This window comes from Nesterenkonia aurantiaca (assembly GCF_004364585.1).
GTDB lineage: Bacteria > Actinomycetota > Actinomycetes > Actinomycetales > Micrococcaceae > Nesterenkonia > Nesterenkonia aurantiaca.
Genome location: NZ_SOAN01000001.1, coordinates 172,379 through 286,050, shown reverse-complemented (window position 1 = coordinate 286,050; position 113,672 = coordinate 172,379). Strand labels below are relative to the sequence as shown.

The 113,672-nt window shown below is 68.0% G+C and carries 106 protein-coding genes, 1 tRNA gene and 1 riboswitch (2 of these 108 running past the window's edge); of the genes, 64 read left to right on the top strand and 43 right to left on the bottom strand.

What is annotated here, in order from left to right; translation table 11 throughout:
* The 3 genes from EV640_RS13645 to EV640_RS01240 form a co-directional block, all read right to left on the bottom strand.
* Nucleotides 1–512 carry the 5' end (the start) of a hypothetical protein gene (locus tag EV640_RS13645; RefSeq protein WP_208292150.1) on the bottom strand. Its footprint begins 700 nt before the window's first position, so 512 of the gene's 1,212 nt are visible here — the first part of the coding sequence; the start codon lies at nt 510–512; its stop codon lies off the left edge, out of view.
* 292 nt (nt 513–804) lie between these two features.
* Nucleotides 805–1,806: an aldo/keto reductase family protein gene (locus tag EV640_RS01245; protein WP_133725545.1), complete on the bottom strand. Its 1,002-nt coding sequence runs from the start codon at nt 1,804–1,806 to the stop codon at nt 805–807.
* Nucleotides 1,807–1,857: 51 nt separating this feature from the next.
* The gene (locus tag EV640_RS01240) at nt 1,858–2,526 is read right to left on the bottom strand and encodes a GntR family transcriptional regulator (protein ID WP_133725544.1); all 669 of its coding nucleotides are present in this window, start codon (nt 2,524–2,526) and stop codon (nt 1,858–1,860) included.
* A 118-nt stretch (nt 2,527–2,644) separates the two neighbouring features.
* On the opposite strand from EV640_RS01240, the gene EV640_RS01235 reads away from it, so the two are divergent.
* Both EV640_RS01235 and EV640_RS01230 read left to right on the top strand, forming a co-directional pair.
* Nucleotides 2,645–3,649: a D-2-hydroxyacid dehydrogenase gene (locus tag EV640_RS01235; RefSeq protein ID WP_133725543.1), complete on the top strand. Its 1,005-nt coding sequence runs from the start codon at nt 2,645–2,647 to the stop codon at nt 3,647–3,649.
* 82 nt (nt 3,650–3,731) lie between these two features.
* Nucleotides 3,732–5,186 (top strand): amidase, encoded by a 1,455-nt coding sequence (locus tag EV640_RS01230; protein ID WP_133725542.1) that lies wholly within the window; start codon nt 3,732–3,734, stop codon nt 5,184–5,186.
* Here EV640_RS01230 and EV640_RS01225 read toward each other — a convergent pair.
* Nucleotides 5,140–6,087, bottom strand: coding sequence for a DMT family transporter (locus EV640_RS01225; protein ID WP_166645832.1), 948 nt, complete (start codon nt 6,085–6,087; stop codon nt 5,140–5,142). The two genes, EV640_RS01230 and EV640_RS01225, sit on opposite strands and share 47 nt — an antisense overlap.
* A gap of 363 nt (nt 6,088–6,450) precedes the next feature.
* Here EV640_RS01225 and rpmB point away from each other — a divergent pair, with 363 nt between their 5' ends.
* The 17 genes from rpmB (at nt 6,451) to EV640_RS01140 (ending at nt 20,476) form a co-directional block, all read left to right on the top strand.
* The gene (rpmB, locus tag EV640_RS01220) at nt 6,451–6,687 is read left to right on the top strand and encodes a 50S ribosomal protein L28 (RefSeq protein WP_036474464.1); all 237 of its coding nucleotides are present in this window, start codon (nt 6,451–6,453) and stop codon (nt 6,685–6,687) included.
* Nucleotides 6,687–6,854, top strand: coding sequence for a 50S ribosomal protein L33 (gene rpmG, locus EV640_RS01215; protein ID WP_022872124.1), 168 nt, complete (start codon nt 6,687–6,689; stop codon nt 6,852–6,854). Before rpmB ends, rpmG begins: the two co-directional genes overlap by 1 nt.
* A gap of 2 nt (nt 6,855–6,856) precedes the next feature.
* On the top strand, nt 6,857–7,162 hold the full coding sequence (gene rpsN, locus EV640_RS01210; RefSeq protein WP_036474463.1) for a 30S ribosomal protein S14: 306 nt from the start codon (nt 6,857–6,859) through the stop codon (nt 7,160–7,162).
* Between the two features lie 465 nt (nt 7,163–7,627).
* Nucleotides 7,628–7,912 (top strand): HU family DNA-binding protein, encoded by a 285-nt coding sequence (locus tag EV640_RS01205; protein WP_036474622.1) that lies wholly within the window; start codon nt 7,628–7,630, stop codon nt 7,910–7,912.
* Nucleotides 7,913–8,087: 175 nt separating this feature from the next.
* Nucleotides 8,088–8,351 carry a hypothetical protein gene (locus tag EV640_RS01200; RefSeq protein ID WP_036474462.1) on the top strand — a complete coding sequence of 88 codons (264 nt, stop codon included), beginning with the start codon at nt 8,088–8,090 and terminating at the stop codon, nt 8,349–8,351.
* On the top strand, nt 8,348–10,492 hold the full coding sequence (locus EV640_RS01195; protein ID WP_133725540.1) for a bifunctional copper resistance protein CopD/cytochrome c oxidase assembly protein: 2,145 nt from the start codon (nt 8,348–8,350) through the stop codon (nt 10,490–10,492). The genes EV640_RS01200 and EV640_RS01195 overlap by 4 nt, the downstream gene beginning before the upstream one ends.
* Complete coding sequence (locus EV640_RS01190) at nt 10,489–11,358, top strand: hypothetical protein (RefSeq protein ID WP_133725539.1); 870 nt, start codon at nt 10,489–10,491, stop codon at nt 11,356–11,358. The genes EV640_RS01195 and EV640_RS01190 overlap by 4 nt, the downstream gene beginning before the upstream one ends.
* Before the next feature lie 27 nt (nt 11,359–11,385).
* A complete protein-coding gene (locus tag EV640_RS01185) occupies nt 11,386–13,380 on the top strand; it encodes an NHL domain-containing thioredoxin family protein (protein ID WP_133725538.1) in 1,995 nt (664 codons plus the stop codon).
* A gap of 94 nt (nt 13,381–13,474) precedes the next feature.
* Entirely contained in the window at nt 13,475–13,951 is a 477-nt protein-coding gene (locus tag EV640_RS01180) for a flavodoxin domain-containing protein (RefSeq protein WP_133725537.1), read from the top strand.
* Nucleotides 13,952–13,982: 31 nt separating this feature from the next.
* Nucleotides 13,983–14,795 (top strand): methionine ABC transporter ATP-binding protein, encoded by an 813-nt coding sequence (locus EV640_RS01175; protein ID WP_133725536.1) that lies wholly within the window; start codon nt 13,983–13,985, stop codon nt 14,793–14,795.
* Complete coding sequence (locus EV640_RS01170; RefSeq protein ID WP_036474458.1) at nt 14,792–15,469, top strand: methionine ABC transporter permease; 678 nt, start codon at nt 14,792–14,794, stop codon at nt 15,467–15,469. Before EV640_RS01175 ends, EV640_RS01170 begins: the two co-directional genes overlap by 4 nt.
* A 160-nt stretch (nt 15,470–15,629) precedes the next feature.
* Nucleotides 15,630–16,469: a MetQ/NlpA family ABC transporter substrate-binding protein gene (locus EV640_RS01165; protein WP_243832179.1), complete on the top strand. Its 840-nt coding sequence runs from the start codon at nt 15,630–15,632 to the stop codon at nt 16,467–16,469.
* Between the two features lie 134 nt (nt 16,470–16,603).
* The gene (locus EV640_RS01160; protein WP_133725534.1) at nt 16,604–17,431 is read left to right on the top strand and encodes an amino acid ABC transporter substrate-binding protein; all 828 of its coding nucleotides are present in this window, start codon (nt 16,604–16,606) and stop codon (nt 17,429–17,431) included.
* An 82-nt stretch (nt 17,432–17,513) separates the two neighbouring features.
* On the top strand, nt 17,514–18,188 hold the full coding sequence (locus EV640_RS01155; RefSeq protein WP_200869290.1) for an amino acid ABC transporter permease: 675 nt from the start codon (nt 17,514–17,516) through the stop codon (nt 18,186–18,188).
* The gene (locus EV640_RS01150; protein WP_036474456.1) at nt 18,175–18,966 is read left to right on the top strand and encodes an amino acid ABC transporter ATP-binding protein; all 792 of its coding nucleotides are present in this window, start codon (nt 18,175–18,177) and stop codon (nt 18,964–18,966) included. The genes EV640_RS01155 and EV640_RS01150 overlap by 14 nt, the downstream gene beginning before the upstream one ends.
* Nucleotides 18,967–19,041: 75 nt before the next feature.
* Nucleotides 19,042–19,395, top strand: coding sequence for a VOC family protein (locus EV640_RS01145; RefSeq protein ID WP_133725533.1), 354 nt, complete (start codon nt 19,042–19,044; stop codon nt 19,393–19,395).
* A gap of 127 nt (nt 19,396–19,522) precedes the next feature.
* The gene (locus tag EV640_RS01140) at nt 19,523–20,476 is read left to right on the top strand and encodes an L-lactate dehydrogenase (protein WP_133725532.1); all 954 of its coding nucleotides are present in this window, start codon (nt 19,523–19,525) and stop codon (nt 20,474–20,476) included.
* A gap of 112 nt (nt 20,477–20,588) precedes the next feature.
* Here EV640_RS01140 and purL read toward each other — a convergent pair whose 3' ends face one another.
* The 3 genes from purL to purS are packed head-to-tail and all read right to left on the bottom strand — an operon-like array spanning nt 20,589 to nt 23,997.
* Entirely contained in the window at nt 20,589–22,949 is a 2,361-nt protein-coding gene (gene purL, locus EV640_RS01135) for a phosphoribosylformylglycinamidine synthase subunit PurL (protein ID WP_133725531.1), read from the bottom strand.
* Nucleotides 22,950–22,960: 11 nt separating this feature from the next.
* Nucleotides 22,961–23,740, bottom strand: coding sequence for a phosphoribosylformylglycinamidine synthase subunit PurQ (gene purQ, locus EV640_RS01130; RefSeq protein ID WP_133725530.1), 780 nt, complete (start codon nt 23,738–23,740; stop codon nt 22,961–22,963).
* Nucleotides 23,737–23,997, bottom strand: coding sequence for a phosphoribosylformylglycinamidine synthase subunit PurS (gene purS, locus EV640_RS01125; RefSeq protein ID WP_133725529.1), 261 nt, complete (start codon nt 23,995–23,997; stop codon nt 23,737–23,739). Before purS ends, purQ begins: the two co-directional genes overlap by 4 nt.
* A 348-nt stretch (nt 23,998–24,345) precedes the next feature.
* Here purS and EV640_RS01120 point away from each other — a divergent pair, with 348 nt between their 5' ends.
* Together EV640_RS01120 and EV640_RS01115 are read left to right on the top strand one after the other, a co-directional pair.
* Entirely contained in the window at nt 24,346–24,798 is a 453-nt protein-coding gene (locus EV640_RS01120; protein ID WP_133725528.1) for a YchJ family protein, read from the top strand.
* Nucleotides 24,799–25,022: 224 nt separating this feature from the next.
* A complete protein-coding gene (locus tag EV640_RS01115; RefSeq protein WP_279586509.1) occupies nt 25,023–25,712 on the top strand; it encodes an NADPH-dependent F420 reductase in 690 nt (229 codons plus the stop codon).
* A gap of 68 nt (nt 25,713–25,780) precedes the next feature.
* On the opposite strand, the gene EV640_RS01110 is transcribed toward EV640_RS01115, so the two are convergent.
* From EV640_RS01110 to EV640_RS01065, 10 genes are all read right to left on the bottom strand, one after another.
* Nucleotides 25,781–26,644 (bottom strand): 3-methyladenine DNA glycosylase, encoded by an 864-nt coding sequence (locus tag EV640_RS01110; protein ID WP_133725526.1) that lies wholly within the window; start codon nt 26,642–26,644, stop codon nt 25,781–25,783.
* Nucleotides 26,645–26,772: 128 nt separating this feature from the next.
* Entirely contained in the window at nt 26,773–27,360 is a 588-nt protein-coding gene (locus EV640_RS01105; protein WP_133725525.1) for a GNAT family N-acetyltransferase, read from the bottom strand.
* A gap of 8 nt (nt 27,361–27,368) precedes the next feature.
* Complete coding sequence (locus EV640_RS01100; RefSeq protein WP_036474449.1) at nt 27,369–28,652, bottom strand: aspartate kinase; 1,284 nt, start codon at nt 28,650–28,652, stop codon at nt 27,369–27,371.
* Between the two features lie 61 nt (nt 28,653–28,713).
* Complete coding sequence (gene ehuA, locus EV640_RS01095) at nt 28,714–29,508, bottom strand: ectoine/hydroxyectoine ABC transporter ATP-binding protein EhuA (protein WP_036474448.1); 795 nt, start codon at nt 29,506–29,508, stop codon at nt 28,714–28,716.
* Complete coding sequence (ehuD, locus tag EV640_RS01090; RefSeq protein WP_051500960.1) at nt 29,492–30,190, bottom strand: ectoine/hydroxyectoine ABC transporter permease subunit EhuD; 699 nt, start codon at nt 30,188–30,190, stop codon at nt 29,492–29,494. Before ehuD ends, ehuA begins: the two co-directional genes overlap by 17 nt.
* Nucleotides 30,187–30,945, bottom strand: a complete 759-nt coding sequence (locus EV640_RS01085) for an amino acid ABC transporter permease (RefSeq protein ID WP_133725524.1) — start codon at nt 30,943–30,945, stop codon at nt 30,187–30,189. The genes ehuD and EV640_RS01085 overlap by 4 nt, the downstream gene beginning before the upstream one ends.
* Before the next feature lie 98 nt (nt 30,946–31,043).
* Entirely contained in the window at nt 31,044–31,928 is an 885-nt protein-coding gene (locus tag EV640_RS01080) for a transporter substrate-binding domain-containing protein (RefSeq protein WP_243832177.1), read from the bottom strand.
* A gap of 349 nt (nt 31,929–32,277) precedes the next feature.
* A complete protein-coding gene (gene recR / locus EV640_RS01075; protein WP_036474447.1) occupies nt 32,278–32,874 on the bottom strand; it encodes a recombination mediator RecR in 597 nt (198 codons plus the stop codon).
* Between the two features lie 48 nt (nt 32,875–32,922).
* Complete coding sequence (locus tag EV640_RS01070; RefSeq protein ID WP_133725522.1) at nt 32,923–35,766, bottom strand: DNA polymerase III subunit gamma and tau; 2,844 nt, start codon at nt 35,764–35,766, stop codon at nt 32,923–32,925.
* A 22-nt stretch (nt 35,767–35,788) separates the two neighbouring features.
* Nucleotides 35,789–36,829, bottom strand: coding sequence for an acyltransferase family protein (locus EV640_RS01065; RefSeq protein ID WP_133725521.1), 1,041 nt, complete (start codon nt 36,827–36,829; stop codon nt 35,789–35,791).
* A gap of 220 nt (nt 36,830–37,049) precedes the next feature.
* On the opposite strand from EV640_RS01065, the gene EV640_RS01060 reads away from it, so the two are divergent.
* From EV640_RS01060 to EV640_RS01045, 4 genes are all read left to right on the top strand, one after another.
* Nucleotides 37,050–38,414, top strand: a complete 1,365-nt coding sequence (locus EV640_RS01060; protein WP_133725520.1) for an MFS transporter — start codon at nt 37,050–37,052, stop codon at nt 38,412–38,414.
* Nucleotides 38,415–38,622: 208 nt separating this feature from the next.
* Entirely contained in the window at nt 38,623–39,681 is a 1,059-nt protein-coding gene (locus EV640_RS01055; RefSeq protein ID WP_036474444.1) for an ABC transporter substrate-binding protein, read from the top strand.
* 199 nt (nt 39,682–39,880) lie between these two features.
* Nucleotides 39,881–40,831: an ABC transporter permease gene (locus EV640_RS01050; protein WP_036474443.1), complete on the top strand. Its 951-nt coding sequence runs from the start codon at nt 39,881–39,883 to the stop codon at nt 40,829–40,831.
* 1 nt (nt 40,832) lies between these two features.
* Nucleotides 40,833–41,624, top strand: a complete 792-nt coding sequence (locus tag EV640_RS01045) for an ABC transporter ATP-binding protein (protein ID WP_133725519.1) — start codon at nt 40,833–40,835, stop codon at nt 41,622–41,624.
* Nucleotides 41,625–41,658: 34 nt separating this feature from the next.
* Here EV640_RS01045 and EV640_RS01040 read toward each other — a convergent pair whose 3' ends face one another.
* Nucleotides 41,659–42,297 carry an HD domain-containing protein gene (locus tag EV640_RS01040; protein ID WP_133725518.1) on the bottom strand — a complete coding sequence of 213 codons (639 nt, stop codon included), beginning with the start codon at nt 42,295–42,297 and terminating at the stop codon, nt 41,659–41,661.
* A 128-nt stretch (nt 42,298–42,425) separates the two neighbouring features.
* Between EV640_RS01040 and EV640_RS01035 the strand changes: the two genes are divergently transcribed.
* The 3 genes from EV640_RS01035 to EV640_RS01025 are packed head-to-tail and all read left to right on the top strand — an operon-like array spanning nt 42,426 to nt 45,335.
* Nucleotides 42,426–43,625 carry a thiolase family protein gene (locus tag EV640_RS01035; RefSeq protein ID WP_208292168.1) on the top strand — a complete coding sequence of 400 codons (1,200 nt, stop codon included), beginning with the start codon at nt 42,426–42,428 and terminating at the stop codon, nt 43,623–43,625.
* A gap of 4 nt (nt 43,626–43,629) precedes the next feature.
* The gene (locus EV640_RS01030) at nt 43,630–44,457 is read left to right on the top strand and encodes an enoyl-CoA hydratase/isomerase family protein (RefSeq protein WP_133725516.1); all 828 of its coding nucleotides are present in this window, start codon (nt 43,630–43,632) and stop codon (nt 44,455–44,457) included.
* Nucleotides 44,454–45,335, top strand: coding sequence for a 3-hydroxyacyl-CoA dehydrogenase family protein (locus EV640_RS01025; RefSeq protein WP_133725515.1), 882 nt, complete (start codon nt 44,454–44,456; stop codon nt 45,333–45,335). The genes EV640_RS01030 and EV640_RS01025 overlap by 4 nt, the downstream gene beginning before the upstream one ends.
* Before the next feature lie 23 nt (nt 45,336–45,358).
* Here EV640_RS01025 and EV640_RS01020 read toward each other — a convergent pair whose 3' ends face one another.
* Nucleotides 45,359–46,276: a sugar-binding transcriptional regulator gene (locus tag EV640_RS01020; protein ID WP_051501020.1), complete on the bottom strand. Its 918-nt coding sequence runs from the start codon at nt 46,274–46,276 to the stop codon at nt 45,359–45,361.
* 229 nt (nt 46,277–46,505) lie between these two features.
* Between EV640_RS01020 and EV640_RS01015 the strand changes: the two genes are divergently transcribed.
* The 3 genes from EV640_RS01015 (at nt 46,506) to glpK (ending at nt 50,725) form a co-directional block, all read left to right on the top strand.
* The gene (locus EV640_RS01015) at nt 46,506–48,254 is read left to right on the top strand and encodes a glycerol-3-phosphate dehydrogenase/oxidase (RefSeq protein WP_133725514.1); all 1,749 of its coding nucleotides are present in this window, start codon (nt 46,506–46,508) and stop codon (nt 48,252–48,254) included.
* A gap of 131 nt (nt 48,255–48,385) precedes the next feature.
* Complete coding sequence (locus EV640_RS01010) at nt 48,386–49,132, top strand: MIP/aquaporin family protein (RefSeq protein WP_036474431.1); 747 nt, start codon at nt 48,386–48,388, stop codon at nt 49,130–49,132.
* 78 nt (nt 49,133–49,210) lie between these two features.
* Nucleotides 49,211–50,725 (top strand): glycerol kinase GlpK, encoded by a 1,515-nt coding sequence (gene glpK, locus EV640_RS01005; RefSeq protein ID WP_036474429.1) that lies wholly within the window; start codon nt 49,211–49,213, stop codon nt 50,723–50,725.
* 134 nt (nt 50,726–50,859) lie between these two features.
* On the opposite strand, the gene EV640_RS01000 is transcribed toward glpK, so the two are convergent.
* The 4 genes from EV640_RS01000 to pdhA form a co-directional block, all read right to left on the bottom strand.
* Nucleotides 50,860–51,786: an urea carboxylase-associated family protein gene (locus tag EV640_RS01000; RefSeq protein WP_133725513.1), complete on the bottom strand. Its 927-nt coding sequence runs from the start codon at nt 51,784–51,786 to the stop codon at nt 50,860–50,862.
* A 184-nt stretch (nt 51,787–51,970) separates the two neighbouring features.
* A complete protein-coding gene (locus EV640_RS00995; RefSeq protein ID WP_133725512.1) occupies nt 51,971–53,545 on the bottom strand; it encodes a dihydrolipoamide acetyltransferase family protein in 1,575 nt (524 codons plus the stop codon).
* A gap of 1 nt (nt 53,546) precedes the next feature.
* On the bottom strand, nt 53,547–54,620 hold the full coding sequence (locus EV640_RS00990; RefSeq protein WP_051500951.1) for an alpha-ketoacid dehydrogenase subunit beta: 1,074 nt from the start codon (nt 54,618–54,620) through the stop codon (nt 53,547–53,549).
* Nucleotides 54,621–54,623: 3 nt separating this feature from the next.
* Nucleotides 54,624–55,808 (bottom strand): pyruvate dehydrogenase (acetyl-transferring) E1 component subunit alpha, encoded by a 1,185-nt coding sequence (gene pdhA, locus EV640_RS00985; RefSeq protein ID WP_133725511.1) that lies wholly within the window; start codon nt 55,806–55,808, stop codon nt 54,624–54,626.
* Nucleotides 55,809–55,991: 183 nt separating this feature from the next.
* Between pdhA and EV640_RS00980 the strand changes: the two genes are divergently transcribed.
* The 5 genes from EV640_RS00980 to EV640_RS00960 all read left to right on the top strand — a co-directional run bounded on the left by EV640_RS00980 (nt 55,992) and on the right by EV640_RS00960 (nt 63,010).
* Nucleotides 55,992–56,489 carry an Lrp/AsnC family transcriptional regulator gene (locus EV640_RS00980; protein WP_051500950.1) on the top strand — a complete coding sequence of 166 codons (498 nt, stop codon included), beginning with the start codon at nt 55,992–55,994 and terminating at the stop codon, nt 56,487–56,489.
* Complete coding sequence (locus EV640_RS00975; protein WP_133725510.1) at nt 56,486–57,502, top strand: MDR family oxidoreductase; 1,017 nt, start codon at nt 56,486–56,488, stop codon at nt 57,500–57,502. Before EV640_RS00980 ends, EV640_RS00975 begins: the two co-directional genes overlap by 4 nt.
* A gap of 221 nt (nt 57,503–57,723) precedes the next feature.
* Nucleotides 57,724–59,832, top strand: coding sequence for a phenylacetic acid degradation bifunctional protein PaaZ (paaZ, locus tag EV640_RS00970; protein WP_133725509.1), 2,109 nt, complete (start codon nt 57,724–57,726; stop codon nt 59,830–59,832).
* Nucleotides 59,833–59,942: 110 nt separating this feature from the next.
* On the top strand, nt 59,943–61,529 hold the full coding sequence (locus EV640_RS00965) for an LTA synthase family protein (RefSeq protein WP_166645857.1): 1,587 nt from the start codon (nt 59,943–59,945) through the stop codon (nt 61,527–61,529).
* A 146-nt stretch (nt 61,530–61,675) separates the two neighbouring features.
* A complete protein-coding gene (locus EV640_RS00960; protein WP_133725508.1) occupies nt 61,676–63,010 on the top strand; it encodes a carboxylesterase family protein in 1,335 nt (444 codons plus the stop codon).
* Between the two features lie 103 nt (nt 63,011–63,113).
* Here the strand turns inward: EV640_RS00960 and EV640_RS00955 are convergent, their stop codons facing one another.
* Both EV640_RS00955 and EV640_RS00950 read right to left on the bottom strand, forming a co-directional pair.
* Nucleotides 63,114–64,535, bottom strand: coding sequence for an aldehyde dehydrogenase family protein (locus EV640_RS00955; protein WP_133725507.1), 1,422 nt, complete (start codon nt 64,533–64,535; stop codon nt 63,114–63,116).
* A gap of 23 nt (nt 64,536–64,558) precedes the next feature.
* The gene (locus EV640_RS00950; RefSeq protein ID WP_243832175.1) at nt 64,559–66,079 is read right to left on the bottom strand and encodes a GMC family oxidoreductase; all 1,521 of its coding nucleotides are present in this window, start codon (nt 66,077–66,079) and stop codon (nt 64,559–64,561) included.
* A 174-nt stretch (nt 66,080–66,253) separates the two neighbouring features.
* Between EV640_RS00950 and EV640_RS00945 the strand changes: the two genes are divergently transcribed.
* The 4 genes from EV640_RS00945 to EV640_RS00930 all read left to right on the top strand — a co-directional run bounded on the left by EV640_RS00945 (nt 66,254) and on the right by EV640_RS00930 (nt 69,670).
* Nucleotides 66,254–67,219, top strand: coding sequence for an AraC-like ligand-binding domain-containing protein (locus EV640_RS00945; RefSeq protein ID WP_133725506.1), 966 nt, complete (start codon nt 66,254–66,256; stop codon nt 67,217–67,219).
* 239 nt (nt 67,220–67,458) lie between these two features.
* Nucleotides 67,459–67,791 (top strand): heavy-metal-associated domain-containing protein, encoded by a 333-nt coding sequence (locus EV640_RS00940; protein ID WP_036474361.1) that lies wholly within the window; start codon nt 67,459–67,461, stop codon nt 67,789–67,791.
* A 122-nt stretch (nt 67,792–67,913) separates the two neighbouring features.
* Nucleotides 67,914–68,186 carry an SHOCT domain-containing protein gene (locus tag EV640_RS00935; protein WP_106124049.1) on the top strand — a complete coding sequence of 91 codons (273 nt, stop codon included), beginning with the start codon at nt 67,914–67,916 and terminating at the stop codon, nt 68,184–68,186.
* Complete coding sequence (locus EV640_RS00930) at nt 68,183–69,670, top strand: multicopper oxidase family protein (protein ID WP_133725505.1); 1,488 nt, start codon at nt 68,183–68,185, stop codon at nt 69,668–69,670. Before EV640_RS00935 ends, EV640_RS00930 begins: the two co-directional genes overlap by 4 nt.
* Nucleotides 69,671–69,884: 214 nt before the next feature.
* On the opposite strand, the gene EV640_RS00925 is transcribed toward EV640_RS00930, so the two are convergent.
* The 10 genes from EV640_RS00925 to EV640_RS00880 form a co-directional block, all read right to left on the bottom strand.
* Nucleotides 69,885–70,655 (bottom strand): enoyl-CoA hydratase/isomerase family protein, encoded by a 771-nt coding sequence (locus tag EV640_RS00925; RefSeq protein WP_036474358.1) that lies wholly within the window; start codon nt 70,653–70,655, stop codon nt 69,885–69,887.
* A 74-nt stretch (nt 70,656–70,729) separates the two neighbouring features.
* Complete coding sequence (paaE, locus tag EV640_RS00920; protein WP_133725504.1) at nt 70,730–71,881, bottom strand: 1,2-phenylacetyl-CoA epoxidase subunit PaaE; 1,152 nt, start codon at nt 71,879–71,881, stop codon at nt 70,730–70,732.
* On the bottom strand, nt 71,881–72,384 hold the full coding sequence (gene paaD, locus EV640_RS00915) for a 1,2-phenylacetyl-CoA epoxidase subunit PaaD (RefSeq protein WP_036474417.1): 504 nt from the start codon (nt 72,382–72,384) through the stop codon (nt 71,881–71,883). The genes paaE and paaD overlap by 1 nt, the downstream gene beginning before the upstream one ends.
* A gap of 20 nt (nt 72,385–72,404) precedes the next feature.
* On the bottom strand, nt 72,405–73,232 hold the full coding sequence (gene paaC / locus EV640_RS00910) for a 1,2-phenylacetyl-CoA epoxidase subunit PaaC (protein WP_036474356.1): 828 nt from the start codon (nt 73,230–73,232) through the stop codon (nt 72,405–72,407).
* Entirely contained in the window at nt 73,229–73,528 is a 300-nt protein-coding gene (gene paaB, locus EV640_RS00905) for a 1,2-phenylacetyl-CoA epoxidase subunit PaaB (RefSeq protein ID WP_036474355.1), read from the bottom strand. The genes paaC and paaB overlap by 4 nt, the downstream gene beginning before the upstream one ends.
* 65 nt (nt 73,529–73,593) lie before the next feature.
* The gene (gene paaA, locus EV640_RS00900; RefSeq protein WP_084479413.1) at nt 73,594–74,625 is read right to left on the bottom strand and encodes a 1,2-phenylacetyl-CoA epoxidase subunit PaaA; all 1,032 of its coding nucleotides are present in this window, start codon (nt 74,623–74,625) and stop codon (nt 73,594–73,596) included.
* 309 nt (nt 74,626–74,934) lie between these two features.
* Nucleotides 74,935–75,252 (bottom strand): hypothetical protein, encoded by a 318-nt coding sequence (locus EV640_RS00895; protein ID WP_133725503.1) that lies wholly within the window; start codon nt 75,250–75,252, stop codon nt 74,935–74,937.
* Between the two features lie 13 nt (nt 75,253–75,265).
* Nucleotides 75,266–75,796 (bottom strand): GNAT family N-acetyltransferase, encoded by a 531-nt coding sequence (locus EV640_RS00890; protein ID WP_133725502.1) that lies wholly within the window; start codon nt 75,794–75,796, stop codon nt 75,266–75,268.
* A gap of 54 nt (nt 75,797–75,850) precedes the next feature.
* The gene (locus EV640_RS00885) at nt 75,851–76,135 is read right to left on the bottom strand and encodes a DUF3253 domain-containing protein (protein ID WP_036474353.1); all 285 of its coding nucleotides are present in this window, start codon (nt 76,133–76,135) and stop codon (nt 75,851–75,853) included.
* Nucleotides 76,136–76,217: 82 nt separating this feature from the next.
* A complete protein-coding gene (locus EV640_RS00880; RefSeq protein ID WP_036474352.1) occupies nt 76,218–77,396 on the bottom strand; it encodes an acyl-CoA dehydrogenase family protein in 1,179 nt (392 codons plus the stop codon).
* A gap of 189 nt (nt 77,397–77,585) precedes the next feature.
* Here EV640_RS00880 and EV640_RS00875 point away from each other — a divergent pair, with 189 nt between their 5' ends.
* From EV640_RS00875 to EV640_RS00830, 10 genes are all read left to right on the top strand, one after another.
* Complete coding sequence (locus tag EV640_RS00875) at nt 77,586–78,383, top strand: enoyl-CoA hydratase/isomerase family protein (protein ID WP_166645830.1); 798 nt, start codon at nt 77,586–77,588, stop codon at nt 78,381–78,383.
* Nucleotides 78,384–78,443: 60 nt separating this feature from the next.
* Entirely contained in the window at nt 78,444–79,568 is a 1,125-nt protein-coding gene (locus EV640_RS00870) for a TAXI family TRAP transporter solute-binding subunit (RefSeq protein WP_235180952.1), read from the top strand.
* Nucleotides 79,558–81,564 carry a TRAP transporter permease gene (locus EV640_RS00865; RefSeq protein WP_084479411.1) on the top strand — a complete coding sequence of 669 codons (2,007 nt, stop codon included), beginning with the start codon at nt 79,558–79,560 and terminating at the stop codon, nt 81,562–81,564. Before EV640_RS00870 ends, EV640_RS00865 begins: the two co-directional genes overlap by 11 nt.
* A 15-nt stretch (nt 81,565–81,579) precedes the next feature.
* The gene (locus tag EV640_RS00860; protein ID WP_133725500.1) at nt 81,580–82,401 is read left to right on the top strand and encodes an enoyl-CoA hydratase/isomerase family protein; all 822 of its coding nucleotides are present in this window, start codon (nt 81,580–81,582) and stop codon (nt 82,399–82,401) included.
* An 81-nt stretch (nt 82,402–82,482) separates the two neighbouring features.
* Nucleotides 82,483–83,364 carry a 3-hydroxyacyl-CoA dehydrogenase family protein gene (locus EV640_RS00855; RefSeq protein WP_051500943.1) on the top strand — a complete coding sequence of 294 codons (882 nt, stop codon included), beginning with the start codon at nt 82,483–82,485 and terminating at the stop codon, nt 83,362–83,364.
* A 48-nt stretch (nt 83,365–83,412) separates the two neighbouring features.
* The gene (locus EV640_RS00850) at nt 83,413–84,627 is read left to right on the top strand and encodes a CaiB/BaiF CoA transferase family protein (RefSeq protein ID WP_036474346.1); all 1,215 of its coding nucleotides are present in this window, start codon (nt 83,413–83,415) and stop codon (nt 84,625–84,627) included.
* Nucleotides 84,624–85,085 carry an acyl-CoA thioesterase gene (locus EV640_RS00845; protein WP_084479410.1) on the top strand — a complete coding sequence of 154 codons (462 nt, stop codon included), beginning with the start codon at nt 84,624–84,626 and terminating at the stop codon, nt 85,083–85,085. Before EV640_RS00850 ends, EV640_RS00845 begins: the two co-directional genes overlap by 4 nt.
* A 56-nt stretch (nt 85,086–85,141) precedes the next feature.
* On the top strand, nt 85,142–86,371 hold the full coding sequence (locus tag EV640_RS00840; protein ID WP_036474345.1) for an acyl-CoA dehydrogenase family protein: 1,230 nt from the start codon (nt 85,142–85,144) through the stop codon (nt 86,369–86,371).
* Between the two features lie 42 nt (nt 86,372–86,413).
* Complete coding sequence (locus EV640_RS00835; protein WP_133725499.1) at nt 86,414–87,613, top strand: acetyl-CoA C-acyltransferase; 1,200 nt, start codon at nt 86,414–86,416, stop codon at nt 87,611–87,613.
* Entirely contained in the window at nt 87,613–88,470 is an 858-nt protein-coding gene (locus tag EV640_RS00830) for a 3-hydroxyacyl-CoA dehydrogenase family protein (RefSeq protein ID WP_036474344.1), read from the top strand. The genes EV640_RS00835 and EV640_RS00830 overlap by 1 nt, the downstream gene beginning before the upstream one ends.
* An 18-nt stretch (nt 88,471–88,488) precedes the next feature.
* Here EV640_RS00830 and EV640_RS00825 read toward each other — a convergent pair whose 3' ends face one another.
* The 6 genes from EV640_RS00825 to EV640_RS00800 all read right to left on the bottom strand — a co-directional run bounded on the left by EV640_RS00825 (nt 88,489) and on the right by EV640_RS00800 (nt 94,994).
* The gene (locus EV640_RS00825) at nt 88,489–89,442 is read right to left on the bottom strand and encodes a LysR family transcriptional regulator (protein ID WP_036474343.1); all 954 of its coding nucleotides are present in this window, start codon (nt 89,440–89,442) and stop codon (nt 88,489–88,491) included.
* Nucleotides 89,443–89,501: 59 nt separating this feature from the next.
* A complete protein-coding gene (locus EV640_RS00820) occupies nt 89,502–90,890 on the bottom strand; it encodes an SPFH domain-containing protein (protein WP_036474342.1) in 1,389 nt (462 codons plus the stop codon).
* 504 nt (nt 90,891–91,394) lie between these two features.
* On the bottom strand, nt 91,395–92,015 hold the full coding sequence (locus EV640_RS00815) for a TetR/AcrR family transcriptional regulator (protein ID WP_036474341.1): 621 nt from the start codon (nt 92,013–92,015) through the stop codon (nt 91,395–91,397).
* Nucleotides 92,016–92,036: 21 nt separating this feature from the next.
* Nucleotides 92,037–93,368, bottom strand: a complete 1,332-nt coding sequence (locus EV640_RS00810) for an AMP-binding protein (RefSeq protein WP_133725498.1) — start codon at nt 93,366–93,368, stop codon at nt 92,037–92,039.
* 4 nt (nt 93,369–93,372) lie between these two features.
* Nucleotides 93,373–93,834 (bottom strand): hydroxyphenylacetyl-CoA thioesterase PaaI, encoded by a 462-nt coding sequence (paaI, locus tag EV640_RS00805; RefSeq protein ID WP_133725497.1) that lies wholly within the window; start codon nt 93,832–93,834, stop codon nt 93,373–93,375.
* A gap of 164 nt (nt 93,835–93,998) precedes the next feature.
* Entirely contained in the window at nt 93,999–94,994 is a 996-nt protein-coding gene (locus EV640_RS00800) for an NAD-dependent epimerase/dehydratase family protein (RefSeq protein WP_133725496.1), read from the bottom strand.
* Nucleotides 94,995–95,097: 103 nt separating this feature from the next.
* Between EV640_RS00800 and EV640_RS00795 the strand changes: the two genes are divergently transcribed.
* Entirely contained in the window at nt 95,098–95,943 is an 846-nt protein-coding gene (locus EV640_RS00795; protein ID WP_133725495.1) for an AMIN-like domain-containing (lipo)protein, read from the top strand.
* An 89-nt stretch (nt 95,944–96,032) separates the two neighbouring features.
* On the opposite strand, the gene EV640_RS00790 is transcribed toward EV640_RS00795, so the two are convergent.
* Nucleotides 96,033–96,121, bottom strand: a tRNA-Ser gene (locus EV640_RS00790).
* Between the two features lie 139 nt (nt 96,122–96,260).
* On the opposite strand from EV640_RS00790, the gene EV640_RS13640 reads away from it, so the two are divergent.
* On the top strand, nt 96,261–98,348 hold the full coding sequence (locus EV640_RS13640; protein ID WP_208292149.1) for an FAD/NAD(P)-binding protein: 2,088 nt from the start codon (nt 96,261–96,263) through the stop codon (nt 98,346–98,348).
* Here EV640_RS13640 and EV640_RS00780 read toward each other — a convergent pair.
* Complete coding sequence (locus EV640_RS00780) at nt 98,323–99,810, bottom strand: FAD-binding oxidoreductase (protein WP_133725494.1); 1,488 nt, start codon at nt 99,808–99,810, stop codon at nt 98,323–98,325. The genes EV640_RS13640 and EV640_RS00780 overlap by 26 nt on opposite strands.
* 93 nt (nt 99,811–99,903) lie before the next feature.
* Here EV640_RS00780 and EV640_RS00775 point away from each other — a divergent pair, with 93 nt between their 5' ends.
* From EV640_RS00775 to EV640_RS00720, 12 genes are all read left to right on the top strand, one after another.
* Nucleotides 99,904–100,887: a linear amide C-N hydrolase gene (locus EV640_RS00775; RefSeq protein WP_133725493.1), complete on the top strand. Its 984-nt coding sequence runs from the start codon at nt 99,904–99,906 to the stop codon at nt 100,885–100,887.
* A 755-nt stretch (nt 100,888–101,642) separates the two neighbouring features.
* Nucleotides 101,643–101,776, top strand: a riboswitch (SAM riboswitch).
* Between the two features lie 131 nt (nt 101,777–101,907).
* Nucleotides 101,908–103,344: an O-acetylhomoserine aminocarboxypropyltransferase/cysteine synthase family protein gene (locus EV640_RS00770; RefSeq protein ID WP_424991605.1), complete on the top strand. Its 1,437-nt coding sequence runs from the start codon at nt 101,908–101,910 to the stop codon at nt 103,342–103,344.
* A gap of 15 nt (nt 103,345–103,359) precedes the next feature.
* Nucleotides 103,360–104,511, top strand: coding sequence for a homoserine O-acetyltransferase MetX (metX, locus tag EV640_RS00765; protein ID WP_133725491.1), 1,152 nt, complete (start codon nt 103,360–103,362; stop codon nt 104,509–104,511).
* Nucleotides 104,512–104,637: 126 nt separating this feature from the next.
* On the top strand, nt 104,638–105,777 hold the full coding sequence (locus EV640_RS00760) for an acetamidase/formamidase family protein (RefSeq protein ID WP_084479409.1): 1,140 nt from the start codon (nt 104,638–104,640) through the stop codon (nt 105,775–105,777).
* Between the two features lie 29 nt (nt 105,778–105,806).
* Nucleotides 105,807–107,141, top strand: a complete 1,335-nt coding sequence (locus EV640_RS00755) for an amidase family protein (protein ID WP_133725490.1) — start codon at nt 105,807–105,809, stop codon at nt 107,139–107,141.
* Nucleotides 107,128–107,619, top strand: coding sequence for a 2-oxo-4-hydroxy-4-carboxy-5-ureidoimidazoline decarboxylase (gene uraD, locus EV640_RS00750; protein WP_166645829.1), 492 nt, complete (start codon nt 107,128–107,130; stop codon nt 107,617–107,619). Before EV640_RS00755 ends, uraD begins: the two co-directional genes overlap by 14 nt.
* Nucleotides 107,620–107,671: 52 nt before the next feature.
* Nucleotides 107,672–108,913 carry a pyridoxal-phosphate-dependent aminotransferase family protein gene (locus EV640_RS00745; RefSeq protein ID WP_133725488.1) on the top strand — a complete coding sequence of 414 codons (1,242 nt, stop codon included), beginning with the start codon at nt 107,672–107,674 and terminating at the stop codon, nt 108,911–108,913.
* On the top strand, nt 108,910–110,169 hold the full coding sequence (locus tag EV640_RS00740) for an allantoate amidohydrolase (protein WP_243832174.1): 1,260 nt from the start codon (nt 108,910–108,912) through the stop codon (nt 110,167–110,169). The genes EV640_RS00745 and EV640_RS00740 overlap by 4 nt, the downstream gene beginning before the upstream one ends.
* Before the next feature lie 7 nt (nt 110,170–110,176).
* Complete coding sequence (locus EV640_RS00735) at nt 110,177–111,100, top strand: MurR/RpiR family transcriptional regulator (RefSeq protein WP_133725487.1); 924 nt, start codon at nt 110,177–110,179, stop codon at nt 111,098–111,100.
* A gap of 14 nt (nt 111,101–111,114) precedes the next feature.
* Nucleotides 111,115–111,441 (top strand): hydroxyisourate hydrolase, encoded by a 327-nt coding sequence (gene uraH / locus EV640_RS00730; protein WP_133725486.1) that lies wholly within the window; start codon nt 111,115–111,117, stop codon nt 111,439–111,441.
* Nucleotides 111,442–111,528: 87 nt separating this feature from the next.
* Nucleotides 111,529–112,467 carry a factor-independent urate hydroxylase gene (gene pucL, locus EV640_RS00725; protein ID WP_133725485.1) on the top strand — a complete coding sequence of 313 codons (939 nt, stop codon included), beginning with the start codon at nt 111,529–111,531 and terminating at the stop codon, nt 112,465–112,467.
* A gap of 156 nt (nt 112,468–112,623) precedes the next feature.
* On the top strand, nt 112,624–113,672 hold the 5' portion of the coding sequence (locus tag EV640_RS00720) for a uracil-xanthine permease family protein (RefSeq protein WP_133725484.1). 394 nt of this gene lie beyond the right edge of the window; 1,049 of the gene's 1,443 nt are visible here — the first part of the coding sequence; the start codon lies at nt 112,624–112,626; its stop codon lies beyond the right edge, outside the window.

The following is a 113,672-nucleotide window of genomic DNA, read 5'->3' as shown; positions in this document are numbered from 1 at the left end:
CCGCAGCTGAGGTAGGACTCAGCCTGGGTCGGCGCGGGGCTCGGCTGCTCCGGATCGGTGGGGAACGACGGCGGAGCCTCTTGTTCTGTGGGCTCAGGTTCGGGCTCCGGCTCAGGCTCAGGCTCAGGCTCAGGTTCGGGTTCCGGCTCAGGGGTCCCGGGGTCCGTGGGCCCAGGATCAGTGGGCCCGGGGGCTGTGGGGAGCGGCTCGGTGGGTTCAGGCTCGGAGGGCTCGGGGGCTGTGGGGAGCGGCTCGGTGGGCTCGGGCTCCGTGGGCTCGAGCTCGGTGGGCTGCGGCTCCGTGGGTTCCGGATCAGGGATGCCGAGTCCGGTCGGCTCTGGCGCATTCGTGGGGCCCGTCGTCGGGTCCAGCTGCTCTGGCGCATCCGTGGGGCCCGTCGTCGGGTCCAGCTGCTCTGGAGCGGGTGCAGGCGTGGGGGAGGCGGAGGTCTCAGGTGCCTCTTCGCCGGTCGCGACGGCTGCTGTGGATCCTGCCAGGAGCGCGGTGCTCACCAGGGCCGTGCAGCAGAGTGGGCCGACCCACCGTGCTCCTCGTCTCATTCAGATCCGCCCCCGCACCGGTGTGTAGCTGCGCCCATGTTCAGGCGGCTGTCCATGTCTTCAATCCAGCGACCAGTCTACGGTTCGGACTCGCATTTTCATAACGAAACGGTAAAGACTTCCGAATCCTGAGACGCAGGCGGCACCCATGCGGCACCATTCGGTGCGCGGCCGGTGCGCGGCCGGTGCGCGGCCGGGCGGGCTGGGTGCCGCCTGCGTCTCGGAGCGTCGAGAGACCCGGGGGTCAGCCGATGCGCGTCTCGGGTGACTTGGTCAGACGGGGATCCTGTTCGGACAGATCACCGATCACCGCGTCGATGGCATGCATCGCCGCATCGTCGAGACGGACGCCGGCGGCCGCGACGTTGCCGGAGATCTGCTCCGGGCGGGACGCGCCGACCAGCGCCGAGGCGACGTTGGGGTTCTGCAGCACCCATGCCACGGCCAGCTGCGCGAGATCCAGGCCGTGATCTGCGGCGATCGGCTTGAGGTTCTGCACCGCGGTGAGGATCTCGTCACCCATGTACCGCTCGATGAACTTTCCAGCCTCCTGGTCCGAGGCGCGGGAGCCGTCCGGAGCGGGCTGATTCGGCAGATACTTCCCGGTCAGGACGCCCTGGGCGATGGGTGACCAGACGATCTGCGAGATGCCGAGCTCCTCGGAGGCCGGGACCACCTCGGGCTCGATCACGCGCCAGAGCATGTTGTACTGCGGCTGGTTGCTGATCAGCTGCACGCCCAGATCCTTGGCCAGCGCGTGTCCCGCACGCAGCTGCTCGGCGTTCCACTCCGAGACCCCGATGTAGAGCGCCTTGCCGGAGCGAACCACGTCGGCGAAGGCCTGCATGGTCTCCTCCAGCGGCGTCTCGTAGTCATAGCGGTGCGCCTGATAGAGATCGACGTAGTCGGTGCCCAGTCGGGTCAGGGAACCGTTGATCGATTCCAGGATGTGTTTGCGGGAGAGTCCGGTGTCATTGTGGCCCTTGGGGCCGGTGGGGAAGTAGACCTTGGTGAAGATCTCCAGGGACTCCCGGCGCTGCCCGGCGAGGGCATCGCCGAGGACCTGTTCGGCCACGGTGTTGGCGTAGACGTCAGCGGTGTCGAAGGTCGTGATCCCGGCGTCCAGCGCGGCGTGGACGCACTGGGTGGCCACATCGTTCTCGATCTGCGAGCCATGGGTCAACCAGTTGCCGTAGGTGATCTCTGAGATCTTCAGTCCTGAATGTCCGAGATATCTGAATTCCATCCTCCGACCCTATCTCCGACCGCGGCGCAGGACCATGGGTGTGTGCAGGGCTCAACGGGTCGCTCTGACCAGGCGATCCAGGGCCTCCTGCATGTGCTCCTCGATCTCGCGCACCATCGCGGCGTCATCGCCGGCCGCGATGGCCTCGACGATGCGTGAGTGTTCCGCGACCTGGTCCTCGGGGTCGAAATAGGTCCCCTGCAGCGCCGTCAGGCACATCCTGGTCTCCACCATCAGGGTCTCGTGGACTCGGTGCAGCCGGGGGCTCCCGGCCAGGTTGACCAGCTCCTCGTGGAACGCGAAGTCCGCATCTGCCAGCGCCTGCAGGTCCTCGGCGGCCGCGGCCTCTGCCATCGCCGTCGCCCGGGCGCGGAGGCGTTCCAGGCTCTGGGTCACCGTCTCGCCGTGGGCCACCGCGCGTGCCGCGGCGGTCTCGATCGCGGTGCGGGTCAGGTAGAGGTCTCGGATCTCCGCCTCGTCCAGCTCCTTGACGAAGAGTCCGCGATTGAGTTCGCTGCGCACCAGTCCCTCCTGGACCAGGCGCTGCATGGCCTCACGCAGCGGGCCGCGGCTCACGCCGAACTCCGCCGCCAAGCTGACCTCGGAGAGCTGGGTGCCTGCGGGCAGCGTGCCGCGCATGATCCCCTCGCGCAGCTGGCGGGTGATCAGCGCGGAGGTGGACTCTCGGTGGACGGGCTGGAAGCCGGGCGCGACGCTCATGATATCTCCGGATTGTTGACAATCTTCACGGGTATTCATAGCATAGCCGCACCTGAAGATGATAGGTCAGCAGACCAGAGACGGGCCGAGACCACGGGCCAGAAACAGGCAGGTGAGCATGACCGCAGCGAGACCGATCATCACGGTGCTGTGTCCCCGCGCTGAGGCGGAGACCCAGGACCCAGACCAGCTTCAGCGGCCCGAGGGGCTCGAACCGATCGAAGGCCTGGCCGAGGTCAGGTACACCGATGCCGCGGGACTCGGCTCCGCCCTTGAGGGGGCACAGGCGCTGTTCCTCTGGGACTTCTTCTCCCCGGCGGTGCAGCAGGCCTGGCCGCAGGCCGACTCTCTGGAGTGGATCCACGTCGCGGCTGCGGGGGTGGATACGCTGATGTTTGAGGACCTGCGCCGATCGGAGGTCACTGTGACCAACGCGCAGGGCATCTTCGACCGTCCGATCGCGGAGTACGTGCTGGCCGCGATCTTCGCTCACGCCAAGGACTTCGCGGCGAGTCTGCGTCACCAGCAGAACCGCCGGTGGGTGCACCGCGAGACGCAGCAGGTGCAGGGCACCAGCGCGCTGATCATCGGCACAGGTGCCATCGGGCGCGAGACGGCGCGGCTGCTGCGCGCGGTCGGGATCCTGGTCACCGGCGCCGGGCGGACCGCCCGAGAGCAGGACCCAGACTTCGGGACCGTGGTGCAGAGCGCGGACCTGCCGAGTCACATCGGTGGATTCGACCACATCATCAATGCCGCGCCGCTGACCGCGCAGACCACCGGTCTGATCGGCGAGCAGTCCCTGGCCGCAGTGCGCCCCGGCGCCCACCTGATCAACATCGGTCGCGGGGAATCTGTGGACGAGGCGGCGCTGGTCCAGGCGCTCCAGGACGGGGACCTCGGGCGTGCCACCCTCGACGTCTTCGCCCAGGAGCCGCTGCCGACGGACTCGCCGCTGTGGACGATGGACTCCGTCACCATCTCCGCTCATATGTCCGGAGACGTGCTCGGCTGGCGCACGGCGCTCGCGGAGCAGTTTGTGCAGAACGCGCGACGCTGGCTCGACGGAGCGGAGCTGAGGAACATCGTGGACACCGCCAAGGGATACGTCCCGCGGCACTGAATCAAGACGCTGAACCGGGATCCACCCATCCATCCTGTTGCACCAGACGAGTCTTCGGACTCCAGAGCTTGAGGAGGGGCGCATGGCGCACCTTGCTGACCTGACCGCCGTCGAGCTTCTCGCGGGATACCGCACCGGCGACTTCACCCCGGTGGATGCCACCGAGGCTGCCCTGGACCGGATCGACGCGCACAACGGCGCGCTCAACGCCTTCGTGCTGGTGGACCGCGAATCGGCCCTGGACTCCGCCCGGGGCTCGGCCCAGCGCTGGGCCTCCGGGGAGACGCGGGGCCCCGGAGACGGGGTGCCCACCTCGATCAAGGACATCTTCCCGACCGTGGGCTGGCCCACGCTGCGCGGCAGCCGGTTGATCGACGAGGCAGGCCCCTGGGACTATGACGCTCCCTGTGTGGCGCGGCTGCGCGAGACCGGCGCGGTGCTGCTGGGCAAGACCACAACCCCGGAGTTCGCCTGGAAGGGCACCACTGACTCGCTGCGCTTCGGCGCGACCACCAATCCCTGGGACCCCGCGCTGACCTCCGGAGGCTCCTCCGGCGGAGCCGCGGCCGCGGTCGGCGCCGGAATGGGCCCCTGGGCGGTGGGGACCGACGGCGGCGGATCGGTGCGGATTCCGGCGGCGTTCACCGGCACCGTCGCAATCAAGGCCACCTACGGCACCGTGCCGATGTACCCGGCAAGCCCCTTCGGGACCCTTGCCCATGCCGGGCCGATGGCGCGCACCGTGACCGACACCGCGCTGCTGCTCGATGTGATCGCCGGATTCGACGCCCGCGACTGGTCCGCGCTGCCCTCACAGACGCGCCCCTTCTCGGCGGAGCTCGCCGACCTCGAGGTCGACGGCGGCTCCCTGGCCGGGGTGCGGATCGGCTACTCGCCGACTCTGGGCTTCGGCTCCAACGATCCCGAGGTCCAGGCACGGGTGGATGAGGCGGTGGCACTGCTGGCCTCGCTCGGCGCCGAGGTGGAGCAGGTCGATCCCGACATCACGGATCCCGTGGAGGCCTTCCACGTGCTCTGGTTCACCGGTGCGGCGAAGGTGCTGGAGGCCTACGGCCCGGGCGCACTGGAACAGGTCGACCCGGGACTGCGCGCCGGGATCCAGCAGTACGCCGACGCCTCGGCGCTGGACTACCTCATCGCCACCGGGGTGCGCATGGACATGGGTGTGCGGATGGGAGCCTTCCACCAGAAGTACGACCTGCTGGTGACCCCCACCATGCCGATCCCCGCCTTCGATGCAAGCCGCCAGGCCCCGGAGGGCTGGCCCTCGGACCTGTGGACCAGCTGGACCCCCTACACCATCCCGTTCAACATGACCCAGCAGCCCGCTGTCTCGGTGCCCTGCGGGCTCACCGGCGCCGGGCTTCCCGTGGGGCTGCAGATCGTCGCAGCGCGGACCAAGGATCGCTCGGTGCTGCGCGCGGCCCGAGCCTATGAGCTGGCCAGCGGGGAGAAGTTCAGCGCACCGGTCAGCCCGCTCGCGCGGGTCGGCCGGGCCGGCGAAGCTGTGCGATAGCCACACCGGTCAGCGTCACGGCGCCGCCGATGATCCCCAGAAGCGGCGGGATCTCGCCGAGCGTCAGCCAGGACATCACCACGACGACGGCCGGGACCGCCAGCGTGCTGGCGGCCACCTTGCCGGTGGGGAAGTGGTTCATCGCATAGCCCCAGAACCAGAAGCCCAGCGCGGTGGGACCGATCCCCATATAGATCGCGCCCAGGACCACCGGTGTCGAGGTGGTCTGCAGCTCGGCCCAGGTGACGCCGAGGAAGGGCAGCAGCGCGATCGTGCCCGCGGCGCAGGCCAGCCAGGTGGCGGTCAGCGGATCGGTGTGCCGCAGCGCCAGCTTCTGGATCAGCATGCCGGCGGCATAGAGGAACGCGGCGATCAGCGCGATGCCCAGCCCGGCCAGGGCCAGCTGGCCCGTGGAGCCGGCCACGGTGATCAGTCCGATGCCGCACAGCGAGACCACCATGCCGAGGAAGAGCCGAGTGGAGAAGGACTCCTTGAAGAACACCACGGCCCCGACGCCGACCATCAGCGGGGCGAGATTGACCACCATCGCGATGGTTCCGGCGTCGATGTAGTGCCCGGCGAGGTTGAACACCACGGTGTAGAGCGCGAACCAGATCACCCCGAACAGCGCGGTCAGCAGAAGCGCCGCCCGGGTGGGCCGGTGCAGCCTTCCGCGCCGGACCCAGAGCAGCAGGATGCTCAGCGTCGCCGCTCCGGCGAGCAGCCGCAGCAGCGCGAGCGGCCCGGGGGAGAGCTCCCCGGCGGAGAACCGGATCAGAACGAAGGAGGAGGCCCACATGAGCACCGTGGCGATGATGGCCGCCACCGGAAGCACCGAACGGGTGCGGGCGGCGTCCGGGGTCACGCCATGGTCCTGGGTCACGCCCTGATTCGCAGTCACGGCCATGACTGTACCGCCGCTGATCACCCCGGCCGCTCACCCGCTTTGCCGAATGGCCGCGCCCCGGCTAGCATAGACAGTCGCAAGCCGTGCTGCGCTGTGCACATGCGTGTCCTCTTGGAGCGGGGGCTGCATGGGTATCGGCGCCGGAAAGCAGCGCGGCGGTTGTGAAGCCTGGATTCCAGTGCACCACATCAAGCACCACCGTCCGTCCGGCGTTTCGCTGGACGAATGAGAAGACACTTCGGTTGGATCTCACCCAGCCTGGTCCGTCCTCGCAAGTAACGGTGTCATAGCTGGTGGCGGGACCCAGAATCGGGGACCGCCCGTATACATTCACGTACTTACGCAAGAGGAGTGATCATGGCAGCACGTTGCCAGGTGACCGGAGTGGGGCCGCAGTTCGGCAACTCGATCTCCCACTCGCATCGGCGCACCAAGCGCCGGTTCGACCCGAACATCCAGAAGAAGCGCTACTGGGTTCCTTCATTGGGACGCAATGTGACGCTGACCTTGTCCGTCAAGGGCATCAAGACCATCGACGTCCGCGGCATCGACGTTGTCGTTGCCGAGCTGATCGAGAAGGGTGAGAAGCTCTAATGGCCAAGGACAAGGACGTACGTCCCATCATCAAGCTGAAGTCGACGGCAGGCACCGGGTTCACCTACGTGACCCGTAAGAACCGCCGCAACAACCCCGACCGCATCGTGCTCAAGAAGTACGATCCGGTCGTTCGCAAGCACGTCGACTTCCGAGAGGAGCGCTGATCATGGCCAAGAAATCCAAGATCGCAAAGAACGAACAGCGCAAGGTCATCGTTGAGCGCTACGCCGAGAAGCGTCTGCAGCTCAAGAAGACCCTCGTTGATCCCAACGCCTCGGACGAGGACCGTGAGGCAGCTCGCGTGGGTCTGCAGAAGCTTCCCCGCGATGCTTCCCCGATCCGCGTGCGCAACCGGGACTCCATCGATGGTCGCCCTCGCGGCACCTTCCAGAAGTTCGGCATCTCGCGCATCCGTTTCCGCGACATGGCTCACAAGGGTGAGCTTCCCGGCATCACCAAGTCTTCCTGGTGATCAGCCGAGGCTGAAGCGGAATCCTCGCTGACGGGGTGGGTCACTTCCGAGTGACCCACCCCGTCAGTGGTTGTCCAATACACATTCTGCTGTAGATTGGACCCGAAGCTCGAGCGTTCCCACGGTCGAGCTTCACAAAGACCGCCACCCGCGCGGAGGCTGCTGTTCCTCACCCCCTGGAGGAACAGCATCAGCCCTCCCGCGGGTGGTTTTTTGTTCGACGGCCTATTGTTCATATCACCCGTTCAAATGGTCCTCCGGAGGGTTCGCGCAACGGGAAATGCGGCGTTCTGGCCCAGGATCACGCGGTTCCATGCTGGTTCCGCAGTGCCTGCGTGGTAAGTTGCCGTTCTGAAAGCCCCACGCGGCATGACCGCTCCGTCGACGCAGAACATCGCGCCGGCAGCACACACCGTGCAGGTCATGCCGGGGACTGCCACCGAATACGTCCAGGAGGACAAACACATGGCACTGAACCGCAGCGAGCTCGTCGCAGCAGTCGCAGAGAAGTCCGGAAATTCCCAGGCCGCCGTCAACGGCGTGCTGGATTCAGTCTTCGAGGTCTTCACCGAGCAGGTTTCCAAGGGCGAGAAGGTCACCATTCCCGGTTGGCTGGCCGTGGAGCGCACCAAGCGCGCCGCCCGCACCGGACGCAACCCGCAGACCGGTGAGACCATCCAGATCCCGGAGGGCTACTCCGTGAAGCTCTCCGCCGGTTCCAAGCTGAAGGCCGCTGCCACCGGCAAATGAGCCTGATGAGCCGCGGCACCGTGTGACACGGAGCCGTCGCGGCCCAGCTGACGACGTCGGCCCCTCGCCCCAAGACGCGGGCGAGGGGCCGACGTCGTCTGCGCCGGGTCTTCTACGCGGCGTAGAATCGTTTCACGCCCAAGCCCCGAAGGCCCAAGGAAGGTGCAGCCCCGCCATGACAGTCCCACTCGCATTCACCGCGGCCGCACCTGCCGCGCCCGAGCTGCCCGACTGGGCACCGCTGGTCTTCGGCATCGGCAGCCTGCTCCTGCTCGTGCTGGTCATCGTGCTGGCCCGACGCAAGATGCAGGACTCGGCACGCTGGCAGGAGCAGTCCCAGCAGGGCACTGAGACGGACGGCCCCCGGAAGGCTCCCCGGAAAAACCCCCGGCAGGACCCTCGGCAGGATCCAGACCCACGACGGGACGACGGCGCGTGAGCAGCTCCGCGCCCACGCTCCAGCGCCAGACGCCGGATCGCTTCTGGACCGCTCCGCTGTCACTGACCGCGGCGGCGCTCTGTGCGGGCCTGCTGGCCCTGATCGTCACGGGCGTGCTCAGCGGCGTCAATGACCCCGGTGAACTCTCGGACCCCGGTGCGCTGACCCGGTGGGGGCTGCCTATCGCCCGGTTCGTCCACCACCTCGCCATGGCCACCGCGATCGCCGCGGTCATCCTGGCCGCCGTCGCGGTGCCGCCCCAGGCCGGTCCGCGGCGCCGCAAGAAGCTGCAGGACGACCAGTCTCCCGCCGCGGAACATCCGCTCTTCACCCGGACCCTGCAGATCGCCGGACTGGCCGGCGTGGTCTGGACGGTGGCGGCCGTGGCCGTGCTGGTGCTGAGCTTCTCCTCGCTCTCCGGACTCGAGCTCTCCGCCTCGGACTCCTTCGCCGCCGGATTCTTCGGCTACGTGCAGTCCATCGCCACCGGACAGGCCTGGGCCGCGGTGGTGCTGATCGCCGCCGTCTTCACCACCCTGGTCACCGCCGTGCGCGCACCGGGCGGGCTGTTCTTCATCGCGGTGCTCGGACTCACCTCGATCCTGCCGATGGCGTTGGTCGGGCACTCCGCCTCCGGCGATGACCACTACGCGGCGGTCAACTCGCTGGGACTGCACCTGCTCGGCGTCGTGATCTGGGTCGGTGGTCTGGTGGTCTTGGCGCTGCTCGGCCCGGCGCTGAGCCCCGACGCCGCGGACCCGCAGCGACCCGGCGCCGGAGGCGACTCCGAGGCGCAGCGCAGGGGTCCGAAGCAGGCGCCCGGCATGACCGAGACGCTGCTCCGGCGCTACTCGGCCCTGGCCGGGCTGGCGCTGCTCACCGTGGCTGCCTCCGGGGTCATCAACGCGAGCCTGCGCATCGAGATGCTGGGGCAGCTCACCTCCACCAGCTATGGCCTGATGATCTCCGCGAAGCTGCTGGCCACCCTGGCCCTTGCGGCCATCGGGTGGATGCACCGGTCCTGGATCATTCCCCGGTTGAGCAGCGGCGCGCGTCCTGCGGGGCTGCTCTTCCAGCTGATCCTGGTGGAGGTCGCGATCATGGCTGCGGTCATCGGGGTCAGCGCGATCCTGGGCCGCACCGCCCCGCCGGTGCCCCAGGACCTTCCCCCGGACGCCACCCCGGCCCGGCTGCTCACCGGCTATGACCTGCCGCCTGAGCCCAGCGGGACTCTCTGGCTGACCCTCTGGCGCCCGGACTGGCTGTGGGTCGCGATCGTCGTCTTCCTGGCCGCCTGGTACGTGCTCGCGATGCTGCGGATGCGCCGGCGCGGGGACTCCTGGTCGCTGCTGCGCGCGGCCAGCTGGCTCTTCGGGCTGCTGGTTCTGCTCTGGGTCACCTCCGGCGGTCCAGCGGTCTACGGGATGGTGCTGTTCTCCGGACACATGATCCAGCACATGACCCTGACCATGGTCGCTCCGATCTTCATGGTGATGGGCTCCCCGGTGACGCTGGCGCTGCGCGCGCTGGATGTGCGCACCGACGGTACCCGCGGCCCGCGCGAATGGATCCTCTGGCTGGTGCACTCCCGCTTCTCTAAGATCGTCACCAACCCGATCGTCGCGGCGGTGAACTTCGCCGGCTCGCTGCTGATCTTCTACTACACCCCGATCTTCGGACTCGTGCTGGAGTTCCACGTGGGTCATGAGCTGATGATCTTCCACTTCCTGGCCACCGGATACATCTTTGCGCTGGTGCTGATCGGGCAGGATCCGCTGCCGGCCCGGCCCGCGCACCCGATGCGGCTGATCATCCTTCTGGCCACCATGGTGTTCCACGCCTTCCTGGCCGTGGCGATGACCAGCTCGGATCAGCTGATCCAGGCCGCCTGGTTCGGAAACATGGGCTATGACTGGGGATTCACCGCGCTGGAGGATCAGCGCAGCGGCGGCGAGCTGATGTGGGCGCTGGGCGAGATCCCGGCGATCCTGATGTCCTTCGTCGCCGGGGTCATCTGGTCCCGTGAGGACAAGCGAGAGACCAAGCGGCTGGACCGCGAGGCTGACCGCACCGGGGATGCGGAGCTCAACGACTACAACGACATGTTTGCTGAGATGGCGGAACGGGACGGACCACGATGACATCATCGAGGCTTCGGCTGCCCGTGACCGGCGCCGGGCTCATCGCGGTGCTTCTGCTGGGCGCCTGCGGGGCAGATCCGCAGGAGGCGGCGCCGGATGACGCCGACCACGCCGGGGTCGGCCAGGGTGAGAGCGACCCGGACGCCGAGGGCGAGGGAGCGGGCGACGGAACCGGCGACGGCGCGGGGGCCGCGGGTGCCGCGGATCTGAGTGCCCCGGACCGGCTGATCGGTGCCGCCGCGCAGGGGGCGCAGCGCGCCGCGAGCTTCGGCTTCGCCGAACAGGGATTCGTCTCTGACGAGGTCGCCGCATCCTATCGAGAGCTGCTCGAGGAGAACTCCCTGGCCGGGGAGGACCCGGAGGTGGAGGTGAGTCCCGAGTCCTGCGCGCAGCCGCTGGCGGCGGTCGACTTCTCCCCGCTGCTGCTCGGTGAGGAGAGCGTGCGCGCGGACTACTTCGCCGAGAGCTTCTCCGGGGTCGGATCCATCGAGCTGGCCACGCTGGACGGGGAGGCCGACCGGGAGCGGGTGGCCGAGCATCTGGAGAACGTCGCGGAGCTGCTCGAGTCTTGTCAGGACACCGAGTTCACCCTGGACGGGCTCGACTACGTGCTGCGCATCGAGGAGCCGGACCTGCAGGAGCAGGCAGAGGTCCCTGCCGAGCAGGCGGAGAACACCGTGGCGTACTCCTGGCAGCGCAGCGGCGATGATGGAACAACTCACGCCCAGATCCTGTTCACGCAGGTGGATGATGACATCATCATGGTCTCCTTCACCGGGGGTGAGGCGGCTGGCTCGGCGGAGTTCACCTCCATCGCCGAGGCCATCGCCGCGGAAGCCTCCGCCGCGCTGGAGACCGCAGAATAGCCAGGCACGACTCAAGGGAGATCCCGCATGACGCAGACCGAGACGATTCGCCGTGCCGAGCGGGTGCGCGCCTCCGAGCTCCTGGGGCGGGGCTGGCTGAACACCGGCGGCAAGGACGTCTCGCTGCAGGATCTGCGCGGGAAGATCGTCATTCTGGACTTCTGGACCTTCTGCTGCATCAACTGCCTGCATGTGCTCGACGAGCTGCGCCCGCTGGAGCAGCGCTTCAGCGACGTCCTGGTCACCGTGGGCGTGCATTCGCCGAAGTTCGAGCACGAAGCCGATCCCGACGCGCTCGCCGCCGCCGTCGAGCGCTACGAGATCGCCCACCCGGTCCTGGATGATCCGAACCTGGTGACCTGGCAGGCCTACTCGGCGCGCGCCTGGCCGACCCTGGTGGTCATCGACCCGGAGGGCTACATCGCCGCGAACCTCGCCGGCGAGGGCCACGTGGCCGGGCTGACCTCACTGGTCGAGGAGCTGGTCACCGAGCACGAGGCCAAAGGAACGCTGCACCGCGGCGACGGCCCGTATGTGCCGCCCGAGCCGGTCTCGCGCACCCTGCGCTTCCCGGGCAAGGCCATCCCGGTCGCCCGCGACCTGGGGGGATCCCAGGCCGCGCAAGGTCACTTCCTGGTCTCTGACACCGGTCATCACCGGATCGTGGAGCTCGACTCGGACCTGGCGACCGTGGTCCGGTCCTGGGGCGGGGGAGAGGACCTGCAGAAGGGTCATCACGACGGCGACCCGGACTCCGCCCGGTTCAACGAGCCGCAGGGACTGACCGTGCTTCCCGCGGAGCTGGCCCAGCAGGTCGGCTACGACATCGTGGTCGCCGATACGGTCAACCACCGGCTGCGCGGGATCAACGCCGAGACCGGAGAGGTCACCACTCTGGCCGGCAACGGCGTGCAGCGGCTGCTCGACGCCGAGCGCGCCCGGACCGGCGCCGTGGAGTCCGGCAGCCTGGGCACCGACCCGCGCCACGTCTCGCTGTCCTCGCCCTGGGACGTGCTGTGGTCCGAGACCCTGGGCCTGGTGGTCATCGCCATGGCCGGGACGCATCAGATCTTCACCTTCGACCCGGTCACCGGGGAGCTCTCGATCTTCGCCGGCACCGGGCTCGAGGGCCTGCTCGACGGCGACGCCGATCAGGCCTGGTTCGCCCAGACCTCCGGACTCACCGAGGACGCCGCCGGGGACCTCTGGATCGCCGACTCCGAGACCTCCTCGCTGCGTGTGCTGCGCACCGGCGCGAGCGCCGCAGCTGCCAAGGACGAGGCAGCGGCCCCGGCCGTGGAGACGCTCATCGGCGAGGGGCTCTTCGACTTCGGGTTCCGCGACGGCGCCCCCGAGCAGGCCCGGCTGCAGCACCCTCTCGGGGTGACCGCACTGCCGGACGGTTCGGTGCTGCTGGCCGACACCTATAACGGCGCAATCCGGCGCTACCGCGGCGAGCACCTGGCCGCGGACGGCACCACCGTGGCCGCCAGCGTCTCCACCGTGGCACGCGGACTCAAGGAGCCCTCCGACGTGCTGCTCGACGCCGACGGCACCAGCCTGCTGGTGGTGGAGACCAACGCCCACGAGCTGGTCCGCATCGCGGTGCCCCAGGAGTACCTCACCGTGGATGAGGGCGCCGCGCAGAGCCAGCGCCCGGCCACCGCGGTGGCACCGGGGGAGTTCTCGCTGTCCATCGGCTTCTCCGCTCCCACAGGTCAGAAGCTCGATGACCGTTGGGGTGACCCCACCCAGCTGAAGGTCTCCTCCTCCCCGGAGCATCTGCTGATCGAGGGCGCCGGGAACTCCGAGGGGCTGCGCCGCACGCTGCGGCTGAACCCGGAGGTCACCGAGGGCGTCCTGCACATCACGGCCCGGGCTGCGGCCTGCGATGGTGCACCCGGAGAAGAGATCCCGATGCATGCCGCCTGCCACCTCTATCAGCAGGACTGGGGCATCCCGGTCACGCTCGAGGCCGGCGCGCAGAGCGAGCTGACCCTGGACCTGCGCGGAGTTCGGTGATCTGGCAGCTCGGTGGTACCGGCGCTCCCACAGCGCCACCGGCGTTGATAGGCTCAGATCAGCACCATAGTTTCTGCGAGAGGGCGGATGAACCATGACCACGATGGTCGTTGTTGCGAGCAAACACGGGTCCACCGCGGAGATCGGCGAGCATATCGCCGCCACGCTGAAGAACCGGGGCGTCTCCGCCCACGTCAAGGACGTCTCCGAGGCCGGGCAGTGGCTCTTCGAGACAGACAACGTGGTCATGGGGCTGCCGGTCTACCGGGACAAGCTCTGGGGGCCCGCGAAGATGTTCCTCGACGCGCATCGCACCGAGCTCGGCGGCAAGCCGCTGTTCCTCTTTGCCTCCGGCGGCGGTCCCAGCCTCAAGCCCGAGCTGGCGGAGACGCTGCGCAGCTACCCGTACCGTGAGGTCACCTACTTCCGCGGTGCCATCGACGCCGAGAAGCTCAGCTTCTTCGAGAAGCTGCAGCTCAAGGTGGTCAAGGCGCCGGAGAACGCGGACTACCGTGACTGGCCCGGGATCGAGGACTGGTCCGGCTCGCTCATCGCCTATGGTCTGAGCTGATCCTGTTCCCACCTCCAGTCCCGCTTCACCGATGATCGAATTCGATCAGGTCACCAAGAGCTACACCCAGCGAGGTGCTCGCCCCGGCGGACCGGTCCACGCGCTGCACGAGGTCAGCCTCAGCGTCGGGGAGTCCGAGATCTTCGGCGTGGTCGGGGAGTCCGGGTCGGGCAAGTCCACGCTGCTGCGCATGGTCAACGCGCTGGAGCTGCCCAGCTCCGGGGCCATCACCGTGAACGGGGTCAACCTTGCCGCGCTGCGTCCGCGGGACCGACGTGCCCAGCGCCGGCGGATCGGGATGATCTTCCAGCAGTTCAACCTGTTGGCGAACAAGACCGTCCTCGCCAATGTGGCGCTGCCGCTGAACCTGCACCAAAGGCTCGGGGGGCTGGCAGAGCGAGGTCTCGGCTCACGTGAGCGCCCCGGTGCCGACGCCCCCTCGGCGGACCGGGCCCGGGAGATGCTGGACTTCGTGAACATGGGAGCCCAGGCGTCGAAGCATCCGGCCCAACTCAGCGGGGGAGAGAAGCAGCGCGTGGCGATCGCCCGCGCCCTGGTCAATGAGCCGGACATCCTGCTCTGTGACGAGCCCACCTCCTCGCTGGACAGCCAGCACACCGACGAGGTCATGGCGACCCTGCTGCGCGTGCGCGCCGAGATGGGCACCTCGATCCTGCTGGTCAGCCACGAGCTCGATGTCATCCGTGGCGCCTGCGACCGCTCCGCGATCCTGGAGTCCGGCCGGCTCACCGGCATCGCCGAGATCGCGCGCCTGCAGGCCCGCGAGTCCTTCGAGAGCTACTCGGAGCGCGCCCGGAAGTACCTCGAAGGGGACCAGGAGTGAATGAGCTGGCCCAGCGCCTCGGGGAGTACCGGGGCGAGATCGTCACCTCGATCGTGGAGACCGGCGCGATGCTGGGCTGGGCGCTGCTCGCCGCGGTGCTGATCGGGCTCCCTATGGGCACCGGGATGTACCTGGCCCGCCGCGGCGGACCGAAGGAGCGCGGCTGGCTCTACAGCGGGCTCAACGGCTTCGTCAACGTGGTCCGTTCGGTGCCGTTCCTGCTCTTCGTGGTGGCGCTGATCCCGTTCACCCGATGGGCGGTGGGCACCTCCTTCGGGACCACCGCCGCCGCGGTCCCGCTCTCCTTCGTCGCCGTGGCGCTCTACGCCCGCTGGGTGGAGCAGACCCTGGTGGACATCCCACGCGACACCGTGGAGCTCGCCGATTCCCTGGGCGCCAACACGTTCCAGCTGGTCACCCGCTTCCTCTACCCCGAGGCGCGCTCCGGGCTGGTGCTCTCGATGACCACGGTGACGATCTCGATGATCTCCTACTCGACCATCATGGGCGTCGTGGGCGGCGGCGGGGTCGGTGACTTCGCGATCCGCTACGGCTACCAGCGCTATGAATACGACATCATGTACGTGACCATCGCGGTGATCGTGGTGCTGGTGATGCTGATCCAGACCTTCGGGACCCGACTCTCCATGGCGCTGGACCACCGGTCACGCTGAGGGAGCACGCTGACACATCTCGCTCAGAGACCACGCTGAGAGATCACGATCGACTCAGGCGCCGGGGGCGCAGGACCGGAGGACCCGGCACAACCTGCGCCCCGGCGTCGTTGAAACCACCGGGCCCGGCATGGGTCCGACCACCCGAACGAGGAGCATCTTGACTTCCGAACTGCAGAACCGTCCAGTCCGCGCGCTCAGCGGGGCCGCCGTCGTCCTTGCGCTCTTCGCCACCGCCGGCTGTGCCTCCGGGGAGAGCGGCGCCGAGGGCGAGGACACGCTGATCCAGGTCGCCTCGCACACCACGCCGATGACCGATGTGGTCGAGGCCGCCGCGGAGGTCGCGGAGCAGGACGGCTACACCATCGAGCTCGTGGAGGTCAGCGACAACGTCCAGTACAACCGGCTGCTCGCCGACGGTGAGGTCGACGCAAACTTCGCCCAGCACCAGCCCTATATGCAGGCCTATAACGCGGAGCACGACGCCGAGCTCGCGGTCGTCGCGCCGATCTACAACGCCCGGGTCGGCTTCTACTCCCGGGACTACGACTCGATGGAGGAGATCCCCGACGGCGCCCAGATCGCGCTGCCCAACGACGAGTCCAATGAGGGCCGCGCGCTGGCGATCCTGGCCGATCAGGGACTGATCACCCTCGCGGAGGGGGTCGGCTTCGAAGGCACCCTCGCCGACGTCGAGGAGAACCCGAAGGACCTCGAGTGGGTCCAGGTGGACCTGCTGAACCTGACCTCGGCCTATGAGGAGGACGGCATCGCTGCGGTCTTCAACTACCCGACATACATCGCCAGCCTCGGACTGACCCCGGAGGACGCCATCGCGGTGGAGGAGAACATCGACGAGCGCTTCGCGATCTCGCTGGTGGCCCGCGAGGGTGATCTGGAGTCCGAGAAGATCGAGGCCCTGGAGCGCGCCATGACCAGCGACGAGGTCCGGGACTTCCTCGTCGATGAGCATGACGAGACGCTGATCCCGGCCTTCTGAGGCTGCGCCGGGCGACGTATGGCGTAACAGAGCCCGTGGGGCCGTGCCGGGCGAATGATACCGTTTTGTGCCTGTTCATGACTTGACCATTACGCGCCGGCCTTGGCCGACGCTTCACCCTAGGGGCATCACCTATGACCACCCGCCTGCTCTCCACCCTCGCCCTCTCTGCCGCTGCGGCCCTGACGCTGGCCTCCTGCGGCGGAGGCGAGGAGGCGCAGCAGGAGGGCGCGCCCGCGGAGGAGTCGGCCTCGGGGCTGACCCTGGAAGAGGTGCAGGAATCTGGCACGCTCACCGTGGGCACCGAGGGCACCTATCGTCCGTTCAGCTTCCACGAGGGCGGCGCCGGCGAGCTGACCGGCTACGACGTCGAGATCGTCACCGCGGTGGCCGAGGAGCTCGGGGTGGAGGCGGAGTTCGAGGAGACCCAGTGGGACGCGATGTTCGCCGGCCTGGAATCGGCGCGCTTCGACGTGATCGCCAACCAGGTCTCGATCACCGAGGACCGCGAGGAGAGCTACCTGTTCTCCGCGCCCTACACCGTGTCCAACGGCGTGATCGTGACCCTGGCAGAGAACGAGGAGATCACCAGCTTCGAGGACCTCGACGGCGCGACCACCGCGCAGTCGCTGACCTCGAACTGGAACGACCTCGCCCAAGAGTCCGGTGCCGAGGTCGAGGCGGTCGAGGGCTGGGCCCAGTCGGTGACCCTGTTGGAGCAGGGCCGGGTGGATGCGACCATCAACGACAAGCTCACCTACCTGGACTACCAGGAGACCGAGGGCAACGAGAACATCAAGATCGCCGCCGAGACCGAGGATCAGTCACAGGCGGCCCTGACCTTCCGGCAGGGCAGCGAATCCCTGGTCGAGGCCGTGGACGAGGCGCTGGCCGCCCTGGCCGAGGACGGCACCCTCACCGAGATCTCCGAGAAGTACTTCGGCGCCGACGTCACCGGATGATCAGCGCCGCAACGGCCCTTGAGGCGATGAACCCTGACGCGACCCTGTCTGACCCGGTGGGACAGGGAGCGGGGCGGTCCTGATGGAACTGCCCGACATCGACTGGCAGCTGGCCATCGACTCGTTCTGGCCGCTGCTGCGCGGGGGCCTGACCGGGACCATCCCGCTGACCCTGGCCAGCTTCACGGTCGGACTGGCGCTGGCCCTGATGCTCGCACTGATGCGGATCAGCGGCAACCGGCTGCTCGCAGGAGTCGCGCGGGCCTATATCTCGGTGATCCGCGGCACCCCGCTGCTGGTGCAGCTGTTCGTGATCTTCTTCGGCCTGCCCTCCATCGGAGTCACCATCGACCCCTGGCCCAGCGCGGTGATCGCGTTCTCGATGAACGTCGGCGGATACGCCGCTGAGGTCATTCGTGCTGCGATCCTCTCGGTGCCCAAGGGCCAGTGGGAGGCCGGATACACCATCGGGATGTCCCGCGGCCAGACCCTGCGGCGGCTGATCCTGCCGCAGGCGGCCCGGGTCTCGGTGCCCCCGCTGTCGAACACCTTCATCTCCCTGGTCAAGGACACCTCGTTGGCCTCGCTGATCCTGGTCACCGAAATGTTCCGAGTGGCCCAGGAGGTGGCCGCATTCAGCCGGGAGTTCATGCTGCTCTACGTGGAGGCCGCCGTGATCTACTGGGTGTTCTGCCTGGTGCTCTCCACCGTGCAGGACCGCCTGGAGCGCAGATTGGACCGCTATGTCGCCCGTTGATCCCGCACCAGCCGCCACCCTCACCGATCCGCTGCTGCGCGTCTCCGGGTTGAAGAAGTCCTTCGGTGACAACGAGGTGCTGCGCTCCATCGATCTCAGCGTCCAGGCCGGTCAGGTGCTCGCACTCGTCGGGCCCTCAGGCTCCGGCAAGACCACGGTGCTGCGCTGCCTCAACGGCCTGGAACAGCCCGACGCCGGCACCGTGGAGTTCTCTGAAGGACCCGCTGTGAGCTTCACCGCGAAGACCACCCGACGAGAGAAGGAGTCGCTGCGGACCCGCTCGGCGATGGTCTTCCAGGGCTACAACCTCTTCCCGCACAAGACCGTGCTGCAGAACGTCACCGAGGGCCCGATCCAGGTCCAGAAGCGCCCCAAGGCCGAGGCGATCGCCGAGGCCGAACGACTGCTGGAGCGGGTCGGTCTCGCCGAGAAGCGCGACGACTACCCGCATCAGCTCTCCGGAGGTCAGCAGCAGCGCGTGGGGATCGTGCGCGCGCTGGCCCAGCAGCCCGCGCTGCTGCTCTTCGACGAGCCGACCTCGGCGCTGGACCCCGAGCTGGTCGGCGACGTGCTCACCGTGATCAAGGAGCTCGCCGAGGAGGGCTGGACCATGGTCCTGGTGACCCACGAGCTCGCCTTCGCCCGCGAGGTGGCCGATACCGTGGTCTTCATGGACGGCGGAGTGGTCGTGGAGCAGGGTCCGGCGCAGGACGTGCTGCGCGCGCCGAAGCAGGAGCGCACCCGGGCGTTCGTGCACCGGCTGCTCAACCCGTTCTGAGCGACGCGGCGGCCGACTGAAGCTGGCCAAGGTCGACTCTTGACCGGGCGCCCGGCCCGGCGGAGACTGGCCCCCATGAGGATCACCGCGCAGACCGTCGTCTTCGACGCCGCCGACCTGGAGGCCGAGAGCAGCTTCTGGGCCAGGATGCTGGGCGGCCAGGTGCGTGCCGAAACGGACTGGCACACCGTCGTCGTCGCCGGAGCCGCTCCGGTGGCGGTGCAGAGCGCGCCGGATCACCAGCCCCCGCAGTGGCCCCAGGGGCTGCCCCAGCAGATCCACCTTGACCTCGACGTCGAGGATATCACGTCCGCGCACACCGAGGTCATCGGGCTGGGCGCGGAGGTGCTGCAGATGGCCACCGGAGACCAGCGGTTCAACGTCTACGCCGATCCTGCGGGGCACCCGTTCTGTCTCTGTTGGCACTGACCGACTCTGCTGGCACTGACCGTCTCGGTTCGCACTGACTGTCTCTGCCGGCACTGACCCGGGTCGTGCCGGCCATATTCGATGACGGCCTCTGTTCGGCTTCGCCGCGCTGTGGCAGGCTGATCCCATGAGCCTCATCGAGAACTCCACCCTGGCCATCGTGGGTGCCGGCAGCGTCGGCACCGCCACCGCCTATGCGGCCATGATCCGCGGCTCCGCCCGGCATGTGCGGCTCTATGACATCGACGCCGCCCGGGTCGAGGCCGAGGTCCTCGACCTCGCCCACGGCAGCCAGTTCACCGGTTCATCGGACATCGACGGCGGCGCGGACCTGAGGCATGTGGAGGGCGCCGACGTCGTGGTGATCACCGCCGGTGCCAAGCAGCACCCCGGGCAGACCCGACTGGACCTGGCCGGCACCAATGTGGAGATCCTGCGCAGCATGCTCCCGAAGCTGCTCGAGCGGGCCCCGGATGCGGTCTACCTTTTGGTCACCAATCCCTGCGATGTGCTCACCGTGGCCGCACAGCAGATCACCGGGCTGCCCAGCAGCCGGGTGTTCTCCTCCGGGACCGTGCTGGACACCGCACGGCTGCGCTGGAAGCTGGCCCAGCGCGCCGGTGTCGCGCAGTCCAGCGTGCACGCCCACATCGTGGGGGAGCACGGGGACACCGAGTTCCCGCTCTGGTCCGCCGCCAGCATCGGGGTGACCCCGCTGCTGGACTGGGAGCGCGACGGGCAGCGGGTGTTCGACGCCGCGGAGCTCGAGACCCTCTCCGATGAGGTACGCAACGCCGCCTACCAGGTCATTGCGGGCAAGGGCGCGACCAATTACGCGATCGGGCTCTCCGCGGCGCGGATCGTGGAGGCGGTGCTGGGCGACGAGCACGCGATCCTGCCGGTCAGCAGCGTGCTCGAGGGTTTCCTCGACATCAGCGGGGTGGCGCTGTCTATCCCCAGCGTGGTCTCCGCCAGCGGGGTGCGCCCGGTGACGACCACCCCGTTCTCCGCGGAGGAGACCGAGGCGCTGCGTGACTCCGCTCGGGCGCTGGCGAAGGTGCAGGCCTCGCTGAGGATCTGAGCCGAGGCGGGACATGGCAAAGTCGAACAGACCGCCCCCGGCGGATGCCTGGGGCGGTCTGTTCGTCCCTGCTCGGGCCAGTCCTGACTGTGCTGCCGCGGCGGCTCCGGAGCTACTTCTCCTGCCGGATCGCCTCGGTGGCCTCGCCCAGCGTGGCGAAGCGTGACGGGATCACCGCGCTCCAGGCCTCTCGCAGCTCGTCCAGGCCCAGCGTGAAGCTGCCGCCCTGATACGGTCCGGCCACCTCGAGGTCCCCTGAGCTGGCATCCACCACGCCGATGCGCAGCGCGGGGAAGCCCCGTGCCGAGGTCATATCGGTGAAGCGCAGCTCTTCTGAGCGCGGCAGCGCGACCAGGGCGCGGGCCTGGGACTCACTGAAGAGCGCGGTGAAGGGATCTACGCCGTCGCGCTCGCAGATCCCGTCCACCGCCACCCGCGCGCCGACGCCGAAGCGAAGGGCCATCTCGGCCAGTCCGGCGGCGAGCCCGCCCTCGGAGAGGTCGTGGGCGGCGTCGATCATGCCGTCGCGGGAGGCGTTGATCAGGATCTCACCGAGCATCTTCTCAGCCTTCAGGTCCACCTTCGGCGGTAGCCCGCCCAGGTGGTCGCGGCCACGGGCGAACTCGGAGCCGTCGAGCTCGTCCCCGGTGGTGCCCAGCAGGTAGATCGCCTGGCCGTCGGCCCAGCGCTCGAAGCCCGAGGGGGTGCGCCGGGCGACGTCGTCGAACTTGCCGAGCACGCCCACCACCGGGGTGGGGTGGATGGCCCGGCCCGCGGTCTGGTTGTACAGCGAGACGTTGCCTCCGGTGACCGGGACGCCGAGCTCCTGGCAGCCGTCGGCGAGACCGCGCACGGCCTCGGCGAACTGCCACATGACCTCCGGATCCTCGGGGGAGCCGAAGTTCAGGCAGTCCGAGACCGCCATCGGGATCGCGCCCGAGGTGGCCACGTTCCGGTAGGACTCGGCCAGCGCCAGCTGCGCCCCGGCGTAGGGATCCAGGTAGGCATACCGGGCGTTGGCGTCGGTGGAGAGCCCGACGCCGAGCCCGGTCTCCTCGTCCACCCGGATCACGCCGGAGTCATCGGGCTGCGAGAGCGCGGTGTTGCCGCCGACGAAGCGATCGAACTGGTCGGTGATCCAGGAGACGTCCGCCATGTTCGGGCTGGTCATCAGGTCCACGACCGCGCCGCCGAGCTCCTGCGCGGTCCCGGGAAGGTTCGCCCCGGCCGCCGAGGAGCGGAAGGTGTCGGCCTGCAGCGCATCCTGCCACTCGGGGCGGTGGTAGGGCCGCTCATAGACCGGGCCGTCGTGGGCCACGGTGCGCGGGTCCACGTCGACGATGGTCTCGCCGTCCCATTCGATGATCAGCCGGCCGGTGTCGGTGACCTCGCCCAGCCAGGAGTACTCGACCTCCCATTTGGCCATGACGCGCTCGAACTCCGCGGCGTTGGCCGGGGTGACCACGGCCATCATGCGTTCTTGGGACTCCGACATCAGGATCTCGCCCGGGGTCAGCGTGGGGTCGCGCAGCAGCACCTTCGTGAGCTCCACGTGCATCCCGCCCTCGCCGTTGGAGGCCAGCTCGGAGGTGGCGCAGGAGATCCCTGCGGCGCCCAGGTCCTGGATGCCCTCGACCAGCTCGGCGTGGAAGAGCTCGAGGCAGCACTCGATGAGCACCTTCTCGGCGAAGGGGTCCCCGACTTGCACGGCGGGGCGCTTGGAGGGCTTGGAGTCGTCGAAGGACTCCGAGGCGAGCACCGAGGCGCCGCCGATCCCGTCGCCACCGGTGCGCGCACCGAAGAGCACCACCTTGTTGCCCACGCCGGAGGCGTTGGCCAGGCGGATGTCCTCGTGGCGCATCACGCCCACGGCCAGCGCGTTGACCAGCGGGTTGTCCTGGTAGACGGAGTCGAAGACGACCTCGCCGCCGATGTTGGGCAGGCCCAGGGAGTTGCCGTAGCCGCCGATGCCTGAGACCACGCCGGGCAGCACCCGCTTGGTATCCGGGTGGTCGATGTCGCCGAAGCGCAGCGGGTCCATCACCGCGACCGGGCGGGCGCCCATGGAGATGATGTCGCGCACGATCCCGCCGACGCCGGTGGCGGCGCCCTGGTAGGGCTCCACGAAGCTGGGGTGGTTGTGCGACTCGATCTTGAAGGTGACGGCCCAGCCGTCGCCGAGGTTCGTCACGCCGGCGTTCTCGCCGATGCCGACCATCAGGTCCTTCTTCATCTCCTCGGTGACCTTCTCGCCGAACTGACGCAGGTGGACCTTGGAGGACTTGTACGAGCAGTGCTCGGACCACATCACCGAATACATGGCCAGCTCGGCCGCCGTCGGTCGCCGACCCAGGATCTTCACGATCCGGTCATATTCGTCGGACTTCAGGCCGAGCGCCGCCCAGGGCAGATCGGTGTCCGGGGTGGTGGAGGCGTGCTCCACGGTGTCGATGTTGAATTCTTTTTCAGTCACGGTCGGCTCGCTCACTGGGCACCTCCGGCAAGAGATGCGATCACGGAGGTGAAGATGGTCAGTCCGTCGGTGCCGCTGCGCATCCCGGTGGCGTCATCGGGACCGTAGCCGGCTTCCACGGCGTGCTCGGGGTGCGGCATGAGGCCCACCACGTTGTGCGTCTCGTTGGTCACGCCGGCGATGCCGTTGCGTGAGCCGTTCGGGTTCTCTCCCACATAGCGGAAGACCACGCGGCCCTCGGCCTCGAGCGCCTCAAGGGTGGCCGGATCGGCGAGGTACTGGCCGTCCTGGTTCTTCAGCGGGACGGCGATGAGCTCGTCCTCGGTGAACTGCGAGGTCCACGGGGTGGAGGTGTTCTCCACGCGCAGCACCTGGTCACGGCAGAGGAACTTCAGGTGATCGTTCTTCACCATGGAGCCGGGCAGCAGGTGGGATTCGGTGAGCATCTGGAAGCCGTTGCAGATCCCCAGCACCGGAAGCCGGGTGCCCGAGGCGGCGGTGGCGGCGGCGATGATCTTGTTCATCATCGGCGCGAAGCGGGCGATGGCGCCGGCGCGCAGGTAGTCCCCATAGGAGAAGCCGCCGGGAAGCACGATGGCGTCCACGTTCTGCAGCGACTCATCGGCGTGCCAGAGCGGAACGGCAGTCCCGCCGCCGAGGCGGACTGCGCGGGCGGCATCGCGATCATCGAGGGTGCCGGGGAAGGTGACGACGCCGATGCGTGCCCCACCCAGCGGGTTCGCGGCCGGGGCGGCGTGGAAGTCCCCGATCAGAGGAGTCTCCGTGCTCATGCAGCGTCCTCATCATCGACGCGCACGCTGATCACGTCTTCGATCACCGGGTTCGAGAGCATCTCGGCCGCAGCGGTGCGGGCGCTGGCCAGGATCTGCTCGGTGATTTCACCGTCGACAGTGAGCTCGAAGCGCCTGCCCTGGCGGACGCTGGAGAAGTCGGTGAATCCCAGGTGCGGCAGCGCGGAGGCGATGGCCTTGCCCTGCGGATCAAGAATCTCTGGCTTGGGCATGACCTCGACGATGATGCGCGGCATAGGTTCTCCTGTGCGATGGTGCGGGTGGATGAGCCCGCGGGACCGCTTTCAGGTGCCGTCTCACGCGCCGCGCCGGTCCGGATCAGCATGGCTGGGGACGACGGCGGCACGCTCCGCGAGCTTGCCGGATCAGTCTACCGGGTGCCCGCGGGTGCGGTCGCTTGCGGCGCAGGGGCGCAAACGGGTGCTTGTGGGCGCGCTTGCGGGCGCTTGCGGGGGCAGCTGCGATCGCTGGGGCGCAAACGGGTTGAATCTTGGAGTATTTCGCCTGTGGAGCACCCGTATTCGCCCCAGTAATGGCCGGGGGAGCCGGGACAGCCCGGGGGAGCCGGGTGAGATGCTGGTGAGATGACACAGGTCCCGCGATCCCAGCCTCCCGCCGCCCAGCCCGACGCTGCGCCGCGCTGCCCCTGTGGATCCGGCGAACGCTACCCCCAGTGCTGTGAACGCCTTCACCTCGGCGCACCCGCCCCCACCGCCGAGGCACTGATGCGTTGCCGCTACACCGCGAACGCGCTGCTCAACAGCGACCCGGGACGCTTCGGCGGATTTCTGCACCGGACCTGGGCCGCCGAGACCCGCCCCGCGCTGAGCGACCTCTGCGCGCCGGGTCCTCAATGGACTCGATTGAGCATCCTGGGAACGACGGCGGGCGGCCCGTTCCACGACGCCGGGACGGTGGAGTTCGTGGCCACCTACTCGGGGGACGGTGATCACGGCGCCGGGGGCAGGTTGCATGAGCTCAGCCGGTTCCGGCGCGAGTCGGGTCAGTGGCTCTACGTGGATGGCGATCTGAGCTGAATCCCACACGATCCTCGGGGTGGGCGTCTACAGCAGGCGAAACGTCAAGGGATCCAGCGGGCAGAGGACCGGGGCATGACCATGACTCGAGCAGCAGTACTGGGAGCCTCTGGGCTGGCCGGCTCCCTGGTGATGCAAGGACTGCACGGAACCGGCGAGCCGCCGGTGGAACAAATCTCTGCGTCCTCACGTTATGAAAGGCAAAATCTTTCAGTTTTTGAAGAATCGGCCACCGTTGGCCGAGGGACGGGATGACTATGACGCAGACGCCACTGACCATCGGAGTGCTCGGTGCAGGCCGGGTCGGCACCGCTGTGGCTCGCCAGGCCGTGCGCGCCGGTCATACCGTGAAGATCGCAACGGCCAAGCCGGCCGCGGACATCGCGCTGCTCACCGAGGTGATCGTCCCCGGCGCCGTCGCGGTGGATCGTGAGGAGCTGCGCGGCGCGGACATCATCGTGCTGGCAGTGCCGCTGCACAAGTACCGCAGCATCGATACCACCGTGCTGCGAGACCAGGTCGTCATCGACACCATGAACTACTGGGCACCGGTGGACGGGTTCATGGACGAGTTCGAGACTGGTGTGAGCACCAGTGAAGTCATCGCGGAGTTCCTCGGTGCTGCCCGGGTGGTCAAGACGCTGAACCACATCGGCTACGGCGATCTCGAGATCGACTCCTATCCCGTCGGAGACCCGCAGCGCCGGGCGCTCGCGGTCGCCGGGGACGACGCAGCGGCCAAGGCCCTGGTCCAGGATTTTGTGGACTCCCTCGGCTACGACGCCGTGGACGCCGGGCCGCTCGCGGCCGGCCGGGCGTTCGAGAACGGCACCGAGATCTTCAACGGCCGGCACGACGCCGCTCGGATGCAGGATCTGCTCAGCGAATGCGGCCGGGTGCTCGCCAGCGCCTGAGCAGGTCCTTGGTCACGGTCTGATCAGGCGCTCTTGCATCCGCCTGATCAGACCCGGGTCCTCCGGCATCAGAGGGGCGCCTCGAGCTGGTCCAGCACCGCGAGCAGCTTCCCGCGCAGCACCTGCGACTCCTCGGCGAAGCCCTTCTGTGCCCGGGCGTAGGCCGCCCGGCCGGCGGGGGTCTCGATCGGGACCGGCTCGTAGCCCCAGTCGCTCAAGTCATAGGGCGAGGCGCGCATATCGAGTCGGCGAATCCGTGAGGCGAGGTCGAAGCACTCGAGCAGCAGGTCGCTGCTGACCGCGGGGATGAGCTTATAGGCCCATTTGTAGAGGTCCATATTGGCGTGCAGACAGCCCGGCTGCTCCATCCGGGTCTGCGATTCGCGGGTCGGCTCCAGCGCATTGAGCGGTCGCGCCGAGGGCGTGTAGAAGCGGTAGGCGTCGAAATGGGTGCAGCGGATGTTCGCCGCCTCCACCACCTCATCGGTGCCGGCGGCACCGAGGCGCAGCGGAACCTGGTCATGGCGCTGGCCGTGTTCCACCGATCTATAGACCATGGCCCACTCGTGCAGACCGAAGCATCCCAGCTGGGCCGGTGTCGCCGCCGTCGTGCTCAACAGGCGCCGGGCGAATCCGATCATCGAGGCCCGGTCCTGGCGGAAGCCCTCGACGTCGAGGGTCACTCCCGAAGGTGTGCTGCGGTAATGCTTCCAGCCGGCCCGCTCGGTGTCCTGTGCACCCTGGAGCAGGAATCCCACACCGGGGTGCCAGCGCGAGAGCTTGCCGGGGGAGTGGGAGTAGTAGGTGAAGAGGAAGTCCTCCACCGGGTGCTTCGCGCCGGCATGGCGGCGTGCCAGGAAGTCCTCGGTGAGCCGGTCCACTGCGGCCTGGTGCGTGCTGGCGCGCTCACGGTGCTCGGGTTCAGGAATCACCGTCAAGCCGTGTGTTGCCTCTAGAGAGGCTGGTGTTTCGGTTACCATCGGGTATATCACTCGTACCAAGTGCGCAGGCGGCAGGGAACCCGTAAAGGGTACACCTGCCGCCTGTGTGCTTGAGTCGCCTATTCCGAGCGGGTCTTCGGCCCGTCCAGCTCCCGGCGCATGATCCAGCGCGGCCGGTGTCCGCTGTGCGCGGTGGTCGGTCCGGCGACCTCGAAGCCATGGGCCGCGAAGAGCTCCGTGGTGCCGACGTAGCCGCTGATCACATCCACTCTTCTGCCCTCCTCGAGCTCCATCGGGTAGCCCTCGAGGACGCTCGCCCCGTGCTCGGCGGCGTGCGCCACGGCGCCGGAGAGCAGATCATGCATCAGCCCTCGCCGTCGGAATCCTGGACGAACCACGAAACAGACCACCGACCAGGGGTCCCGGTCATCGAGGAAGGGGATGGTCCGGGAGTTCATCAGCCGTCGGTAGCTGCTGCGCGGCGCCACCGAGCACCAGCCCGCCGGGGTGTCGTCGACGAAGGCGATCACCCCCGGGCCGGGCTCGGTGCGGCAGAGCTCCTCCATGAAGGCCGGCCGATCCGGATTCGCGACCCGGGAGTCGCGATAGGACATGCACCAGCACCCCCGACCGCCGGGCTTCTTCACCCCGAGGACCTCATAGAAGTCCTCGAAGCGCCCGACGGCGGGGCGCACCTCGGTGCCCATGCTCGGTGCTAGCGGCCGGTTCCGGCGTAGACCGTGGCCTCTTCGTCGGAGTCCAGACCGAAGGCGGTGTGGATCGCGGCGACCGCGCGGTCCAGCAGCTCGACGTCGGTGATCACCGAGACCCGGATCTCGGAGGTCGAGATCAGCCCGATGTTGATGCCGGCATCGCGCAGGGCGGTGAAGAACCGGGCCGAGACGCCAGGGTGGTTGCGCATCCCGCCGCCGATGAGCGAGACCTTGCCGACCTGGGGCACGAAGTCCATGGACTCGAAGCCGATGGTGGCCTGGTGCGCGGTGAGCATCTCCTGGGCGCGTTCGCCGTCCTCACCGGGGAGGGTGAAGGAGATGTTGGTGGTCTTGGTCGCCATCGAGACGTCCTGGACGATCATGTCGATGTTGATCGCTCCCTCGGCGATCAGGTTGAAGATCTCCGCCGCCTTGCCCGGGACGTCGGGGACGCCGGTGATGGTGAGTTTTCCTTCGGATGCGTCGTGGGAGACGCCGGAGATGATCGGCTGTTCCAAGGGTTCGCCTTCCTGAATCTTGACGGTGTCTTTGGGGTCGGGGATGACCCAGGTGCCTTCGAGCTGGCTGAATGAGGAGCGCACGTGGAGCTTCACGCCGAACCGGCGGGCGTACTCCACCGAGCGCAGGTGCAGCACCTTGGTGCCGGCGGCCGCCATCTCCAGCATCTCGTCGCTGGAGATCTCGTCGATCTTGCGGGCGGTCTTGACCACGCGCGGGTCGGCGGTGAAGACCCCGTCGACGTCGGTGTAGATCTCACAGGCGTCGGCGTGCAGCGCCGCGGCCAGGGCGACGGCGGTGGTGTCGGAGCCGCCGCGGCCCATCGTGGTGATGTCTCGGGACTCCCGGCTCATGCCCTGGAACCCTGCGACGATGCCGACGTGGCCGGCGTCGAGGGACTCCTGCACGCGCAGCGGGGAGACCTCGATGATGCGGGCCTTGCCGTGGATGGCGTCGGTGATCATGCCGGCCTGGGAGCCGGTGAAGGACTGGGCGGACTCGCCCAGCTCATGGATCGCCATGGCCAGCAGCGCCATGGACATGCGCTCACCGGAGGAGAGCAGGATGTCCATCTCGCGGGAGGGCGGCGCTGAGGTGAGCTGGCCTGCGAGGTCGAGCAGGTCATCGGTGGTGTCACCCATGGCGGACACGACCACCACGACCTGGTGCCCGGCGCGCTTGGTCTCGACGATCCGCCTCGCCACTCGTTTGATGCTCTCGGCGTCTGCAACGGATGATCCGCCGTACTTCTGAACGATCAGGCTCATGACAGGTTGTCTCACTCCTGGGGTTTGGATACGGGGGAACTCAGGTCAATTCTAGATCGGGTCAGGCGTCGCGCAGCACGGCGCTGAGGAATTGCTTGGTGCGCTCCTGGCTGGGGTCCGAGAAGATCTTCTCCGGGGAACCCTCTTCGATCACGCGGCCGCCGTCGAACATCATCACCTTGTGGGAGACGTCTCGGGCGAAGCTCATCTCGTGGGTCACGATCAGCATGGTCACGTTGGTGGTGTCCGCGACCTTGCGCAGGATGTTGAGCACGTCCCCGACGACCTCGGGGTCCAGTGCCGAGGTGACCTCGTCGAGCAGCAGGATCTCCGGGTCCATGGCCAGCGCACGGGCGATGGCCACCCGTTGCTGCTGACCACCGGAGAGGCTCAGCGGGTGCTGGTCGGCCTTGTCCGGCAGGCCCACCTGCTCCAGCAGCGAGTGCGCCTTCGCGGTGGCCTCGGCCTTGGACTGGCCCAGCACGTGGATCGGCGCCTCGACGATGTTCTCCAGCACCGTCATGTTCGGGAACAGGTTGAACTGCTGGAACACCATCCCGATCCGGGTGCGCAGCTTCTTCTGCTCCTTGGGGGAGACGGCGACGCGCTTGCCGTCCTTCTCCCGGTGGGTCAACGGCTCGCCGTCGACGAAGATGTAGCCGCCGGTGAGCTCCTCCAGGGTCATCACCAGGCGCAGGATCGTGGTCTTCCCCGAGCCGGACGGGCCGATCAGGGTCACCCGCTCGCCGCGGCGGACGGAGAAGTTCAGGTCTTTGAGCACGATGTTGTCCCCGAAGCGCTTCTCGACATCGACGAACTCGATGACCGGGACTTCGGGGTCAGTTGGCGTAGGCAAGGCGCTTCTCCAGACGGTTGATCAGCAGTGCAGTGGGGTAGCTGGCGGCGAGGAAGATCAGGCCAGCGATGGTGATCGCCTCGGTGTAGCGGAAGGTCTGGGCTCCGATGGTCTGTGCAACGCGGACCATCTCGGCCACCGAGATCACGAACAGGAACGGGGTGTCCTTGAACATCGAGATCGCATAGTTGCCCAGCGAGGGGATGGTCGAACGCAGCGCCTGCGGGATGACCACGCGCCGCCAGGTCCGCCCGGCGCTCATCGAAAGTGCCTTGGTGGCTTCCCACTGTCCCTTGGGCACCGAGTCGATTCCTGCTCGGTAGACCTCCGACATGTAGGTGGCGTAGTGGATGCCAAAGACGATGAAGCCGATGGTGAGCGGATCCATCCAGGTGAAGCCGTAATAGAGCACCAGCAGCTGGACCACCAGCGGGGTCATCCGGATGAAGTTCGCCGCCCAGCGCAGCACGAAGGCGAAGGGGCGGGGAAGCACGCGCAGCAGGATGGCGATGACCAGCCCCAGCAGGGCCGCGATCACCGTGCCCACGACGGTGACCAAGAGGGTGACCTCTAGGAAGGCCCGCAGGATGTCGGGAAAGATCTCGATCGCGAAATCCCAGTTCCAGACGTTGCCGGTGGGTTCCGGGACCGGATCGGCCGTGAAGGGCACGAGGGGAATCATGAGGCACCTCCTGGCTGGACGCCGGAGGTGGGCACCTTGGGTGCGGGGGAGAGGATCTCTCGCAGGCTCAGCCCCTGGCCCAGTCGGTGTTTGGCGCGGACCTCGAGGAGTCGCATGCCCTGAGTGAGTACCAGGGCGAACGCGAAGTACCCGATGAGCCCGACGAAGGCGTAGGAGAACCACGCGCTGGTGACTCGCCGGAACTGGTCCAGTTCGAAGTTGAAGTCGTTGAGCCCGACGATGTAGACGATGGCGGAGCCTTTCATCAGGTGCACAAGAAGGTTCGCCAGTGAGGGGATCATCAGCGCCCAGGCCTGCGGGAAGATCACCCGACGGATCTTGTGCGTCCAGGACATCGAGAGTGCCACGGTGGCTTCCCACTGCCCGCTTGCCACGGAGGTCAGCGAGGCACGGACGGCCTCGGCCCCGTAGGCGCCGTAGTTCACGCCCAGCGCGATCACCCCGACGGTGAAGGCGCTCTCCAGGGTCAGCCCAAAGAGCGGAAGCACGTAGTAGACCCAGAACAGCTGCACCAACAGCGAGGTGCCGCGGAAGAACTCGATGATGATTCGGGCCGGGCCTCTGAGCCAAAGATTAGGGCTGCCCGCCATCAGGCCCAGGATCACGGCGATGACGAATGCCATGGCCGCTCCGACCAGGGTGAGCTGCACGGTGAGCAGGAATCCGTCCCAGAGTCTGGGGCCGAAGTTTTGCAGCGAATCGAAGTTCTGCTGCTGTTGATCTAACCAGTCCACGGTAGGGGGTGGTTCCTCTCTGCTGGAGGTGATGTCACCGAAGCGGTGGCCGACCCCTTCGCAGGGCCGGCCACCGTGAGATTTCTGAGGTTCTCAGCTCAGTCTTCGATGTCCTGGAGAGCCTCCAGGTCACCATCGCAGAGTGCCTCTGCGGTCAGATCCGCGGGCGGAATCTCAGCCTCGGTGAATCCGTATTCGCTGATGATGTCCAGCAGCTCGCCGCTCTCCTTGAGCTCCGCGAGGTGCTCGTTGTACTCCTCGAGCATCTCCGAACCCTGTGGGAAGACCGTCGAACCGGCGCCGTACTGCATGACGCCATCCATGTCATGGACGAAGCCCTCGGTGACCTCGAAGCCGTCCATCTCACCTGCCATCTCGCTGAGCGAGATCGCGGTCAGGGCGAACACATCGGCACGGCCGCCGGTGACCATGTCCACTCCGTCATCTGCCGTGGCTACGCCCTCAGCATCGATGCCCAGTTCGTCCACGTAGGTGGCTTCGACGCCGGAAGACAGGGTGGCGAGGGTGAGGTCTTCGCCGGATTCAACGGCCTCGGCGACGTCGTTGAGATTCTCCACGCCGTAGGGGTTGCCCTCTTCCACCAGGAGTGCGGTGGTGTACATGATCTCGGGCTCAGCGAAGGCAGCTTCTTCACAGCGTTCAGGAAGAATGGACATGCCTGCCGAGACGGCCTCATAGCGATCTGCATTGAGACCCGGGATCAGACTGTCCCAGTCGGTGACCTCAGCTTCGATCGAGTAGCCCATCTGGCCGAAGATCTCCTCGGCCAGGGCGATGGTGGCACCCTCGGGTTCGCCGTCGTCGTTCAGGTAGGAGTAGGGAACCTCGCCTGCGATGGCCACGGTGATGGTCTCTTCGCCGCCACCCTCGGCCTCACCGTTCTCGGCGTCATCGTCGCCGCCGCCACAGGCGGTCAGTGCCAGCAGTGCGGCGGCGCTCGCGGCGCCTGCGCGGACTGCCATGGAAGTCTTTTTCCTCATCAGTGCTTACCTCATCCTCTGGTGTGCGTCTGGTGCGAGTCAGTCCGGCACCGTGCTGAAATCAGCACAGGCCCGCCTGTAGCAACACGCTAGACCGATAAATAGGATTTGGAAACTGATTTCTTGGGGGAGGACAACTCTCGGCGGTCACCAGAGGATCGTGGAATAGCCGGAAGAATCCGTGGCGGTGATCCGCCCACGGGCCGCGCTTCCCAGGCGTGACTAGGACAACAGCCCGAACGAAAACTGATGGAAATACGAGGAGGAAGAAACCTGAGTATTACCTGATCACACTTGCATAACTATCTGGATGCCGGGCGCCGGGAGCAGGTCAGGACATCACCGTGCGGCCCTCGAAGGCCCGGCCGAGGGTGACGTCGTCCGCGTATTCCAGGTCCCCGCCCACCGGGAGTCCCGACGCCAGGCGGGTGAGCTTGATGCCGATGGAACCGAGCATCCGGTAGAGGTACGTCGCTGTGGCCTCTCCCTCGAGGTTCGGGTCGGTGGCCACGATGACCTCGGTGATGGTGTCGTCCGAGAGCCGGCTCAGCAGCTCACGGATGTGCAGCTGGTCGGGACCTACCCCGGCGATCGGATTGATCGAACCGCCGAGCACGTGGTACTTCCCGCGGAAGGAGCGGGTGCGTTCGATCGCCATGACGTCCTTGGACTCCTCGACCACGCACAGCAGGGTGGGATCTCGGCGGGTGTCCTGGCAGATCCGGCAGGTGTTCTCCTCGGAGACGTTGAAGCAGATCGCGCAGAACTTGACCTTCTCCTTGACCGTGGTGATCGCGTCAGCGAGGCGCTTCATGTCCTCGCCGTCGGCCTCGAGGATGTGGAAGGCCACGCGCTGCGCCGACTTGGGGCCGATGCCGGGGAGTCGCCCGAGTTCATCGATCAGGTCTTGGACTGCGCCTTCATACACGGTGTGGACGAGCCTTCCTTCAGGGGTGGAGACCTAGTCTAGCGGCGCTCACTCGTTGAGCCGGCGCTCCTCCAGCAGGGTGGCTCCGAGGTGCTTCTCGAAGGCCTTGCGGCCGAAGACGCCGGAGTGTTCCAGCGGGACGTCGTCCTCACTGGCCACGTCCTCGGCCTGAGCCCAGGACGGCGGCGCGCTCTGGTCGTAGTCGCTCGGCGGGCCCGAGTCCCACGCCGGGTCGGGCGGGGGTGCCGGCTGCGAAGGGTGGTCGGCCGGAGGCTCGGAGAGGGGAGCCGGCTGGGAGCCGCCCCCGCCGCGCTGGGCCAGGCGACGACGGATCTCTGCGGCACGGCTCGGCGCGGCACCACCGGCCGGGGCTGCGGCGCCGCTGGCAGGGTTCTGCTGGTTCGTGCCGGGCTGCTGGTCGCGATCCTGCGGGTTCCCGCGCGAAGCTCCCGAGCCCGGGGAACCGGCAGGGCCAGGGGAGCCGGCAGCGCCAGGGGAGCCGCCCGGGGCTGCGGCCCCCTCGGCGGGGGCGCTCCAGCGCGGGGCGGTTCCGGCGCGGCGCGCGAATGCTGGGACCGGGGTCTTCTCGGCCAGCGGCTTATAGCTGTCCCCGGCGTCGGGGTCCGTCCCGGCGCCGCGCAGGTGCGCCGCCGCCTCGGGGGAGACCGCGGAGGGTGCCGATGACCGAGATTCTGCCGCCGCCGACTGCTGCTCATCGGTGGCGTCGGGGTCCGTGGGGTCGAGATCGGTGGCATCGGGGTCGCGGGATCCGGCCGAGGTGTCCAGGTCGGCGGCGGTCTTGGATTCGGCGGGATGCTCGGAGGGCTGGTGGGAGGGGTGCTCCGGCGGCGCCTCGGTGAATCCCGGGTCGTAGGGCTCGGGCGGCTCTTCCTGGACCCAGGCCGGGGTGCCGTCCCCGGTCTGCGTCTCCGCTGGAGCGGCCGCCGGGCTCAGCCGGCGGTCAGCTTTTGGGGCGCCACCACCACCCGGCGAGCCTGTGCCTCCGGTGACCAGCTTGAACCGGACCTTCATGCCCAGAACGTGCTCGATGGCGGCGTTCATCGCCTGCTCGCCGTTGCGGTTCGCGAACGTGGTCCGCGCCCCCTCGTTGGCGAAGTTCAGGCTCAGCGCCTGACCGTCGAAGCTGTCCACGCTCACATTGCCCTTGACCAGCATCCACAGCATCCGGGACTGGGACTTCAGCGAATCCACGATGTCGGGCCAGGCCCGGCGCATCATCTCGTCCGTGGACCCGCCGGCTGCGGATGCGGCTGGTGTTGCCTGAGCGGCGGGCGCGGCTGCGGATGCGGCTGGTGAGGCAGATGAACCGGAGCCGTCCCGCGGGAGGGCTGGCTGCCGCTCCTCTGGCTGCCGCTCCTCTGGCTGCCGTTCTTGCGGCCGCCCGGTCTGGTTCGGGGGTGCGGCCTCGTTCGGCTGCGCCGCAGGTTCAGGTGCATTCGACTTCGGCTCGGGCTCGGGCTCGGGCTCCGGGGCTGCGGGGCTCGGTTCGGAGGCCGTCACGCTCTGTGCCGGGGCGGCCCACTTCGGGTCGGACGGGGTCTGCTGCTCGGTGCGCTCTTCGGCACGCTCCTCGGGCGCCGGGCTCGCTGCGGTCGGCGTCGCGCCCGGGCTGTGGTTCGGGCTGTGGCTCGCAGCCTCGCTCGCGGTGCCGCCCGAATCGGTGCCTGCACCCTCGGTCTCGGCGCTGGGCGTGACGCCGGCTCCGGCGGCGAAGTCGAGCCGACGCTCCACGCGTTCGAGCCGAGCGGCCACCGAGGCGTGACCCTGCTCGGCGTGGGGCAGCAGCAGCCGCGCCATCAGCAGCTCGAGGTGCAGCTTCGGTGAGGTGGCGCCGACCATGTCGGTCAGCGCCTGGGCGGAAATGTCCGCCGCGCGGGAGAGCTCTGCGGAGCCGAGCTGGCCGGCCTGGGTCTGCATCGAGCGGATCTGGTCCTCCGGGACCCCGCGCAGGATCGCCCCGGGGTTCTCCGGGACCGATTTCACCACGATCAGATCGCGCAGCCGCTCCAGCAGGTCCTCGACGAAGCGCCGCGGGTCCTGCCCGGACTGGACGACTCGATCCACCACGGAGAAGGCGGTGGCCCCGTCGAGCGCCGCCACGGCCCCCACGACGTCGTCGAGCATGGTGGCGTGGGTGAAGCCGAGCAGCGCCGTCGCCCGGTCATAGTCCAGGGTGCGCTCGGCGGACCCGGCGATCAGCTGGTCCAGCACGGAGAGCGTGTCGCGGACCGAGCCGCCGCCGGCACGGATCACCAGAGGCAGCACGCCCGGAGCCACGGTGACGCCCTCCTGCTCGCAGAGCCGATGCAGGTAGTCCATCAGCGGCTCGGGCGGGACCAGTCGGAACGGATAGTGGTGGGTGCGCGAGCGGATGGTCCCGATGACCTTGTCCGGCTCGGTGGTCGCGAAGATGAATTTGATGTGCTCCGGAGGCTCTTCCACGATCTTCAGCAGCGCGTTGAAGCCTGCGGCGGTGACCATATGGGCCTCATCGATGATGAAGATCTTGTAGCGGTCGCGCACCGGGGCGAAGGTCGCGCGTTCCCGCAGATCACGGGCATCGTCGACGCCGCCATGGCTGGCTGCGTCGATCTCGATCACGTCCAGCGAGCCGGAGCCGCCCGTGGCGAGGTCCACGCAGGAATCACAGCTTCCGCACGGGGTTCCGGTCGGGCCCTGCGCGCAGTTCAGGCAGCGGGCCAGGATTCGGGCGGAGGTGGTCTTGCCGCAGCCGCGCGGGCCGGAGAAGAGGTAGGCGTGGGAGACCGCGTCCTTACCCAGGGCAGTCATCAGGGGTGCGGTGACGTGCTCCTGTCCGATCACCTCGGCGAAGGAGTCGGGACGATAACGGCGGTACAGGGCGGTGCTCACAGTCTGAAACCTTATCTGCTTGCTAGGACATGCGCATGCGGTCGGTGCCCTGATCCGTATCGGCCCGGTCACGGGCGGCGAGCCGGGCGGAGACGCGGCGATTGCCCGGGACGACGTAGAGCCACCTGGTCCAGGGCCGCAGCCAGACCACGAGCAGGCTCAGCAGCAGACCGCCCACGGTGCAGGCTGCGACGTGGAGCACCGGCTCCACGCCGATCTCGATGAGTCCACGGTGGATCAGGATGATGATCGGGAAGTGGCAGACGTAGACCACGATGGAGTTGCGCCCGACCCACTGCAGGAAGCTGTTGAACCGGCCGGCAGGCAGTCGCGGTGCCGCCCAGAGGATCACCGCGATGCCGATCACTGCGGTGGGCACGGCGTAGAGGCTGCCCGCGCGGAACTCGCGGCTCTCGAGACCGTGGTGGGCCAGCAGGGCCATCAGCACCGCGAGCGCCGCGATCAGCGGCCACGGGGCCCTCGCCCAGCGCTGCAGGATCCACATGCAGGCGGCGCCGAGGAAGAAGAACGCCCCGTAGTAGAGGGTCCGGGTGACCAGCGCATCGTCCACCTGGGTGAAGTGCCGGGTGATCACCATGATCAGGAACACGACGACGCCGAGCGCGCTCAGCAGTCGTGGCCGGGAGACCAGCGGCTTGAGCAGCATCCCGGTGAGGTAGCAGAGGGTCAGCGCCATCAGGAACCAGAGGTAGTCCCCGCCCAGCCAGTACCGCAGCTCACCGGGCCCGCCGTGATAGATCAGCACGCCGAATCCGACGAGCCAGAGCGCCAGCGGCCAGACGAGGCTGGCGAACTTCCCCCAGAGGTAGATGACTGAGGACTTCTCGAGCGAGCGCGGCAGCAGGGTCCCGGAGAGGAACATCAGCAGCGGCATCCGGAACGGCTCGAGATAGAGGTTGAGCTGGATCCACTGATCCACCCCGAGCCCGTTGGCCCGCGGAATGTCGGAGCCGTGGAGCACCACGACGAGCAGCACCGCGACGCCGCGCAGCAGATCCATCCACCGCATGCGGGGCGGGGAGTCGGTGCGGGGCTGGGGCATGGGCCTGAGGGCAGTTCTGTCGGGAGGGACTGGGTGCAGATCGCCGTGAAGTGGAGCTGGATTCACTGTAACGGAAGGCGTTCCCACTGATCACCTGACTGACCAACCGTTCGGTCATTAATTCTGATACATTGTCTTCCATGCCCGTGACCTGGGTCACAGGACAGGCGGCAAGAACCACTCGCACGTCACCCCGACGTGTCCAGCCTTGGGAGCAGATATGAGCCAGACCACTTATCTCAGCAGCGAGGGGCACGACCTGACCCGCGAAGAGAAGAAAGTCCTAGCGGGAACCCTCGTCGGCACCACCATCGAGTGGTACGACTTCTTCATCTACGCGCAGGCGGCCGGCTTCGTGCTGGCGGTCCTGTACTTCGAGCCGCTGGGCGAGGACAACGCCGCCCTGGCGCAGATCGTGGCCTGGGCCTCGGTTGGCATCTCCTTCCTCTTCCGCCCGCTCGGCGCGATCCTTGCCGGCATGGTCGGCGATCGCTATGGACGCAAGGTGGTCCTGGTGATCACGCTGATGGGCATGGGTGGAGCCACCGTGCTCATCGGCCTGCTGCCCACCTACGCGAGCTGGGGCGTTCTGGCGCCGGTGCTGCTGATCGTGCTGCGCGTGCTGCAGGGCCTTTCGGCCGGCGGCGAATGGGGTGGCGCGGCACTGCTCGCCGTCGAACACGCCCCCCGGCATAAGCGTGGCCTCTTCGGTGCCTACCCGCAGATCGGTGTGCCGCTGGGCATGCTGCTCGCGACCGGGTTCATGTTCGCGCTCAACGCCATCACCACCGAGGAGCAGTTCCTCGAATGGGGCTGGCGGGTGCCGTTCCTCTTCTCCTTCGTGCTGATCATCGTGGGCTTCCTGATCCGGCTGAAGGTCGACGAGTCCCCGGTCTTCCTGGAGATGAAGGAGCGCAAGAAGGAATCCTCGGCCCCGCTCAAGGAGCTGGTGACCACGCACAAGAAGTACACCTTCCTGGCCGCGCTGATCTTCGCCGCGAACAACGCCGCGGGCTATCTGGTGATCGCCTTCTTCGCCGCCTATGGCGTGAACACGCTGGGCATGGACCGCAACGACACCCTGATCGCCTCGCTGATCGGCGGCGTGGGCTGGTTCATCTTCACGCTCTTCGGCGGTTGGATCTCGGATCGCATCGGACGGGTGAAGACCTTCCAGATCGGCTACGGCATCATCATCGTCTGGGCGATCCCGATGTGGTTCCTGCTCGACACCGCCTCGCTGCCGCTGTTCGCGCTGGCCATCTTCATCCTCACCATCGGGCTCGGGCCCTCCTACGGTCCGCAGTCGGCGCTCTACGCCGAGATGTTCCCGGTCAACATCCGCTTCTCCGGTGTCTCCATCGGTTACGCGCTGGGCTCGATCATCGGCGGCGCCTTCGCGGCCACCATCGCGCAGACGATCCTCAACACCACCGGGCAGTCTTGGCTGATCGGCGTCTACATCGCGATCCTGGCGATCATCTCCTTCATCGCCGTCTCGATGGTGCCGAAGAAGCTCCAGGGCATCAATCTCAACGACGACAGCGAGCGTGAGGAGCTCTCGGCGACCACCGGAGCTCGCTGACCTGCTGACGCGTGGACCTGGAGCAGGATAATCTCTGTTCCACGCTGCGCAGACGCAGGGGCTACTCGCAGCACCACCCGAAGCACCAGCACCACCCGAAGCACCAGCACCACCCGAAGCACCAGCACCACCAGCACCACCTGAATCACGCACAGCACCACACCGGTGAACCCCACCGGTGGATGACGCACCAAGATGAGGAGCAGCTATGCGATCACGCAGCACAACTATGAGGCTCTCTGCGGCTCTCGCCGCCACGGCTCTGATGCTCACCGCCTGCGGCGGCGACACCGAGGGCGAAGACACCGAGGGCGAGGCCGGCGAAGAAGGCGGCAGCTACTCGATCGGCATCACCCAGATCGTCTCCCACCCGTCACTCGACGAGGCCCGCGACGGGTTCAAGGCGGCCTTCGAGGACGCCGGGGTCGAGGTGGAGTGGGACGAGCAGAACGCCCAGGGCGAGCAGGCCACGGCCAGCAACATCGCGGGCACCTTCGCGACCTCGGACCTGGATCTGGTCCATGCCATCGCCACCCCCACCGCGCAGGCCGCGGCCCAGGCAGTCACCGATAAGCCGATCGTGTTCTCGGCGGTCACCGACCCTGAGGAAGCCGGTCTGGTGGACTCCTGGGAGGAGCCCGGCGGCAACATCACCGGAGCCTCGGACCTGAACCCGGTGATGGAGCAGTTCGAGCTGCTCCAGGAGATCGCTCCCGACGCCGAGACCGTGGGCATCGTCTACTCCTCCGGTGAGACCAACTCTGCCGTGCAGGTGGAGCTCGCCCAGGAGGCCGCAGACGAGCTGGGCCTGGAGATCCAGGAGGCGACCATCTCAAACTCCTCCGAGGTCCAGCAGGGCGTGGAGTCCCTCGACGTCGACGCGATCTGGGTCCCGACCGACAACGCCGTCGTCTCGGCCCTGGAGTCCGTGCTGCAGTACGGCCAGCAGAACTCCATCCCGGTGATCGCCTCCGAGGGTGACTCGGTCATCCGCGGCTCGGTGGCCACCTACGGCATCAACTACGGCGACCTTGGCCGTCAGGCCGGGGAGATGGCGCTGCGGGTCCTTCAGGACGGCGAGGACCCGGCGTCCATGCCGGTGGAGACCCAGGAGACCCTGGAGCTGATCGTCAACCCCGAGGCGGCTGAAGCCATGGGCGTCGAGCTGGACCAGGAGCTGCTCGACCGGGCTGACACCGTCGTCGGCGAGGACGTCGAAGCCGAGGATCCCGCTTCGGCCGACGATGCTGAAGAAGAGGAGGAGTGACCCGCACCGGGTGACTCGACTCGATCCCTGACGGCCGCCCCAGGCGGCCATCACGGCCGCCTCAGGCGGCTATCACCGCCAGATGACCACCAGGCCGGGCGCCGGGACAGCCGCAACAGGCTGCACCGGCGCCCGCCGCCTGAGTGGACGTGGACCCGCCGACGACCGATGATCCGGTCGCGACGACAAATGAGGACACATGATCACAGCATTCGAGCTCGGGCTGATCTACGCGATCATGGCCCTGGGCGTGTACCTGACCTTCAGGATTCTTAACTTCCCCGACCTGACCGTGGACGGGTCCTTCACCTCCGGGGCGGCGACGGCGGCCATCCTGATCACCAACGAGGTGGACCCCTTCCTTGCCACCGCTGCGGCCTTCGTGGTCGGCAGCCTCGCCGGGATGATCACCGGCCTGCTCCACACCAAGGGCAACATCAACGGGCTGCTGGCCGGCATCCTGACCATGATCGGGCTCTACTCGATCAACCTGCGGATCATGGACGGGGCGAACGTGCCCCTGCTGGGCCAGGACACCGTGATCTCCATGATGCGTGGCTTCACCGGCGTGGGCTGGACCTCTGTGGCCGTGCTGGCCGCCGTCGCGCTGATCTTCAAGCTGATCATGGACTGGTACCTGCAGACTGACAACGGGCTGGCGCTGCGCGCCACCGGCGACAACGAACAGATGATCAGCTCCTTCGCGGTCAGCACCGATCGGCAGAAGATCATCGGGCTGATGCTCTCCAACGGACTGGTCGGCGTCGCCGGCGCCGTCGTCGCCCAGCACCAGGGCTTCGCCGACATCGGCATGGGCATCGGCCTGATCCTGGTGGGACTTGCCTCGGTGATCGTGGGCCAGGCCATCTTCGGCAGCCGCAGCGTCATCCAGGCCACCCTCGCGGTGATCCTGGGAGCGGTGGTCTACCGCCTGGCGATCCAGCTGGCGCTCAACGTCGGGCTCAACCCGAACGACATGAAGCTGATGTCTGCCGTGCTGGTGGTGGCGGCGCTGCTGCTGCCACAGTGGAAGGGCTTCTCGAAGCTCAGTCTGCGCCGCAAGAGCAGCTCTCCACTGGCCGAAGCGGCTGCACCGCTGACCACCTCGGATGCCCACCTGTCCAAGACCTCCGCCGAGAAGGGAGCCTGACATGTTGAATATCGACTCAGTCTCCAAGACGTTCTTCCCGCACACCGTCAACGAGCGCCGCGCACTGGTGAATGTGAACCTGGAGCTGAAGGAGGGGGACTTCGTCACCGTCATCGGCTCCAACGGCGCGGGCAAATCCACGCTGCTCAACACCGTGGCCGGCCGGATCCACCAGGACACCGGTGTGGTCTCCCTCGACGGCACCGACGTCAGCAGGCTCAAGGAGCACCAGCGGGCGGCCAAGGTCGGCCGGGTCTTCCAGGACCCGATGGCCGGCACCGCGCCGAACCTCAGCATCGAGGAGAACCTCTCCCTGGCCGACCGCCGCGGCCGTCCGCGCGGGCTTTCCCGCGGAGTCACCAAGGCCAAGCGCGATCGTTTCGCCGAGGCGCTGAAACAGCTGGAGCTGGGCCTGGAGGGACGGCTGAAGACCAAGGTCGGGCTGCTCTCGGGGGGTCAGCGCCAGGCGCTGAGCCTGCTCATGGCCACCTACTCGGACCCTCGGGTGCTGCTGCTCGATGAGCACACCGCGGCCCTTGATCCGCAGCGAGCCGAGCTGGTGACCCGGCTGACCCGCAGCGTGGTCGAGGACAAGGGGCTGACCACGCTGATGGTCACGCACAACATGGTCCAGGCGCTCGAGGTCGGCAACCGGCTGATCATGATGCACGAGGGCCGGATCATCCTCGACGTCGGCGCCGAGCAGAAGGCGCAGATGACCCCGCAGGACCTGCTCGCTGAGTTCGGCAAGCTCAAGGGTGCCGTGGTGGACGACAAGACGCTGCTGCAGTAATCCCGCCGCAGTCCGCCCTGGCCCGAGCCGCCGGCTATTCGGGCCAGGGCGAGCTGCGGATGACCTCCACGAAGTCCCCGCGCTCGAAGTCGGGCAGGAAGTGCGCAAGCACATCGGCCTTCACATTGCCGAAGGTGGTCTCGGGTCGGTCCTTGAGGCCTTCGGTGAACGCTGCGAGGATCTGGTTCTTGAAGTCCGGCCGCGGGTGAGCCGCGAGGACGGCGGCCCGCTGCGCATCGGTGATCGCGTCATAGCCCAGGCCCAGCACGTCGAGCTCGACCCCGCGGGTCACCAGCGCGACCTCCGGATCCATATGCAGCGGGATCTCCGGGGTGGTGTGCAGCGCGATGCCGTTCCACACCTTCGCCGCCTCCGCCGCGGGGATCCCGTGACCCAGCAGGAACCGGCGGGCCTCATCGGCTGCGTCGATCTCGAAGCGCTGGTCGGTGCGCCGGTAGGTCTCGGTGAGCCCGAGATCGTGGAACATCGCGCCGACGTAGAGCAGCTCCCGGTCCGCGGTGAGGCCCAGCTCCGCGCCGCGCAGCGAGCCGAAGAGGAAGACCCTTCGGGAGTGATGGAAGATCAGCGGGGTGGCCACCTCGCGGAGAAGCTCAGTCGCCTCGCGCGCCATCGGGGAGTCGGGAATGGTGATGCCTGCAATGATTTCACTCATAAGCCCAGTGTGGACCAGGCCGCGGTCCGACCGGGGGACCTCGCTGTGATTGACCCCACAGTGCACACGTGGAAGAGTACAGGTGAACGATCGGTCAGTTATTCCTGTGAAAGGCGCACGACGTGGCGATCAGCCCTGTATATCTCGTCTCCGGCACCCGCACTCCCGTCGGCCGCTACGGCGGCGCCCTGTCCTCGGTCCGCCCCGATGACCTCGCCGCCCTGGTGGTGCGCCAGGTGGTCGAGGAATCCGGCATCGACCCGGCCCAGGTCGACGAGGTGATCCTCGGCAACGCCAACGGCGCAGGGGAGGAGAATCGCAACGTCGCCCGAATGGCCTGGCTTCTGGCCGGCTTCCCGGACACCGTCCCGGGCATCACCGTGAACCGGCTGTGCGCCTCCGGGATGAGCGCGATCTCCCAGGCCCAGCACATGATCGCCGCCGGCGCCGCGGACATCGTGGTCGCCGGGGGAGTCGAGTCCATGTCTCGCGCCCCCTGGGTGATGGCCAAGCCCACCACCGCCTTCGGCAAGCCCGGCGAGGTGGTCGACACCTCCATCGGCTGGCGGTTCACCAACCCGAAGTTCCAAGCCATCGAGAAGCGCACCTTCTCCATGCCCGAGACCGCCGAGGAGGTGGCCCGGGTCGAAGGCGTCACCCGAGAAGACGCCGACGCCTTCGCCGTCGAGTCCCAGCGCCGCGCGCTCGCCGCCATCGACGCCGGTCGCCTGGCCCGGGAGATCACCCCGGTCCAGGTCCACGGCCGCAAGGGTGCGATCACCGTGGTGGACACCGACGAAGGTCCGCGCCGCGGAGTCACCGCCGAGTCCCTGGCGGGGCTGCGCCCCGTCGTCGCCGGAGGATCGGTGGTCACCGCGGGCAATGCCTCCTCGCTCAACGACGGCGCCTCCGCGGTGATCGTCGCCTCCGAGGCGGCCGTGGAGAAGTACGGGCTCACCCCGCGGGCCCGCATCGCCGGAGGCGCCAGCGCCGGTCTGGCCCCGGAGATCATGGGCATGGGCCCGGTGCCCGCCACCCAGAAGGCGCTGGCACGCGCCGGCTGGAGCGTCGATGACCTCGGCGCCGTGGAGCTCAACGAGGCCTTCGCCACCCAGTCGCTGGCCAGCATGCGCCGACTCGGCCTGGACCCAGGCATCGTCAACGCCGACGGCGGAGCGATCGCCCTGGGCCACCCGCTGGGCTCCTCCGGCTGCCGGATCGTGCTGACCCTGGCCCGCCGCATGCAGGACGAAGGCGTGGCCCGCGGACTGGCCACCATGTGCGTGGGCGTCGGGCAAGGCTCCGCGCTGCTGCTGGAAAGGGTCTGAGCCCATGAGCGCCCCCGATCCAGTCCTGCTCGACACCGGGAACTTCACCACGCTGAAGATCACCGAGACCTCCGACCGGCTGCACGCCCAGCTGAACCGGCCCGAGGTGCGCAACGCCATCGACGCCACCATGATCACCGAGCTGCATGCGGTCTGTGCCCACCTGGAGCACCATCCGAAGCTGCTGATCCTCTCCGGCACCGAATCCGGCGGCAGGGGCATCTTCGCCTCCGGCGCCGACATCGGCCAGCTCCGAGACCGAGGACGCGCGGACGCGCTGCGCGGCGTGAACTCCTCCGCCTTCGAACGCCTGGCCAAGCTGCCCATGCCGGTGATCGCCGCCCTCGACGGCTACGCCCTCGGCGGCGGGGCAGAACTGGCCTGGGCCGCTGACTTCCGCCTGGGCACCCCCGAGGTGAAGATCGGCCAGCCCGAGACCGGGCTGGGCATCATCCCGGCCGCCGGGGCGCTCTGGCGGCTGCGTGAACTTGCCGGGGAGGGCATCGCCAAGGAGATCCTGCTCGCCGGACGGATCCTCGATGCCCAGGAGTCCCTGAACCATGGCCTGCTCAACGCGATCCACCCGGCGGAGGGGCTGCTCGATGCGGCCCACGCGCTCGCGGATCGGATCGCCAAGCAGGACCCGCTGGCGGTCCGGATCAGCAAGCAGGTCTTCTCCATGCCGCGCGAGGCCCACCCGCAGATCGACAACCTCGCCCAGGCGATCCTGTTCGAGTCAGAGGCCAAGTTCGAACGGATGCAGGCCTTCCTGGACCGCCGCGAGGCCAAAGCCGCACAGAGACCAGATCAGCCCTCAGGAGAGAACCGATGAGCACCCCCAGCGCAGCCGCCCAGTCCCTCCCCGCCACCGTCGGCGTGCTCGGCGGCGGCCGGATGGGCGCCGGGATCGCCCACGCCTTCCTGGTGGCCGGAGCCGAAGAGGTCGTCGTCGTCGATGTCTCCCAGGAGGCTGCGCAGACCGCCGCAGCCCAGATCACCAAGGACCTTGAGGCCTCGCTGAGCCGCGGAAAGATCGACGGCGAGCTGAGCCGCTGGACCGACCGGCTCACCGCCACCGCCGAGGTCACCGCGTTCGCGCGCTGCGGGCTGGTGATCGAAGCCGTGCCTGAGGACCTGGACCTGAAGGTCGAGTCGCTGCGCCGTGCCGAGGCCCAGCTCGCACCCGAGGCCTGGCTGGCCACGAACACCTCCTCGCTGTCCATCAGCACGCTCGCCGGGCACCTTCAGCGGCCCGAGCGGTTCTGTGGACTGCACTTCTTCAACCCGGTGCCCGCCTCGAAGCTGGTGGAGGTGGTGCTCGCCGAGCGCACCGGCGAGGAGCTCGCCGCGCTGGCCCCGCGCTGGGTCGAGTCCCTGAGCAAGACGCCGGTGGTGGTCAAGGATGCTCCCGGCTTCGCCTCCTCACGGCTTGGCGTGGCGATCGGGCTCGAGGCCATCCGGATGGTCGAAGAAGGCGTGGCGGACCCTGCCGACATCGACAACGCGATGGTGCTCGGCTACAAGTTCCCGATCGGGCCGCTTGCGCTGACCGACATCGTCGGCCTGGACGTGCGTCTGGGGATCGCGGAATACCTGGAATCCCAGCTGGGGGAGCGCTTCGCCCCGCCGCAGCTGATGCGCGATATGGTGGCCCGCGGCGAGCTGGGGAAGAAGTCCGGCAAGGGCTTCTACGACTACCCCGAGGCCTGAACGGGTCCTGGGGCGGATGCGCCTCAGTCCGAGGAGCCCTGGACCAGCAGGTGTGCTGAGGCCTCATCCAGGATGAGATCGGTGGGCAGACCGGCGGCCAGAGCGCCGCGCAGCCCGCTGATCTTGGTCTCACCCGAGACGACACAGATCCGGCGCGGAACCTGGCGCAGCAGGTCCAGGTTCGGCCCGGTGCTGCGTTGGTTGATCTGCAGGTCGCGGTGGCTGCCGTCGGCGCGGAAGAACATGGTCGCCACGTCCCCGACCACGCTCTTCTCGTGGAGCATCCGCAGATCCGCCTCGTCGAGGTACCCGCCGGAGTAGACGTGGCTGGGGATCCCCGAGTTGGTCGACCCGACGCCGAAGATGGCCATGGTCATGCGTCGCTGGAGCTCCAGGATGCGCAGCACGCTGCGCTCGGCCCACATGGCGGTCTTGGTCTCGGCATGGTCGAAGAAGGCGGGCACCGGAAACTGCTCGACGCGGGCGCCGTAGGCGTAGCCGAACCGACGCAGGATCTCACTGGCGTAGGCGATTCCGGTGGTCTGGGTGTTGCCGGCGCCGTTGAGCTGCACGATGGTGCTGTCATGGGTGCTCTTCCGGGTCAGGTGCTGACTGACCGCGCTGAGCGTGGAGCCCCAGGCGACCCCGATGATCGCGTTGGAGTCGACCAAAGGGCCGATGGTGCGCGCCGCCTGGATCGCCACCCGGTCCAGGGCCTCGGAATCGTCTAAGGTGCCGGAGACCGGCACCACGTGGGCCTCCACGCCGAAGCGCCGACGTATCTCGTTCTCCAGAGAGGGTGCCCGGTGTGCCGGATTGTTGACCTGGATCTCGACGAGTCCGGTGTCCCGAGCCAGCGAGAGCAGCCGCGAGACCGTGGAGCGGGAAGTCTGCAGCTCCCTGGCGATCGCGTTCATCGTCAGGTCCTGGAGGTAGTACATCTGTGCCGCGCGCAGGGCATCGCCGCTGCGAGAGCGCGCGGACTCACGGGTGGATGAATGTGCACTGGAACTGGATCTTCCGTCCTTCGGCGAAGCGTTCATGGCCATTCCCCCCGGGTGAGTGTGCACGTCTGTGCATCAGCATTGACTATCTGCCCGAAAGTTTCAAGAGTGGACCCATACGCACGGAGGAACCCGATGCGCACAGCGATGCCCCGAGGAGAATGTGATGTCCGACACAGTAATGACCAACGGTGAGATCCGGACCCCCGCCGAGCGAGCCGAGGTGAGGCAGCTGCGCGAGACGCCACGAGCCTCGGTGCTGATCATCGGCGGCGGCATCAATGGGGTGGGAACGTTCCGCGACCTCGCTCTGCAGGGTGTCGATGTGGCTCTCGTGGAGCGCGGCGACTACTGCCAGGGAGCGTCAGGGGCCTCCTCACACATGATCCACGGCGGCATCCGCTACCTGGAGAACGGCGAGTTCCGACTGGTCCGGGAGTCAGTGGTGGAACGCAACGGGCTGCTGAAGACCGCCCCGCACTACGTGAAGCCGCTGCAGACCACCATTCCGATCTTCACCACCTTCTCCGGGATCCTCGCCGCCCCGCTCCGGTTCATCACGCACCGCCAGCACGGCCAGCCGCGCGAACGCGGCGCGTTCCTGATCAAGGCAGGCCTGACCATGTACGACTGGTTCTCCCGCGACGGCGGCGCGGTTCCGCGGCACCGGTTCGCCGGGCGCCGCACGTCCCTCGCGCAGCTGCCGGACCTGCGCCCCGACGTGCGCTACACGGCCACCTATTTCGACGCCTCGGTGCACAACCCGGAGCGGATGACCTTGGATGTGCTGCGCGACGGGCTCAACGCCAACCCCGAGGTCCGCGCCACGAACTACGTCAGCGCCGTCGGCCGCAGCGGCTCGACCGTGACGCTGCGCGACGAGCTCACCGGTGAGGAGTTTCCGTTCACCGCAGACGTGATCGTCAACGCCACCGGAGCCTGGGTCGACGGGACCAACGAGTCCCTGGGCGAGCCCTCCGCATTCATGGGCGGCACCAAGGGCTCCCACATCGTCCTGGATCACCCGGAGCTGCTGGCGGCCTGCGCCGGCCGTGAGATGTTCTTCGAGAACACCGATGGTCGGATCGTGCTGATCTATCCCATCGAGGATCGGGTCCTTGTGGGGACCACCGACATCGACGTGGACGTCAACGAGCCCGCAGTGTGCACCCCCGAAGAGGTCGACTACTTCATCGATCTGATCGGGCAGGTGTTCCCCAAGATCGAGGTGGAACACGGACACGTGGTCTACAGCTTCTCCGGTGTCAGGCCGCTGCCGCGCCACGACGCGACCCAGCCGGGCTTCGTCTCGCGGGACTACCGCATCGAGAAGCGCGCCGAAGGCTCCGGGGCACAGGCCGTGACCACACTCAGCCTGGTCGGCGGAAAGTGGACCACCTTCCGGGCACTCTCTGAGCACATGACCGACGAGGTCCTGGAAGTCCTGGGCAAGCGCCGCACGGTCAGCACCACCGGGCTGGCCATCGGCGGCGGAGCAGACTTCCCCAAGACCGCGTCCGCTGAGAAGGCATGGGTCATGGCTCATGCCGGAGACGGCCTCTCCGCAGAACGTGTGGAAGGACTGCTGGTCCGCTACGGCACCCGCGCCGCCGATGTCATCGAGCATCTGCATGCAGGCACTGACCAGGTCCTCGACTCCACCTCGGAGCTGAGTCAGCGAGAACTGGCCTACATGGTGAAGCACGAGCAGATCGGTCACCTGATCGACGTCCTGATCCGGCGCACCTCGCTGGCCTTCCGCGGGAAGGTCACCTCGGAGCTGCTCCGTGAGCTGGGGCAGATGCTCGCCCCGCTGCTGGGCTGGGACGAGGCGACCGTGAGCGCGGAGGTCGAGCATGCCGAGCGAGTGCTGCGTGAGTGGCACAAGGTCGAGCTCAAGGATCTGGTGGCCTAGCCCACCAGGGCTGCGCGGCACCGGGCGTGCCGCGCAGCCGAGTAGAACTCCCGGCACTCGCTGCTGGGGTAGGAGGAGCCGAAGCACCCGGCTGAGGTCCCCAAAGAAATGAAAAACGAAAGGAGCCAAAGATGTCTCTGGAAGCATTCGTCGCCGAGACCTTCGGCACCATGCTGCTGTTGCTGCTCGGCGGTGGCGTCGTCGCCAACGTCGCACTGAGAGGGACCAAGGGCAACAACGGCGGATTCCTGATGGTCAACTTCGGCTGGGGGCTCGGCGTCTTCGCCGGCGTCTACGTCGCTGCGCTCTCCGGGGCGCACCTGAACCCCGCGGTCACCGTGGGCCTGCTGGTCAATGCAGACACTGCAACCCTGGGCCCCGACATCGATAAGACGCTGGTCAATGTGCTGCTCTACTTCGCGGCGCAGATGCTGGGCGCCATGATCGGTGCCGTGCTGTGCTATCTCGCCTATAAGCAGCATTTCGACGCCGAGCCCGATGCCGCGACCAAGCTCGGGGTCTTCTCCACCGGACCGGCGATCCGATCCGCCCCATGGAACCTTCTCACCGAGATCATCGGCACCTTCGTCCTGGTCTTCGTCATCATCGCCTTCGCCGGAACCCCCTCGGGGCTCGGACCGCTGGCGGTCGCGCTGCTGGTCGTCGGCATCGGCGCCTCCCTCGGTGGGCCCACCGGCTACGCCATCAACCCTGCACGTGACCTCGGGCCCAGGATCGTCCACGCACTGCTGCCGATCAAGGGCAAGGGCGGAAGCGACTGGTCCTACGCCTGGGTCCCGGTGGTCGGGCCTCTGATCGGCGGTGCACTGGGTGGCCTGCTGGCCATGCTGATCACGCTCCCCGCCGTCACCGGATAAGGCAGAAGCATCGCGGGCAGCATGGCTGCTGACCGCTGAGGAAAAGCACCCGACAGAACACTCAAAGAGGAGAACAGCATGTCGAAATACATCATCGCGATCGACCAGGGAACCACGTCCACCCGCGCCATCGTCTTCGATCACAGCGGAAACATCGTGTCCTCGGGCCAGAAGGAGCACGAACAGATCTTCCCTAAGCCCGGATGGGTCGAGCACGACCCGATGGAGATCTGGACCAACACCAGGGAGGTCATCGGCAATGCTCTCTCGAAGTCCAACCTGACCCGTCACGACATCGCCGCAGTCGGCATCACCAACCAGCGCGAGACCACGGTGGTCTGGGACAAGAACACCGGAGAGCCGGTCTACAACGCGATCGTCTGGCAGGACACTCGCACTCAGCCGATCGTCGATGAGCTCGCCGCCGACGGGGGAGTGGAGCGCTTCAAGAAGAAGGTCGGTCTGCCGCTGGCCACCTATTTCTCGGGCACCAAGGTCAAGTGGATCCTGGACAACGTGGAGGGCGCACGCGCCAAGGCTGAGGCCGGAGACCTGCTCTTCGGCAACACCGACTCCTGGGTGACCTGGCATCTGACCGGCGGCACCGAGGGCGGCGTCCACATCACCGATGTCACCAACGCCTCACGCACCATGTTCATGGACCTCGAGACCCTGTCCTGGGACGACGAGATCCTCGCGGCCTTCGACGTGCCGCGCTCGATGCTCCCCGAGATCAAGTCCTCCTCGGAGGTCTATGGCAAGGTGCACACCGCGCAGCTGCTGCGCGAGACGCCAGTGGCCGGCATCCTCGGAGACCAGCAGGCCGCGACCTTCGGGCAGGCGGCGTTCGAGAAGGGCGGAGCGAAGAACACCTACGGCACCGGCAACTTCCTGATCGTCAACACCGGTGAGGAGATCGTCCGGTCACAGAACGGGCTTTTGACCACCGTCTGCTACAAGCTGGGAGACGCCAAGCCCGTCTACGCGCTGGAAGGCTCCATCGCGGTGACCGGATCGCTGATCCAGTGGCTGCGCGACAACCTCGGCTTCATCAAGTCCGCCCCTGAGGTAGAGACCCTTGCCAAGTCGGTGGAGGACAACGGTGGGGTGTACGTGGTGCCAGCCTTCTCCGGGCTGTTCGCTCCCTACTGGCGGGGCGAGGCCCGCGGCGTCATCGTGGGGCTCACCCGCTTCGTGAACAAGGGCCATATCGCTCGCGCCGCGCTGGAGGCCACGGCCTTCCAGACCCGCGAGGTGCTCGATGCCGCCAACGCCGACGCGGGAGTCGACATGGAGGATCTGCGGGTCGACGGCGGCATGGTCGCCAACGACGCGCTGATGCAGTTCCAGGCCGACATCCTGGGCATCCCCGTGGTCAGGCCGAAGGTCACCGAGACCACCGCACTGGGTGCCGCCTACGCGGCGGGTCTGGCCGTGGGCTTCTGGCGCGACACCGACGAGCTGGCCACGAACTGGTCCGAGGACAAGCGCTGGCTGCCTCAGATGGACACAGCTGAGCGTGACCGCCAGCTGCGCCTCTGGAAGAAGGCCGTGACCCGGACCTTCGACTGGGTGGACGAGGACGTCAAGTAGGCCTCAGGCCAAGGCGCAGCCGCACTCCACGGCCGCCGCAGACGGGCCCGTGCTGATCCTTAGGGATCGGCGCGGGCCCGTCTGCGGTTGGGGCCGGGGCAGCGCGGTGGGATCTCAGAGGCGCTGCGGTGATCTCAGAGGCGCTGCGGTGATCGACCGGGATGCGGCGCCGCCACCAGCCCGTGGCGTCCCCGCCTGCCGCGGTACTGCGCCGGCTCCGGGGGTCGCCAGGCATCGAGGACCTCTGGCGCGAGGGAGAAGACCTGCACACCCAGCGGGTGGCAGTGCTCGAGCTGCTCCTCGGTGCTCGCGGCCTCGGGCCCCCACATGTGCACCGAGAGGTCCCCGCCGGGGCAGGTGGAGAGTGCGCACAGCAGATCGGTCTCGGCGAAGAACTCGAAGTAGTCTCCCGGCTGCGTGGGGCAGGTGTCCATGAAGTATTCACGGTTTTCATTCAGGCCCGCGAACTGGAACACGTTGAGCACGTCGTGGACATCGGACTCGGTGAGTCCGTGCCCCATGATCGCGCGAGTGAGGTTTGAATGACAGTGGTAGTCGAAGTCCGCCCCGGCCAGCATCCGATTCACGTAGGGATCACAGCGGGTCCCCAGCAGGTCGTGGATGACCTCGGCGTCGGGATGATCAGCCAGCGAGTCCCCGACCACGGTGGCCATCGGGCGCAGATGGGGCAGGGTGGACCAGAAACGGTCGTAGGTGGTCATCGAGGCACGCTGCAGCTGCCGGGTGCGGGCGGCCCAGAATCGTTCCCGGGGATTGTGCAGGTTCCACAGGTTCAGGTCACCGACCTGAGGGCCTTGCACTGCGTTGATCCGCACGATCGAGCCGGCCTTGACCTCCCAGGCGTGGCCGGAGCGGACCGGGATCTCGAACTCCTGGGTCAGGGTGCGCTCCGCGGCGGCCACCGCGTCGTAGAAGCTGCGATCCGGGTCCAGCGGACCGCCGGGCGCCGACTGATACGCCGCGGGCTGATTGTAGGTGCGTGAGGTGCGGACGGAGTGGCCTGGGGCGCCGGGGGCTCCGGTGGGGATCTCTGCGCTCATGCTGTCTCCTTCTCGGGGGAACCAGCCCAGTCTAGAGAAGCGGCCGGGACCGATATGTTGCTCTCGGTCCCGGCCTGTCCTGCTCATCCCTCAATGGTGCAGCCTGTTGGAGCTCTCCAGCTTCTCAAGCTCTGACGCTCTGACGCTCTGGAGCTCTGTCGCCTCGCCCTGCGGACCTGTCCCCTCAGAGGTCCGCCAATGCGGAGGACGGGTCCTGAAGACAGGTGGCCACGAAGTTCAGGAACCCGCCGGCGGTGCCGCCGTCGCACACCCGATGATCAAAGGCGATGGTCAGGGTGGCGACCTTGCGCACGGCAAGCTCCCCGTTCACCGCCCAGGCGCGGTCCAGGATCCGCCCGATGCCGAGGATTCCGACCTCGGGGTGGTTGATGATCGGGGTGGCCCCGTCGGAGCCGAAGACCCCATAGTTGTTCACCGTGAAGGTGCCCCCGGTGAGCTCCTTGCCTGAGATCTTGCCCTCGCGGGCCTCGGCGACCAGCCGAGAGATCTCCGCGTGCAGCGCCCGGGCAGAGAGCCGTTCGGCGTGCCGGATCACCGGAACGACCAGACCGGCCGGAGTCTGGGCGGCGAAGCCGAGGTTCACGCCGTCGTAGTGCACGATCTCCTGGGTGCCGGCCGCCGTGTCTTCGAGCCTGGTGGCCAGATCGGGGTAGCGCGAGAGCCCGGCCAGCACGAACCGGCTGAGCAGCGCCAGCAGCGACGGCGCGGCGCTGCCGTCCTTGGCCGCCTGCTCCTTGAGCCGGGAGCGCAGCGCGAGGACCTCTGTCATGTCCACGTCCTGCCAGACCGTGGCCTCCGGGATCTCCCGGCGCGAACGGGTCAGCGTCGTGGCCACCGCCTTGCGCATCCCTGACATGGGGACGCGCTCGCGGACCTCGAGGCCGCCTGGCGCCGGCGCCGCTGCACCGGTCGTGGTTGGGGTGGGCTGTGCGGAGCCCGAGGCGGCAACAGGTGCCGCAGCAGGTGCCGCGTCCCCGGCCGTGTCACCGGCCGTGTCACCGGCGGTCTGGCTGGAAGCGCCGATGGCCGCGAGCACGTCGGCGCGCAGGATCATTCCTTCCGGGCCGGAACCGGTGAGCTCGCCCAGGGTGAGCGCATGCTCGCGGGCAAGCCGGCGCACCAGCGGCGAGGAGACCCGGGGGGCCCTCTGGGCTGGGCCCGCGGTGGCTGGGCCCGAGGCGGCTGAGACCGCGGTTGCTGGGCCCGAGGCGGCAGGCCCGCCGGCGGCAGCTGCGCCCGCGGCGACCGGGCGGGAGGAGCCGTTGCGCCGACGTCGTCCGCTGCGCTTGGCGGTGGAGGTGCCATAACCGATCAGGACATTGCCCGACCCCTCCTCCTCAGAAGACTCAGCAGCGGTGCCGGGGTCGGTCACCGATCCGGTGGCGGGCACCGTGCCGGCGCGCTCCTCCTCGCGGTAGCTCAGCGCCCCGGCCTCGGAGGCGCCGTTGGCATCAGCGCTGGTGTGGCCGGCGGCGTCCGAGCCGCCGGATCCAGCGGCCTCAGCCTCGGCGCCCACGGTGATCAGCGGCTCGTCCACGATCAGGGTCTCGCCCACGGCGCCGTGGAGCTTGGTGACCACCCCGGCGTAGGGGGTGGGCACCTCGATGGCGGACTTGGCGGTCTCGACCTCGGCGATCGGCTGATCCACCACGATCGTCTCGCCCTCGGTCACCAGCCAGCTCAGCAGCGTGGCCTCGGTCAGTCCCTCGCCCAGGTCGGGCAGATTGAAGGTGGTCATCTCAGTCCTCCCACTGCAGCTCGTCGAGCGCGTCCAGGATCCGGTCCACGCTGGGCAGATGGTGCTCCTCGAGCTTCGGTGATGGATACGGAATGTCGAATCCGGTGACCCGCTTGACCGGGGAGGACAGCGAGTGGAAGCTGCGCTCCTGGATCCGGGCCACGATCTCGGCGGCCACCGAGACGAAGCCCTGCGCCTCGGCGATCACCACGGCGCGGCCGGTCTTGGTCACCGTGGCCTCCAGGGCGGCGTCGTCGAAGGGCACGATGCTGCGCAGGTCCAGGACCTCCGCGGAGATCCCGTCCTCGGCGGCAGCGTCAGCGGCCTTCAGTGCGGTGGACACGCTGGGGCCATAGCTGATCAGCGAGACGTCGGTGCCCTCACGCACGACGACGGCGCGGCCCTCCGCGCCGACCCCGGCCGCCGGCGCGGACTCGTCCCGCGCCGCAGCCTCGTACTGCGTGCGCAGGTCGCTGAGGTCCACGGCCTCCTTGGTCCAGTAGAGCTTCTTCGGCTCGAAGAAGACCACCGGGTCCGGGGAGTCGATGGCCTCGCGCAGCATCAGATAGGCGTCGCTGACCGTGGCCGGGGTGTAGATCTTCAACCCCGGGGTGTGCGCGTAGTAGGCCTCGGAGGAGTCGCAGTGATGCTCCACGCCGCCGACTCCGCCGCCATAGGGAATCCGGATGACCATCGGCAGCCGAACCCGGCCGCGGGACCGGTTGGCCGTCTTGGCGATGTGGCTGAAGATCTGCTCCAGGGCCGGGTAGGCGAAGGCGTCGAACTGCATCTCGATCACCGGGCGCATCCCGTTGATCGCCATGCCCATGGCCATGCCGGCGATGCCGGACTCGGCCAGGGGGGTGTCGAAGCAGCGGTTCGCGCCGAAGCGCTGGGTCAGCCCGTCGGTGATCCTGAAGACGCCGCCGAGGGTGCCGACGTCCTCGCCGAAGACGCAGACCGAGCGGTCGTTCTCCATGGCGTCGGACATCGCGGTGTTCAGCGCCGCCGCGAAGGTGGTGGGCTTGGCGGCGGCCCCGGCGAGTGCGGGTGCGGTTGTGGTGGCAGTGGCCATGGGTCAGCCCTCCTGGCTTCGCTCGAGCTCATCGGCCAGCTTGGCGCGCTGTTCGCGCAGCTGGGCGGTCGGGGCGGCATAGACGTGGTCGAAGATCTCCAGCGGGTCCATCTCGGGCTCGGTGGTCATGGCCAGGCGCAGCGCCGCGGCGACCTCCTCGGCCTTGCCGCTGATCCGGGTCTCGGCGTCGGCGTCGAGGACCCCGCGCTCGGTGAGGAAGGTGCGCATGCGCAGCAGCGGGTCGCGCTGCTTCCACTGCTCGACCTCGGCGGACTCGCGGTAGCGGGAGTCGTCGTCGGCGTTGGTGTGCGCCTGCATCCGGTAGGTGATGGCCTCCAGCAGCAGCGGCATGGAGTTTGCCCGGGCCAGATCGACGGCGCGGCGCAGCGTGGCAAGCACGGCCACCATGTCATTGCCGTCCACCTGCTCCCCGGCCATGCCATAGCCGATCGCCTTGTGCGCCAGCGACGGGGCGGCGGTCTGCGCCGAGAGCGGCACCGAGATGGCGTAGCCGTTGTTCTGCACGAAGAAGACCACCGGCACCTCGAAGACCGCCGCGAAGTTCAGCGCCTCGTGGAAGTCACCCTCACTGGTGGCGCCGTCGCCACACATCGCCAGCACCACAGTGTCCTCGCCGCGCAGCTTCGCCGCGTGGGCGACGCCGACAGCGTGGAGCAGCTGGGTGGTCAGCGGGGTCGACATGGCCGAGATCTTGTAGTGCAGCGGGTCATACCCGCAGTGCCAGTCGCCGCGGAAGGAGACCATCACCTCGAGCGGGTCCACCCCTCGGGTGATCGTGGCGACGGTGTCGCGGTAGGTGGGGAACATCCAGTCGCCGGTGCCCAGTGCAAGGGCGGCACCGACCTGGCAGGCCTCCTGGCCGTGCGAGGAGGGGTAGACCGCGAGCCGGCCCTGGCGGACCAATGCATAGTTCTGATCATTGACCCGACGCCCCACCACCAGTGCCTCGTAGGCGGCCAGCAGCGCGTCGTCCTCGGGGATCGGGTACTCATGCCCGGGGCTGGTGCCCTGCGCCTCCTCCGGGATCAGCTGCCCGTCGGGGCCCAGCATGCGGATCTGCTGGGCTGCCGGGAGCATGTACTGCTCGGGGGTGATCCCGAAGCTGCTGCTGGTCTCCTTGATATGGGAGCCCTGGATCGGGGTCCCCTCCTGTGTCTCGCTGGTCATCGCGAGGCCTCCTAAAAGTCTCTGGCGCAGGTGTCGTGCATCACACTCTCGGTATGAGTGTGTCCCAGCCTGCCGGCGCGGGGCCACCGCGCAGGCAGATCCGAGACGGGCTCCTCCGGGACTCGATGCGGGCCGGACGAACTGCTCGTGTGAGGTGTGCCACGGCTGGTATCGTCCAGAACTATGGGCAATGACCGAGACGAGGCGGCGCGAGGCGAGATCTCGCTGGACTCCGTGGACCACCGGATCCTGCATGCGCTGAGCCAGGACGCCCGCCAGTCGGTGAGCGCCCTGGCCCTCGGGCTGCACCTGTCCCGGGCCAACGCCTATGAGCGGATCTCCCGGCTGCGCGCCGCCGGAGTCCTGCAGGGCTATACCGCAGTGATCGACCCCCGCGCCGCCGGAATGTCCACGGCCGCCTACGTCTTCCTGACGCTGAAGCAGGATGACTGGGAGGTGCTGCGCGGGGCGCTGGCCGATGAGCCTGCGGTGCGACACCTGGCGCTGGTCGGCGGTCAGTACGACGCCGTGCTGCTGGTGCGCACCCGCACCGTGGAGGAGCTGCGCCGGGTGGTCTTCGAACGGATCCAGTCACTGTCCTGCGTGCAGTCCTCCCAGACCGCCCTGATCTTCGACGATCACACCCAATATGAGCACCCGATGCCAAGGAGACCTTCATGACCTTTCGAGCAGCCCTGATCGAGCAGACCCTGGAGCGCGGGCGCATCCTTCAGCACGAGGCGACGCTGAAGGACCTGCCGCAGGACTTCCTCGAGGACTCCGGGGGAGACGCCCCGGTGGACATCGATGTCCACTACTCCGGGATCAACTACAAGGACGGGCTCGCCCTGGCCGGCAAGCCCGGGGTGGCTCGAACCTCCCCGCTGATCCCGGGCATCGACCTGGTCGGGGAGGTCACCAGCTCCGCCGATCCCAGGTTCAGCCCCGGCGATCTCGTGGTGCTCACCGGCGGCGGGATCGGTGAGGCCGCCCACGGCGGGCTTGCCGAGCGCGCCCGGGTCTCCGCGAAGTACCTGGTCAAGCTCCCCGAGGGACTGAGTCCGAAGCGGGCCGCGGCGATCGGCACCGCAGGGTTCACCGCGATGCTCGCGGTGCTCGCCCTGGAACGCGGCGGGGTGCGGCCCGAGGCCGGCGAGGTCGTCGTCAGCGGGGCGGCCGGTGGAGTCGGGTCGGTGGCGATCGCGGTGCTGAACCAGCTCGGCTACCGGGTCACCGCAGTGACCGGGCGGGTCCAGGAGCAGGGCGAGTATCTGCGTCACCTCGGAGCGGCCGAGCTGCTGGATCGGAAGGACTTCGCCGAGGCCGGGTCTGCGCTGCAGAAGCGGCGTTGGGCGGGCGGGATCGACTCCGCCGGCTCTGCGACCCTGGCGAACATCCTCTCCCAGGCCGAGGACGGCGGCACCGTCGCCAGCTGCGGACTGGCCCAGGGGGTCGACCTGCCCACCACGGTGATGCCCTTCATCCTGCGCGGGGTCACCCTTGCCGGGATCAACTCGGTCACCGCGACGCCCGAGCTGCGCGAACAGGCCTGGGCCCGGCTGGCCAGCGACCTGCCCGTAGAGCTGCTCGACGACCTGACTCAGGAGATCACGCTGGACGGGGTCTTCGAGCAGGCCGAGCAGATCCTCGCCGGAGAGGTGCGCGGCCGGACCGTCGTGAAGCTCCAGGCGTGAAGCTGCACGGGTGAGGCCGTATCGGTGCGGCTGACCGGCTGACCGGCTGAGCGGCTGGCCGGCGGATGGCTGGCTGAGTGGCTGGCCAGCTGGTCCGTTGAGCTGGGGGAAGCGGTCTGAGGCGGCGCTCTTGTGTGGGGTGTCACATTCTGATCTCCCGGGCTAGGATGGGGTCAATTACCGACCGTTCGGTCAGTTCTACCTGTCGTTGAGAGGACCCCATGGCTGCCACTGACACATCTGCGGCTCCCCGTCTCCTGCCCAGCTACATCCAGGACTCCTGGTGGACCCCGGAGGCCCCGAGCAAGGTCCACGAGATCCTCGATGCCTCCACCGCCGAGCCGGTCTGCCTGGTCTCCACCGAGGGGCTGGACACCGGTGCCGCCGTCGCCCATGCTCGCTCGGCAGGCCAGGAGAGCCTGGGGCAGCTGAGCATCCACCAGCGCGCGCTGCGCCTGAAGCACCTCGCCGCCTACCTCCACGAGCACCGCGAGGAGCTCTATGAGCTCTCCGACCGCACCGGCTCCACCCGCCGCGACCACCTGATCGATGTCGACGGCGGGATCGGCACCATCCGCACCTTCTCCTCGAAGGGGCGCAAGGAGCTGCCCAACGCCAACATCATCGTCGACGGAGCGGTCGAGCAGCTCTCCCGCGACGGCTCCTTCCTCGGCGAGCACATCTACACCCGGCTCACCGGGGTCGCCGTGCAGATCAACGCCTTCAACTTCCCGGTCTGGGGAATGCTGGAGAAGTTCGCCCCCAGCTTCATCGCCGGGGTGCCCACCATCGTGAAGCCCGCCTCGCAGACCGCCTATGTCACCCAGGCCTGCGTGAGGCTGATGATCGACTCCGGGCTGATCCCCACCGGGGCGCTGCAGCTGATCTCCGGCTCCGCCCGGGACCTGCTGGACCACCTGGATCACCGCGACCACGTGGCCTTCACCGGCTCGGCCAACACCGCGCAGCTGCTGCGCTCCCATGACAACGTCGCGAACCAGGGCGTGCGCTTCACGGCAGAGACCGATTCGCTCAACGCCGCGATCCTGGGCCCCGACGCCGGTCCGGACACGGTCGAGTTCGACGCCTTCATCAAGTCGGTGACCCTGGAGATGACCGCCAAGACCGGTCAGAAGTGCACCGCGATCCGCCGCGTCATCGTGCCCTCGGCCCAGGTGGACCCGGTGGTGGAGGCGCTGCGGACACGGCTGGACTCCCGCGTGGTCCTCGGCGACCCGCGAGACGCCCAGACCACCATGGGCCCGCTGGCCTCGCAGGATCAGCGCGAGGAGGTCGCCCGCGCGGTGGACACGTTGGTCAGCGCCGGCGGTTCCGTGCGGGTGGGCGGACCAGAATCCGGCACGGGCGACGCCGACGCAGGACAGGGCGCCTTCTTCCCGGCCACCGTGCTCTCCTTCGCCGAACCCCGCACCCCTGCGGTGCACTCGGTGGAGGCCTTCGGGCCGGTCACCTCGGTGCTGGGCTACGCCGACATCGACGACGCCGTGGACCTCGCCGCCCTCGGCGGCGGCTCGCTGGTCGCCACCGTCTGCACCCACGACCCGGAGATCGCCGCCGAGTTCACCCGCGGCATCGCCTCCCACCATGGACGGGTGCTCTTCCTGGACCGCGACGACGCCAAGACCTCCACCGGTCACGGCTCCCCGCTGCCCCACCTGGTCCACGGCGGCCCCGGACGGGCCGGCGGCGGCGAGGAGCTCGGCGGCATCCGCGCGGTCAAGCACTATATGCAGCGCACCGCCGTCCAGGGCTCCCCGGACCTGCTCACCGGAGTCACCGGAGTCTGGCACCGCGGGGCGAAAGCGGTCACGGCGACTCCCGAGACGGTGGCTGATGGCACCGCCGTCCACCCGTTCCGGAAATCCCTGGCCGAGCTGCGCATCGGGGATCAGTTCGCCTCGGGACTGCGCACCGTGGCCCTGGAAGACATCACCTCCTTCGCCGAGTCCACCGGGGACACCTTCTATGCCCACACCGACGAGGAGGCGGCGACGGCGAACCCGTTCTTCCCGCGCCGAGTCGCCCACGGATATCTGCTGGTGGCCTGGGCGGCCGGGCTCTTCGTGGAGCCGGCCCCGGGCCCGGTGCTGGCGAACACCGGCCTGGAGAACCTCTCCTTCCAGACCCCGGTGACCTACGACGACTCGATCCGGGTCACGCTGACTGCGAAGCAGATCATCCCGCGGGAGACCGATGACTACGGCGAGGTCCGCTGGGACACCGTGCTGCACAACCAGCACGACGAGATCGTCGCGACCTACGACGTGCTGACCCGGGTGGCGAAGCAGAACAAGCCCGAGTGGCGGTGAGCTCGGCGTCGTCGTGCTGAGGGCCGCGTCCACCGTCTTCTCGGGATCGGCGAGTACGGTAAGGAGCTGAGCTGGTATCGCCCATGATCGGGCTCGACGTCGGGGAGGCGATGGCTGTGGACAGACCACGAGATGCGCCTGCGCGCGGCGCCCGGATGCTTCGCCTGGCGCGGCGATCGGTGGCCGTCCTCGGCCAGGTGCTGGTCCTCCTGTTGGTCTGGGTGGGGCTGGCGCTGCTGATCGCCGCCGCCCTGATCCGCTTGTTCTGGGGCGAGATCACCGTGGGCCAGGTGCTGCTGAACCTGGTCTCGGTGGAGACCGACGGCGGCGGCGGTGCTCTGGTCTGGGTCTGCATCCTCGGCATCGGCGTGCTGCCGCTGCTGATCACCGCCGGCATCTTGCTGTGGCTGCGCCGTCCCGGGCGCACTCGCCGGCTGAGGAGCGATCCTGAGGGCGCCTGGCGCTCGCCGTGGCTGATGCGCACCGTGACCACGACGCTGGCGGCCTCGGTGGTGGTCCTGGGCACGGCGTCCTTCTCCACGGCCGTGGGCATTCCCGACTACATCCAGGCCGGCAACTCCGAGTACGACCTCGCGGATCACTATGTGGAGCCGGAGGTCCTCGACGACGAGCACAGACGCAATCTGGTCCTGATCTACCTGGAGGCCGGAGAGTCCACCCTGGAAGATGAGGCGCTCTTCGAGAAGGACGGGTTCGAGCCGCTCAAGGAGGTCACCGGGTCAGCCGAAGGTTGGCAGAGCGTGGAGGACCTCCGGCAGTACGACGGCGGCGGCTGGACCATGTCCGGGCTGACCGCCACGCAGTGCGGGATTCCACTCTCGGGCGTCACCTCTGCGGCGAGCAGCGGCGCCCTCGGGGAGCTGCGCGGCGGCGACGACACCTATCTGGACGGGACGGTCTGCCTGGGTGATGTCCTGAAGGATCACGGCTACACCAGCGTGTTCCTGGGCGGGGCCAATCCCGCCTTCGCCGAGAAGAACACCTTCCTGGGCAGCCACGGCTACTCCGAGGTGAAGGGGCTCGCGGACTGGCGCGCCGCCGGTGAGCCCTCCAGCAGCTTCCGCAGCGACTGGGGACTGAGCGACCAGAGCCTGATGGAACGAGCCGAGGATCAGCTGGACGAGCTCCACGCGGAGTCCGAGCAGACCGGTGAGCCGTTCAACCTCTCGGTGCTGACCCTGGACACCCATGAGCCGGTTCACGTGTTCGACTACTGCGATGTGGACACCCAGGAGGAGGCGACCTCCGTGCTCGGCTGCTCCATGGAGCAGGTCGCGGGCTTCGTGGAGCACATGGAGGACCAGGGCTACCTGAAGGACACCGCGGTGGTGATCATGGGGGACCATCTCAAGCCGGTCAACGCCGGCGATTCCTTCCAGGAGGAGCTCGTGGACCACCCCGATCGGAGCATCTTCAACCGGATCTGGATTCCCGGCGCTGATCCGGACACGCTGCGCCCAGGGGTGGACCAGCTCAGCATGTACCCCACGATCCTCGAGGCCGCTGGGCTGACCGTGGGTGACGGCGAGGCGGGGCTGGGCGTGTCCGCCTTCTCCGCCGAGCTGCCCGAGGGTTCTGCGCAGTCGTTGCCCTCGGAGGCCTACACGGAGCTGCTGAATTCCCGCTCCGCGGAGTTCTACGCCGAGGCGTGGAGCGGACGGTCCTCGGCGGAGTAGCCCACCGTGGAGCCGGACCAGCTCGGCGCATCAGCCTGCTGGGCGGCTCACTGGGGGGGGCTGCTTCACAACCGACGAGTTGAATCTGCGGGAGGCCAGGCAATGGTTCACTGAAGGGGACCTGTTGTCGATCCGAGGTGCCATGCATGTCAGCCGAGTACAGCTTCATCCCTCCCTGTGGACCGGTCATCGCAGGATCTGTGGGTCCGGTGGTCAAGGCCTCCGGAATTCCCTACGCCCGGGCCCAGCGGTTCCAGCCGCCGCGGCCCGCAGGAGACTGGACTGAGCCCTATGCTGCGCTGGATCCCTCGCCGGCGTGCCCGCAGTGGCGCATCCGGGAGCTGGAACCTGTGGTCGGGACCCAGGCCGGAGGGCTGCCCCAGGACGAGGACTGCCAGAACCTCACGGTCACGATGCCGCTGGACCGGCAGCCGGGGGAGCTGCTGCCGGTCATGGTGTGGATCCATGGCGGGTCCTACATCAGCGGTGCCGGAGACGCGCCCATCTACGATCCGGCGGCCCTGGTGAGTGAACAGCGCGTCATCGTCGTCGCGGTGACGTATCGCCTCGGAGCCTTCGGGTTTCTCGGCGGCCATGGGCGACCCGCCAATCTTGGTCTGCTGGATCAGCTCTGCGCCCTGGAGTGGGTGCAGCGGAACATCGACGCCTTCGGCGGCGACCCGGAGCAGGTCACGCTCTTCGGCCAGTCAGCCGGCGGGGACGCCATCGCCCATCTGATGGCTACCCCAGATGCTCCACGGCTCTTCCGCCGGGCCATCATGCAGAGCCCGCCGCTGGGCATCTCCCGTGGACGGCACAAGATGGCGTCCGCCATGGCCGCCGCGGCTCCTGAGGTGTCGGCGCAGGCCTCGATCAAAGAGGTGCTGCGCGTTCAGGAGCGTGCGCGCGCGGCGGCCGCCCGGTTCGGGCTGCGCGGGCTGATGCCCTTCGGGACCCAGTACGGCGCCTCGCCCCTGCCGGTCGAATCGAAGATCGAGGACGCCTGGAAGGCTGTCGCCCCGCATATCGACATCATGATCACGCACACCGCCGAGGAGGCCAGGCTGTTCATCCCGGTTGCGCGGCCGGTGAGCTGGATCCGCGAGCTTCCGGTGATCGGTTCACCCGCGATGACGTTGCTGAGCCGGCTGGGGACCAGGCTCATCTATGTCACGGGCATCCGCACCTTTGCCCGGCGGCACCGTCGAGCCGGGGGCAGGGCGCACTACTTCATCGTGGACTGGGCCGCTCCCGACAACTTCTTCGGATCGGCACACGGGATCGATCTCGCGCTGCTCTTCGGGACCAGGGCGAACACTCAGGGGTTGGGCCTGCTCGAAGGGGCATCCTGGGAACAGATCCAGGAGACGGGACGGGCCGCCCGGGCGCTCTGGGCGGGATTCGCCCGAGGAGCGGAACTGCCGGCCGAAGGCCGGATCCCCGGTGTCAGCGTGGGCGAACACCGGGTGAGAACCGGGTGACCAGCCCCCGGTGACGGCGTCCAGGCGTACCAGCGCCGCTTCATGGCTCCGGCTGCTTCCAGCGCCTGGTCGGTGAGTGCCGCTGTCGAGGCCGCGACGTCGCTCAGCGCTGGATCACATGAGGCTGCGCGACCTCCTTGAGTCCCTGCAGCCCGAACTCCAGGCCGAAGCCCGACTGTTTGGCGCCACCGAAGGGCACCCGCGGATCGATGGCGCCGTGCTTGTTGATCCAGGTGGTGCCCGCCTGCAGCCGGGAGGCCACCTCGGTGGCGCGTTCGGGGTCGGAGGACCAGACCGAGGAGCCCAGCCCGACCTCCAGGCCGTTCGCCCACTGGATCGCCTGCTCGAGATCGCTGTAGCGCACGATCGGCAGCGCCGGACCGAACTGCTCCTCGGTGACCAGGGGGTTCTGCGGATCGATATCGGCCACCAGGGTGGTGGGATAGAAGAAGCCCGGGGCGTCGGCGTCGGGATCGCCGCCGAACAGCACCCGCGCGCCGGAGTCCCGCGCGGCATCCACAAGCCGGGCGACGATGTCACGCTGCTTCGCGTTCTGCAGCGGCCCGAGCACGTTCTGCTCTTCAAGCCCGATGCCCATCGGCATCTTGGCCGCCACCTCGGTCAGCGCCTGACAGACCTCGTCGTAGATCGCGTCCGGCACGTAGAGCCGCTTCAGCGCCGCGCAGGTCTGCCCGGTGTTGATGAACGCACCCCAGAAGAGGTCTTCGGCGATGGCCTGCGGATCGGCGTCCTCGAGCACGATCCCGGCGTCGTTGCCACCGAGCTCCATGGTCATCCGCTTCATGGTGTCCGCCGCGGTCTTGATGATCGCCTTGCCCGTGGCCACCGAGCCGGTGAACGTGATCTTCGCGATGTCGCCGTGCTCGGTGAGCTGCTTGCCCAGCGACCCATCCCCGGGCACCGCGATCAGCACATCTGCGGGCAACGCCGAATTGAGCACCTTGACCAGGGCCAGCACGCTCAGCGGAGTGTACTCAGAGGGTTTGACCACCACGGTGTTGCCCATCCGCAGGCTCGGGGCGATCTGCCAGATCGAGATCATCATCGGCCAGTTCCACGGCCCGATCGCCCCGACGACGCCGAGCGGACGGTAGTGCAGCTCCGCGTAGCCGGACTCATCATCGAGCAGCACCTCCGGCTCCACCGGGATGGAGGCGGCGGTGCGCAGCCAGGCCACGCAGGCACCGACCTCGAAGCGGGCATTGGGGCCGTTGAGAGGCTTGCCCTGTTCTCGTGAGAGCAGCTGGGCCAGCTCCTCGGCGTGGGCCTCGATCGCATCGGCGGCGGCATGCAGCGCGGCCTGGCGTCTGCTGTGGCCGGTGGCGGCCCAGGAAGGCTGGGCGCGCAGGGCGCGGGCGACGGCGTCGTCGAGGTCTGCGGCCGAGGCGGCGGGGGAGTGCCCGATGAGCTCCCCGGTCGCGGGGTCGTGGACCTTGTGGCCCTCGGTGCTGGTGACCTGCTCGAGCAGCGTGGTGGCGGTCATGGTGTTCTCCTCAGGTGTCATCGGAACAGTCAGGACGGGGTGTTTCAATGGCCCAGCAGCAGGTCTGCGGCCTTCTCGCCGATCATGATCGTGGGGGCGTTGGTGTTGCCGCTGGGCAGTGCCGGCATGATCGAGGCATCGGCCACGCGCAGCCCGGTGACGCCGCGCACCCGAAGCGACGGGTCCACCACCGAGAGGTCATCGACGCCCATCCGGCAGGTGCCCGCCTGGTGGTGGTAGGTCCCGGCCATGGCTCGGGCGTGGGCACGGACCTGATCACGGGTCTCCAGCGGTGCCGAGGGGCTGAACTCCGCCTTGCGGTAGGGAGCCAGCGCATCCTGGGCGCCGATCTCCCGGCAGAGTTCGATGGCGTCGCACAGCGCCTCGAGGTCGTAGTCCTCGGCCAGCAGGTTGGGATCCAGCAACGGCGCCTGCCGCGGGTCCGCGCTGGCCACTCGCAGCGTGCCGCGGGAGAGCGGCCGCACGATCCCGGCGTTCACGGTGAACCCGGCGGCGGGCGTCGCGCCGCCGTCAGTGGGGTAGGGGAAGTGCATGAAGAGCGGCTGGATGTCCGGCGCCTCCTCCTGGGTCTGCTGACTGTGCGCGAAGAGCTGCGCCTCGAGCAGGTTGTGCCGGCCCTCGGCCAGCGGCTCCGGCGCCTCGTAGATCACGCTGGCCAGGACGTGGTCGTGCAGGTTCTTGCCCACCCCGGGCAGCTCTGCGACCATGTCGATCCCTGCCTGTGCCAGGTCGGCGAGGTCCCCGATGCCCGAATGCTGCAGGATGCTCGGTGATCCGATCGCGCCGGCGCAGAGCACGATCTCCGCGGAGGCCCGCGCAGTGTGTGTGCCGGTCCCGGTGCTGTACTCCACGCCGGTGGCGCGCCCGTCCGCCACCATGATCCGGTGCACCAGGGCGTCGGTGGTCAGGGTGAGCCGCTCGTGGCCGAGGATCGGATGCATGAAGGCCCGCCAGGGGCTGTGCCGCTTCCCGTCCTTGGTGGTGGTGTGGTTGAAGCCGGCGCCGGAGAGCTGCTCGCCGTTGAAGTCCTGGGTCTCTGAGATGCCCACGCTGTTCGCGGCCTGGACGAAGGCCTCCGAGCTGGCATGGCGGTTCACGATCTTCTCCACGTGCAGCGGTCCGCCGGCGCCGTGGAACTCGGAGGCTCCGTCCTCATGGTCCTCAGAGCGCTTGAAGAGTGGAAGCACATCCTCCCAGCTCCACCCCTCACACCCGGCCGCAGCCCACTTGTCATAGTCCGAGCGGTGGCCGCGGATGTAGATCATCCCGTTGAGCGACCCGGAGCCGCCGAGCACCTTCCCGCGCGGCCAGGCGATGCTGCGATTGCCGGCGTGGACCTGTGGCACCGTGGTCAGCGCCCAGTCGGAGGTCCCCTGCATCAGCATCGGCCAGCCCTGGGGACTGTGGATGTGCGGGTCCTCGTCGCGACCCCCGGCCTCGATCAGGTGCACGCTGTGGCCGGCGTCGAGCAGTCGGCGGGTGATCACGGAGCCGGCGGACCCGGCGCCGATCACGACGTAGTCGGTGGTCATGGCATCATTCACGATGGTCTTCTCTCCTTCGATCGCAGTTCCTCGGCAGTGCCCCCAGCATGGCCAGGCAGCGGTGCGGCGCCTTGATCGCAGGCGCACGGCACTGTGCACCAGGTGCATGGTTGTGGCACCCATCACATCGTGGTGCGAGACTGGAGCGATGCTGACCAGAGAAAGCGCGAGGCGATGAGCCCGACGCCGGGCCAGGTCTCCTTTGATCCGGCCGAGCTGGCGCCACAGGACCGCTTCGAGGCGTGGCGGCATGCGGTCAACACCGCGTTCGTGCCGCTGGACGCGAGCACCGAGGAGCCGGGTCGATTCAACGGTGAGCTCACCGGACTGGCCCTGGGGTCGCTCAGCGTGGCCGGGGTCGGCGGTGACGCGGTCACCGTGCGGCGCAGCCGGCAGGCCATCGCTGCCGGGGACCCGGGGGTGTTCAAGTTCGCGCTGCAGGTGCAGGGCAGCTCGCTGACCCGGCAGGACGGCCGGGAGGCGCTGCTCTCCCCGGGGGATCTGGTCATCTATGACACGCGCCGCCCCTATGATCTCGTCTTCGGCGGGCCGTACCGGATGTTTGTGGTCCAGATTGCGGTGGAGCACCTCGGGCTCTCCGCCGACCAGGCCCGGGCCGTGGTCGCCCAGCGGATTCCCGGTTCTGCGGGTCTCGGCGCGCTGACCTCCTCGCTGCTGAGCAGCCTCGACGGTCAGCTGCAGAAGGGTGAGATGGCTCCGGACCCGAGGGCCGCCTCAGCGGTGCTGCAGCTGGTCCAGGCCACGCTGCTCTCCCGGTTCCGACCGGCGGCCGAGGTCCCCACCCGCGACGTGGTCTACCTGGAGGCGGTCAGGCACATCGATGACCATCTGGGGGATCCCGATCTCGGGGTCGGTGCCGTGGCGCGCGCGCTGCATGTCTCGGTGCGCTACCTGCAGGGCATCTTCGCCCAGGAGGGCACGACCATCAGCGAGTGGATCCGGCAGCGAAGGCTGGAGCGGTGCCGGATGGAGCTCGGAGACCCCTCCCAGGCGCACCGAGTGATCAGCGCGGTGGCCGCCCGCTGGGGGTACCCCGAGGCGTCGAGCTTCAGCCGAGCCTTCAAGCATGAATACGGGCTCTCACCGGGAGCGTTCCGGCGTCAGGTCGCTGGAGGCTGAGTGCGCGGAGCCGCGCGGCGTCCACACGCAGGCAGACGGTGTGACGTGCGCAGCTGCTGTGTCGCCCGCATCTATCGGCTGCGGCGAGCCCCGAGCAGCTCGCAGGACATGGAGCAGGCCTGTGCCTCCTGTCCGTCACCGAGAAGAACAGCACCCACTCCTTGACTAATACCCCCTGGGGGTATATACCGGGAGTGGATGTGCTGTCCGGCCTCGTCCAAGACATGAGGGAGACCGTCATGACCGAATCCACCCGCACCGCGCTGTCGATCGTCGACACCGGCTGCTCGTGCTGTGCCCCAGCCGGCGACGCGGCGATCCCCACTGGGCGCCAGAGTGCAGACCCCCGCGGGACGCCGGTCGGCGCCGAGACCTACCAGGTGGAGGGAATGACCTGCGGACATTGTGCAGATTCCGTCACCGAGGCGGTGAGCTTCCTGAACGGGGTGAATGACGTCCGGGTCGAACTCGTCGCCGGAGGGGCCTCGCTCGTCAGCGTGACCGGGCTCGCCTCCACCGACGCCGTGCGGGACGCCATCGAAGCGACCGGCTACCGCGTGCTCAACGGCTGACCGATCCCCGAGAGGGCGCGGATGCTCCAGGAGCTCTCGGAACATACCTGACCACCCCGGGGCGTCGCACTCATGCGGCCGCCGGTGAAGAGCAATGGACCGATCGACGAAGGAGGACCGCGATGATGTGGGACACCGGAATGGGAGCGGGCATGGGCTGGATGTGGCTCTTCTGGATCCTGCTGATCGTGGGAACGGTGGTGCTGGTGGTCGTGCTTGTGAAGGCCTTCACCGGCGGTTCCACCGACGGGAGCCGACAGGGTGGTTCCGCTCCGGCGACCGGGGCGCTCCCGCGCCGGTCCCGACAGATCCTCGAGGAGCGCTACGCGCGCGGGGAGATCAGCACGGAGGAGTACAACGAACGATTGCGGACCCTGGAGGATGGTGACCGGTGAGCCCGCTGACACGCCGGGAGCTGCTGGCCCTGGGTGCGGTCGGGGCCGGTGCCGCGGCCGTGGGCGCGGGCGGGCTGTGGTGGACCAGCCGCGGCGGTGAGACCCTCGGCGGCGGCAGGGCGCTGCTGCAGCCCGAGGTGCTGACCAGCCGGGACGGGGTCCTGGACCTGGCCCTGGAGGCCGCTCCCACCCGAGTGCGGATCGGGGCGCGCGAGGCGAGCGTGCAGGCATTCAACTCCTCGCTGCCCGGACCCACCCTGCGGATCCGGGGCGGGGACACCCTCCGGGTGGCGATGACCAACGGCCTGGAGGCCCCGACGAACCTGCACGTGCACGGGTTGCACGTGTCCCCCGAGGGCAACGGGGACAACCCCTTCGTGAGCATCGAACCTGGTGAGTCCTTCGACTACGAGTACGTCCTGCCACAGGACCACGCTCCCGGCACCTACTGGTACCACCCGCACAGGCATGGGCACGTGGCCGATCAGGTCGCGGCAGGGCTCTACGGGACCATCGTCGTCGAGGATCCGGATCCTGTCCCGGTGGCCCGGGAGCGCGTCCTGGTCGTCTCCGACATCACCTTGGACGGCTCCGGCAACCTCACCGAGGCATCCCCGCCGCAGCGGATGATGGGCCGGGAGGGTGAGACCGTGCTGGTCAACGGCCAGGTCCGCCCTGAGGCCGCCGCGGCGCCGGGGGAGCGGGAGCTGTGGCGGGTCGTCAACGCCTGCCCTTCCCGGTACCTGCGCCTGACCCTGGACGGGCAGGGGCTGCGACTGCTGGGCCGAGATGTCGGCCGGCTGCCCGAGCCGGTGGAGGTGACCGAGGTGATGCTGGCCCCCGGCAACCGCGTGGAGCTGCTGGTGGACACCCGCGAGGGGACCTCCACGCTTCGCACCGCCCCGGTGGACCGCGGGAGCATGGGCGGCATGATGGGCGGGGCCGCACCCGGGGAGGGCCCCGGCGACGACGAGCCGATCAACCTGCTCATCCTTGAGGTCGCCGGGGATCCGGTCGAGGAGCCCGGACCCGTGCCGGCGGGCACGGCCCTGCGGGACCTGCGCGATGAGCCGGTCGACGCCCGACGCACCCTGGACTTCGACATGGACATGGGCATGGGCATGGGCGGGATGAGAGGCATGAGCGGTCCCGGGGGGATGATGTCATTCACGATCGACGGGCGCGAGTTCGACGCCGAGCGCATCGACCAGCGGGCTCAGGTGGGCACCGTGGAGGAGTGGACCCTGATCAACTCCAGTCCCATGGATCACCCGATGCACCTGCACGTGTGGCCCATGCAGGTCGTGGCAGACGGCGACCGCGACGTCTCCGGACCGCGGTGGCAGGACGTGGTCAACATCCCGGCCTTCGGGGAGGTGACGGTCCGAGTGGCCTTCGAGGCCTTCAGCGGCCGCACCGTCTACCACTGCCACATCCTCGACCATGAGGACCTCGGCATGATGGGCGCCATCGAGGTTCGATGACGTCGCGGCATATTGCGGCACACGACGCCGGACCACGACGCAGGAGCGCGACTCACGACGGCACAGGACAGACAGCCGGAACGCGGGCAGACAGTCGGAACGCGGGCAGACAGCCGGTCCTGGACCGGATCCCTGGCTCATTCACCGGTCCATCGGCTGCATGTGGGAGGTTTCTGATGACGCGTCGGATCATTGAGGACGCGTCGAGCTTCCATCAGCTCCCGTGGAACACCGGCTTGCGCTTCTCCTGGAACGCGGCGAAGCCCTCGGTGTAGTCCGCAGAGTCGCACAGCCGACCCTGCGCGTGGTTCTCCGCGTTCAGGGACTCCCACAGGCCGATCCGCTGGTCCCTCACCGCGGCCACCAGGGCTTTGGACTCGCGGAACGCCAGAGTGGCCCCGGCGGCGGCCACGGCCGCCTTCTCACGGGTGAACTCGAGCAGCTCCTCGGCCGGAACCGCACGGGAGAAGAGCCCTGCGGTCACGGCCTCCGCGCCTGACATCAGGTCAGCGGTGTAGATCAGATCCAGGGTCCGGTGCGCACCCAGGCGCTCCACGAAGAGCGCATGTCCGCCCGAGTCCAGCGTGGCCCCGAGAGCGGCGAAGGGGGAGCCGATCTTGGCGTTCTCGGCCACGTAGACCACATCGGTGGCGATGGCCAGGCCCAGGCCCACCCCGAGGCAGGCTCCCTGCACGGCGGCGAAGGTCGGCGCGGGGAACTCGGCCATGCGGCGCATCAGCGGGGTGACCTTCCCCTGCAGGTAGCCCAGCGCGTCGTCGGTGGCGGGCACGACGTCGGAGATGTCCCGTCCGGCGCAGAAGCCCTTGCCCTCACCGCGCAGCAGCAGTGCCCGGACTCCTGCCTGTTCAGCCTCTTGGTAGGCGGCATCGAGGTCATCGAGCGCCTGCTCATCCAGGGAGTTGAGCTTCTTCGGCGCGTCCAGGACGATCTCGGCGACGCCGTCGGTGATGCTCAGCTGAATCATGGAGGCTCCTGGTGTGAGGGCTGGGCGTGGGGGCTCAGGGAGAGGTCTTCGCTGAGGTGCGAAACGGGTTGGACTCAGGCGTCGTAGTCGACCACGAGCTGCTTGGAGGTCGGCCGGGTCTGACAGGTCAGGATGTATCCGGCCTCGACCTCGTCGGCCTCCAGCGCGAAGTTCTCCTCCATCTCGAAGTCTCCGGAGACCACCTTCGCGCGGCAGGTGCCGCAGACCCCTCCGGCGCAGGCGAAGGGCACGTCGGGTCGGGCGCGCAGCGCGGCGTTGAGCACGGTCTCTCCCGAGCCCGCCGGGGAGGCGACCGCTCCGGTGAGCCCGTCGAGGGTGAACTCGATCGCGATGTTGTCACCCTTCGGGTCGGCCTCGACCTTGCGGCCCTGCTGGCCCTCGGGGCGGTCCGGGCGTCCGGTGGTGAAGAGCTCGAACCGGATCTTGTCCTCCTCCACCCCCCGGGCGGCCAAAGAGTCCCGGGCCATCTGGACCAGCTCGAAGGGTCCGCAGAGGAACCACTCGTCGGTGTCTGGGACACGCAGCACCTTGTCCAGCAGGTCGCTGAGCTTCTCCTCGTCGATCCGGCCGGTGAGCAGCGGGTTGATCCGCTGCTCGCGGCTGAGCACATGATGGACCGCCAGTCGCGCGGGGTAGCGGTCCTTGAGGTCACCGAGCTCCTCGGCGAACATGACATCTCCGGCGGAGCGGTTGGCGTAGATCAGGTCGAAGGTGGAGTCCTTCGAGGCGGCCAGCACCGATCGGGCGATGGCCATGATCGGGGTGATCCCGGAACCGGCGGCGAAGGCGACCAGGTGCACATCGGAGCGCAGCGCCACGGCCTCCTCGGCGAGCTTGGCCGGGTTGTTCATCGAGGTGATCGCGGTCTTGGAGACGAACGCCCCGGAGGGGTTCATCACCTCCATCTGATCCCCTGGCTTGAGCGACTCATTGGCCCAGTTCGAGAACACACCGCCGATGTCGCGCTTGATCGCCACTCGGATCTCACCGGGTGTCGGCTCGGTGCAGATCGAGTAGGAGCGGCGGATCTCCTGGCCGTCGAGCTCGGTGCGCAGCGCCACGTATTGACCCGGCGCGTAGTCGAAGTCCTCGTGAAGCTCCGGGGGCACCGCGAAGGTGACCTCTACGGAGTCTGCGGTGAGCGGGCGCACCTCGGAGACGGTGAGCGTGGAGAAGGTCGCCCGGCGGCGTGTGGTCGTCGACATCAGTGCACCTTGAAGTGGTCAAAGGGCTCCAGGCAGGCCCGGCACTGGTACAGCGCCTTGCATGCGGTGGAGCCGAAGCGGGTCATCTCACGAGTATCGGGGGAGTCACACCGTGGGCACTTCACGCTCAGGCCCACGCGGACCGGCCCCAGGGCTGCCTTGCCGGTGGGTGGGGCGATGCCGTATTCACGCAGCTTCGTCTTGCCCTCCTCGGTCATCCAGTCGGTGGTCCATGCCGGGTGCAGCACGGTCTCGATGCGCACCTTTTCGTGTCCGGCATGACGCAGCGCCGCTGTGACATCGGCGTTGATCGTGTCCATGGCCGGGCAGCCGGAGTAGGTCGGGGTGATCACGACGACGGCGGTGCCGTCCTGCTCCACCCGGGCCTCGCGCAGGATCCCCAGATCGGCGATGCTGAGCACCGGGATCTCTGGATCATTGACGCTCGCGGCGACCTCCCAGACCGAGGCGCCGGGGGGCAGGGTCACAACTTCGGGTCCCATCACTGCCATGAGTGCTCCTCTCACCAGGTGGCTCCGGGGTGCTGGCGGGCCAGCACTTGCATCTCGGCCAGGATCAGTCCGCGCTGTTCGGAGTGCCGCCCGGAGCGGTCGGCTCCGTGGGCGCCGGACATGTCGGGGATGCTCAGCCCTGCCTGCTCGATGACCTGGTGGAGCCGGGTCAGCGTGGGTTCACGCAGGGTGGAGGGCAGTACCGCGATATCCCCGAGCTCGGTGATCGGCTCCACGTCGGTGAAGAGCTCTTCGACGTAGGACCAGACCGAGTCCAGGCCGGCCTGGACGCGTCGGGCGGACTCCTGAGTGCCCAGGCCCAGCCGCAGCATCCACTGGGCGGCGTGATCCTGGTGGTAGTCCACTTCCTTCAGCGCCTTCTCGGCGATGGCCGCGAGGGTGGTGTCGGTGGAGTGCACCAGCCGGCTGTAGAGCTCGTGCTGGTAGAAGCTGAAGATCAGCTGACGCGCGATGGTCTTGCCGAAGTCCCCGTTCTCCTGCTCCACCAGGCGGCAGGAGCGGAAGTCCTCTTCGGGGCGGAAGTACGCGAGGTCATCCTCGGACTTGTCCCAGGCGGTGCCGGCGTAGGTGAGCAGGAACCGGGCGTGACCGAGCAGGTCCAATGCGATGTTCGCCAGGGCGACATCTTCCTCCAGCTCAGGGGCCCGGGACACCCAGGCGCCCAGACGCTGGGAGAGGATCAGCGCGTCGTCGCCCAGCAGCAGCGCGTACCGTGCGGTGGCGTCCTCGGCCTTGGCGCCGGAGGCGGCGATCTCCTCGGCGGTGATCGCCTCGCCCTGGGACTGGCGGGTGGCGGAGTCATGCGATGCGAAGCTCACAGGTGCTTCACCCCTTCGGACTGGGTGTAATACGTGGCATGGCGGTAGCTCTTGCCCTGGGCAGATTCGAAGTAGGCGCCCTTGGAGTCGGGGTCCGAGGCCATGATCGCCGCGGCCGGCACCACCCACACCGAAGTCCCCTCATTGCGCCGGGTGTAGAGGTCCCGGGCGTTGCGGATCGCCATGGTGGCATCCGGGGCGTGCAGCGAGCCCGCGTGCACATGGGAGAGCCCGCGCGAGGACCGGATGAAGACCTCCCAGAGGGGCCAGGAGCTTGAATCTGCGCTGGAGGTCATGGCCTCGCCTTTCTAGCGGTGATGTCGGGGGAGTGCAGCTGCACCGGGAGCGCAGCGGGTGAGGCTCAGGCGCCGATCAGGGCGGCCTGGTCGTGGTCCTCGTTGCGGGACGCCCGGTTCGCATACGCGACCGCCGCCTCGCGGACCCAGGCGCCCTCGTCGCGCGCCTTGCGGTAGTGCTCCAGGCGCTGCCGGCTCAGCGGGCCGTTGCCCTTGATGACGGCGAAGAACTCGTCCCAGTCCAGGTCGCCGAAGTCGTAGTGGCCGCGCTCCTCGTTCCACTTCAACTCGGGATCCGGCAGGGTCAGACCCAGGGCTTCGACCTGAGGGACCAGCATGTCCACGAAGCGCTGGCGCAGCTCGTCGTTGGTGAAGCGCTTGATCTTCCACTCCATGGACTGCTGGGAGTTCGGCGAGTCCCCGTCCGGGGGGCCGAACATCTGCAGCGCCGGCCCATAGAAGCGGTCCACGGCCTCCTGAGCCATCTGGTGCTGGGCCTGCGTGCCGTGGGAGAGCGAGTGGAGGATCTCCCAGCCCTGGCGCTGATGGAAGGACTCCTCCTTGCAGATGCGCACCATGGCGCGGCCATAGGGCCCATAGGAGGCGCGGCAGAGCGGCACCTGGTTCACGATCGCGGCGCCGTCGACCAGCCAGCCGATCGCACCGATATCGGCCCAGGTCCGGGCCGGGTAGTTGAAGATCGAGGAGTACTTGGCCTTGCCGGTGTAGAGCTGGTCATACATCTCTTCGCGGGGGCGGCCGAGGGTCTCCGCGGCGGAGTAGAGGTAGAGACCGTGGCCGGCCTCGTCCTGGACCTTGGCCATCAGGATGGCCTTGCGCTTGAGGCTGGGGGCGCGGGAGATCCAGTTGCCCTCAGGCTGCATGCCGATGATCTCGGAGTGCGCGTGCTGGGAGACCTGCCGCACCAGTGACTTCCGATACGACTCGGGCATCCAGTCCCGCGGTTCGACGCGGGAGTCCTCGGCGATGATCTCCTCGAAGCGGTTCTGCCCGGCCTCTGCCTCGGCGAGCGCCGCTGCGGCGTCGCCCTCGTCGGCGAGGTGCAGGGGAGCGTGCTGGTGGTTCTGGGGTGACATGGTCATCCTCTATTCCGTCGCATTATTTACCGACCGTTCGTTCAGTATAGCACCAAGGGTGTGACGGTCAACACGCGGGGTAGCAGAAGGCGAGACGGCTGGATGGGGAGGCCTCTCGAGCCGGGCGACTACCAGTGCTGACGCGCCGAGCGAGAGGTCTCCCGTTCGATGACCCTGTGCCGCGCCTGCGCGTCGACGAGGTCCCGGGCTGGTTCGCCGAGTGTGCGGATCCGCGGATTGAACCGGGCGGCTGCCGCGCCGATGCCCAGGGCAGGCGTCAGGGTCAGGCAGCTGCTGTCAGACCCTGTTTCAGCCCTCCTCGAGCGCCTCCATCTGCTCCTGGATTCGGCCCAGGACGCGGCGTGGGGCCGGGTGGAGCCTGCGCTCGCTCAGCTCGTCCATCAAGGCGATGACCTGGTCTTCCAGGAGTGAGAGATCGGCAAACCTGGCCTGCACGGGGCGCAGGACCGAGATCATCTCCTCGATCAGCGAGTGGATCTCGGTGTCAGTCGTGTCGGCGTCCAGGGCGGCGAAGCGCGCCGTGAGCGGGGCGATCATCCGGGCATTCAGCGCCGCGAACCCCTCGGTGAACACCGCGTGGTCGCGATCGCCCAAGAGGCGTCCCAACGGGACTGACTCCTCAGGCGCTGGTGGGTGGAGCCGCGAGCTGGTACTTGAAACCGCGGTGCGAGGCCACGAACCCCAGGCGCTCGTAGAAGCGGTGCGCATCGCCCCGAGCGTCGTCAGAGGTCAGCTGCACCAGCGAGGCACCGGTGGCCGGGGCGGCCACATCGACCACCCATGTCATCATCGCCGATCCTATTCCGCTCGATCGTCGGGCGCTGGAGACCCTGACCGCCTCGATCAGCAGCCGTGTGGAGCCGCGACGGGTCAGGCCGGGGATCCGGGTGAGCTGCATCGTGGCCATCGGGTCGCCGGATCCGCTGATCACCAGCAGCATCTCGTTGGACGGATCTTTGATCAGGTCCGTGAGTGCTGCGTCGTAGCGATCGACGTCCGCCGCCGCGGCCTGGTCGCCGCGCCCGGCGCTGATCGGGTCATCGGCGAGCAGCCGCATCAGGGTGTCGAGGTCCTCGTGCTGCGCGCGCCGCAGGGTCAGATCGCCGATTCGGGTCGGCAAGGTCGCGGGGAGTTCGAGTGATGCGATCATGCCTGCAGATTCGCACGCGGCCGGACGTGGGGCAAGGCGTGTGGGAGCGCCGGGTCAGCCAGCGGCGCCGTCGGCGGGACGACGCCGGATCCGGATCGGCCCCCGTGCCGTGGTCGGATCGACGACGTCGCCGCGCTGGGTGATGTCGACGACGCCGGCGGCCACCAGGCGTCGAGCCGCTGCCCGTGCCGCGTCCATCTGACTCCGCCACTGCTGGCCGGCCACCGCGCGCGCCGCCTCGGAGGGGCAGATCGTCGCGGCCTCGGCGCGCTGCGCGAGCAGCTCGAGGATCACGCGCTCCATGTCACGGTCGGAGGCTGCGCGCGGTGATTCGTCCATGGCTACAGTGTCCACCACTCGCGGACGGGAGGAGGGCCGCCGGAGCCGGTCCTGGCCCCGAAACCACAGGGCGCAGTCCGGCTCAGCGGAAGGCGGAGTGTCCGGTGAGGTGCTGGCCGAGGATCAGGCTGTGCACCTCATCGGTGCCCTCGTAGGTGCGCACGGACTCGAGATTGTTGGCATGGCGCAGCGGCGAGTAGTCGAGGGTGACGCCGTTGCCACCGAGCATCGTGCGCGCTTCTCTGCACACGTCGATCGCGATCCTGCAGTTGTTCAACTTGCCCGCGGAGATCATGTGGTTCTCCAAGCGATTCTGATCCTTGAGGCGGCCGATGCGCAGCGCCAACAGCTGCCCCTTCTGGATCTCCAGGGCCATGTTCACGAGTTTTGCCTGGGAGAGCTGGTACGCCGCAAGCGGCTTGTCGAACTGAACTCGGTGCTGGGAATACTCCAGGGCGGCATTGAAGCTGTCCCGCGCTGCCCCCAGGGCTCCCCAGATGATGCCGTAGCGGGCCTCGTTGAGGCATGAGAAGGGGCCTCGGAGTCCCGGGTTCTCGGGAAGGATGGCATCGGCCGGAAGACGGACGTCCTCCATGGTGATGTCGCACTGGATGGAGGCGCGCATCGACAGCTTCTGCTCGATGGGAGTAGCGGTGAAACCGGGAGTGTCGGTGGGAACGAGGAAGCCGCGGACCCGACTGCGCCCGCTCTCGTCGACGACCTTCGCCCAGATCACGGCCACCTGGGCGATCGAGGCGAGACCGATCCAGCGCTTGACGCCCTGGAGGACCCACTGGTCGCCCTCGCGCACTGCGGTGGTCGCCATGGTTGACGGGTCCGAGCCCGCGGTGGGCTCGGTCAGTCCGAAGCACCCGATGATCTCACCGGCGGCCATGCCTGGCAGGTAACGCTGCTTCTGCTCCTCGGAGCCATGCTTGGCGATCGCGGACATCGCCAGCGAGCCTTGGACCGAGACGAATGTGCGCAGGCCAGAATCTCCGGCCTCGAGTTCTTGCATGGCGATGCCGTACTGCACTGCGGACTTTCCGGCGCACCCATAACCCTTGATATGCATGCCGAGCAGACCAAGCGTGGCCATCTCAGCGATGATCTCCTGCGGGAAGTGTGCATCCGCGTACCACGCGGCGATGTTCGGACGGATGCGTCTGTCCACGAACTCGCGAACCATTCCCTGGGTCTCACGCTCCTCGGAACTGAAGTCTGCTTCGACATCGAGCAGATCTGCTGCGGCTGGGTTCATGGAGCGCTCCTTGAAGACGGGATGTGCAGAGGTCTTTTCCTAGGATTGCGCACTTGTGATCCGGATAACACCTCGAAGCGGATAATTGCGATACAGGTATCAATCAACCCTTCATTAGGTATTTGAACTTTATCAGTGGCCGTGGAAGTGTGATCTGCACGACATTTTTCCCACACATTGGAGACTTCCGTGCCGCATCAGCTCCCCGCCGACACTTCGGCGCGAGTACGTGTCCAGCGTGCTGGTGCCGTGGCGATCGTGGTGCTCGAGGATCCTCCCCGCCGAAACGTGCTCGGATCCCGGATGCGCACCGAACTGCGCGCCGAGCTGGCGGAGCTCGCCGAAGATCCGAGAGTGCGGGCCGTGGTGTTGACCGGCTCGGGAGAATGCTTCAGCAGCGGTGGTGACCTGGCAGCGATGCCGCCCACGGATCCAGCCGAGGGTGCCGCCCGCATGGAAGATCTCGCGGTTCTCGTCCGTCGGCTGGCAACGCTCGACAAACCGGTCGTCGCCGCGGTGAGCGGTCCCGCGGCGGGTGTGGCGGTGGGCCTGGTGTGTTGCTGCGACGTCGTCGTGATCGGCACCAGTGCGCGATTCTTGTTCCCGTTCACCCGGTTGGGCCTGATCGCCGACGGCGGGCTGATCCACTCGCTGGTCCGAAGAGTGGGCGCCGCACGTGCGCAGAAGATTCTGCTCGAGGCAGTGCCCATCGCTGGGACCGAGGCACTCGCCACAGGTCTTGCCGATCACCTGGTGACGGACCAGGACGTGCTGCCCGCCGCGATGGCCCGCGCCGAGGAACTCGCGAGCAGGGCGCCGCTGGCCGTCGCTGCGGTCAAGCGCGGGATCCGCGAAGCCTCCAGCACCTACGAGGAGGCCCTCCTCTTCGAGCGGGAGCACCAGCCCGCCCTGTTCGAGACCTCTGACTTTATGGAAGGCAAAAAGGCCCTTCTCCAGAAGAGGGCTCCTTCCTTCTCCGGGCGCTGAGCGCCGACCTCTGTAGATCGAAAGGCCACGATGAAGACAGCGAAGATCCGTGCAACTGCCTTGAGCGCCGTCGCACTGCTCGCCCTTACCGGCTGTGCCAGCGGCGACGCCAGCGCGGGTGCGGACTCCGACGCACTGCCGGAGCAATCGGTGTGGTCCACCTACAACGTGGGCACCGGCACCTATAACGACCTTGCCGCTATCGCGAACACCCTGACCAACGAAGAGGGGCTTCAGGTGCGGCTGATGACCTCGGACACCGGCATCGGCCGCCTGGCCCCGCTGGTGAACGGCACCGCAGACTATGCCCGGGCCGGCGACGAGTACTTCTACGCCTTCGAGGGCGACTATGAGTATGCCAACGAGCAGTGGGGGCCCCAGGACGTGAGTCTGGTGTGGGCTCCCCTCGGCTACTACGGCCTGTTGGTCCGCGCGGACAGCGGCATCGACTCCTTCGAGGACCTGGAGGGCACACAGTTCCCTGACCTGACCGCGAGCACCTCCATCAACAACAAGATGGAGGGGTTCCTCAACTATGGCGGCCTCACCGGTGAGGATGTCCAGAAAGTTCCCATCTCCTACGCCGAGCAGCTCGATGCTCTCCAGGCGGGTCGGATCGATTCCCTCTACCAGAACGTCGTCGGCTCCAACATCGAGGAGCTCGCCTCCACGACCGATGTGAAATGGCTGACCTTCGACGACCCAGACCCGGGCCGCTACGAGACCTGGGACGAGCTCATGCCCATGGTGAACGTCGGTGAGGTGACCGACGTCCCGGGTGTGGAGGAGGGCGAGAGCGCCCAGGTCCTGGAGTACACGATTCCGATCACCACGATGGGGGACCGAGACACCGAGGAGGTCTACCTCCTCGTGAAATCGATGGTCGAGAACTATGAGCACTACGAGGACACCACGCCGGACACCCAGCAGTTCTCCCTCGACGCGGTCCTCAAAGAACCTCTGGTGGTCCCGTTCCACGCCGGCACCGTCCGCTTCTTCAAGGAGCGCGGAGTGTGGACGGAGGAGCTCGAGGAGAAGAACAACGAACTGATCGAGCGTGGCGAGCGGATGCGGGAAGCCTGGCCCACCGTCCTGGAGTCCTCTTCCGAGCAGGACCTCGAAGAGAACTGGACCGAATGGAAGGCCGAGAACTTGGGAAACGAGAGGACCAGCGATGAGAACTGAGAACCGAGTGACGCCGTTCTGGCGGATGGTCGTGATCGTGCTGACGGTCCTGGGCGTGCTGCTCGCCATGAACCAGGTCTTCTTCTGGAACGTGGGCGGACTGGCTCTGCTGAGGAACTCGTACCTCTATCTGATCCTGGGCGTGTTCCTCCCGGTGGTGTTCATCGTCAATCCGCTGCGCAAGATCCCGCTCGCTCAGGCGGCGGAGCAGCGGGAGGACGGATCTGGCGACGACCTCGCTCCCGAGGAACGCCCAGTGCAGGCTTTCGATGTGCTGCTGATGGTGGTTGCGGCGAGCGTCTGCGGCTATTTCGCCGTCAACGGGACCCGTATCCACGACTTCGGCTGGGAGTACATGGCGCCCACCGCCGCGACAGTCGCCGCGTTCCTGCTGTGGATCGTGGTGCTCGAAGCGCTGCGCCGGACCGGTGGAATGATCGTCACGGTGATCGCCCTGCTGTTCTCACTGTATCCACTGGTGGCGGGGGATCTTCCTATCGGAGTCCTTCAGGGTGTCAGCTACGACCTCAAGACCCTGGCACAGGTGCACACCATGGGAGCCGAGAGCCTGCTGGGCCTGCCCATCCAGACTGCGGCAACCATCCTGGTCGGTTTTCTGGTCTTCGGGGTGGCCCTGCAGCACACTGGCGGTGCCGACTTCTTCCACAGACTTTCGATGTCGATCTTCGGCCGCTACAGAGGCGGCGCGGCGAAGGTGTCCGTGGCGAGCAGCGCAGCGATGGGCATGATGAGCGGAAGCGCGGTCTCCAATGTCCTGACCACGGGGCCGATGACCATTCCAGCCATGAAGCGCTCCGGGTTCAGTCCCACCTATGCCGGTGGGGTCGAGGCCACGGCAGCCTCAGGCGGGTCCATCACGCCTCCCATCATGGGTACCGCAGCGTTCCTCATGGTCTCCTTCGTGGGAGTGCCCTACACCGAGATCCTCATCGCCGCGTCCATCCCTGCAGCCCTCTTCTTCCTCGGCATCTACCTGCAGGTCGACGGCTACGCCGCCCGAAAGGGTCTGAAGGGCGTCTCGGTGGCGCTTCTCCCTCGGACCCTCATCACGCTGGTGCAGGGCTGGCCCTACATCATGGCCCTGCTTCTGCTCACCGGGCTGCTCTTCTTCACGAACTCCGAGACCCAGGTGCCGTATTGGGTGATCCTGGTGCTGCTGGTCGTGGCTGTCCTGCGCCCGAGCCAGAAGTTCGGCCTGCGCGAGTTCGCCGACTTCCTTGTGGCCGCCGGTCGGACGCTGGGAAACATCATCGGGATCATCGCCGGCGTCGGCCTGATCGTCGGGGGCCTCACGGCGACGGGGGTGAGCCTCTCCCTCGCCCGCGAGCTGGTGGCAGCGGTCGGCGACAATGTGGTGCTCATCCTCATCGCCGGCGCCGTCACCTGCTTCATCCTCGGCATGGGCATGACGATCTCGGCGGCGTACGTGTTCCTGGCAATCGTGATGGTCCCCGCGGTCATCGAGCTGGGGGTCAACCCGCTCGCTGCCCACCTGTTCGTCATCTACTGGGCGTCCGTCTCCTACATCACCCCGCCCGTAGGTCTCGCCGCCTTCGCCGCGGCAGGAATCGCCAAGGCTTCTCCCATGGGCACCTGCGTGGCGGCCATGAAGCTGGGAGCGGTGAAGTACATCGTTCCGTTCGGATTCGCCCTCAATCCCGCGCTCGTGGCACAAGATTCAGCCGGGCGGGTGCTGCTCGCGTTCGCACTGAGCATCGTAGGCGTCTACGCCCTGGCCTCGGCCATCGAGGGCTGGACGGTCGGCTTCGACCGCCGGATGCCCGTCCTGGGTCGCCTCTTGGGCGCCGTCGGAGGGTTCCTGCTGTTCATGCCAGCGCCGCTCAGCGCCGTCCTGGGACTGGCGCTCGTGGCGGCCAGCCTCCTGCTCGCCTTCCTGATCGTGAAGCCCGGGACCCCCGCCGACGACGGTGCTATCCCCGCCCAGACTCCCGCGCCTGCGACAAGCGTCGCCTGATCGAAAGGACCAGACATGACAGAGACCACCACCACCAGCAGCGCCAGCGGCGCTGCCCCCGGGACAAGCGTCGTCACCACCGAGATCAGAGGCGGTGTTGCTGTTGTGACCGTGAACCGGCCGGAGGTGCGCAATGCCCTGAACTTCGGCGTGCTGGATGGGATCGAGGCCGCGCTCGACTCGCTCGAGCGCAACGGTGACGTCGGTGCCGTCGTGTTCACCGGTCATGGAGAGAAGGCGTTCGTGGCCGGCGCGGACATCAATCAGCTCATCGGCTACACGCTGCGTGACGGGCTCACTGCTCGGATGCAGCGGTTATGGGACCGGATCCAGGAATCTGATCTGCCCACCATTGCGGCGGTCAACGGCTTCGCACTGGGCGGGGGCAACGAATTGGCGATGTCCTGCGACATCCGCGTGGCGGCGCAGAATGCTCAATTCGGCCTGCCTGAGACCAACCTCGGAATCCTTCCCGGCGCCGGAGGCACCCAGCGGCTGTCACGACTTGTCGGCCTGGGCCGGGCGCAGGAGATGATCCTCACCGGCCGCATCATCGACGCGGATGAGGCTCTGCGCATCGGGTTGGTGACCAGCGTGGTCCCTGCCGAGGAGCTGATGGACACCGTGCTGTCCACGGCCGAGACGATCCTGGCCAAGGGTCCGCTGGCCGTGCGGCTGGCCAAGCTCGTCGTGCGCGGCGGCGCCGAGACGGACCAGTCCACAGGGCTGCTGCTCGAACGCCTGGCGCAGTCCCTGCTCTACGCCTCCGATGAGAAGGCTGAAGGCGCCACGGCGTTCCTCGAGAAGCGCCGCGCGCGATTCCGCGCCGAGGAGTGACGTCCACAGCCTGATCGATGATCCCGTGACCAACCCGGGACAGTTTCCAAGCACTTCAGCGAAGCATCTCAAGGAGCAGACATGACGCCCGATTCGACCATCGACACCATCGACGACGTCCTCGTCGTCGGAGCTGGGGCCATGGGAACGCAGATCGGGGCGGCCTTCGCCCTGGCCGGCTACACCGTGACCACAGGCGACCTCGCCGCCGAAGCTCTTGACCAGTCGCGGGATGAGGCGCAGCGGCGCCTCCGACGACTGGCCGAGAAGGGGGCCTTCAGCAGCGAGGAGGTCGACTCCGCGCTGGAGCGGATGACGTATACGACGGACTCCCTCGAGGCGGCTCGGACGACCGACTTCGTGCTCGAAGCCGCCGTGGAACGGATCGACATCAAACGAGAGCTGTTCGCCGCTCTCGACGAAGCCGCCCCGGAACATGTGATCCTGGCGACCAACTCCTCGACCATCCCTTCGTCTCTGCTCATGGATGCCACAGCCAGGCCCGACCGGGTGTGCAACATGCACTTCTTCAACCCGGCGCTGGTGATGAACTGCGTCGAGGTGGTGCGCAACCCACAGACCTCGGACGCGACTGTGGAGGCGGCGCTTGGGATGGTGGACCGGCTCGGGAAGCAGCCTGTCCGGTTGAACAAGGAGATCCCGGGGTTCGTCGCCAACCGTCTGCTGGGTGCACTGCGGAACGAGGCTCTGCGGCTGGAGGCCGACGGCGTGGCGAGCTACCAGGACATCGATGTGGCCGCCCGGACAGCCCTGGGCCACCCCATGGGTCCGTTCGAGCTCATGGACCTGGTGGGGATCGACGTGTCGTATCTGATCCGACTCTCCGAGTACGAGCAGAGCGGAGACCCGGCAGATCTGCCGCACCCGTCGGTGCAGAAGCTCTATGAGCAGGGCCGCTATGGACGCAAGAACGGCCGTGGCTGGTATGAGTACACAGGCTGAGCAGCCCCGACGTCGAACAGACACGAGAAGAAGAGGAAGAGAGACGACATGAGTCGATTCGATGACTTGGGTGTTCTGGAGGAGATCTTCGGTCGCCGAGGCACAGGCCCGCTCGCCGGGGTCGTGGTGGCGGATCTCAGCCGCGTGCTTGCAGGGCCCTACGCCACGATGCTCCTCGCCGATATGGGCGCGACCGTCATCAAGGTGGAATCCACCACCGGGGACGACGCCCGCGCATGGGTTCCTCCGCACCGGGACGGGGAGAGCACGTTCTTCCTCTCGGTCAACCGCAACAAGCAATCCATCTCCTTGGACTTCTCGGACCCGGCACAGCTCAAGGTCGTGGAGCGGATCATCGCCCGGGCCGATGTGTTGGTGGAGAACTTCAAGCCCGGCGGACTCAGGCGCTACGGACTCGACTACGAGAGCGTCAGCGCGTGGCGTCCTGATCTCGTCTATGCCTCCATCACCGGTTTCGGCACCGCGGGTGGAGCCGATCTTCCCGGCTACGACCTGCTTGCCCAGGCGCTTTCGGGGATGATGAGCCTCACCGGCAGCGAATCCGGCGAACCCTACCGCGCGGGCGTGGCGCTCTTCGACGTGATCACCGGACTCCACGCGGTCTCCGGCATCCTGGGGGCATTCCATGAGCGTCAGGGTTCCGGGACCGGGCAGCACGTCGAGCTCAACCTGTTGACCTCGGCGCTCTCGGGGCTGGTCAACCAGTCCGCCGCCTACGTGGCCGGCGGCAGCGTCCCGACTCGCATGGGCAACGAGCACCCGAGCCTGTATCCCTATGAGCCGTTCCCCACTCAGGACAAGAACATGGTGATCGCCGTGGGCAACAACGGGCAGTTCACCCGCCTGTGCCAGTGCCTCGGGGCCCCCGAGCTCGCTGTGGATGAGCGCTTCGCCACCGTGGGGGCTCGAAACGCCAACCGCGTGGAGCTGCGTCAGCTCCTGATCGACGGACTCAGCACGCGCAACGCCGCCGACTGGTTCGAACGACTCAAGGCGGCACAGGTGCCCTGCGCGCCGATCCTCGGGGTGGACGAAGGTGTTCATTTCGCCGAAGGCCTCGGCTTGGAGCCGGTGGTCATGGCCGGTTCCGGAGAGCGGAAGATCCCCACGGTCCGACATCCGGTGGACTTCAGCCGAACTCCGGTCGACTACACCCATGCTCCGCCCCGCCTCGATGGCGACCGAGATCGGGTGATGGCGTGGCTTGAGCGCGTCGAGCCTGAAGTGCGGAAAGCCTCATGAGCGCCGTCCACCACGTCGTGCTACCCGTTCGCTGGTCGGATCAGGACCTCAACGGGCACGTCAACAACGCCCGTGTGGTGACCCTGATCGAGGAGGCGCGGATATCTGCGATCACCTCCTGGTTGGGCGAGGACGGCATTCCTGACCCAGCCCGGCCGCGGGTGGTCGTCTCCCTCACCGTCGACTACCTGCGCCCACTGGACCATGGACCGGAGCTGACGGCGCGTGTCTGGGTCGCTGCGATCGGCCGTTCCTCCTACACGGTGGACTACGAGCTGGTCCAGTACGACGAGATCGCGGTCCGTGCTCGGACAGTGCTCGTCCAGACAGACCCCGCCTCAGGACGGTCCGCCCCGCTTCCCGAGCGCCTGAGCCGCACGCTCACCCAGATCCTCACCCCAGAGTCGAAGCCGGTTCCGCCCGGGGCTGAGCCCGGCGCCTCGACCGAACAGCAGTGAACGCACGAACCCACCACCAGGCCGGGTCCACCGACCCGTCGACGAAAGGACCGACCATGACCGCAACCACATCGACCCGGAGCGCACCCGCAGCGGCCACCGGCACCACCACCGACGCCGACTACTTCCGTCTCGACGACGATCTCAGCCCAGAGGAGATCGCCGTCCGAGACAAGGTGCGGTCCTTCGCCGAGCTGCAGGTGCTGCCAGTCATCAACGACTACTGGGAGCGGGCTGAGTTTCCCTGGGAGCTGGTGCCCGGATTGGCAGAGCTAGGCATCATCGGCACCACCATTCAGGGCTACGGCTGCCCTGGAATGAGCAGGAAGGCCGCCGGACTGGTGGCTCGTGAGATGGCCCGCGCCGACGGCAGCATCAATACGTTCATCGGAGTGCACGCCAACCTGTGCATGGGCACCTTGAACATGCTCGGCAGCGAGACGCAGAAGGCGCGCTGGCTGCCGGAGATGGCACAGCTGAAGAAGACCGGTGCGTTCGCGCTGACCGAACCCGACCACGGCTCCGACTCTGTCGCGCTGGAGACCAGCGCCCGCCGCGAGGGTGACACGTGGGTGATCGACGGGCACAAGCGCTGGATCGGCAACGGGGATGCTGCCGACGTCGTCGTCGTGTTCGCACGCAACGTCGAGGACGGGAAGGTCAACGCGTTCGTCGTGGAGAAAGACGAGAACAACGACTACCCCGCCGGATACGCGCCCGAACGCATCACAGGCAAGGTGGGTAAGCGGGCCATCCAGCAGGCTGACATCTTGATCAAGGATCTGCGGGTCCCGGACGAGAACCGACTCACCGGATGCAACTCGTTCAAGGACGTGTCTCGGGTGCTCCAGGCAACCCGCGGAGGCGCCTCCTGGGAAGCGGTGGGCCACGCGATGGCGACCTTCGAGATCGCCGCTGACTACGCGTCCAGACGCAAGCAGTTCGGCAACGTCATCGGGGGCTATCAGCTCGTGCAGTCCCGGCTGGCCAACATGCTCAGCGAACTCACCACGATGCAGCTGTTGTGCAACCGGATGGCCGAGCTTGCCGACCGCGGTCAGCTGACCAATGCGCAGGCCTCGATGGTGAAGATGGCGACTGCTCAGAAGGGAAAGTGGATCTGCAACGAGGCCCGGGATCTGCTCGCCGGCAACGGTCTCCTGCTGGAGAATCACGTGGCCCGGCACATGACCGATATGGAGGTCGTCTCCACCTATGAAGGTACCGACGCCATCCAGTCCCTGCTCGTAGGACGAGACATCACCGGGATCTCCGCCTTCAAGTGAAAAGCCCAGACAACCTGACCTCACGACAGATGGGAAGAGACAGTGACGGAAGCATTCTTGGTCGGCGGTTCCCGCACCCCGACGGGCAACTACGGCGGCGCGCTGGCCAGCGTCCGCCCGGACGACCTGGCCGCCCTGGTGATCCAGCACACGGTGGCTGAGGCGGGCATCGACCCTCACGACGTCGACGAGGTCATCCTCGGCTGTGCCAACGGTGCCGGGGAAGACAACCGCAACGTCGCCCGCATGGCCTGGCTGCTGGCAGGCTTCCCCGACACCGTTCCGGGGATCACCGTCAACCGGCTGTGCGCCTCCAGCCTGTCGGCGATCATCACGGCCTCACACATGATCAAGTCCGGGGCGGCTGACCTTGTCATCGCTGGTGGTGTCGAGTCCATGTCCCGTGCCCCATGGGTCATCGAGAAGCCGACCGCAGCCTTCGCAAAGCCCGGGGAGGTCTTCGACACCTCAATCGGCTGGAGGTTCACAAATCCAGAGTTCAAGAAGATCGACAAGTTGACCTACTCGATGCCCGAGACCGCCGAGGAGGTCGCGGTCGTGGACGGCATCACCCGGGAGGATGCAGACGCGTTCGCCGTCGCCTCCCACGAGCGCGCCATCGCCGCGAGCGACGCCGGTCGCTTCACGCAGGAGATCGTTCCCGTCACCGTGAAGGGTCGCAAGGGCGCCGAGACGGTCGTAGTCGCCGATGAGGGACCCCGCGCGGGCACCACCCCCGAGGTCCTCGCGCGTCTGCGTCCCGTGGTCAAGACCGACGGGATCGTCACGGCCGGGAACTCTTCCTCCCTCAATGACGGCGCCTCGGCGATACTGGTCGCCTCGGAGCGGGCCATCAAGAAGTATGGCCTTGCCGCTCGAGCGCGGATCGTGGACGGCGCCTCGGCCGGGGTGGCCCCTCATCTCATGGGACTCGGACCGGTTCCGGCCACCAACAAGGTGCTCGAGCGCAGCGGCTACTCCATCGACGACCTCGGCGCCGTCGAACTGAACGAGGCCTTTGCCACCCAGTCATTGGCCTGCATCAGGCGCCTCGGGCTCGATGCCGGGACCGTGAACAACGACGGCGGCGCAATCGCCCTCGGTCACGCCCTGGGCTCGTCAGGGTCCAGGATCACCACCACTCTGCTGGGGCGCATGGAGCGTGAATCCGCAACGATGGGCCTGGTCACGATGTGTGTCGGCGTCGGCCAGGGCACGGCGATGCTCGTGGAAAAGACCTGATGAGCGCTGCGGTCCCATCAGCGGTCGGAGTTCTCGGGGGAGGCCGCATGGGGGCAGGGATCGCCCACTCCTTCCTGCTCGCCGGCGCTCGGGTGACGATCGTCGAACGAGACCTGGAGTCTGCACGAGCGGCCAAGGAGCGAGTCGAGCGGGACATCTCGAGATCGCTTGAGCGAGGCTCGGTGGAGGGGGGTTTCCAGGAACTGGCCGGACGCCTCAGGACGAGCGTGGACCATGCTGATCTTGCGCAGGCGGAGCTGGTTGTTGAAGCCGTCCCAGAATCCTGGGCACTGAAGATCTCTGCCCTGCAGGACGTCGAGCGGCATCTCTCGGGGACGGCCTGGCTGGCCACGAACACATCCTCTCTGTCCGTGGATGACCTCGCTGGGCAGCTATCGAACCCCGAACGGTTCTGCGGCCTCCACTTCTTCAATCCGGTCCCCGCCTCGAAGCTTGTCGAGGTCGTGCTCTCGAAGCACACGCACCAGGAACTCCGCGATCTGTCGGTGCGATGGGTGGAGGGGTTGGGCAAGACTCCGGTGGTGGTTCACGACTCGCCCGGTTTCGCATCCTCGCGTCTTGGACTGGTGATCGCCCTCGAAGCGATTCGGATGGTCGAGGAAGGCGTTGCCTCGCCTGAAAGCATCGATGACGCGATGGTGCTGGGCTACAGGTTCCCGATCGGTCCACTTGCTCTGACCGACGTCGTTGGCCTGGATGTGCGCCTGGGAATCGCGGAGTACCTCGAGTCCAAGCTGGGGGACCGGTTCACCCCACCGCCGCTCATGCGGGCGATGGTCGCCAGAAATGAACTGGGGCGCAAGACCGGCAGAGGCTTCTACAGCTACGGCGAGTAGCCCCGCGAGGAGGCGCCCTCATGATCGCCGCTGCGGCGGACCCACAGACGGGGCTGAGGCGGATTCTGGGTCCAGCGTGTCGGGCGGGGGGAAGACGGACTTGGAGATGTCGACGACGGCACGCAGGCCCGGACTGACGTCGTCGCGTCGCCAGATGAGCCGGACCTCCACTGGTTTCTGCCGGTTTCGCAACGGTCTGTAGACCACGCCACGGGAAGGAACATGGTCGCGCACGCTTGAAAGGGTGAGGGCGATCCCCATCTCCGCGCCGACAAGCACGACGAGAGTCCCGGAGTCCGGTGCCACCTGCACGATTCGCGGCACGAAGCCCGCGTCTACGCCGAGTGCGTTGAGTCGATTCGGCAGGGTTGCCCCCGCGCCGCCAGGAAGGACCAGCCATGACTCATCGACAAGGTCTTCAGCTGCCACGGTGTCCTGACCTGCGAGACGGTGGTTCTCCGGGAGTGCGATCAGCAGCTCTTCCACACCGACGACACGGGAGCTGATCTCGGCGGGCAGGAAGTCCCAGCGGCCAATGACCAGGTCCAGGGAACGGTCCAGAACCTTCTGCAGGCCCAGGTGTGAAAACTCCGAACTGTAGAGCTTCAGAGAGATCCCTGGACGTTGCCTCCGGATCTGACGTGCGAGTTCCCCCACTGCCTGGTTGACTGATGCGCCGGCGAAACCCAGCCGGGCGCCCCCCACCTCACCCTTCTGTGATTTCACGACTACATCCTTGATCCGCTGCGAGAGCATGAGCAGTTCGCGAGCAGGTTGCAGGATCGCTTCACCCTCTGGCGTCAGGGTCACATTTCGAGTGTCACGTTCGAAAAGCTTGGCTCCCAGCTCGGTCTCCAACTGGTGGATGAGCCGACTGAGCGGCGGTTGGGCCATGTGCAGCCGCTTGGCGGCTCGACCGAAGTGCAGCTCCTCCGCGACGGTGAGAAACGCTCGAGCTTTGTGAACCTCCATTCGGCCATGCTAGTCCGCAAGCGAACAGCTGCCATAGTGATTCGTCCGGTCGTCCGTCGTTACTGGTTCTGGCCGCTGCCAGCATCAGTGTGATTGGACTCGGCAAGCGCCTCGCCCATGGCCGTTCCCTGAACCTTCGCCTGCAGGATCGATCCCAGGTCGATGCCGGTGGCTGCTTCGACCCGTTTGAACACCCCGGCCAGTGCCACGGAGGCCTCGCCGTCGAAGTGTTTGGAGGCGCCTGATTCGCCGGAGCCGCCGATCAGTGTCATCGAGCCGATGTTGGCATAGCCGGCGGCGAAGGAGTCCATGAGCTGTGGGAGCACCGCGAGGGCCTCGCGAGCCAGCACGGCCTCCTGGTTCTCGCGCAGTGCTTCTGCCTCGGCGCGGATGGCGGCGGCCTTGGCCTCGCCCTCTTCGCGGATCGCGGTGGCCTCGGCCTCGGAGCGCTTCAGCCGTGCCCGAGCCTCGGACTCGGCGACGAGTGCTTCGGCCTCAGCAGCCTTGGTGCGCTGGTAGGCCTCGGCGTCGGCGCGCTTCTGCTGCTTGTACAGATCCGCATCGGCCACGCGCTTGACCTCGGCGTCGAGCTCGGCCTGCCGGTTCTCGGCTCGCTGGCCGAGCACCTCCTGCCGAGCCTTCTCGCCCGCCAGAGCTTCGGCCTGCTCGGCCTGGGCGCGGGCCTGGCCCACCCGTGAGGTGGCAGCGGCCTTGTTCGAGTCGTATTCCGTCTCCTCGACCAGGTTCTGCTCGCTGTTGAAGATGCGCTCCTTGGCGATCGCGCGCTCGGCGTTGGTCGCAGCGATCTCAGCGGCCTGGCGCTTGGCCTCGATCTCCGGGGCGCCCAGGGATGCGATGTAGCCCGAGTCGTCGGTGATCTCCCGGATCTGGAAGGAGTCCAGCAACAGGCCCTGGGTCAGCAGCTCCGGAGAGATCGACCTTGAGATCTCGTCGGAGAACTTCTGTCGATCCCGCATCAGCTGGATGACGGTCTGCTGGGCCATCAGGCCGCGCAGCGCACCTTCGAGCTGGTCCTGGGTGTACTCGACCACGGCGTCGTCCTGGGAGGCGAAGCGCTCCGAGGCAGCCTTGACGTCTTCGACAGCACTGCCGATCTTGACCAGCGCCACGGCCTCGGCCTTGATCGTCACGTTGTCATGGCTCTGGGCGGTGACCGTCATCAGCACCTGGCGGGAGCGCAGCGAGATGATCTCGTGGCGCTGCCGGATCGGGTTGACCAGGGCGCGGCCGTTGACGATGACCTGTTTGGGACGCGAGCCCGGAACGTCGGATCGCGAGGACTTGCCGGTGACCACCAGCGCTTCATCGGCCCGGGCGACCTTGGTCCATGCCCGCATGATCAGCAGGGTCACGATGCCGATCAGCACTGCTGCGATCAGCAGGCCGATCACCAGGGCGAACGTGCCGCCGGTTGTCAGGATGTCCATTCGTGAATACCTCTATCTGGGGGAGTGGTCGGAGGTCGGCCGCCGGCGGAGCGGTGTCGAAGCAGCGCTGCTCCGCGGGTGATGCGTCGCGCGGGTGCGGCTGAATCTTCAGGACCATCTGCCCGGCGGTGATGAGAAGAGCGAGCATCGACACCGGGAATGGACCCTAGGAAGGCTTGCTGACAAGCCGAGATGAACCGGATGTGATCCCGGGTGTGAGCTGACGCTAACCTGAACAAAAGATCGGGGTCAACAGGTTTTGGCACTATGTCGTGGCATGTCTGAGGGGCGGAATGTGCCGGATGAGCGCGGATGCCTGTCAGCTCGCGGATCCGATCCGTTGCCTCACGCACATAAAGTGACGGCCGCGACAGGCCGCGCGAGGCCGCGACGGGGCGCGAGAGGGCGCGCGAGGCCGAGACAGGTGCGGGTGAGGCCGTGACGGGGGCGGGGGAGACCACCGCAGGCGGCGGGGCTGGCTCTCAGTCCGCGGCCCGGCGGCGGTCAGCGCGGCTCAGGCGCTCGCAGTCCGCCGAGGATGATCTGTTTCACGGTCTCGGCCAGGGCCGCGTCCGGAGCGCCGCCGACCGGTCGGTACCAGTCCACGATCGAGTTGATGGTGCCCATGGCCAGGCGCGAGGCGGTCCGGGCGTCGATGTCCTGGCGCAGGTCGCCGTCGCTCTGGGCCTGCCGGATCAGCTCGGCGATGCGCAGCGTGATCTCACGGCGACGCTGCAGCGCCTTGACCTCCATCTCGGAGTTCCCGCGCAGCCGCAGCAGCAGCGTGACATAGGGCAATGAAGTGGTCAGCACCTTCACCGATTCACTCAGGATCATCTCCAGCTCGGCCAGAGCGGAGGCGTCCAGCGCCTCCGCCTCGGTGACCACCCGCTCCAGCTCGGCCAGCGAACGGTTCAGCGCGATGTCGAGGATCTCTTCCTTGGAGCTGACATGGTGATAGATCGCTGACTTGGAGATGCCCAGCTCCCGGGAGAGCGCGCCCATCGAGGTCGCCTCATAGCCGTGACGGTTGAAGGTCTCGACACAGACGGTGATGAGCCCCTCACGGTCATAGCCGGGGCGGCCCCGGCGGGAGGCGGACGCCGTCGTCGAAGTGGAGGTCATGACTCCACACTAGTCGCGGGACTATCGGGGTCGCTGATCATAGATTCGGCGCAGCTTGCCCGAGGAGCGGGCCAGAGACCCGGGCTCCTCCACGCTGATCTTGCAGTTGGAGCCGACCTTGACCTTGATCTGACGGGCCAGCTCGGCACCCGCCGTCTCGGCGTCCGCCGCGGAGGTCTCCGGGCGGCGTTCGATGTGCACGGTCATCTCATCCATCTTGCCCGGCCGGGCCAGGCGCAGCTGGAAGTGCGGTGAGAGCTCCTTGATCTCCAGGGCGATCTCCTCGATCTGGGAGGGGAAGAGGTTGACCCCGCGCAGGATGATCATGTCGTCGCTGCGCCCGGTGATCCGCCCCATTCGGCGGTGCCCCGGTCGTTCCGAGCCTGGCAGCAGCCGGGTCAGGTCGTGGGTGCGGTAGCGGATGATCGGCAGCGCCTGCTTGGTCAGCGTGGTGAAGACCAGTTCGCCGTGCTCACCGGTGCGCAGCACCTCTTCGCTGATCGGGTCGATGATCTCCGGTCGGAAGTGGTCTTCCCAGATGGTGGAGCCGTCCTGGCGCTCCACCGATTCACCGGCGACGCCGGGGCCCATCACCTCGGAGAGCCCGTAGATGTCGCAGGCCTTCAATGCGAAGGTCTGCTCGATCTCATGGCGCATCTTGTCCGTCCACGGTTCGGCACCGAGGACGGCGACCTCCAGGGAGGTCTCCCGCGGGTCCACCCCGGCGGCGCGGAAGGCGTCGGCCAGGGCCAACAGGTAGGTCGGGGTGCACAGGATCACCCGAGGCTTGAAGTCTTGGATGAGCTGGACCTGCTTCTCGCTCTGGCCCCCCGACATCGGGATCACGGTCGCCTTGAGCTTCTCGATCCCGTAGTGGGCGCCCAGGCCGCCGGTGAAGAGCCCGTAGCCGTAGGCATTGTGCACCAGGTCTCCCGGGCGGACCCCGGAGTAGCGCAGGCAGCGAGCCAGCAGGGTCGCCCAGTTCTCGATGTCCGCATCGGTGTAGCCGACCACCGTGGGTCGCCCGGTGGTGCCGGAGGATGCGTGCACCCGGCGGATCTGCTCCATGGGCACGGCGAAGGCCTTGAACGGGTAAGCCGCACGCAGGAATTCCTTGTCCGTGAACGGGAACTTCGCAAGGTCCTCCAGCGTCTGCAGGTCCTCCGGGCCGACGCCGTGGGCGTCATAGAGCTCACGGTAGGCCGCGACGTTGTCGTAGGCGTGGCGCAGGGTCTGCTGCAGCCGGGTGAGCTGGAGCGCCTCGATCTCCTCGCGACTCATCAGCTCCTGGGCATCGGGCAGTCCGGGGTCGGTGGCGGGGATCGCGGCGGTTTCGGTGTTCAAGATGCTCATCGGGTCACTTCTTTCCGGGGGAGGCGATGGTGCGCGAGCGACCGCGGAAGACGCCGAGCAGGTCGTCTCCGCGAGTGATTCGCACGTCGTAGACGCCGCTGCGTCCGGTGCTCGCCACTTCGGTCGCCTCGGCGGTGATCGTCTCGCCGAGCAGGGCAGGCTTCAGGAAGTTGATGTCGACCCCGGAGGCCACGGTGATGGTGCCCTCGTCGAGGCTCGGATGGTTGCAGGCCATGGCGAAGCAGGTGTCTGCCAGGGCGAAGAGCATTCCCCCGTGGGCGATGTCGAAGCCGTTGGTCATGTCTTCGCGGATCTCCATGCTGATCCGGGCGTGGCCCGGGTCTGCGGTGAGCACCTCGATGCCGAGCGCCTGTGAGGCCCGGTCATTCTCCAGCATTCGGTGCCGCGGGCGATCCGTGGGGCGCGAGTCAAGGCTCTCGGGGGCGAGCTGGGCGGACTCAGTCATCGGTGCTCCTCATCGCATTTCCAGACCGAATGGTCAGTAAGTAAACTCAAGCACCGGAGTGGATGTGATGTCAAGCACAGATAGCAGTGGTCCACCTGCTGGCCCCACCGGGCAGCACCATGACTCAGCGTGGCTGGGGTCGGAACCGAACCGGCCGGGGGCTCCTACTGGCGCAGCGCGTCGGTGTAGCCCGAACGGAAATCCGGGTGCAGCAGCTCGCCGAGCAGACCATGCAGCACCGACCCGTCCAGGGCTTTGCCGTGGCCCGCGCGCAGCAGCGCGGAATCGAACAGGGCGTCGGTGCGCTGGCGGACCGGCGAGTTCGAGGGCAGCGAGTCCAGCACCGCGGGATCCAGTCGCGGATCGCTCCACGGTCGGGGAAGTTCCAGCTGGTCGGCCATCCAGTTGTGCACCACGCCCAGGGGCACCGGGAGCTCATCCACGCCCAGCACCAGCTCCGGCGGGGCCGTGGAGGTCAAGAGCTCGACGGCGGCGCGCGCGGCGTCCTCGGAATGGACTCGGTTTGAGATCCTCCAGGCCTCATGGGTGTCCTGACCTGCGGACTCACCCACCGAACCGGAGCGCAGCTGCTTGATCAGGCGGTCCCGGCCCGGTCCGTAGATCCCGGCCAGGCGCAGGATGCCGCTGCGTGAGCGCCCCGAGGACTCGGCGCCGGCGCTCCGCCACTGCTCCAGCAGCGCCTCGGTGCGGGCCAGGATCTCACCGGTCGGGCTGGCGGGGGTGCGCGCGGCGGACTCGTCCAGCCGTCCTGCGGCGTCGCCGAGGACCGAGGTGGAGGAGACCAGGAGCACCTGCACCGTCTCGGCGAGACCTGCCTGCGTGATCCGCTCCAGCACTCGTTCGAGTCCCCGGAGGTAGACCTGCTCGTAACGCTGCGGGTCACGGCTTCCGGCGGCGGGGGAGAAGACCACTGCCGTGGTATCGGAGGGCAACGTCGGGATGCTGGACTCCTCGGTGAGGTCCATGGCCGCGCCGTCGAAGGCCGCAGGCAGGCGCTCCGGACTGCGTCGCCAGCCCGAGACGCTCCAGCCGCGCTCGAGAAGCCGGTGTCCGATCCGGGTGCCCACATCGCCGCATCCCACCAACACGGCACGCGGCACTGAGGAGTCGGCGGGCAGCGGGGCGGCGGAGGAAGTCATGGTCCGAGCCTAACGATTTCCCGCAGGATACGGTGATCAGTGCTGGTCACAAGTCGAGATGACAGCAGATGCCCACCCCGACCCCTGAGAAGAGCGCCGGACGATGAGCCCCAGAGACGCATTCCTGCCCACCGCGGCGATCGCCGCAGCGCTGGCCCTGAGCAGCTGCGGTTCCCCGGAGGACGAGCTGCCCCAGGACGATCCGACGCAGCACAGCGCAGGGCAGGCTGAGGAATCTGCAGAGCCCACCGAGTCAGCCGAGACGGATGGGTCTGCCGAACCGAGCAGTGGCGCCGATGCAGACGAGTCTGAGCAGCCAGCCGTGGACGAGGGCGGCAGCGATCCCGAGACCGACGAGCCCGACGCCGACGAGTCAGACGCCGACGCGGCGGAGACCGACGAGCCCGACACCGACGAGGCCGACACCGACGAGGCCGACACCGACGAGGCGTCCGAAGAGGAGGCCCCCGAGGCGGCCGACCTCAGCGATTTCAGCACACAGCCCCAGCCCAGCGAGGACTACGCGGACTTCATGCTCGACGTCAGCCATGACACGGTTCAGGTGCTCAGCGAGATCCGGCTCGGCTCGCATGCGGGCTATGAGCGGATCGTGCTGGAATACGCCCTGGACACCGGCCTGGCGCACCAGGCCCAGTACATCGAGCCGGGTGAGCAGGGAACGGGCTTCACCGAGGTGCAGGACGGCGCGGTGGAGGCGATGCTGCTGATCGACGTGCTCGGCACCACCGGAGGCCCCGACGCCGAGGCCGCCGCCTGGAGCGAGGCCTGGAGTCCTGAGACCGACGCGGCGATGGTGCGCGAGATTCAGCCTGGGGAGCTGGCAGGCGGGGAGAGCCAGGTGCTGATCAGCCTCGATCAGCAGCGCGACTTCCGGGTCCAGCAGCTGACGGATCCGGTGCGCATCGTGGTGGACATCGCCCAGGAGTAGATCCCGACGCCCCGTACCGGCCGGGAGGCCGACGCAGAAGAACCCCCGCCAGGACTGCTCCCGACGGGGGTTCTTCTTCACAAAAAGGGCGGAGGCGGGGAGATTTGAACTCCCGGTCCGCTTTGAGGCGGACACTTCATTAGCAGTGAAGCCCATTCGGCCGCTCTGGCACGCCTCCTGTGCCCACGAATCCGGCGAACCGTTCTCATGCGCCCGTCTAGACTAGCGGTTCGTCCAGGAAACTGACAAAGCGCGCGCTCGCAGTACCCTGGTCGGGACCCGATACTCGAAGAATCCATCAGGAGAATCCGCCGCCCATGCCCCGCCAGACCGAGGATCGCAGCGTCGCGCTGATCGGCGCCGGACCCCGCGGCACCTCGTTCCTGGAGCGGCTGCTCGCCGCGCTGGAACACGGCACGGCCGCTGCCCGGACGCCCCGGCTGCGCATCCTGATCATCGATCCGGCACCTCATGGTCCCGGCCGCGTGTGGAATCCGCAGCAGTCGCCGCTGTACCTGATGAACACCCCTGCCAGCTTTCCTACCGCGGCGCCAGCCGGCGCGACCCAGGTCCAGCTGCCGGCGTCCTCGGTGTCCCGTTCCTTCGCGCAGTGGCGGCACGAGCACGAGGCCGAGGAGACCGCCACCTCGGTGCGTGTCGACAGCTTCGAGCCCCCGGTCCTGAGAGGGATCGACCACGGCGGGACCGACACCGACTACCCGACCCGCGCCGCCTACGGGCAGTACCTGAGCTGGCTTCATGCCGAGGTCTGCGCCGGCCTGGAGCGTCAGCCCGGGATCACCGTGGAGCACCTCAGCGCCGAGGTCACCGAGCTGCAGCGCGCCGACGCCGGGTACCAGCTGATGCTCAGCCCCGCCGGCGCGGCCAGCCCGCTCCGCGATGCACAGATCCGCAATGCTCAGAACGGCGAGGCTCAGATCCGGGATGAACCGCTCAGGGTCGATCAGGTGGTGCTGGCGCTGGGACACATCCCGGCCGGATTGAATGAATCCGGGGAGCACTTCACCGAGGTCGCCGAACAGCTCGGACTGCACTACCAGCCGCCGGCGATCCCCACCGAGGTGGACTACTACTCGCTGCCCGCGGGGGAGAACGTCCTGGTCCGGGGGATGGGGTTGAACTTCTTCGACCTGATGATCCAAGCCAGCGTCGGCCGCGGAGGAGTGTTCCATGAACACGCCGACCGTCCGGCCGGGCAGCGGTTGGAGTACCTCGCCACGGGGGATGAGCCGCATCTGGTCGCCGGGTCGCGGCGCGGCACCCCGTACCGGGCCAAGTCCACTGCGCTCACCGAATCGCCGGGCTTCGCCCCGGTGGGGATCACGCTTCACCACTTGAATCCTGTGGCGGTGGCGGAGGCTGAACGGCGCCACGACCTGCTCGACTTCTCCGCCCACCTGTGGCCGCTGATCCAGCGCGATGTGCTGCGCACCTACTACCGGACTCTGGTGGAGCTCGCTCCGCAGCTCTTTGGCCCGGAGTTCTCCAGCGCGCTGGATGAGCTGCTCGCGGACGCCCATCTCGGTGAGGCCGTGCTGCAGACCCGCGGCCAGCGGCTGCTGCGCGAGCTCGCTCCTGACGTGCTCTGGTTCGACATCCGCTCGCTCGGCAGGCCCTTCGGCGGGCTGACCTTCGAATCCGCCGAGCAGTACCAGGAGCACATGAGCGCCTATCTCGAGGACGACGCCGCGACCTCCGCTGCCGGGGTGCGCAGCCCGGTGAAGATGGCGATCGGCGCGCTGCACCTGGCCCGGATGGAGGTCAAGGCGCTGATCAGTCAGGGCCGGGTGTCCCAGTCCAGCCAGATCAGCGAGATCGAGGGCTGGTTCGAATCTCTGGTGGAGGGCCTGGCCAGCGGTCCGCCGCTGCAACGGATCGAGGAGCTCGCCGCGCTCACCCGGGCCGGAGTCGTCGAGTTCCTCGGACCGGAGCCGATCTTCGACGTGGACCGAGAGACCGGGTTCTACACGGCTGAATCTCCGGCGGTCGCCGCCCCGGCCTACCAGGGGCGCTGGCTGCTCGAGGCGATGATGCCCGCGAATCGCGTCCAGCTCTCCCGGTCACCCCTGGTGGCAGGACTGCTGCGCGGGGGTCTTGCCCGGCCGCGGGAACTTGTCGACGCCTCGGGGGCGCCAAGGGCAGGCAAGGGCTTCGACGTGACCACCGTCCCGCATCGACTGATCCCGATGGACCGCGCCGAGCCGGAGGAGATCTACGTGCTCGGCCTGCAGCTCAGCTCGGTCCAATGGGGCACCGCTATCGCTGCCGAGGCCGGCGGGGACGTGGACTCCTCGGCCCGATCGCTCGCGGACGCAGACGCCGCGGCCCGCGCGATCCTCATCGGTCCGGGCTGCGCGGCTACAGGATCGCCCGCCCAGGATTGAGCCTGTGCTCCGGGTCGAACACATCCTTGATCCGGCGCTGCACCGCGATGACCTCCTCGGACTGCTCCCAGTCCAGCCAGCGCAGCTTATAGGTGCCGATCCCGTGCTCTCCGCTGATGGTCCCGCCCATCTCCAGCGCGAGCCGAACCGAGCCGTCCAGCGCCGCATTCAGCCGCAGCATGGCCGATGCCGCAGGATCATCCGCTGCGGGATCGACCGTCACTGAGGTGCCCTCGGGCCGAGCGGCGGAGGCGGCGTCGTCGTTGGCTGTGGTCTCGGGGGCGGTGCCGGGGCTCAGCTCGGCGCTGGGGACGCTGAAGGTGGGATGCAGGTTGCCGTCTCCGGCGTGCGCGACCACCTTGAGCTGGACCTGGTGCTCCTGGGCGAGGCCTTCGATGGCGCGGATGTAGTCCACCAGCTTCGAGCGCGGGACTGCGACATCCTCACCCACGCGCACCTCGGTGACGACCCCGTCGCCGCGGGCGTGCCGACGCAGCTCGATCAGCCGCTCGGACTCGGTGGAGCCGGGGTCGCTGACCAACGCGCCGAGGCCGCGCAGCACCTCGCGGATGATCTCGGCCTCGATGGCCGCACCGTGGCCATCGGTCTGGATCAGCAGCAGCGTGTTGCCCCGCCCCGCCAGATCCGAGCCCTGGGCCTCATCCAGGGCGAGCATGGTGTTGTGGTCCAGCAGCTCGGTGATCGCCGGCTGCACCCGGGCCTTGCCGATCTCCAGGACTCCCTGGGCGGCGGTGGTCAGCTCCTCGAAGAACGCCGCGATGGTCTCGGTGTGCTCACTCAGATGGCGCAGTCGCACGGTGACCCCGACGACGATGCCCAGGGTTCCCTCGGACCCGACGAACAGGCTGGTCAGGTCGTAGCCGGCGACACCTTTGAAGGTGGCCTGGCCGGTATGGATCAGTGTGCCGTCGGCGAGGACCACGTCCAGGGCCAGCACCGAGTCCCGAGTCACCCCGTATTTGGCGCAGCGCAGGCCGCCGGCGTTGGTGGCGACGTTGCCTCCGATGGTGGAGATGCGGTAGCTCGCCGGGTCAGGGGCGTACATCAGCCCGTGCTCCGCGGCGGCAGCGTTGAGGTCGGCGTTGATCACACCTGGTTCGACCACGGCGACCTCGTCCTCCGGCCGCATTGCCAGGATCCGGTTCATCCGGGCCAGGTTCAGCACCACGGATCCCTCGGTGGTGTTCGCCCCGCCGGAGACGGAGGTCCCGGCGCCGCGGGTGATCAGCGCGAACCCGTGTTCGGCCGAGAGTCGCACCAGCTTCTGCACGTCCTGGGTCGATTCAGGGAAGACCACAGCGCGCGGTCGGTGCACCTGCCAGTGCTCCAGCGGCCCCTTGTCCACCGAATGGGCGTCAAGCTCAGCCGGGTCGGTGCTCAAGGCATGCGACGCAAAGGCGCCGCGCAGGATCATCGGGATATCAGGGTCAGAAGCGGTCATGGAAGCTGAGTCTAGGTCAGGGTTGACCTCGGGATATGGCCTGGAACACACTGAGGCCCAACGAAAGCCCCGGATCGGGGAGAGGCGGGTCTGATGTGCACACGAGTGGTCTACCTGGGCGAACAGGACCGTGTGCTGACGGCCCGGTCCATGGACTGGAACGCCGACCTGGGGACGAATCTGTGGGTCTTCCCGCGCGGTCTCCCGCGGAAGGGAGGAGCCGGGCCGCGCTCGCTGACCTGGACATCTCGCTACGGCAGCGTGATCGCCACCGGCTATGACGTCTCGACCACCGATGGGATCAATGAGTGCGGCCTCGTCGCCAATGCGCTTTGGCTGGTGGAATCGCGCTACCCCAGGCTCGATGACGTCCGGCAGAAGCTCTCCCTCGGCGCGTGGGCCCAGTATGTGCTGGATAGCTTCGCCACCGTGGCGGAGGCGGTGGAAGTATTGGCCCGGGAAGACTTTGCCGTGGTCACCGCCGGGGTGCCAGGGCAGCCGCGCGAGGCGACCATGCACCTGTCGATCTCCGATGCTTCTGGGGACAGCGCGATCTGTGAGTACCTGGACGGGACGCTGCAGATCCACCACGACCGGGCGCACCAGGTGATGACCAATTCGCCGCCCTTCGCGGAACAGCTGGCGGTCGACGCCTACTGGCGCGGGATCGGCGGGACCGTGATGCTGCCGGGCACCAACCGCGCCGCAGACCGCTATGTCCGGGCCAGCTTCTACGTCAACGCGGTGCCCCAGGTCGAGGACCGCACCATCGCGACCGCGGCGGTGTTCGGAGTCATCCGCAACGCCTCGGTCCCCTATGGGATCTCCACCCCGGGGCAGCCGAACATCTCCTCGACCCAGTGGCGCACCGTGGCGGACCACAAGGACCGCCGGTACTACTTCGACTCCGCGCTGCGGCCCAGCGTCATCTGGGTCTCGCTGGACCGGCTCGCGCTCGGCGAAGGCTCCGGGGTCCGCCGTCTGGTGCTCAGCGAGGGGCCGCCCGAGGGTCACGTGGGAGAGGTCAGCGATCTGTTCGAACCGGCCGAGCCGTTCGCGTTCCTCGGTCCTGAGTGACCCGTGCCAGCGTGGGATCCTCCGTCGGTGCGGTTCCCTCGGTCTGACCTCGAGCCGAGGGCCGCGCGTGGGTCCGGACCAGCAGAATGGTCAGAACCGAGCCGATGAACGGTGCCAGGACCATCAGGAACGCGAAGGCGATCTTGGGCGCGAGGTCAAGGCTCTGGTTCCGGACCAGCTCCACCGCGGCCCAGAGGAGAGCTGTGGCGTAGGCGATCGGTATGCCCCACCACGCAATGTCGATCCAGGAGGAGTTGATCACTGGATTGAGCCCAACGATTGTAGAAGATTTCACAAGAAGCATGAGATGAATATCCAATATTTTGGTTCTCTATTTCGAAAGAAACGCTACATTCTCTCGGGCCGGGAGACCAGTGACCGTCGGCTTCACGGAGCTGGGGCAGACGGGGTGACCGTCCACTGTGGGGCCTCGGCATCACACGCATCGGGCGCGAGGTCTGCGTCGCACTCCTCCGGGACCGGGTAGCTGATCGACTGCGCAGTGCTTGCCCCGACGAAGACCTCGTCCCCATCGGCGTAGTCCTCCCCGCGGAAGGAGATCCCGGATCCGGTGGGGGATTCCGCAAGGATCTCGGTCGGGAAGAGCGCATGGGGGAGAGTCCAGAGATGGAGCGCCTCGACCCGGCAGCAGCGCCACGGATCCTCGCCCGTCGGGCGCCGAACATGACGAACTGCGAACCCGCCGGACCCACCGCACTTGCACCGGAGCATTCCGCGATGCAGACTTATCCCTAGGTCAAGAGTGCCAGCGCAAAACCCCGGTTTGCTGGCCGGCAACCCTCCAGTTCGCGGTGGGGTGCCCCGGGTGACGACCTGGTTGCGGCAGTCCCGGAGAAGATCCAAGGACTGACCGTGGCAAGCGCGGGCCACACACCAGTGCGGGCCCTTCACCCCAGTCCTCAGGACAGGGCCGTACAGGATTCGGCGCCGGCAACACGCTCACCGGCAGCGACGTTCAGATTCGGTCCAGATCCTGGGCCGCATTGAATGGAGAATCCCTTGAGCCACGAGAACACCTGGCAGTTCGAGACCCAGCAGATCCACGCCGGCGTCGCCCCCGACCCGGTCACCGGAGCACGGGCACTGCCGATCCAACAGACCACCTCCTTCGTCTTCCCGGACACCGCCGCGGCCGCGCGCCGCTTCGGCCTCGAGGAGATCGCCCCGATCTACTCCCGCATCGGGAATCCCACCGTCCAGGCGGTGGAGGACAAGATCGCCGCCCTCGAAGGCGGAGTCGGGGCGCTCGCCGTCGGCTCCGGACAGGCCGCCACCTCGCTGGCACTGCTGAACATCGCCCACGCCGGCAGCCACATCGTCGCATCGCCCACGCTCTACGGCGGCACACAGAACCTCTTCAAGCACACCCTGCCGAAGTTCGGCATCGAGGTCACCTTCGTGGAGGACCCCGATGACCTCGAGTCCTGGCGCGCCGCCACCCGGGAGAACACGGTGGCCTTCTTCGGCGAAGCCGTGGCGAACCCGCGCGGCGACGTGCTCGACATCGAAGGCGTCGCCTCGGTGGCGCACGAGTTCGGCGCGCCGCTGATCATCGACTCCACCCTGACCACGCCCTACCTGATCCGGCCTTTCGACTTCGGCGCCGACGTCGTGGTGCACTCGGCCACCAAGTTCCTCGGTGGGCACGGCACCGCCATCGCCGGGGTGATCGTGGACTCCGGACGCTTCGACTACTTCGCCCACCCCGAGCGCTTCCCCGGCTTCTCCACCCCGGATGAGAGCTATCACGGGCTGGTCTTCGGCCGCGATCTCGGATCCGAGGGGATCTTCGGAGTCAATCTCTCCTTCATCCTCAAGGCCCGGGTCCAGCTGCTGCGCGACTTCGGACCGGCGCTGTCCCCGCACAACGCCTTCGAGATCAACCTCGGGCTCGAGACCCTCTCGCTGCGGATCGAGCGCCACGTGGAGAACGCTCAGAAGGTCGCCGAATACCTGGAGGCCCACGACGACGTCCGGCGGGTCTACTACTCCGGGCTGCCCTCCAGCCCCTGCTTCGAACGCGCCAAGAAGTACCTGCCGCGCGGGTCCGGGGCGGTGCTGGCCTTCGAGCTCGCCGGGGGAACAGCCGAGGACGACGCCGCCCAGGCGCGTGCCGGCCAGGCCTTCGTGGACGCGCTTGAGCTGCACTCGCTGGTGGCCAACGTCGGGGACGTCCGTTCCCTGGTGATCCACCCCGCCTCGACCACGCACAGCCAGCTCAGCGCCGCCGAGCAGCGCGCCGCCGGGGTCAAGCCCGGACTGGTCCGGCTCTCCGTGGGCCTGGAACACATCGACGACATCATCGCCGACCTGGCCCAGGGCTTCGAGAAGGCCGCCCAGGCCGCAGCATCTGCGGCATCGGAGCATGCTACAGACACCGCCTCCGAGGCCGGCGCGAACAATGTGACGAAGCAAGAAACCGCAGCGGCGGTCTGAGGCTAGGGTGATCAGGTGCTGAACGACTTTGGGAACCGACCTGCCGGAGCGCTGAAGACCGCTGAGGTCGGCGCGTACACCTTTGAGGCCGGCGGGCGGCTGCCTGATGTCACCCTTGCCTACGAGACCTGGGGCACGCTGAACGAGGACGGCAGCAATGCCATCCTGGTCGCACACGCCCTGACCGGTGACTCCCACGTCGCCGCGACCGCGGCGGACCCTTCCATCGGATGGTGGGAGGGGCTGCTCGGGCCCGGCCGCCCGATCGACACCGAGCGCTGGTTCGTCATCGCCCCGGCCATGGTCGGCGGCTGCTACGGCTCCACCGGACCCGCCTCCCTGGATCCCGAGGGGAAGCCTTATGGCTCCCGATTCCCCTTCGTGACCATTCGCGACTCCGTGCACCTCGAAGCCCGGCTGGCTCAGGCCCTGGGCATCGAAAGGTTCCACACGGTGATCGGCGGATCCATGGGAGGTGCCCGGGCGCTGGAATGGGCCGTGACCTACCCCGAGATGGTCGAAGGCGTGGCCGTCTTCGCCTGCGGGGCGGCCTCCACCGCAGAGCAGATCGCCTTCGGCCAGGCCCAGGTCCTGGCCGTGGAGAATGACCCGCACTTCGCCGGCGGCGACTACTACGCCGGTCCGGCTCCGCAGGCCGGGCTCGGACTGGCCCGGCGGATCGCGCACATCACCTACCGCGCAGAATATGAGCTGGCAGTGCGCTTCGGCCGCTCCGCCCAGGGGTCGGAGGATCCCTTCGGCGCGCCCCAGCGCCGGCGCGGGCGCTATCAGGTGGAGTCCTACCTGGACCATCAGGCCGAGAAGCTTCTGAAGCGTTTCGACCCCAACGCCTACATCGTCCTCGCCGAGGCACTGATGAGCCACGACGTCGGCCGCGGACGCGGGGGAGTGGACCAGGCGCTTGCCGGAGTCACCGCAGTGCCGTTCCTGGCCGCGGTCACCACGGATCGGCTGTACTTCCCAGAGCAGTCCCAGGAGATCGCCGACGCAGTTCCGGGGGAGCATCAGGTGCACATGATCGACTCCCCGATCGGGCACGATGGGTTCCTCACCAGCGCCGAGCAGCTGGGTGACGCCATGCGCGAGACCCTGCGGCTGGGCACCCACACCTCGCTCGCCGCGTCCCTGGCGCACCAGCAGCTCTGATGCACCAGCGGTTCTGATACACCAACAGCTCTGAAACACCAACGGCTCTGAAACATCGGTTTCTGGGGCGTCATTCTGCTGTAACACCTGATCGGGCAGACTGGATCGGGACGAGGAGAGTGATCCATGAGCCTGCCAACCGACCAGCAGTCCAGCACCCGCATCAGCGTGGAGTCCAGCCCCGAGCCCGTCCTGCAGCCCGGCGAGCACCTGCCCGAGGGGGCCCGTTACCTCCCGGCCACCGCGGAGAACATCTTCTGGGGGCGCCTGCCGTGCGCCAGTGACGTTCCGGTGCTGCACATCCAGCCCGGGGAGCAGGTCGTCATCGACACCCTCTCGCATGAAGGCATCCTGGAGGATCAGGGCCGGGACCCCGCCGGATACTTCGCCGGCCACGGCGTCCCGGCCGAGCAGGTGCTCAACGACGCGATCGAGCTGGCCGCCAGCGATCACGCCCGGGACCCGAAGCTCGATGGACCGCATGTGAACACCGGCCCGATCCATGTGGCCGGCGCGCAGCCCGGAGACCTGCTGAAGGTCACCATCGACAAGCTTGAACGCCGGGTGCCCTACGGAATCATCTCCAACCGGCACGGCAAGGGCGCGCTGAACGGGGAGTACCCGCGCGGGGAGGCCAACGTGTCGATCTTCGCCGCCGTGGAGCCCGACGCCGAGGGCGTCCCGCGCGGCTGGATGGCCCCGAAGGCAGGCGCCCCGCGACGGCTGAGCTTCGACCTCGCCCCGTTCTTCGGGACCATCGGGGTGGCCGTGGCCGGCGAGGTCCGGCCGCACTCGGTGCCCCCCGGCGCCCACGGCGGGAACATCGACATCAAGGTGCTCACCGAAGGAACCTCGCTCTACCTCCCGGTCCAGGTGCCCGGCGCGCTGGCCTTCGTCGGGGACCCACACTTCGCCCAGGGCGACGGCGAGGTTGCGCTCACCGCCATGGAAGCCTCGCTGCGCGGACACCTGAGCTTCGAGGTGGTTCCCCGTGAGGAGGCGCTGCGAGCCTTCGGCGAACAGATCGGCCCGCTCGCCGAGACCACCGATCACCTGATCCCCACCGGGATGGATGAGGACCTCGACATCGCGGTGCGCAACTGTGTGCACAACGCGATCGTGCTGCTTCAGGCCCGCTGGGGGCTCGACGCCGAACACGCCTACGCGTATCTCTCCGCGGCCACCGACTTCAACATCTCCCAGGTGGTCGACATCGTCAAGGGCGTCCATGCGAAGGTCTCCGTCAAAGACTTCGCAGGGCTGTGATGGACCGGGTCACGCAGCAATCACCCGCGATGCCCCCGTCCCAGGCCGCGGCAGAGCACCCGATCGACGCGACGGTCTGGCGGGTCGGCGGGGACGCCGGCGCGCCACTGGTGCCCGCCACCGGAACGGGGAGTCTGGACGGGCACACCCTCGCGGTGAAGGACCTCTACGCCGTGGCAGGGCATCGGATCGGCGCCGGGAACCCGAGCTGGCTCGCCGACGCGCCGGTTCAAGACACCACCGCCACCGCGATCACCCAGCTGCTCGAGGCCGGGGCAGCCATCGCCGGCATCGCGCAGACCGATGAGCTCGCGCTCTCCCTGGCCGGAACCAACCAGCACTACGGCACCCCGCCCAATCCAGCCGCACCGCAGCGGATCAGCGGCGGGTCCAACTCCGGCTCCGCATCCGCCGCGGCGCTGGGCCAGGCGAGCATCGGACTGGGCAGCGACACCGGCGGCTCCATCCGGGTGCCCGCCTCCTACCAGGGGCTCTGGGGCATCCGCAGCACCCACGATGCCATCGCCCTGGACGGAGTGCAGCCGCTGGCGCAGAGCTTCGACACCATCGGGTGGATGACCCGCGACGCGGACACCCTCGCCGCCGTCGCACAGGTGCTGCTGCGCCACCCCGCCACTTCTCCAGGTGATCCGGTCCTCAACTCCGAGCCGGCGCTGAAGATCATCCCGACCCTTTTCGACCAGGTGCAGCCGGAGGTCACCGAGGCCGTGCGCGCGGCACTGACCGCCCAGTCCGGCTCCGGAGCTGACGGCAGTGCCGAACGCTCGCCGCAGAGCCCCGGGAGTCCGATCGAAGAGATCGAAGGCGTCACCCCGGAGATGCACGCGGCCTGGTTCGAGGCGTTCCGGATCATTCAGTTCCGCGAGGCCTGGGCCAACCACGGAGAATGGATCGCCCACCACTGGGAGACGATGGCCTCCGACGTCGGCGCCAGGTTCCGGATGGCCAGCGAGCTCACGGCAGACCAGGAGATGCAGGCCCGGGCGCTGGCCGCCGGAGCCCGCCGGATCATCCGCCGCTGGGTCGGCGACGAGATCCTCGCCGTGCCCTCCGCCGCCGGGCCGGCACCGCTTCGTGCGGATGCCGCCTTGGGCGGCACCGTGATCGAAGAGCATCGCCGCAGCACCATGCTGCTGACCTGCCTTGCAGGCCTTGCCGGTCTTCCCGCGGTCAACGTCCCGCTGCGCACCCGCGACCACCTGCCCACCGGCGTCTGCCTGATCGGCCCCGCTGGCAGCGATATCGCGCTGATCCATCGGGCCGCCGCCTTCCATGCCAGAATCCCGGCCCACCAGAGCTATGGGTCCGGAGTCACGGAAACGGAGATCCATGAGACTGACTGAGTTCAACGCCGCATCGCCCGAGGAGCTCAAGGAGCTGCTCGATGCCTGCGTGCCGATTCCCGCCTGGCGAGCTGCGCTGCTGGCCCGGCGGCCCTACGCGCACGTCGAGCAGCTGACCCAGGTCGCGACCGAGATCGCCCAGGACTGGACCGACCTGGAGGTGGACGCCGCACTGGCCCATCACCCCCGGATCGGCGAGAAGGTCCAGGGCGAGACCCGGGAGGCGCAGGCCTCCCGGCGTGAACAGGGAAGCCTCAGCCAGGACGAGGCCGCGCAGCAGGAATGGATCAGCGCGAACCGGGCCTATGAGGACCGCTTCGACCGGATCTTCCTGATCCGGGCCGCCGGACGCACCCCGGCCCAGATGATGACCCAGCTGCAGCTGCGGCTGCAGAACACCCCCGAGGAAGAGGCCCGCATCCGCAGAGGACAGCTGGCGGAGATCGCTGTCGGTCGCCTGGAGCACAGCGTTTCCTGAGGATACGTCCTCGTTTCATGGATGAAACAATAGTTTCAGTACGATGGTCTCCATGAGTTCCAGCCAGATCAATCCGCCCCCGCGGCTGCTGATGGGCCCCGGCCCGATCAATGCCGACCCGCGCGTGCTGCGCGCCATGTCCGCCCAGCTGGTGGGCCAGTACGACCCGGCGATGACCGGGTACATGAACGAGGTCATGGAGCTCTACCGCGGGGTGTTCAAGACCTCCAACGAGGCCACCGTGGTAGTGGACGGCACCTCCCGGGCCGGGATCGAGGCCGCACTGATCTCGCTGATCGAACCGGGAGCCAAGGTGCTGGTCCCGATCTTCGGCCGCTTCGGGCACCTGCTCAAGGAGATCGCGGTGCGCGCCGGGGCCGAGGTGGCCGTCCGTGAGAAGGCCTGGGGCGAGGTCTTCACACCCGAGGAGATCGAACAGGCCATCCTCGAGGAGCAGCCCACGCTGCTCGCGCTGGTCCAGGGCGACACCTCCACGACCATGAACCAGCCGCTTGAGGACATCGGCGCGATCTGCCGGACCCACGGCGTGCTGTTCTACACCGACGTCACGGCCTCCCTGGCCGGCAACGAGTTCCGCGCCGACGACTGGGGGATCGACGCGGTCACCGCCGGGCTGCAGAAATGCCTCGGCGGGCCCTCCGGCTCCGCTCCGATCAGCCTCTCCGATCGCGCGGTGGAGGTCATCCGCTCCCGCCGCCACGTGGAGGAGGGCATCGCCGACGGCACCGAAGGTCGCGGCCGGCGCATCGCCTCGAACTACTTCGACCTGGCGATGATCCTCGACTACTGGGGCCCGCAGCGACTGAACCACCACACCGAGGCCACCTCGATGCTCTACGGCGCCCGCGAATGCGCCCGGCTGCTGCTTCAAGAAGGCATCGACACCGCCATCGCCCGGCATCAGCTCCACGGCGCGGCCATGCTCGCCGGCGTACAGGGCCTGGGCCTGCAGGTCTTCGGGGACATCGCCCACAAGATGAACAACGTGGTCGCCGTGCGGATCCCGGAGGGGATCGACGGCGATGCGGCCCGCCAGGCGATGCTGCATGACTTCGGGATCGAGATCGGCACCAGCTTCGGTCCGCTGCACGGGAAGGTCTGGCGCATCGGCACCATGGGCTACAACGCCCGCAAGGACGCGGTGCTGCTCACCCTGGCCGCACTGGAACAGGTGCTGCGCGCCGGCGGTGCCCACCTGAACCCGGGCGGAGGAGTCGGCGCGGCCACCGAGGTGTATCAGGACGCCGCGGCCACCGAGGAGGCCGCCCGATGAGCCGTGACCCTGTCATGACGAGCGACGCGGCAGCCGCGCTGATCATGGCCCGGTGTGATGAGCTCGCCGGGATCAGCGCGATGCCCGAGGGCATCCTGCGCGCCTACCTCACCGAGGAGCACCGCCGGCACAACGCGCTCGCCGCCCGGTGGATGGTCGAGGCCGGACTCGAGGTCTGGCAGGACGCCGCAGGCAACCAGTGCGGGCGGCTCGAGGGCACCCGGCCCGGACTGCCCACCCTGGTCATCGCCTCCCACCTGGACACCGTGCCCGATGCCGGGCGCTACGACGGGATCCTCGGGGTGTTGCTCGGGATCGAGACCGCGCGTCGACTCGCCCCGCACGCCAGCGAGCTGCCCTTCGCCGTGGAGATCGTCGCCTTCGCCGATGAGGAGGGCACCCGCTTCGGCGCCACCCTGCTGGGCTCCCGGGCCATGGCCGGGACCTGGGACGCGGGCTGGTGGGAGGCCACCGACGCCGCGGGCATCAGCATGGCCCAGGCCTTCTGGGACTTCGGCCTGGACCCCGAGAAGATCCACGACGCCGCGCGGGCGCCCGAAGACCTGGTCGGCTATCTCGAGGCCCATATCGAACAGGGCCCCTACCTCGAGGCCGCCGGACGACCGCTGGGACTGGTCAGCTCGATCGCCGGAGCCCGTCGGTTCAAGCTCACCATCCTCGGGGAGGCCCGGCACGCCGGGGGTACCCCCTACGAACGCCGCCGCGACGCGCTGATCGGAGCCGCCCAGGCGGTGCTCGACGTCGAACGGATCGGCCGAGACCGCGGGGTCATCGCCACGGTCGGTCAGCTCGACACCCGCCCCGGCGCGGTCAACGTGGTCCCCGGCGAGGTGGAGTTCTCCCTGGACCTGCGCGCGGAATCCGACACGCTGCGCGACTCCGCCTGGGACGAGATCCACGCCGCGCTGAGCGGCTTCTGCACCCAGCGCTGCCTGGAGCTGGTCATCGAAGAGATCCACTCGGCCCCCACGGTGAGCTGCTCACCGCGGCTGCGCCAGGCGCTCGCCGCCGGGGTCGCCGAGACCGGGGACCACGACCCGATCACGCTGTACTCCCGGGCCGGTCACGACGCCATGGCCATGGCGGCGGTCACCGAGATCGGGATGCTCTTCACCCGGTGCGAGGACGGGATCAGCCACCATCCGGAGGAGAATGTGCTGGAGACAGACGTGGCGCTGGCCCTGCAGGCCCTGGAGCGCGCGGTCTGGGCCGTGGCCGCCGAGCACCGAGAGTGAGCAGCAGATGACGAAGTCCCCCGCCCAGGATCCTGATTCCCGATCCCGCGCAGAGTCCCGATCCGAGGCCGACCCGCGGCTCGACACCGAGACCCGGATCGACGCCCGGATCGACGCGCGCTACGGCAGCCTCCCGCCCCAGGAGCGCCACGTCGCAGACTTCCTGCTCGAACACCTGGGCGACCTGGCGATCTTCTCCGCCGCGGACATCAGCCGCGAGACCGGGGTCTCGAAGGCCACCGTCTCCCGGCTCTTCCGGAAGCTGGACTTCGAGGACTTCCGCGAGGTCAAGGACCACGCCCGGGCGCTGCGCAGCCGCGGGGTCCCGACCGCGGCACCGGTGACCTCGGCCGACAACGACGCCTCCACCGGAGTCCAGCGCCACGAGGCGCGCGACCACGAGAACCTCGCCCGGCTCGGCGCCGGTCTGGCCGAGGGCCGGCTGCAGCAGGCGGTGGAGATGCTCGCCGCCGCGGAACGGGTGATCGTGCTGGGCCTGCGCAACAGCTATCCGGTCGCGCTGCACCTGCACCAGCAGCTCATCCAGACCCGGTCCAAGGTGCGCCTGGCCCCGCAGCCGGGGCAGACCCTGGGCGAGGAGCTTGCCGGGATCGGCTCCGGGGACCTGGTGGTGGCGGTGGGCTTCCGACGTCGTCCCGTGGTCTTCGGGCGGGCTGTGCGGGCGGTGGCCGCGTCACCGGCACAGCTGCTCTGCCTCGGTGACTCCACCTCCCGGCACTACGCGATGGAGGCCGACTGCTGGATCGAATGCCCCATCGACTCCGAGGGCGCCTTCGACAGCTACGCCGCCGCGATGTCCCTGGTCAGCCTGCTGGCCAACGGGGTGCTCAACCGGCAGCTCGGCGCGGGACGCAGACGGCTCTCGGCGATCGCGAAGGCCTACGACGAACTCGACGAGCTCGAGCACTGACGACAGGAGCCACGATGAGCCTGATCACCACCCACGTCCTGGACACCAGCACCGGAGCCCCCGCCGCGGGCATCCAGGTCACCCTGCGCGGACCGGAGCAGCAGCAGATCGCCGCCGGAACCACCGACGCCGACGGGCGCGTCGGCGACCTCGGCCCGGAGTCGCTGACCCCCGGGACCTACGAGCTGGTCTTCGCCACCGGGGAACACTTCGAGGCCCGCGGGGTCGAGCACTTCTTTCCCCAGGTGAGCCTCGCGTTCTCCGTAGAGGCCGCGGCTGAGCACTATCACGTGCCGCTGCTGCTGAGCCCCTTCGGCTACACCACCTACCGGGGCAGCTGAGCCCCCGGCCACACCCGCCCCGGACGCGCCTGCCAGCACCATCCTCAGTCGCCACAACCTCCGCGCCCCCAGAAACAGGAGCACCCCATGAGCAGTTCCGACGTCGTCCTCGGTCCGAACCAATACGGCAAGGCCGAGGTCCGGGTGGTCCGGGTCAACCGGGAGACCCCGGTCCATAGGCTCATGGACCTCAATGTGAGCTCGCTGCTGCGCGGGGACTTCACCGACTGCTACCGCAGCGGAGACAACTCCAGGGTCATCGCCACCGATACCCAGAAGAACACGGTCTACGCCTTCGCCAAGGAGCACGGGATCTCCACCCCCGAGGAGTTCCTGCTCCTGCTGGGCCGGCACTTCACCGCGCAGGACGAGGTCAGCGGGGGCCGCTGGACCGCGGAGTCCTACCCCTGGGAACGGATCCAGGTGCCCGGACCCGAAGGTGAGCCGCGCGCCCATGAGCATTCCTTCGTGAAGTCCAAGCAGGAGATCCGCACCGCCGCGCTCACCGTCCAGGACGGGGTGGAGCACCTGCTGGGCGGGTTCAGCGATCTCACCGTGCTCAAGACCACCGGCAGCGAATTCTCCGGATTTCCCCGAGACCGGTACACCACCCTTCCGGAGACCCAAGACCGGATCATGGCCACTGACATCACCGCCCGCTGGCTCTTCGCTGCGGACCCCGGCGCCCAGGGAGGCGCTGCGGAGACCGACTTCGACGCGGTCTACGCCACGGTCAAGCAGCTGGTGCTGGAGCAGTTCGCGCTGGTGCATTCGCTGTCCCTGCAACAGACCCTCTACGCCGCCGGTGAGGCGGTGCTCGGCGCCGTGCCCGAGATCGAGGACATCCGCTTCGTGATGCCCAACAATCACCACTATGTGGTGGACCTGAGCCGATTCGGCCTGGAGAACCCGAACGAGGTCTTCCAGGCCGGGGACCGGCCCTATGGTCTGATGAATGCCTCCGTGACCCGCCGCGGCGCCCCCTCCCGGCCGCATGCCTGGGAGTGGCTGGGCGGCTTCTGCTGACCACCTGTGCGGGGTACGAGAAACAGGTGTTCCGTGGTGCATGAAACGCGGAACGCATGTTTCTTATGGCGGTAATCGCTCGGAAACACCGCCCTAACAACGGACTCATACCGTGGGAGCAACCAGCCGGTTTCACCGTGACAGGAAGTTGCTCCCATGACTGCCGAGACCACCGCCGCCCGCACCTCCGAGCAGGCGCAGGCCTCCCCGGCGGAGCCTGACGCCGCGCACGCAGGGTCGGCGACGCGCAGCCCGGTGGATCAGATGCCGCCGCTGCGTCGGGCGTTCCCGCTCGCCATCCAGCATCTGCTGGCGATGTTCGTCGGCAACGCGGCGCCTCCGCTGATCGTGGCCACCGCCATCGGCATGGCGGCCGGCGAAACCACCCTGATGGTGCAGCTGGCGATGATCGTCTCCGGTGTGACCACACTGCTGCAGACCCTCGGCGCGGGGCCGATCGGGTCTCGGTTGCCGGTGATGCAGGGCACCAGCTTCGCCTTCCTCGCGGTGGCGATCCCGATCGCCCAGGAGTTCGGCATCGCCGCGGTCTTCGGCGGGGCCTTCGTGGCCGGGTTCGTCCAGGTGATCTTCGGCGGGGCGCTGCACTGGATCTCCCGGCTCTTCCCGCCGCTGGTCTGCGGGGTCATCATCTTGATCATCGGGATTAAGCTCATGCCCACCGCGATCGACTACGCCGCCGGCGGGGCCCCCGCCCAGGCCGCGGGTGACTACGGGGCGCTGTTCCACTTCGGCATCGCCGCCCTGGTGATCGCCGTGACCGTGGCATGCAACCAGTTCGGCCGCGGCTTCCTCTCGGTGGCCTCCGTGCTGATCGGTCTCCTCGTCGGCTACGCCGTGGCGGCCGCCTTCGGCATGGTGAGCCTGCAGGCCGTGGCCGAGGCCGACTGGATCTTCGCCCCGACGCCGCTGCACTTCGGCTTGGACTTCACCAGCGCCGCCATCATCGCGATCACCATCATCGCGCTGGCCTCCTCGATGGAGTCCATCGGGGACCTCACCGCGGTCTCGCGCACCGCGATCGGCAAGTCCCCGACCTCGCGCCAGCTCAGCGGCGGTGTCATGGCCGATGGCATCGGCACCTCGCTGGGCGCGCTCTTCGGCGCCATGCCCAACACCACGTTCAGCCAGAACACCGGGGTCGTGGTGCTCAGCGGGGTGGTCAGCCGGTTCGTCGTCGCACTGGC

Bases quoted from the DNA above. Each gene is read 5' to 3' on its own strand.
- uraD (WP_166645829.1), top strand. From the start codon at position 107,128: ATGAGACTGACTGAGTTCAACGCCGCATCGCCCGAGGAGCTCAAGGAG.
- EV640_RS01140 (WP_133725532.1), top strand. From the start codon at position 19,523: ATGAGCCTCATCGAGAACTCCACCCTGGCCATCGTGGGTGCCGGCAGC.
- paaI (WP_133725497.1), bottom strand. From the start codon at position 93,834: ATGACTGAGTCCGCCCAGCTCGCCCCCGAGAGCCTTGACTCGCGCCCC.
- EV640_RS00960 (WP_133725508.1), top strand. From the start codon at position 61,676: ATGTCAGCCGAGTACAGCTTCATCCCTCCCTGTGGACCGGTCATCGCA.
- uraH (WP_133725486.1), top strand. From the start codon at position 111,115: ATGAGCCTGATCACCACCCACGTCCTGGACACCAGCACCGGAGCCCCC.
- EV640_RS00850 (WP_036474346.1), top strand. From the start codon at position 83,413: ATGAGTCGATTCGATGACTTGGGTGTTCTGGAGGAGATCTTCGGTCGC.
- pucL (WP_133725485.1), top strand. From the start codon at position 111,529: ATGAGCAGTTCCGACGTCGTCCTCGGTCCGAACCAATACGGCAAGGCC.
- EV640_RS00995 (WP_133725512.1), bottom strand. From the start codon at position 53,545: ATGACCACCTTCAATCTGCCCGACCTGGGCGAGGGACTGACCGAGGCC.
- EV640_RS01155 (WP_200869290.1), top strand. From the start codon at position 17,514: ATGGAACTGCCCGACATCGACTGGCAGCTGGCCATCGACTCGTTCTGG.
- EV640_RS00800 (WP_133725496.1), bottom strand. From the start codon at position 94,994: ATGACTTCCTCCGCCGCCCCGCTGCCCGCCGACTCCTCAGTGCCGCGT.
- EV640_RS00890 (WP_133725502.1), bottom strand. From the start codon at position 75,796: ATGATCGCATCACTCGAACTCCCCGCGACCTTGCCGACCCGAATCGGC.
- EV640_RS00965 (WP_166645857.1), top strand. From the start codon at position 59,943: ATGGCTGTGGACAGACCACGAGATGCGCCTGCGCGCGGCGCCCGGATG.
- glpK (WP_036474429.1), top strand. From the start codon at position 49,211: ATGTCGAAATACATCATCGCGATCGACCAGGGAACCACGTCCACCCGC.
- EV640_RS01145 (WP_133725533.1), top strand. From the start codon at position 19,042: ATGAGGATCACCGCGCAGACCGTCGTCTTCGACGCCGCCGACCTGGAG.
- EV640_RS00810 (WP_133725498.1), bottom strand. From the start codon at position 93,368: ATGAGCATCTTGAACACCGAAACCGCCGCGATCCCCGCCACCGACCCC.
- EV640_RS01065 (WP_133725521.1), bottom strand. From the start codon at position 36,829: ATGCCCCAGCCCCGCACCGACTCCCCGCCCCGCATGCGGTGGATGGAT.
- EV640_RS01235 (WP_133725543.1), top strand. From the start codon at position 2,645: ATGACCGCAGCGAGACCGATCATCACGGTGCTGTGTCCCCGCGCTGAG.
- EV640_RS00825 (WP_036474343.1), bottom strand. From the start codon at position 89,442: ATGGAGGTTCACAAAGCTCGAGCGTTTCTCACCGTCGCGGAGGAGCTG.
- EV640_RS00740 (WP_243832174.1), top strand. From the start codon at position 108,910: ATGAGCCGTGACCCTGTCATGACGAGCGACGCGGCAGCCGCGCTGATC.
- EV640_RS00845 (WP_084479410.1), top strand. From the start codon at position 84,624: ATGAGCGCCGTCCACCACGTCGTGCTACCCGTTCGCTGGTCGGATCAG.
- ehuD (WP_051500960.1), bottom strand. From the start codon at position 30,190: ATGATTCCCCTCGTGCCCTTCACGGCCGATCCGGTCCCGGAACCCACC.
- EV640_RS00795 (WP_133725495.1), top strand. From the start codon at position 95,098: ATGAGCCCCAGAGACGCATTCCTGCCCACCGCGGCGATCGCCGCAGCG.
- EV640_RS01150 (WP_036474456.1), top strand. From the start codon at position 18,175: ATGTCGCCCGTTGATCCCGCACCAGCCGCCACCCTCACCGATCCGCTG.
- EV640_RS00925 (WP_036474358.1), bottom strand. From the start codon at position 70,655: ATGATTCAGCTGAGCATCACCGACGGCGTCGCCGAGATCGTCCTGGAC.
- EV640_RS00745 (WP_133725488.1), top strand. From the start codon at position 107,672: ATGAGTTCCAGCCAGATCAATCCGCCCCCGCGGCTGCTGATGGGCCCC.
- EV640_RS01180 (WP_133725537.1), top strand. From the start codon at position 13,475: ATGACCACGATGGTCGTTGTTGCGAGCAAACACGGGTCCACCGCGGAG.
- EV640_RS00940 (WP_036474361.1), top strand. From the start codon at position 67,459: ATGACCGAATCCACCCGCACCGCGCTGTCGATCGTCGACACCGGCTGC.
- EV640_RS00820 (WP_036474342.1), bottom strand. From the start codon at position 90,890: ATGGACATCCTGACAACCGGCGGCACGTTCGCCCTGGTGATCGGCCTG.
- EV640_RS00990 (WP_051500951.1), bottom strand. From the start codon at position 54,620: ATGGCCACTGCCACCACAACCGCACCCGCACTCGCCGGGGCCGCCGCC.
- purQ (WP_133725530.1), bottom strand. From the start codon at position 23,740: ATGAGCACGGAGACTCCTCTGATCGGGGACTTCCACGCCGCCCCGGCC.
- EV640_RS01020 (WP_051501020.1), bottom strand. From the start codon at position 46,276: ATGTACTACCTCCAGGACCTGACGATGAACGCGATCGCCAGGGAGCTG.
- EV640_RS00975 (WP_133725510.1), top strand. From the start codon at position 56,486: ATGACCTTTCGAGCAGCCCTGATCGAGCAGACCCTGGAGCGCGGGCGC.
- EV640_RS00955 (WP_133725507.1), bottom strand. From the start codon at position 64,535: ATGACACCTGAGGAGAACACCATGACCGCCACCACGCTGCTCGAGCAG.
- EV640_RS01190 (WP_133725539.1), top strand. From the start codon at position 10,489: ATGACATCATCGAGGCTTCGGCTGCCCGTGACCGGCGCCGGGCTCATC.
- EV640_RS01200 (WP_036474462.1), top strand. From the start codon at position 8,088: ATGACAGTCCCACTCGCATTCACCGCGGCCGCACCTGCCGCGCCCGAG.
- EV640_RS01175 (WP_133725536.1), top strand. From the start codon at position 13,983: ATGATCGAATTCGATCAGGTCACCAAGAGCTACACCCAGCGAGGTGCT.
- EV640_RS01185 (WP_133725538.1), top strand. From the start codon at position 11,386: ATGACGCAGACCGAGACGATTCGCCGTGCCGAGCGGGTGCGCGCCTCC.
- EV640_RS01120 (WP_133725528.1), top strand. From the start codon at position 24,346: ATGACACAGGTCCCGCGATCCCAGCCTCCCGCCGCCCAGCCCGACGCT.
- EV640_RS01045 (WP_133725519.1), top strand. From the start codon at position 40,833: ATGTTGAATATCGACTCAGTCTCCAAGACGTTCTTCCCGCACACCGTC.
- EV640_RS01060 (WP_133725520.1), top strand. From the start codon at position 37,050: ATGAGCCAGACCACTTATCTCAGCAGCGAGGGGCACGACCTGACCCGC.
- paaA (WP_084479413.1), bottom strand. From the start codon at position 74,625: ATGTCACCCCAGAACCACCAGCACGCTCCCCTGCACCTCGCCGACGAG.
- EV640_RS00980 (WP_051500950.1), top strand. From the start codon at position 55,992: ATGGGCAATGACCGAGACGAGGCGGCGCGAGGCGAGATCTCGCTGGAC.
- EV640_RS00880 (WP_036474352.1), bottom strand. From the start codon at position 77,396: ATGAACCCAGCCGCAGCAGATCTGCTCGATGTCGAAGCAGACTTCAGT.
- EV640_RS01050 (WP_036474443.1), top strand. From the start codon at position 39,881: ATGATCACAGCATTCGAGCTCGGGCTGATCTACGCGATCATGGCCCTG.
- paaE (WP_133725504.1), bottom strand. From the start codon at position 71,881: ATGTCGACGACCACACGCCGCCGGGCGACCTTCTCCACGCTCACCGTC.
- EV640_RS01025 (WP_133725515.1), top strand. From the start codon at position 44,454: ATGAGCACCCCCAGCGCAGCCGCCCAGTCCCTCCCCGCCACCGTCGGC.
- EV640_RS00815 (WP_036474341.1), bottom strand. From the start codon at position 92,015: ATGACCTCCACTTCGACGACGGCGTCCGCCTCCCGCCGGGGCCGCCCC.
- EV640_RS00855 (WP_051500943.1), top strand. From the start codon at position 82,483: ATGACGCCCGATTCGACCATCGACACCATCGACGACGTCCTCGTCGTC.
- EV640_RS01240 (WP_133725544.1), bottom strand. From the start codon at position 2,526: ATGAGCGTCGCGCCCGGCTTCCAGCCCGTCCACCGAGAGTCCACCTCC.
- paaZ (WP_133725509.1), top strand. From the start codon at position 57,724: ATGGCTGCCACTGACACATCTGCGGCTCCCCGTCTCCTGCCCAGCTAC.
- EV640_RS01205 (WP_036474622.1), top strand. From the start codon at position 7,628: ATGGCACTGAACCGCAGCGAGCTCGTCGCAGCAGTCGCAGAGAAGTCC.
- purS (WP_133725529.1), bottom strand. From the start codon at position 23,997: ATGCCGCGCATCATCGTCGAGGTCATGCCCAAGCCAGAGATTCTTGAT.
- rpmG (WP_022872124.1), top strand. From the start codon at position 6,687: ATGGCCAAGGACAAGGACGTACGTCCCATCATCAAGCTGAAGTCGACG.
- EV640_RS01100 (WP_036474449.1), bottom strand. From the start codon at position 28,652: ATGAGCCTGATCGTTCAGAAGTACGGCGGATCATCCGTTGCAGACGCC.
- EV640_RS01010 (WP_036474431.1), top strand. From the start codon at position 48,386: ATGTCTCTGGAAGCATTCGTCGCCGAGACCTTCGGCACCATGCTGCTG.
- EV640_RS01015 (WP_133725514.1), top strand. From the start codon at position 46,506: ATGTCCGACACAGTAATGACCAACGGTGAGATCCGGACCCCCGCCGAG.
- EV640_RS00860 (WP_133725500.1), top strand. From the start codon at position 81,580: ATGACAGAGACCACCACCACCAGCAGCGCCAGCGGCGCTGCCCCCGGG.
- pdhA (WP_133725511.1), bottom strand. From the start codon at position 55,808: ATGACCAGCGAGACACAGGAGGGGACCCCGATCCAGGGCTCCCATATC.
- EV640_RS00755 (WP_133725490.1), top strand. From the start codon at position 105,807: ATGCCCCCGTCCCAGGCCGCGGCAGAGCACCCGATCGACGCGACGGTC.
- EV640_RS01160 (WP_133725534.1), top strand. From the start codon at position 16,604: ATGACCACCCGCCTGCTCTCCACCCTCGCCCTCTCTGCCGCTGCGGCC.
- EV640_RS00885 (WP_036474353.1), bottom strand. From the start codon at position 76,135: ATGGACGAATCACCGCGCGCAGCCTCCGACCGTGACATGGAGCGCGTG.
- paaB (WP_036474355.1), bottom strand. From the start codon at position 73,528: ATGACCTCCAGCGCAGATTCAAGCTCCTGGCCCCTCTGGGAGGTCTTC.
- EV640_RS01055 (WP_036474444.1), top strand. From the start codon at position 38,623: ATGCGATCACGCAGCACAACTATGAGGCTCTCTGCGGCTCTCGCCGCC.
- rpmB (WP_036474464.1), top strand. From the start codon at position 6,451: ATGGCAGCACGTTGCCAGGTGACCGGAGTGGGGCCGCAGTTCGGCAAC.
- EV640_RS01080 (WP_243832177.1), bottom strand. From the start codon at position 31,928: ATGGCAGTCCGCGCAGGCGCCGCGAGCGCCGCCGCACTGCTGGCACTG.
- rpsN (WP_036474463.1), top strand. From the start codon at position 6,857: ATGGCCAAGAAATCCAAGATCGCAAAGAACGAACAGCGCAAGGTCATC.
- EV640_RS01230 (WP_133725542.1), top strand. From the start codon at position 3,732: ATGGCGCACCTTGCTGACCTGACCGCCGTCGAGCTTCTCGCGGGATAC.
- EV640_RS01040 (WP_133725518.1), bottom strand. From the start codon at position 42,297: ATGAGTGAAATCATTGCAGGCATCACCATTCCCGACTCCCCGATGGCG.
- EV640_RS01105 (WP_133725525.1), bottom strand. From the start codon at position 27,360: ATGGGCACCGAGGTGCGCCCCGCCGTCGGGCGCTTCGAGGACTTCTAT.
- EV640_RS00865 (WP_084479411.1), top strand. From the start codon at position 79,558: ATGAGAACTGAGAACCGAGTGACGCCGTTCTGGCGGATGGTCGTGATC.
- EV640_RS01245 (WP_133725545.1), bottom strand. From the start codon at position 1,806: ATGGAATTCAGATATCTCGGACATTCAGGACTGAAGATCTCAGAGATC.
- EV640_RS01000 (WP_133725513.1), bottom strand. From the start codon at position 51,786: ATGAGCGCAGAGATCCCCACCGGAGCCCCCGGCGCCCCAGGCCACTCC.
- EV640_RS00945 (WP_133725506.1), top strand. From the start codon at position 66,254: ATGAGCCCGACGCCGGGCCAGGTCTCCTTTGATCCGGCCGAGCTGGCG.
- EV640_RS00775 (WP_133725493.1), top strand. From the start codon at position 99,904: ATGTGCACACGAGTGGTCTACCTGGGCGAACAGGACCGTGTGCTGACG.
- EV640_RS00760 (WP_084479409.1), top strand. From the start codon at position 104,638: ATGAGCCTGCCAACCGACCAGCAGTCCAGCACCCGCATCAGCGTGGAG.
- EV640_RS00830 (WP_036474344.1), top strand. From the start codon at position 87,613: ATGAGCGCTGCGGTCCCATCAGCGGTCGGAGTTCTCGGGGGAGGCCGC.
- EV640_RS00840 (WP_036474345.1), top strand. From the start codon at position 85,142: ATGACCGCAACCACATCGACCCGGAGCGCACCCGCAGCGGCCACCGGC.
- EV640_RS13640 (WP_208292149.1), top strand. From the start codon at position 96,261: ATGCCCCGCCAGACCGAGGATCGCAGCGTCGCGCTGATCGGCGCCGGA.
- EV640_RS00780 (WP_133725494.1), bottom strand. From the start codon at position 99,810: ATGACCGCTTCTGACCCTGATATCCCGATGATCCTGCGCGGCGCCTTT.
- EV640_RS01030 (WP_133725516.1), top strand. From the start codon at position 43,630: ATGAGCGCCCCCGATCCAGTCCTGCTCGACACCGGGAACTTCACCACG.
- EV640_RS00735 (WP_133725487.1), top strand. From the start codon at position 110,177: ATGACGAAGTCCCCCGCCCAGGATCCTGATTCCCGATCCCGCGCAGAG.
- paaD (WP_036474417.1), bottom strand. From the start codon at position 72,384: ATGGGACCCGAAGTTGTGACCCTGCCCCCCGGCGCCTCGGTCTGGGAG.
- EV640_RS00935 (WP_106124049.1), top strand. From the start codon at position 67,914: ATGATGTGGGACACCGGAATGGGAGCGGGCATGGGCTGGATGTGGCTC.